At 58.7% G+C, this 112,501-nt stretch carries 103 protein-coding genes, 2 tRNA genes and 3 pseudogenes (1 of these 108 running past the window's edge); 65 read left to right on the forward strand and 43 right to left on the reverse strand.

Annotated features, from left to right (window positions below; all coding sequences use genetic code 11):
- Nucleotides 1-295: 295 nt before the first annotated feature.
- Nucleotides 296-719, reverse strand: a pseudogene (locus KW062_RS06490) (transposase); the annotation flags it as partial.
- Between the two features lie 57 nt (nt 720-776).
- On the opposite strand from KW062_RS06490, the gene KW062_RS06495 reads away from it, so the two are divergent.
- Nucleotides 777-2,153, forward strand: coding sequence for an IS30 family transposase (locus KW062_RS06495; protein WP_081786355.1), 1,377 nt, complete (start codon nt 777-779; stop codon nt 2,151-2,153).
- An 11-nt stretch (nt 2,154-2,164) separates the two neighbouring features.
- Here KW062_RS06495 and KW062_RS06500 read toward each other — a convergent pair.
- Nucleotides 2,165-2,788, reverse strand: a pseudogene (locus KW062_RS06500) (IS630 family transposase); the annotation flags it as partial.
- A gap of 58 nt (nt 2,789-2,846) precedes the next feature.
- On the opposite strand from KW062_RS06500, the gene KW062_RS06505 reads away from it, so the two are divergent.
- From KW062_RS06505 to KW062_RS06520, 4 genes are read left to right on the forward strand one after another with little or no spacing between them, the layout of a single operon-like run.
- Nucleotides 2,847-5,135 (forward strand): hypothetical protein, encoded by a 2,289-nt coding sequence (locus tag KW062_RS06505; RefSeq protein ID WP_105755404.1) that lies wholly within the window; start codon nt 2,847-2,849, stop codon nt 5,133-5,135.
- Nucleotides 5,128-7,242, forward strand: a complete 2,115-nt coding sequence (locus KW062_RS06510; RefSeq protein ID WP_105755405.1) for a tyrosine-type recombinase/integrase — start codon at nt 5,128-5,130, stop codon at nt 7,240-7,242. Before KW062_RS06505 ends, KW062_RS06510 begins: the two co-directional genes overlap by 8 nt.
- Nucleotides 7,235-8,248, forward strand: a complete 1,014-nt coding sequence (locus tag KW062_RS06515) for a hypothetical protein (RefSeq protein ID WP_146118239.1) — start codon at nt 7,235-7,237, stop codon at nt 8,246-8,248. Before KW062_RS06510 ends, KW062_RS06515 begins: the two co-directional genes overlap by 8 nt.
- Nucleotides 8,245-9,555, forward strand: a complete 1,311-nt coding sequence (locus tag KW062_RS06520; RefSeq protein ID WP_105755407.1) for a site-specific integrase — start codon at nt 8,245-8,247, stop codon at nt 9,553-9,555. Before KW062_RS06515 ends, KW062_RS06520 begins: the two co-directional genes overlap by 4 nt.
- Before the next feature lie 264 nt (nt 9,556-9,819).
- Here KW062_RS06520 and KW062_RS06525 read toward each other — a convergent pair whose 3' ends face one another.
- Nucleotides 9,820-10,065 carry an antitoxin Xre/MbcA/ParS toxin-binding domain-containing protein gene (locus tag KW062_RS06525; RefSeq protein ID WP_327192031.1) on the reverse strand — a complete coding sequence of 82 codons (246 nt, stop codon included), beginning with the start codon at nt 10,063-10,065 and terminating at the stop codon, nt 9,820-9,822.
- 154 nt (nt 10,066-10,219) lie between these two features.
- Between KW062_RS06525 and KW062_RS06530 the strand changes: the two are divergent.
- Nucleotides 10,220-11,017 (forward strand): annotated as a pseudogene (locus KW062_RS06530) (cation:proton antiporter domain-containing protein); the annotation flags it as partial.
- A 6-nt stretch (nt 11,018-11,023) separates the two neighbouring features.
- On the opposite strand, the gene dapC reads toward KW062_RS06530, so the two are convergent.
- Genes dapC through map form a run of 3 tightly spaced genes read right to left on the reverse strand, consistent with a single transcriptional unit; the run spans nt 11,024 to nt 15,787 of the window.
- Complete coding sequence (dapC, locus tag KW062_RS06535; protein ID WP_027619053.1) at nt 11,024-12,223, reverse strand: succinyldiaminopimelate transaminase; 1,200 nt, start codon at nt 12,221-12,223, stop codon at nt 11,024-11,026.
- Nucleotides 12,224-12,264: 41 nt separating this feature from the next.
- The gene (locus tag KW062_RS06540) at nt 12,265-14,967 is read right to left on the reverse strand and encodes a [protein-PII] uridylyltransferase (protein ID WP_027619052.1); all 2,703 of its coding nucleotides are present in this window, start codon (nt 14,965-14,967) and stop codon (nt 12,265-12,267) included.
- Nucleotides 14,968-15,004: 37 nt separating this feature from the next.
- Nucleotides 15,005-15,787, reverse strand: a complete 783-nt coding sequence (gene map, locus KW062_RS06545) for a type I methionyl aminopeptidase (RefSeq protein ID WP_027619051.1) — start codon at nt 15,785-15,787, stop codon at nt 15,005-15,007.
- A gap of 371 nt (nt 15,788-16,158) precedes the next feature.
- Between map and rpsB the strand changes: the two genes are divergently transcribed.
- From rpsB to ispD, 22 genes are all read left to right on the forward strand, one after another.
- Nucleotides 16,159-16,896 carry a 30S ribosomal protein S2 gene (gene rpsB / locus KW062_RS06550; protein ID WP_027619050.1) on the forward strand — a complete coding sequence of 246 codons (738 nt, stop codon included), beginning with the start codon at nt 16,159-16,161 and terminating at the stop codon, nt 16,894-16,896.
- A gap of 191 nt (nt 16,897-17,087) precedes the next feature.
- Complete coding sequence (tsf, locus tag KW062_RS06555; protein ID WP_027619049.1) at nt 17,088-17,951, forward strand: translation elongation factor Ts; 864 nt, start codon at nt 17,088-17,090, stop codon at nt 17,949-17,951.
- 210 nt (nt 17,952-18,161) lie between these two features.
- Nucleotides 18,162-18,905: a UMP kinase gene (gene pyrH / locus KW062_RS06560; RefSeq protein ID WP_011059526.1), complete on the forward strand. Its 744-nt coding sequence runs from the start codon at nt 18,162-18,164 to the stop codon at nt 18,903-18,905.
- The gene (gene frr / locus KW062_RS06565; RefSeq protein WP_027619048.1) at nt 18,902-19,459 is read left to right on the forward strand and encodes a ribosome recycling factor; all 558 of its coding nucleotides are present in this window, start codon (nt 18,902-18,904) and stop codon (nt 19,457-19,459) included. The genes pyrH and frr overlap by 4 nt, the downstream gene beginning before the upstream one ends.
- Before the next feature lie 13 nt (nt 19,460-19,472).
- Nucleotides 19,473-20,228, forward strand: a complete 756-nt coding sequence (gene uppS, locus KW062_RS06570; RefSeq protein WP_027619047.1) for a polyprenyl diphosphate synthase — start codon at nt 19,473-19,475, stop codon at nt 20,226-20,228.
- Complete coding sequence (locus KW062_RS06575) at nt 20,228-21,034, forward strand: phosphatidate cytidylyltransferase (protein ID WP_105755409.1); 807 nt, start codon at nt 20,228-20,230, stop codon at nt 21,032-21,034. The genes uppS and KW062_RS06575 overlap by 1 nt, the downstream gene beginning before the upstream one ends.
- Entirely contained in the window at nt 21,031-22,221 is a 1,191-nt protein-coding gene (ispC, locus tag KW062_RS06580; RefSeq protein ID WP_027619045.1) for a 1-deoxy-D-xylulose-5-phosphate reductoisomerase, read from the forward strand. Before KW062_RS06575 ends, ispC begins: the two co-directional genes overlap by 4 nt.
- Before the next feature lie 54 nt (nt 22,222-22,275).
- Nucleotides 22,276-23,628 carry a sigma E protease regulator RseP gene (gene rseP, locus KW062_RS06585; protein WP_027619044.1) on the forward strand — a complete coding sequence of 451 codons (1,353 nt, stop codon included), beginning with the start codon at nt 22,276-22,278 and terminating at the stop codon, nt 23,626-23,628.
- A 74-nt stretch (nt 23,629-23,702) separates the two neighbouring features.
- On the forward strand, nt 23,703-26,093 hold the full coding sequence (gene bamA / locus KW062_RS06590) for an outer membrane protein assembly factor BamA (RefSeq protein WP_027619043.1): 2,391 nt from the start codon (nt 23,703-23,705) through the stop codon (nt 26,091-26,093).
- Nucleotides 26,094-26,138: 45 nt separating this feature from the next.
- Nucleotides 26,139-26,642 carry an OmpH family outer membrane protein gene (locus KW062_RS06595; protein WP_027619042.1) on the forward strand — a complete coding sequence of 168 codons (504 nt, stop codon included), beginning with the start codon at nt 26,139-26,141 and terminating at the stop codon, nt 26,640-26,642.
- 3 nt (nt 26,643-26,645) lie between these two features.
- Nucleotides 26,646-27,701, forward strand: coding sequence for a UDP-3-O-(3-hydroxymyristoyl)glucosamine N-acyltransferase (lpxD, locus tag KW062_RS06600; protein ID WP_027619041.1), 1,056 nt, complete (start codon nt 26,646-26,648; stop codon nt 27,699-27,701).
- Between the two features lie 108 nt (nt 27,702-27,809).
- Nucleotides 27,810-28,250: a 3-hydroxyacyl-ACP dehydratase FabZ gene (gene fabZ / locus KW062_RS06605; protein WP_027619040.1), complete on the forward strand. Its 441-nt coding sequence runs from the start codon at nt 27,810-27,812 to the stop codon at nt 28,248-28,250.
- Nucleotides 28,247-29,023 (forward strand): acyl-ACP--UDP-N-acetylglucosamine O-acyltransferase, encoded by a 777-nt coding sequence (lpxA, locus tag KW062_RS06610; RefSeq protein WP_027619039.1) that lies wholly within the window; start codon nt 28,247-28,249, stop codon nt 29,021-29,023. The genes fabZ and lpxA overlap by 4 nt, the downstream gene beginning before the upstream one ends.
- Before the next feature lie 2 nt (nt 29,024-29,025).
- On the forward strand, nt 29,026-30,156 hold the full coding sequence (gene lpxB / locus KW062_RS06615) for a lipid-A-disaccharide synthase (RefSeq protein WP_105755410.1): 1,131 nt from the start codon (nt 29,026-29,028) through the stop codon (nt 30,154-30,156).
- An 11-nt stretch (nt 30,157-30,167) separates the two neighbouring features.
- Complete coding sequence (rnhB, locus tag KW062_RS06620) at nt 30,168-30,794, forward strand: ribonuclease HII (RefSeq protein WP_027619037.1); 627 nt, start codon at nt 30,168-30,170, stop codon at nt 30,792-30,794.
- A 75-nt stretch (nt 30,795-30,869) separates the two neighbouring features.
- Nucleotides 30,870-34,391 (forward strand): DNA polymerase III subunit alpha, encoded by a 3,522-nt coding sequence (dnaE, locus tag KW062_RS06625; RefSeq protein ID WP_105755411.1) that lies wholly within the window; start codon nt 30,870-30,872, stop codon nt 34,389-34,391.
- A 139-nt stretch (nt 34,392-34,530) separates the two neighbouring features.
- Nucleotides 34,531-35,478 carry an acetyl-CoA carboxylase carboxyltransferase subunit alpha gene (locus tag KW062_RS06630; protein ID WP_105755412.1) on the forward strand — a complete coding sequence of 316 codons (948 nt, stop codon included), beginning with the start codon at nt 34,531-34,533 and terminating at the stop codon, nt 35,476-35,478.
- Nucleotides 35,479-35,609: 131 nt separating this feature from the next.
- Entirely contained in the window at nt 35,610-36,938 is a 1,329-nt protein-coding gene (gene tilS / locus KW062_RS06635; protein ID WP_105755413.1) for a tRNA lysidine(34) synthetase TilS, read from the forward strand.
- Between the two features lie 274 nt (nt 36,939-37,212).
- Nucleotides 37,213-38,844 carry a CTP synthase gene (locus KW062_RS06640; RefSeq protein WP_027619033.1) on the forward strand — a complete coding sequence of 544 codons (1,632 nt, stop codon included), beginning with the start codon at nt 37,213-37,215 and terminating at the stop codon, nt 38,842-38,844.
- 181 nt (nt 38,845-39,025) lie between these two features.
- Nucleotides 39,026-40,315: a phosphopyruvate hydratase gene (eno, locus tag KW062_RS06645; RefSeq protein ID WP_027619032.1), complete on the forward strand. Its 1,290-nt coding sequence runs from the start codon at nt 39,026-39,028 to the stop codon at nt 40,313-40,315.
- Nucleotides 40,316-40,483: 168 nt separating this feature from the next.
- The gene (gene ftsB, locus KW062_RS06650) at nt 40,484-40,762 is read left to right on the forward strand and encodes a cell division protein FtsB (protein WP_027619031.1); all 279 of its coding nucleotides are present in this window, start codon (nt 40,484-40,486) and stop codon (nt 40,760-40,762) included.
- On the forward strand, nt 40,759-41,472 hold the full coding sequence (ispD, locus tag KW062_RS06655; protein WP_105755414.1) for a 2-C-methyl-D-erythritol 4-phosphate cytidylyltransferase: 714 nt from the start codon (nt 40,759-40,761) through the stop codon (nt 41,470-41,472). Before ftsB ends, ispD begins: the two co-directional genes overlap by 4 nt.
- A gap of 8 nt (nt 41,473-41,480) precedes the next feature.
- Here the strand turns inward: ispD and KW062_RS06660 are convergent, their stop codons facing one another.
- Entirely contained in the window at nt 41,481-42,377 is an 897-nt protein-coding gene (locus KW062_RS06660) for a LysR family transcriptional regulator (RefSeq protein WP_027619029.1), read from the reverse strand.
- 108 nt (nt 42,378-42,485) lie between these two features.
- Here KW062_RS06660 and KW062_RS06665 point away from each other — a divergent pair, with 108 nt between their 5' ends.
- From KW062_RS06665 to rpoS, 8 genes are all read left to right on the forward strand, one after another.
- Nucleotides 42,486-43,598, forward strand: a complete 1,113-nt coding sequence (locus KW062_RS06665) for an S-(hydroxymethyl)glutathione dehydrogenase/class III alcohol dehydrogenase (RefSeq protein WP_027619028.1) — start codon at nt 42,486-42,488, stop codon at nt 43,596-43,598.
- An 89-nt stretch (nt 43,599-43,687) separates the two neighbouring features.
- Nucleotides 43,688-44,533: an S-formylglutathione hydrolase gene (fghA, locus tag KW062_RS06670; protein WP_027619027.1), complete on the forward strand. Its 846-nt coding sequence runs from the start codon at nt 43,688-43,690 to the stop codon at nt 44,531-44,533.
- Nucleotides 44,534-44,575: 42 nt separating this feature from the next.
- Entirely contained in the window at nt 44,576-45,049 is a 474-nt protein-coding gene (ispF, locus tag KW062_RS06675; RefSeq protein WP_027619026.1) for a 2-C-methyl-D-erythritol 2,4-cyclodiphosphate synthase, read from the forward strand.
- Complete coding sequence (truD, locus tag KW062_RS06680; protein WP_105755415.1) at nt 45,046-46,104, forward strand: tRNA pseudouridine(13) synthase TruD; 1,059 nt, start codon at nt 45,046-45,048, stop codon at nt 46,102-46,104. Before ispF ends, truD begins: the two co-directional genes overlap by 4 nt.
- Nucleotides 46,092-46,841, forward strand: a complete 750-nt coding sequence (surE, locus tag KW062_RS06685; protein ID WP_027619024.1) for a 5'/3'-nucleotidase SurE — start codon at nt 46,092-46,094, stop codon at nt 46,839-46,841. Before truD ends, surE begins: the two co-directional genes overlap by 13 nt.
- A 41-nt stretch (nt 46,842-46,882) precedes the next feature.
- Nucleotides 46,883-47,518: a protein-L-isoaspartate(D-aspartate) O-methyltransferase gene (locus KW062_RS06690; RefSeq protein ID WP_177327252.1), complete on the forward strand. Its 636-nt coding sequence runs from the start codon at nt 46,883-46,885 to the stop codon at nt 47,516-47,518.
- 211 nt (nt 47,519-47,729) lie between these two features.
- The gene (locus tag KW062_RS06695) at nt 47,730-48,587 is read left to right on the forward strand and encodes a peptidoglycan DD-metalloendopeptidase family protein (protein ID WP_027619022.1); all 858 of its coding nucleotides are present in this window, start codon (nt 47,730-47,732) and stop codon (nt 48,585-48,587) included.
- 105 nt (nt 48,588-48,692) lie between these two features.
- Nucleotides 48,693-49,697: an RNA polymerase sigma factor RpoS gene (gene rpoS, locus KW062_RS06700; RefSeq protein WP_027619021.1), complete on the forward strand. Its 1,005-nt coding sequence runs from the start codon at nt 48,693-48,695 to the stop codon at nt 49,695-49,697.
- Between the two features lie 484 nt (nt 49,698-50,181).
- On the opposite strand, the gene fdxA is transcribed toward rpoS, so the two are convergent.
- Together fdxA and mutS are read right to left on the reverse strand one after the other, a co-directional pair.
- Complete coding sequence (gene fdxA, locus KW062_RS06705) at nt 50,182-50,505, reverse strand: ferredoxin FdxA (RefSeq protein ID WP_007908827.1); 324 nt, start codon at nt 50,503-50,505, stop codon at nt 50,182-50,184.
- 139 nt (nt 50,506-50,644) lie between these two features.
- Entirely contained in the window at nt 50,645-53,224 is a 2,580-nt protein-coding gene (mutS, locus tag KW062_RS06710) for a DNA mismatch repair protein MutS (protein WP_027619020.1), read from the reverse strand.
- A gap of 178 nt (nt 53,225-53,402) precedes the next feature.
- Between mutS and KW062_RS06715 the strand changes: the two genes are divergently transcribed.
- From KW062_RS06715 to recX, 5 genes are all read left to right on the forward strand, one after another.
- On the forward strand, nt 53,403-54,146 hold the full coding sequence (locus tag KW062_RS06715) for a LexA family transcriptional regulator (RefSeq protein ID WP_027619019.1): 744 nt from the start codon (nt 53,403-53,405) through the stop codon (nt 54,144-54,146).
- Nucleotides 54,147-54,306: 160 nt separating this feature from the next.
- A complete protein-coding gene (locus KW062_RS06720) occupies nt 54,307-54,657 on the forward strand; it encodes a phage holin family protein (protein ID WP_027619018.1) in 351 nt (116 codons plus the stop codon).
- A 93-nt stretch (nt 54,658-54,750) separates the two neighbouring features.
- Nucleotides 54,751-55,251 carry a CinA family protein gene (locus KW062_RS06725; protein WP_027619017.1) on the forward strand — a complete coding sequence of 167 codons (501 nt, stop codon included), beginning with the start codon at nt 54,751-54,753 and terminating at the stop codon, nt 55,249-55,251.
- Nucleotides 55,252-55,334: 83 nt separating this feature from the next.
- On the forward strand, nt 55,335-56,393 hold the full coding sequence (gene recA / locus KW062_RS06730; protein WP_105755416.1) for a recombinase RecA: 1,059 nt from the start codon (nt 55,335-55,337) through the stop codon (nt 56,391-56,393).
- Between the two features lie 8 nt (nt 56,394-56,401).
- Nucleotides 56,402-56,869: a recombination regulator RecX gene (recX, locus tag KW062_RS06735; protein ID WP_027619015.1), complete on the forward strand. Its 468-nt coding sequence runs from the start codon at nt 56,402-56,404 to the stop codon at nt 56,867-56,869.
- A gap of 37 nt (nt 56,870-56,906) precedes the next feature.
- Here recX and KW062_RS06740 read toward each other — a convergent pair whose 3' ends face one another.
- Complete coding sequence (locus KW062_RS06740; RefSeq protein ID WP_105755417.1) at nt 56,907-58,025, reverse strand: LOG family protein; 1,119 nt, start codon at nt 58,023-58,025, stop codon at nt 56,907-56,909.
- A 335-nt stretch (nt 58,026-58,360) separates the two neighbouring features.
- Between KW062_RS06740 and KW062_RS06745 the strand changes: the two genes are divergently transcribed.
- Entirely contained in the window at nt 58,361-58,552 is a 192-nt protein-coding gene (locus KW062_RS06745) for a hypothetical protein (protein ID WP_027619013.1), read from the forward strand.
- A 3-nt stretch (nt 58,553-58,555) separates the two neighbouring features.
- Here KW062_RS06745 and KW062_RS06750 read toward each other — a convergent pair whose 3' ends face one another.
- Nucleotides 58,556-58,981, reverse strand: a complete 426-nt coding sequence (locus tag KW062_RS06750) for a PA3611 family quorum-sensing-regulated virulence factor (protein ID WP_027619012.1) — start codon at nt 58,979-58,981, stop codon at nt 58,556-58,558.
- 190 nt (nt 58,982-59,171) lie between these two features.
- Between KW062_RS06750 and KW062_RS06755 the strand changes: the two genes are divergently transcribed.
- Nucleotides 59,172-59,882, forward strand: coding sequence for a tRNA-uridine aminocarboxypropyltransferase (locus KW062_RS06755; protein ID WP_027619011.1), 711 nt, complete (start codon nt 59,172-59,174; stop codon nt 59,880-59,882).
- Nucleotides 59,883-59,885: 3 nt separating this feature from the next.
- Here KW062_RS06755 and KW062_RS06760 read toward each other — a convergent pair whose 3' ends face one another.
- Entirely contained in the window at nt 59,886-60,782 is an 897-nt protein-coding gene (locus tag KW062_RS06760; RefSeq protein WP_027619010.1) for a DMT family transporter, read from the reverse strand.
- Nucleotides 60,783-61,017: 235 nt separating this feature from the next.
- Between KW062_RS06760 and erdR the strand changes: the two genes are divergently transcribed.
- Nucleotides 61,018-61,668, forward strand: coding sequence for a response regulator transcription factor ErdR (gene erdR / locus KW062_RS06765; protein WP_027619009.1), 651 nt, complete (start codon nt 61,018-61,020; stop codon nt 61,666-61,668).
- A gap of 75 nt (nt 61,669-61,743) precedes the next feature.
- On the forward strand, nt 61,744-62,106 hold the full coding sequence (locus tag KW062_RS06770) for a diacylglycerol kinase (RefSeq protein WP_027619008.1): 363 nt from the start codon (nt 61,744-61,746) through the stop codon (nt 62,104-62,106).
- Between the two features lie 4 nt (nt 62,107-62,110).
- Here KW062_RS06770 and KW062_RS06775 read toward each other — a convergent pair whose 3' ends face one another.
- Nucleotides 62,111-63,037: a LysR family transcriptional regulator gene (locus tag KW062_RS06775; protein WP_027619007.1), complete on the reverse strand. Its 927-nt coding sequence runs from the start codon at nt 63,035-63,037 to the stop codon at nt 62,111-62,113.
- A gap of 138 nt (nt 63,038-63,175) precedes the next feature.
- Between KW062_RS06775 and fpr the strand changes: the two genes are divergently transcribed.
- Complete coding sequence (fpr, locus tag KW062_RS06780) at nt 63,176-63,955, forward strand: ferredoxin-NADP reductase (protein ID WP_003443014.1); 780 nt, start codon at nt 63,176-63,178, stop codon at nt 63,953-63,955.
- A 58-nt stretch (nt 63,956-64,013) separates the two neighbouring features.
- Here fpr and tsaA read toward each other — a convergent pair whose 3' ends face one another.
- The 6 genes from tsaA to rimO form a co-directional block, all read right to left on the reverse strand.
- Nucleotides 64,014-64,712, reverse strand: a complete 699-nt coding sequence (tsaA, locus tag KW062_RS06785; RefSeq protein WP_027619006.1) for a tRNA (N6-threonylcarbamoyladenosine(37)-N6)-methyltransferase TrmO — start codon at nt 64,710-64,712, stop codon at nt 64,014-64,016.
- A gap of 150 nt (nt 64,713-64,862) precedes the next feature.
- A complete protein-coding gene (locus tag KW062_RS06790) occupies nt 64,863-65,633 on the reverse strand; it encodes an SDR family oxidoreductase (RefSeq protein ID WP_027619005.1) in 771 nt (256 codons plus the stop codon).
- A 135-nt stretch (nt 65,634-65,768) separates the two neighbouring features.
- Nucleotides 65,769-66,233, reverse strand: a complete 465-nt coding sequence (locus KW062_RS06795; protein WP_027619004.1) for a DUF1456 family protein — start codon at nt 66,231-66,233, stop codon at nt 65,769-65,771.
- Between the two features lie 67 nt (nt 66,234-66,300).
- Complete coding sequence (locus KW062_RS06800; RefSeq protein WP_105755418.1) at nt 66,301-67,011, reverse strand: rRNA pseudouridine synthase; 711 nt, start codon at nt 67,009-67,011, stop codon at nt 66,301-66,303.
- An 82-nt stretch (nt 67,012-67,093) separates the two neighbouring features.
- A complete protein-coding gene (locus KW062_RS06805) occupies nt 67,094-67,567 on the reverse strand; it encodes a GNAT family N-acetyltransferase (protein WP_027619002.1) in 474 nt (157 codons plus the stop codon).
- A gap of 168 nt (nt 67,568-67,735) precedes the next feature.
- Nucleotides 67,736-69,073 (reverse strand): 30S ribosomal protein S12 methylthiotransferase RimO, encoded by a 1,338-nt coding sequence (rimO, locus tag KW062_RS06810; protein WP_105755419.1) that lies wholly within the window; start codon nt 69,071-69,073, stop codon nt 67,736-67,738.
- 290 nt (nt 69,074-69,363) lie between these two features.
- On the opposite strand from rimO, the gene KW062_RS06815 reads away from it, so the two are divergent.
- Entirely contained in the window at nt 69,364-71,265 is a 1,902-nt protein-coding gene (locus KW062_RS06815; RefSeq protein ID WP_027619000.1) for a potassium transporter Kup, read from the forward strand.
- A 267-nt stretch (nt 71,266-71,532) separates the two neighbouring features.
- Here KW062_RS06815 and KW062_RS06820 read toward each other — a convergent pair whose 3' ends face one another.
- From KW062_RS06820 to KW062_RS06835, 4 genes are all read right to left on the reverse strand, one after another.
- Nucleotides 71,533-72,828 carry a virulence factor family protein gene (locus KW062_RS06820; protein ID WP_027618999.1) on the reverse strand — a complete coding sequence of 432 codons (1,296 nt, stop codon included), beginning with the start codon at nt 72,826-72,828 and terminating at the stop codon, nt 71,533-71,535.
- Entirely contained in the window at nt 72,828-75,470 is a 2,643-nt protein-coding gene (mprF, locus tag KW062_RS06825; RefSeq protein ID WP_105755420.1) for a bifunctional lysylphosphatidylglycerol flippase/synthetase MprF, read from the reverse strand. Before mprF ends, KW062_RS06820 begins: the two co-directional genes overlap by 1 nt.
- Before the next feature lie 264 nt (nt 75,471-75,734).
- Nucleotides 75,735-75,811, reverse strand: a tRNA-Met gene (locus KW062_RS06830).
- A 195-nt stretch (nt 75,812-76,006) separates the two neighbouring features.
- Nucleotides 76,007-76,083 (reverse strand) — tRNA-Met (locus KW062_RS06835).
- Between the two features lie 299 nt (nt 76,084-76,382).
- Between KW062_RS06835 and dinB the strand changes: the two genes are divergently transcribed.
- On the forward strand, nt 76,383-77,444 hold the full coding sequence (gene dinB / locus KW062_RS06840; protein WP_027618997.1) for a DNA polymerase IV: 1,062 nt from the start codon (nt 76,383-76,385) through the stop codon (nt 77,442-77,444).
- Nucleotides 77,445-77,489: 45 nt separating this feature from the next.
- Here the strand turns inward: dinB and KW062_RS06845 are convergent, their stop codons facing one another.
- The 4 genes from KW062_RS06845 to KW062_RS06860 form a co-directional block, all read right to left on the reverse strand.
- Nucleotides 77,490-78,443 (reverse strand): hypothetical protein, encoded by a 954-nt coding sequence (locus KW062_RS06845; RefSeq protein ID WP_027618996.1) that lies wholly within the window; start codon nt 78,441-78,443, stop codon nt 77,490-77,492.
- A 17-nt stretch (nt 78,444-78,460) separates the two neighbouring features.
- Nucleotides 78,461-80,176 carry a proline--tRNA ligase gene (locus KW062_RS06850; RefSeq protein ID WP_027618995.1) on the reverse strand — a complete coding sequence of 572 codons (1,716 nt, stop codon included), beginning with the start codon at nt 80,174-80,176 and terminating at the stop codon, nt 78,461-78,463.
- Between the two features lie 126 nt (nt 80,177-80,302).
- Nucleotides 80,303-81,865: an AmpG family muropeptide MFS transporter gene (locus KW062_RS06855; protein ID WP_105755421.1), complete on the reverse strand. Its 1,563-nt coding sequence runs from the start codon at nt 81,863-81,865 to the stop codon at nt 80,303-80,305.
- A 43-nt stretch (nt 81,866-81,908) separates the two neighbouring features.
- On the reverse strand, nt 81,909-82,262 hold the full coding sequence (locus KW062_RS06860) for an MGMT family protein (RefSeq protein ID WP_027618993.1): 354 nt from the start codon (nt 82,260-82,262) through the stop codon (nt 81,909-81,911).
- A 165-nt stretch (nt 82,263-82,427) separates the two neighbouring features.
- Here KW062_RS06860 and KW062_RS06865 point away from each other — a divergent pair, with 165 nt between their 5' ends.
- Nucleotides 82,428-83,435 (forward strand): DUF481 domain-containing protein, encoded by a 1,008-nt coding sequence (locus tag KW062_RS06865; protein ID WP_105755422.1) that lies wholly within the window; start codon nt 82,428-82,430, stop codon nt 83,433-83,435.
- Between the two features lie 97 nt (nt 83,436-83,532).
- On the opposite strand, the gene KW062_RS06870 is transcribed toward KW062_RS06865, so the two are convergent.
- Nucleotides 83,533-83,742: a cold-shock protein gene (locus KW062_RS06870; RefSeq protein WP_002554837.1), complete on the reverse strand. Its 210-nt coding sequence runs from the start codon at nt 83,740-83,742 to the stop codon at nt 83,533-83,535.
- A gap of 353 nt (nt 83,743-84,095) precedes the next feature.
- Here KW062_RS06870 and dcd point away from each other — a divergent pair, with 353 nt between their 5' ends.
- From dcd to KW062_RS06885, 3 genes are all read left to right on the forward strand, one after another.
- Nucleotides 84,096-84,662 (forward strand): dCTP deaminase, encoded by a 567-nt coding sequence (gene dcd, locus KW062_RS06875; RefSeq protein WP_027618991.1) that lies wholly within the window; start codon nt 84,096-84,098, stop codon nt 84,660-84,662.
- A gap of 107 nt (nt 84,663-84,769) precedes the next feature.
- Nucleotides 84,770-84,979, forward strand: coding sequence for a hypothetical protein (locus tag KW062_RS06880; RefSeq protein ID WP_027618990.1), 210 nt, complete (start codon nt 84,770-84,772; stop codon nt 84,977-84,979).
- 150 nt (nt 84,980-85,129) lie between these two features.
- On the forward strand, nt 85,130-85,507 hold the full coding sequence (locus tag KW062_RS06885) for a hypothetical protein (RefSeq protein WP_105755423.1): 378 nt from the start codon (nt 85,130-85,132) through the stop codon (nt 85,505-85,507).
- 54 nt (nt 85,508-85,561) lie between these two features.
- Here the strand turns inward: KW062_RS06885 and KW062_RS06890 are convergent, their stop codons facing one another.
- The 6 genes from KW062_RS06890 to KW062_RS06915 form a co-directional block, all read right to left on the reverse strand.
- On the reverse strand, nt 85,562-86,326 hold the full coding sequence (locus KW062_RS06890) for an ABC transporter ATP-binding protein (RefSeq protein ID WP_105755424.1): 765 nt from the start codon (nt 86,324-86,326) through the stop codon (nt 85,562-85,564).
- A gap of 13 nt (nt 86,327-86,339) precedes the next feature.
- Nucleotides 86,340-87,458 (reverse strand): succinylglutamate desuccinylase/aspartoacylase family protein, encoded by a 1,119-nt coding sequence (locus KW062_RS06895; protein WP_027618988.1) that lies wholly within the window; start codon nt 87,456-87,458, stop codon nt 86,340-86,342.
- Nucleotides 87,459-87,484: 26 nt separating this feature from the next.
- Complete coding sequence (locus KW062_RS06900) at nt 87,485-88,195, reverse strand: ABC transporter permease (protein WP_218424826.1); 711 nt, start codon at nt 88,193-88,195, stop codon at nt 87,485-87,487.
- Nucleotides 88,192-88,920, reverse strand: a complete 729-nt coding sequence (locus tag KW062_RS06905) for an ABC transporter permease (protein WP_027621121.1) — start codon at nt 88,918-88,920, stop codon at nt 88,192-88,194. The genes KW062_RS06900 and KW062_RS06905 overlap by 4 nt, the downstream gene beginning before the upstream one ends.
- A gap of 58 nt (nt 88,921-88,978) precedes the next feature.
- Nucleotides 88,979-89,761, reverse strand: coding sequence for a transporter substrate-binding domain-containing protein (locus tag KW062_RS06910; protein ID WP_027621122.1), 783 nt, complete (start codon nt 89,759-89,761; stop codon nt 88,979-88,981).
- Nucleotides 89,762-89,988: 227 nt separating this feature from the next.
- On the reverse strand, nt 89,989-92,439 hold the full coding sequence (locus tag KW062_RS06915) for a penicillin acylase family protein (protein ID WP_105756109.1): 2,451 nt from the start codon (nt 92,437-92,439) through the stop codon (nt 89,989-89,991).
- Nucleotides 92,440-92,632: 193 nt separating this feature from the next.
- Between KW062_RS06915 and KW062_RS06920 the strand changes: the two genes are divergently transcribed.
- Complete coding sequence (locus tag KW062_RS06920; RefSeq protein ID WP_105756108.1) at nt 92,633-93,208, forward strand: cysteine hydrolase family protein; 576 nt, start codon at nt 92,633-92,635, stop codon at nt 93,206-93,208.
- 12 nt (nt 93,209-93,220) lie between these two features.
- Here the strand turns inward: KW062_RS06920 and KW062_RS06925 are convergent, their stop codons facing one another.
- The 4 genes from KW062_RS06925 to KW062_RS06940 are packed head-to-tail and all read right to left on the reverse strand — an operon-like array spanning nt 93,221 to nt 94,936.
- Nucleotides 93,221-93,430 (reverse strand): SEC-C metal-binding domain-containing protein, encoded by a 210-nt coding sequence (locus KW062_RS06925; protein ID WP_007906737.1) that lies wholly within the window; start codon nt 93,428-93,430, stop codon nt 93,221-93,223.
- 5 nt (nt 93,431-93,435) lie between these two features.
- A complete protein-coding gene (locus KW062_RS06930; RefSeq protein ID WP_027621126.1) occupies nt 93,436-93,921 on the reverse strand; it encodes an LEA type 2 family protein in 486 nt (161 codons plus the stop codon).
- Between the two features lie 30 nt (nt 93,922-93,951).
- A complete protein-coding gene (locus KW062_RS06935; RefSeq protein ID WP_027621127.1) occupies nt 93,952-94,434 on the reverse strand; it encodes a YchJ family protein in 483 nt (160 codons plus the stop codon).
- Between the two features lie 4 nt (nt 94,435-94,438).
- The gene (locus tag KW062_RS06940; RefSeq protein WP_027621128.1) at nt 94,439-94,936 is read right to left on the reverse strand and encodes a DUF6231 family protein; all 498 of its coding nucleotides are present in this window, start codon (nt 94,934-94,936) and stop codon (nt 94,439-94,441) included.
- 190 nt (nt 94,937-95,126) lie between these two features.
- Here KW062_RS06940 and KW062_RS06945 point away from each other — a divergent pair, with 190 nt between their 5' ends.
- The 4 genes from KW062_RS06945 to KW062_RS06960 all read left to right on the forward strand — a co-directional run bounded on the left by KW062_RS06945 (nt 95,127) and on the right by KW062_RS06960 (nt 97,795).
- Nucleotides 95,127-95,819: an OmpA family protein gene (locus KW062_RS06945; RefSeq protein WP_027621129.1), complete on the forward strand. Its 693-nt coding sequence runs from the start codon at nt 95,127-95,129 to the stop codon at nt 95,817-95,819.
- 88 nt (nt 95,820-95,907) lie between these two features.
- Nucleotides 95,908-96,624 (forward strand): OmpA family protein, encoded by a 717-nt coding sequence (locus tag KW062_RS06950; protein ID WP_105756107.1) that lies wholly within the window; start codon nt 95,908-95,910, stop codon nt 96,622-96,624.
- Between the two features lie 141 nt (nt 96,625-96,765).
- Nucleotides 96,766-97,044, forward strand: coding sequence for a DUF1145 domain-containing protein (locus KW062_RS06955; RefSeq protein ID WP_218424827.1), 279 nt, complete (start codon nt 96,766-96,768; stop codon nt 97,042-97,044).
- On the forward strand, nt 97,037-97,795 hold the full coding sequence (locus KW062_RS06960) for a hypothetical protein (protein WP_027621132.1): 759 nt from the start codon (nt 97,037-97,039) through the stop codon (nt 97,793-97,795). Before KW062_RS06955 ends, KW062_RS06960 begins: the two co-directional genes overlap by 8 nt.
- A 46-nt stretch (nt 97,796-97,841) precedes the next feature.
- Here the strand turns inward: KW062_RS06960 and KW062_RS06965 are convergent, their stop codons facing one another.
- A complete protein-coding gene (locus KW062_RS06965; protein ID WP_027621133.1) occupies nt 97,842-98,306 on the reverse strand; it encodes a CopD family protein in 465 nt (154 codons plus the stop codon).
- 98 nt (nt 98,307-98,404) lie between these two features.
- Between KW062_RS06965 and dinG the strand changes: the two genes are divergently transcribed.
- From dinG to pdxH, 5 genes are all read left to right on the forward strand, one after another.
- A complete protein-coding gene (dinG, locus tag KW062_RS06970) occupies nt 98,405-100,549 on the forward strand; it encodes an ATP-dependent DNA helicase DinG (RefSeq protein ID WP_105755670.1) in 2,145 nt (714 codons plus the stop codon).
- An 82-nt stretch (nt 100,550-100,631) separates the two neighbouring features.
- Nucleotides 100,632-103,007, forward strand: coding sequence for a beta-galactosidase (locus tag KW062_RS06975; RefSeq protein WP_105755669.1), 2,376 nt, complete (start codon nt 100,632-100,634; stop codon nt 103,005-103,007).
- Between the two features lie 116 nt (nt 103,008-103,123).
- A complete protein-coding gene (locus KW062_RS06980) occupies nt 103,124-104,269 on the forward strand; it encodes a serine hydrolase domain-containing protein (RefSeq protein ID WP_105755672.1) in 1,146 nt (381 codons plus the stop codon).
- A 141-nt stretch (nt 104,270-104,410) separates the two neighbouring features.
- Nucleotides 104,411-105,550: an OmpA family protein gene (locus KW062_RS06985; protein WP_105755668.1), complete on the forward strand. Its 1,140-nt coding sequence runs from the start codon at nt 104,411-104,413 to the stop codon at nt 105,548-105,550.
- Nucleotides 105,551-105,574: 24 nt separating this feature from the next.
- Nucleotides 105,575-106,222 carry a pyridoxamine 5'-phosphate oxidase gene (gene pdxH / locus KW062_RS06990; protein WP_105755667.1) on the forward strand — a complete coding sequence of 216 codons (648 nt, stop codon included), beginning with the start codon at nt 105,575-105,577 and terminating at the stop codon, nt 106,220-106,222.
- Between the two features lie 5 nt (nt 106,223-106,227).
- Here the strand turns inward: pdxH and KW062_RS06995 are convergent, their stop codons facing one another.
- Complete coding sequence (locus KW062_RS06995) at nt 106,228-106,464, reverse strand: hypothetical protein (protein ID WP_027621139.1); 237 nt, start codon at nt 106,462-106,464, stop codon at nt 106,228-106,230.
- Between the two features lie 168 nt (nt 106,465-106,632).
- Between KW062_RS06995 and KW062_RS07000 the strand changes: the two genes are divergently transcribed.
- On the forward strand, nt 106,633-107,097 hold the full coding sequence (locus KW062_RS07000; RefSeq protein ID WP_027621140.1) for a glycine zipper 2TM domain-containing protein: 465 nt from the start codon (nt 106,633-106,635) through the stop codon (nt 107,095-107,097).
- Nucleotides 107,098-107,175: 78 nt separating this feature from the next.
- On the opposite strand, the gene nhaA is transcribed toward KW062_RS07000, so the two are convergent.
- Entirely contained in the window at nt 107,176-108,357 is a 1,182-nt protein-coding gene (nhaA, locus tag KW062_RS07005; RefSeq protein ID WP_105755666.1) for a Na+/H+ antiporter NhaA, read from the reverse strand.
- 227 nt (nt 108,358-108,584) lie between these two features.
- Here nhaA and KW062_RS07010 point away from each other — a divergent pair, with 227 nt between their 5' ends.
- Entirely contained in the window at nt 108,585-109,679 is a 1,095-nt protein-coding gene (locus KW062_RS07010; protein WP_105755665.1) for a PLP-dependent cysteine synthase family protein, read from the forward strand.
- A 51-nt stretch (nt 109,680-109,730) separates the two neighbouring features.
- On the opposite strand, the gene KW062_RS07015 is transcribed toward KW062_RS07010, so the two are convergent.
- Both KW062_RS07015 and KW062_RS07020 read right to left on the reverse strand, forming a co-directional pair.
- Nucleotides 109,731-111,347 carry an NAD(P)/FAD-dependent oxidoreductase gene (locus KW062_RS07015; RefSeq protein ID WP_027621143.1) on the reverse strand — a complete coding sequence of 539 codons (1,617 nt, stop codon included), beginning with the start codon at nt 111,345-111,347 and terminating at the stop codon, nt 109,731-109,733.
- A 107-nt stretch (nt 111,348-111,454) separates the two neighbouring features.
- Nucleotides 111,455-112,129 carry a hypothetical protein gene (locus tag KW062_RS07020; protein WP_105755664.1) on the reverse strand — a complete coding sequence of 225 codons (675 nt, stop codon included), beginning with the start codon at nt 112,127-112,129 and terminating at the stop codon, nt 111,455-111,457.
- A gap of 182 nt (nt 112,130-112,311) precedes the next feature.
- Here KW062_RS07020 and KW062_RS07025 point away from each other — a divergent pair, with 182 nt between their 5' ends.
- Nucleotides 112,312-112,501: the 5' portion of a SecDF P1 head subdomain-containing protein gene (locus tag KW062_RS07025; RefSeq protein WP_105755663.1), read on the forward strand. The gene runs 158 nt beyond the window's last position; only the first 190 of its 348 coding nucleotides appear in the window; its start codon is at nt 112,312-112,314; its stop codon lies off the right edge, out of view.

Raw genomic sequence — 112,501 nt, forward strand, 5'->3', positions numbered from 1 at the left:
AGCGCTAGCTGTCGGAAGTACATAAGCTAACTTTTCAAAAATGTCGTGATAAATTAACCTCTAGAATTTAACAAGTGTCGGGCGCAAGTCAGTAAACATTGATGGCGTCTCGTTCGGTAGATGAAAATTGACTTTGAGATTTTAAAAAAGTTGCTTGCAAATCTATTTTCAGCGGGATAGTGTTTTCCTGACTTCTGGTGGAGGTGAAGCGCAGTGATTGAGTGAATTTCTAGAGTTTATAAGCGTTCAGTTTGGATTGCTTCTATAAGCGCTTGTCCCTCTAACGGTTCATTTTCTAGTGTCCTGTCTCAGAGGAAACGCTCTCTTGAGCTATGACCTCCATAGCCTCTCGCGCACGCTGGATTTTTCGCAGATGTCTTCACTCTTTGCGCTCCAGATGTAGCGGCAGGGCTGAGCGTTGTGCAGCACTAAAAACGTGGTAATGGAGCTGACCAATTCGCGTGTTGAGCTGAAACTATCATCCCGTAAGTAAACGGTGATATCTCGGAAAAAGCATTCAACTATGTTCATCTAGGAACTCGATGTCGGTGTGAAATGCAAGTGGAATCGCGGATGTCGCTTGAGCCATTCCTTGACGACTGGATGCTTGTGAGTAGCGTAGTTATCCACGATCAAATGCAATTGCAGGGTCTTGGGTGTTTCCCGGTTGATCTTTTTCAGGAAGGCCAACCACTCTGATGCCGGTGTTGTGGGCGGATTCAACCGGTCGTCGCAACACCTTGATCGAGGTGTTTATGGGACGACCCGCAGGATGGATGCAAAAATTGACGGGCCGGGGAGCGATGCGTTCTCCAGGTGCACCCTCACTTCGTAATGAGATCGAGCGGCTATTTTGGGTGCAGATTGCAACAGGTATCACAAGCGAAAAGGCAGCACATGCCGTTGGCGTATCAACAGCGGTAGGTACACGCTGGTTCCGTCATCGAGGCGGGATGCCATTATTCATGTCGAATCACATATCAGGACGTTACTTATCGTTTGCAGAGCGAGAAGAGATTGGGCTGCTTCGAGCGCAAAGTGTTGGCGTTCGTGAGATCGCCCGTCGCCTTGGACGAAGCCCATCGACAATTTCACGGGAGCTGACACGAAATGCTGCTACCCGTTGCGGTCGGCTTGAATATCGAGCGTCAGTAGCGCAATGGAAGGCAGAACTGGTGGCCAAGAGGCCGAAACCAGCAAAGCTGGTCACTAACCCGCGACTGCACCAGTACGTACGCGACCGCCTTGAGGGCAAGGTTCAAGACGCCGATGGTCGTGACATCTCTGGGCCTCGGCAAGCGCCCTTCAAAGGTCGAAATAAACCGCATCGCAGTGACCGTAAATGGGTCAATGGCTGGTCGCCTGAACAGATTGCCAACCGGCTCCAGATCGATTTTCCGGATGATGAATCCATGCGCATCTCTCATGAAGCCATATATCAGGCGCTCTACATTCAGGGTCGAGGAGCTCTCAAGCGCGAACTGGTGAGCTGCCTGCGCTCAGGACGAGCATTGCGCGTGCCGAGAGCCAGAGCGCAGGCCAAAGTGTGGGCACACGTCAGCGAGGACGTCATGATCTCCAGTCGCCCTGCTGAGGTAGAAGATCGGGCTGTACCCGGGCATTGGGAGGGCGACCTGATCATCGGTCTGAACCGTTCTGCGATTGGAACTCTGGTCGAGCGCTCAACTCGATTTACCATGCTCGTCCATCTGCCCCGCGAGAAAGGTTATGGGCTAATTCCCCGCACGAAGAACGGCCCGGCGCTGGCTGGCTATGGGGCTGTTAGTATGGCCAATGCATTGAAGAAGACGGTGACTGATCTTCCCATCGAGCTGTGGCGATCTTTGACCTGGGATCGTGGAAAGGAGCTGTCGGATCACGCTCGATTTACCATCGAGTCCGGAGTAAAGGTTTTCTTTGCTGATCCACATAGTCCATGGCAGCGCGGCACAAACGAAAATACGAACGGCCTTCTACGGCAATACTTCCCGAAAGGCACTGACCTCTCTCGTTGGAGTGCTCAAGAAATACAGGCGGTAGCTCACGTACTTAACACTAGACCTCGAAAAACACTCGGCTGGAAAACACCTGCCGAAGCACTGAATGAGTATCTAAAGTCTGTACAACAATCCAGTGTTGCGACGACCGGTTGAATCCGCCGTGTTTCGATGCTACTGATTAGCCGACCTTGTAGATAATCCATGGCGGCAAACAGCGTTAGCGTGCCGTGACGAACATAGTCGTGGGTTTGCGTGCGGATATGGCCGATACCCCGGCTGGGTGCGTTGCAAGGCTTGAACCTGGCTCTTTTCATCGTAGCAGAGCACCAGCGCCTTCTCGGGGGGGGGGGCAGATACAGCCCGATAACGTCCCAGAATTTCTCCTCGAAGTGCGGGTCACTGGACAATTTGAAGGTACGGGTCAGGTGCGGTTTGATTTCGTTGGCGGCTCAAATCCGTTGCACACTGGCCGGTTAAATGCCAGCGACACGCGCCATGCTGCGACAGCTCCAGCGCGGCTGACCGATACGCGGTTGGGTGACTTGTTCCAGAGTTCGCTTCAAGGCTTCGGCGGGCAGTGATGGCTTGCGACCTCGTCCAGGTAGATCCACCAAGCCTTGCAGGCGCAGCACTTGAAAGCGCTTGCACCAGCGCGTGACTGAAACAACAGAGAGTTCGGTCAACTGGGCAATTCGACGACTGTCGCGCTGGCTGATGGTGGCCGACCGTAGGCGCCGACTCAACTCGATCTGTTCGTCTTCACTGAGCACGATGTCTTGAGAATTCATAGCTCCACTCCAAGTCCGGATCGACTCTGAAAGCGTAACTCAGATGAGAAATTTATTTATGAGACAAGACACTAGGGAGGCCCTGGAGCAAGGCACTCCAGACGTTTCTTTGGATGAGAATTTGGAAATGAACGAAGGAGGCGCTGATGATCAGCAGGAGCCCGATGTTCCGGTCATATACGGAACGAACGGACAACCTGTCACCTGCACCTATTTCAACCATCCTGCATGGAATGCAAGCATAAACATTTGCATGACACTCCATTTCATCATGCTAACGCTAGGCCCGACGCGAACTTCGTCTTGGTGCTACAGGTTGCGCCTAACCATCAAATATTTTCTAGATTTCATCCTTGACTACAACCACAGACATCCAAGCCCACTGTATATTACGCACATTAGAGACATTACGCCCTCCATTTTCAGAAGCTTTTGCCTATATTTAGATGAGAACAAAAAAACGCGCTTACATGCTGGATCTCTAAAATCAGCAATTAATATCGCGGCAAAAGAAACCGAGGTTGTGCCCCAGCTGGAACTTCCTACCATTAAGAAAATACCAGGATCCGGCACAGAGCCTCTTAGCGAAGAGGGCGTGGCAAGTCTAACGCTTGCCACTCGGAAGAATATAGATGCCATACGCCAAACCATTGAGCGACGAAGAGAAATAGACGCTTCGGCGCCTTATACTTATGAAGAGCTTCAAGCGCTTTTTGACCGACGACTTACGAAGGAGGAGATCCTAATCTGGGTGAAGTATAAGGTCGAGAACGGAATAGACTTTAATGTATCCAAAGCATTGACGCGTTTGAATAAATGCGACGACCCAGAAATGGTTGAGCTCCGCAACGCGCCCGAAATTATCAAGTCACTTAAGAGAATGGCCGCAACGGATACAACAATTAAAATCCCACAAAATTATCAACCTAATATCAGGAAAAGGGAGAGCTGGCATAGCACAGTGCTTGACCCACACCGCGTCGTAAAAACGTTCAACGAGCATGGCTTCCCGTTTAAGTTCAGCATCGATGACCTTAGGCAAAAATACTCAGGGAGTAGGATCTCCATCATTGAAAAGTGTGACGACGCCATCAAACTTATTCTCAACAAACTATACTTTATCCGGGCAAAATTTAATAATTTTTATGGAAAACAGGGACAGTACATGATGTCCCTAGATGAGCATTTTGGCTTATACTACCCGACTGCAATTGACATGGCAGGCCTTGCTACACTGATGATGCTGCAAGCGGGGTGGAACAAAGAAACGATAATGGAGGTAGACAAAGACAACTTCGAGCACCCACTTACCTCTATTATCGAAGAATCCATTAAGATTATTCGCTCGGAAAAATTCCGTAGTCAGGGCTCAAACGTGCCGTACGCTGAACCCAAGCAGATCTTAGCCGCTTCTGATGCGGACAACCCTTACTCATTGTACAACCTAATTCTTTTGGCGAAGGAGTTCACCGCCCCTCTTGCTTCCTTCCTCAACGGAATAATTGATCCGTATAGGAACCGTCAAGTTAATACTCTCTTCGTCTACGTACGCCCCTGGACAGCCTGGACTAAATCAGAGGGTACAGCTGGGTTAGCCACTCTCGACTATGCTGCTCAATTTTCGTACGCGATGAGCGAGTTCCTTGAACATTATGAGGTAATCGATAACGGGAAGCGCCTTACTTCTTCATCAGAAATTACCCGGCGCCTGCGAGTTTCTTGGTTGTACTATAACGCAGAGGCGATGCCATTTGCTTTCCTGTCGCAACTGTTGGGGCATCAATCAAGGGACACTACTGATCAGTCCTATGACAATTCCAATGCAGCCCACGCCCGTCGCTTGAAGCGTCTGCGCTCCGCGCTGGAGCACATCGTGGAATTGTTACGGGCACGCAAGTTCAAAGGCCTCCTTGGAAAAAGGGCACGCGCACAAGCGACTACTAAGCTCAGTATTTTCTTTCTACCCGGTCTGGAACGACCTCTTTGGGCTTGCGGTAATCGCTATAAACCCGACTGGCCCGGAGCACCCAAGCTAACTAAAGGCTCCAAGTGCGTTGCCTTGGAGCAATGTTTTTTTTGTAGCCAGGTGTGGATTTTAGAAGACTCTCTTCCCTACTTGATTGAGCGGCTTGCCCATATCGATGAATTGCTGCGCGACGGCAGCGTGGCGGAGTTTGGCAGCCGGCTTGAGGCTGAGCAGGAGGAGATTAACGCGATTCTCGGGGCCTGGCCTGATGGGGATGCCATCGATGAGGCTCTGCAGTTCCGAACAATGAACTCTCCTCTACTGCCACGTAACCTGCGGGATCTCCGCCTAATCTTTAAAACTGGTGACCTCGATGAATAATAATCCCAAAAATAAAGCATCGCCAAGAAATAAAAAAGCAGACTCATCTAAGGATAAAAACAGCTACGCTCAGTCTCTCATTGATGAGTTTGAGCAAGATATTCAAGACTCCATCAATGCGGAACTCGAATCGCTGCTCAGAGACACTGTAGATAATCACACTCCGAAAGGAGGACATCTGACATTTATGCTTGAGCACAGCTCAGGTGAATTCCCTGTCTCGCGAAAATCCCTTTACCACGAGACAACGTGGCTATTTCCATCCTGCTCAATATCCTTCAACCATACTACTGAATGCGCCAACGACCTGAAGCGTGCTCTTACATTTTACCTGCTCCCTGAAAACAGCCATATATTTGACATCAAGAGCTATAAGTCCAGCCTACAATACTCCAAAGGCTTTTCACTTCTTGAAAAGTACGTCCTCGTTGAAAACCATATCACTGCAGACCAGCAGTCGCTGCAGATGATCAGCACGAAGATGATCAACGTGGCATTGGATAGCGCCAGAGACTATGACACTGCAACTAACTACATGTCTTTATTTTATATAATTAGGCTTTGGCTCAGCCTCTCTGCGCACGAACTCATTCCTGTAGATATGCGAATAGATGTTCCGCTCGAAAAGATCGTAGTTCCCGAAAGACGCGCTGATCTTTATAAGACATTGCGCGCCACCATCCAAGCATGGGTGCCCTTTTCTGAGGAAGATCTCCGCCACATGATGGAGTACGCCCTCTTCTGGATCGAAAAGGCCGCCCCAGAACTTGCCAAAGTTGAGCCAACTATCGAAGAGGTTAATCGAAAGAACAAAAATGGGGTAATCAGCCGCAGTAAACCCGACCCAGAGCTGGAATCGAATTTTGAAGTGAAGGTTGAAGGCAAAGTTGTAATGCAAACGACTCGCCATGTATTCTCCAGTCGCTCGCGCGACTACTGGCGATATACGTGGAAGGCGGATTGGGCTCGGGCTCTAGACCATGTCCGTAATGCCGTATTCATTCTGATAGCCTTGATTACCGGAGCCCGAATTTCGGAGCTAGGCCCGCTTAGCATCACGGACATCAGTAACGACAGACCGGACGGCTCAGGAGAGTACTGGATCCGCATTGTACGCTGGAAGACAGCTGATGATCCGAATTATAACGGTGAAGTGGAGTACTTACCGTTGCCTAGGTTTGTTGCAGAAAGTGCGATTGCGTACGATAAGTTGCGTAATATTGGACGCAAAACCCAACGCCACTGGCTGTTCCAAAGCAACAAGGCTGGATCGGGTAATAAATTGCAGGGGGTTACGCCTCAGCTCCTGGCGCGCGTGATCAGTCAGCTGAAGGAGGCCTTGCCCATCGAGCGCATTCATGTCCACCGTTTTCGGAAGACGATTGCCGAGATCCTCATTAACCAAGATGAACGTAACCTCGACCTTATTCGCGCGCTGTTCGGTCATAAGACCTTCAAAATGACCATGCAATACATCGCACGCAATCCAGCTATGGTACGCAGCGTCGCTTTGAGCTTGGAGCAATCCTACACCCACGAGCTCCAAGAGATCATTCAGGCCATCCGTATCGGCGCCTATTCTGGACAGGCTGCGATTCGTATCTCCGAGCAAATCACGGCCAAGCCAGATGACTTCCAGGGCAAGAAAATCCAGATTTCGCTTCTGGAGTACGTTACCAACCTATTAATGGGAGGTCACCCCCTGTTCATCAAGCGGACTGCCGTAGGCACCTATTGCGTGACTGCTGAGTACTTCAAGTTCGATAACCTTCCACCCTGTATCCAGGGGCGAGACTTCAGCGATGAGCTGCCACGTCCCGACCCCACTAATTGCCATTACGACTGCCGCAAGATTGTGGTGCTGGAAAAGGCAAAGACTGCGCTTGAGGAGAACGTAAAGTTCTTCCAGAAGATCCTGGACAACCCGAAAGCCACGCTTCCCGAGGCAACCCGCCATGAGATTCAGACGAAGATAGAGTCGTACCAATACCATCTGGCCAATCTGAGCCACAGCAATCTCCATCATCACAACCCCGATTTCGTAGACCACGCAGCAGTAAACGACGCGCAATCCAATCGCATCTCAGTAGTAGACCTCAATGACTAAGCCGGTGCAGTACGACAAAACCCTTAGCGCAAAAGCGCAGAGCAACCCGACACGCCAGAAGTTGATCGAAATCATCGTGGACATTTACTTCAGCCGTGGAGGTGCGTTGCAGGTTGGCAAGGTGGCGGAAGAGGCAGGGATCACCCGGCAGGCCTTTCACCGCTATTACGGGGATCTGCTCGGTTACATCAAGGGGGAAAAGGACGTCAACGCCCTTCTTCCGAAATCAGCCCCGGATTCGGTCAGCGGACTGCTGCAGGTTACGCAGCAGAGGGCGAGCGAGTTGGAGATGAGGCTTGCAGAGACAGAGAAGAAGCATAAAGCCGAGCTCTCTGCAGCGCTTGACCGGCACATCACCTCCCTCATGAACAATGACATCACCTTGTTCGAGACGGATAGCGTTCGTGTAACCTTGGACAAACAGACGACGTTTATCAGCCACCTGGTCGCTCAGTTGGATCAGGTCAAGGCTGAGCTCACCAAGGCGAAGCTCAATACCACCAATCAGAAGCTGGTCGGCACTCCAGGCTCGCGAATCGTTTATGGGCCGAACCTCAAGCCGGCGTTCACGGCCTATAAGAAAAACGGCGTATATAAGGCCTACCTAGGTGAAAAAAGCAAAGAGATCGCCAAAGTCATCGAGAAGGTCAACCAGCACGAGAACACGTCAACGCCGCTGATCATTTTCGTGGATCGGTTCATCTCCAACTTTGAAGATTTCCTTGGGCAGCTTCCGGCGCCGCGTACGACGGAGATCGTAATTCGCCTGCCAGTGTTCAGTTCAATGGAGATCAAGAACCTTATACGGAAAATCAAAAAAACCTCGATTTCCATACATGTTCCAGAATGCCCATCTGTGGCGGAAACGGTAGCTCAGCGGAAATTTCGGGCCAGCAGCGCACCGGCAGAGGAGCTGTTGGCTGCCGAAAAAGCCGACCACGTTCATCTGTTCAAAGGCGTCGATCAGGTTGTCCACTTCAGCGTTACCAGCCGGGTGGAAAAATGATTAGGATCACCAAGAAGTACATTGAATACGTGGCCTCGGAGGGCAATCGAAAAACTGCTCATTTCATTCTCATTTTTGAAGACAAGAAACACAGCATTCTTTTGAGCCACGTGAATCTTTTCCTCTACACGCAAACTCGCGCTTCCAAGAAAACTTCTTCGCGATACGCCAGCGTCATCTCGATGTTTTATCGGTACCTGTCGACGACGGATGACTTCAAGTGCATCCATCCTAGCCAATTCCATCTTTTCGCCCGCAACAAGCATGTGAAGCGATGGCAGAGCGCTCGCGAAATGCAACGTGTTGCAGAGAACTCGGCAAGCCCATCCACGGAGACCATTTTCGGAGACGCTAAGCTGCTTATGAATTACTTCAGGTGGTTGGGTGATAAAGGCTTCAACCCGGGGATTGAAGTGCAACTCAAGACCTGGATTCCTCCCTACAGGAGCTCTCGATACCAAGAATACATTGCTTTGAAAGCAAAGAAGGTCATCGATTCCACGAGCATTGAGGTGCTGGACAAGGAGAGCCGTCAGTCCGCGATTCGTTCGCTTATCACCCCTCAGGAGATCAGCCAGCTGACGACAAGTTATTCAGACCCGGTGTATGCCGCCATGCTCATCTTCGCCTTGGCCACGGCGATGCGGCCAATGGATCTGTGTAGATTCCCTTACTACGGCAACGGCGACAACGCGCACATCGCACCCTTCTCTTCCATGGAGTTCAGCGAACCAAATGTGAGATATACCATTCACAACAGCAAAGGGCAGAAAATGCGCACAATCCTCGTACACCGGGATGCGCTTCGGGACGTTGAAGAAATGTACATCAAGCCCCTATTCGCAGCCAGGGCCAAGAAATATAAGGAAAATTACGGTGAGGAACCGCCGTTGTCGTTGCTGTTTCTGACAAAGGACGGCCACCCTGTGATACCTGACAGTATTTCACAGCGTACTACCGCAGCAAAGAAGAAGGCACTCAAACTCAACCCTAAGCTTCGGGCGAATCTCAGATTCTACGATGCCAGGGACTGGTGGCCCACACAGTACCTCATTCGTAACTTCGGCGAAGATGTCCTCAATAATGATGGGGTGTACAACCTAGCAGTGGCTCAGGTGCTTCAGGATCAGATGGGGCATAAATTCCTCCGAACGACTTTCGATCACTATGTCGACCTGGCCCGCGTGATTTTGACGATGCACAAAAAAAGATCGACCGAGATTTTCAAAGCTGCAAATTTGTCTGCCAATGACTTTATCAGTGCAGTAGGAACAATTGATGATAGGGAAACGACACTGGTGGCTTAAGGTTTTGCAAAGGGGGAGAGTCATGATCGAAGAGTGGGATATAGGCTTTTCGCTTATACGTGCCGCCGACCACAACAAAAGCAAAGCCCCAGGCTCCAAGGCTTCTATTTTCGCCTCCATCCCTTAATGCGGAGAACATGACGTGCGCAATACCAGCGGCTTTCAGGTATTTCACCACGACCATAGCTAATGGATTCGATCAGCGAAAAGTCGGGGGAGAAGGCATGGATTTCACGCGAGGTGGCGACATTCAGCTTGTTGACCTCAAACCAGAACGCCTTCCTCCAGTTGCCCGGTAAAATCCAATACAGCTAGAGTTTCCAATCGCGTCCCCAGCATGTTGGTTGGACGCTTCGATCCGAGTCCTCGAACCGGTGAGGTCATCCATTCCGTTGCTCCGGCCTTCTCGTTTTCAAAGAGGAAAAGGGCGCCCTCAAATACAGCTACCAATGCAACCAAGCGGTCGCTTTCTATGGTGTTGAATCGCCCTGCTTTCGCCCTACGCACCACCTTCGGATTTCGGAAAGGACTGGAGGCCCAGGAGGCCAGAGAGTCTGGGCTTTGGGGAGAGCTGTCTCATCATCTGAACTTGCTGCATGGGTTTACCTTATCTGACGCTAAAAACTATCACCATAGGTTTACACAATCAAAAAAGAAAAACTAAGGCCTGATTTTCCTGCTGCTGGGCCTGCAACTGCCGGACATCATCAAGGCCGTGGTCAGTCACGAAAGCTCGCTGTGGCCGACGCTGTTCTATCGCGCATTGGCGGTGCTGGCGATCTTCGCCGTGTTGTTGGTGCTGCGCTATGTCTGGGTGCAGAGCATCTGGCGCCTGTACGGTTGGCTGCGGCGCTGGCGCGGCAAGGGCGAGTTGACATTGGTACCGACCGCGCGCTCATGCTGGCTGCTGACGCTGGGTGGGGTTCGCGGTGCGGTGACCCTGGCGGGTGTGATGTCGGTGCCGCTGCTGCTCAGTGGCGCCGACTTTCCGGAACGTGACTTGCTGATTTTCATCGCTGCCGGGGTGATTCTGCTGTCGCTGGTGACGGCCTGTATTGCCTTGCCGATCCTGCTGCGGGGGATTGAGCAAAGCCCTGACGAAAAACGCCTGCAAGAGGTGCGTGAAGCCTGGCGCAAGACGGCCGAGGCGGCGATTCATGCACTCGAAGCGCAGGAGGTTAACCCGCAGGACGCGGCGCAGGCTGCGTTGGCGGCGGAACTCAAGGCGCGGATCATGTCCGAATATCGGCATCAACTGGACGTGTTCAATGACTCGGCCGAAGCCCAGGCGCTGGCCTTTCAGATGGATTTGCTGGAGCGGCGCATGCGCCTGAACGCCTTGCGCGCCCAGCGTCTGGAACTGTACCGGCTCAGCCGTCAACACCAGATCGGTGATGACGTGCTGCGCGAGGTGTTGGCTGACCTGGACTTGAGTGAGGCCAACCTGGGGGTGGTGAAGTAGGGCGGATCAGCGGCGCCGCTGGATAAACGCGCGAATCCGCTCGGCGGCTTCGACGCACTCAGCCAGCGGCGCAACCAGGGCCATGCGCACGCGTCCGGCACCGGGGTTGAAACCGTCGACTTCGCGGGACAGGTAAGAGCCCGGGACCACGGTCACGTGTTCCTCGACAAACAGGTCGCGGCAGAACGCGGCATCGTCACCCTCGACGTTCGGCCACAGGTAGAAGCTGCCGTCCGGACGCTGGACGTCGAGCACCGGGGCGAGGATCTCCAGCACCGCGTCGAACTTCTCGCGGTACAGCGAGCGGTTGTCGCGCACGTGATCTTCGTCGTTCCAGGCAGCGACGCTGGCCAGTTGGGTTTGCACCGGCATGGCGCAGCCGTGGTAGGTGCGGTACAGCAGGAAGCCCTTGAGGATGTCGGCATCGCCTGCGACAAACCCTGAGCGCAGGCCTGGCAAGTTGGAGCGCTTGGACAGGCTGTGGAACACCACGCAGCGTTTGAAGTCTTGACGGCCCAGTTCCACGCAGGCGCTGAGCAGGCCTGGCGGTGGCGTCTGTTCGTCGAAGTAGAGTTCGCTGTAGCACTCGTCGGCGGCGATCACGAAGTCGTATTCGTCCGCCAGGGCGATCAGTTTTTTCAGGGTGTCGACCGGAATCAGCGCGCCGGTCGGGTTGCCTGGCGAGCACAGGAACAAAATCTGGCAGCGCTGCCAGATCTCGGGCGACACCGCATCGAAGTCCGGGTTGAAGCCGTTCTCATCGAGGCACGGCAAGTAGTGTGGCTTGGCGCCAGCCAGGAACGCCGCCCCTTCGTAGATTTGATAGAACGGATTGGGGCTGACCACCAGCGCGTCTTCGCCACGGTTGACCACGGTCTGGGTAAAGGCAAACAGCGCCTCACGGGTGCCGTTGACCGGCAGCACGTTACGCGCCGGATCGATCCAGCCAGCCGGAACATTGAAGCGACGCTCGCACCAGCCGCCGATCGCTTCACGCAGCGCAGGCAGGCCCAGGGTGGTCGGGTACACCGCCATCTGGTCGAGGCTGTTGGCCAGGGCCTGGGCGACGAACTCCGGCGAACGGTGCTTTGGCTCACCGATGGACAGGGCAATCGGACGTTTGTCCGGGTTGGGTGTGACCGCACCGAGCAGGGCGCGCAGTTTCTCGAACGGGTAAGGCTGGAGCTGGTTCAGAGCGTTGTTCATCGGTGCGGGGTCTCGATCAAAGCAGTTAAATCAGGCGTGTATCAGAAACTGATGCGCGACAGTTTGACATCGGATTCGGGGCTGACGCTCAGTTGCTCGACGATCGCATCCTGCAGGCGGCTGCACAGTTGCGGGTCGGACAACGGCTGGTTGTCGGCGTCGGTGATGAAGAATACGTCTTCGACCCGCTCGCCCAGGGTCGCAATCTTGGCGTTTTGCAGCGACAGGTCGAACTCGAGGAATATCCCGCCGATTCGCGCCAGCAATCCCGGGCGATCCGGCGCGCTGAGCTCGAGTACGGTCACCGGACGATGGGCGTCGTTGTGGATCGTCACCTGGGGCGCGAAGGCAAAGTGCTTGAGCTGGCGTGGGACGCGGCGCTGGATGATGGTTGGGTAGTCATCCGGGTTGCGCAGGGCTTCAGTCAGGCCGTCGCGAATCTGCTTGACCCGGGTCGGATTGTCGCCGATCGAGTCGCCGTCGGTGTCGAGCACAATGTAGGTGTCGAGGGTGAACTGGCTGGTGGAGGTAATGACCCGGGCGTCGTGGATGTTCAGGTTGAGCTGGTCCATCGCGGCCACGGTCACGGCGAAGAAATCGTGTTGGTCAGGGGCGTAGATGAAAATCTGCGTGCCACCCTCGAACTCGCGCTGGGTGGTTTCCTTGATCAGCACCAGGGGGCCGCCGTCGGACGGTTGCTGGAGGATCGCATCGCTGTGCCAGGCCACGTCGCCGGCGGTATGGCGCAGGAAATAGTCGTCGCCCAGTTGCGACCACAACTGCTCCACGTCATCCGGATCGGTACCGCCGCGCACCAGAATATCGAGGGCGGCGCTTTGGGTCTGGCGGATCTGCTCTTCACGGTCCACCGGGTTTTCCAGGCCGCGACGCAGGGCGCGCTTGGTTTCGGTATACAGCTGGCGCAGCAGGCTGGCACGCCAGGAGTTCCATAGCGTGGGGTTGGTGGCATTGATATCCGCAACCGTCAGCACGTAAAGGTAGTTGAGGCGGGTTTCGTCGCTGACTACTTGTGCAAAATCGTGGATGACCTGCGGGTCGGAGAGGTCCTTACGCTGGGCGGTGGTCGACATTACCAGGTGGTTTTGCACCAGCCAGACGATCAGCCGGCTGTCCCAGGCCGGCAGTTGATGGCGCTGGCAGAAGGCCTCGGCATCCACCGCGCCGATGTCCGAGTGATCGCCGTGCCGGCCTTTGCCAATGTCGTGGTACAGCCCGGCCAGATAGATCAGCTCGGGCTTGGGCAGGTTGGCCATGGTCTTGCTGGCCAGCGGGAATTTCTCCGACACCTGGGTGTACTGCAGCTTACGCAGGTGTTTGATCAGGTTCAGGGTGTGGGCGTCGACCGTGTAGATATGGAACAGGTCATGCTGCATTTGCCCGACAATCAAGCCGAATTCCGGCAAGTAGCGTCCGAGGATGCCGTAGCGATTCATGCGCCGCAGGTTGCGATGGATGCCGATCTTGCACTTGAACAGCTCGATGAACAGGCTGGTGTTGCGAATGTCGTTGCGGAAATCGTCATCGATCAGGTGCCGGTTTTCTCGCAGCAGGCGAACCGTATCGGCGCGCACCCCTTTGATTTCCGGCTGCTGGGCCATCAACACGAAGATCTCCAGCATGGCGAACGGCGTACGTTTGAATACGTTGTTGTTGATCGCTTCGATGTAGCCGTCATGCAATTGGAAACGTGAATTGATTGGTTGTGGCGGCGCTTCATCCTCCGGCGCGAGGATGATTTCCTCGAAGTGCTGGATGATCAGGTCGCTGAGCTGGGCGATGCTCATGACCACGCGGTAGTACTGCTGCATGAAGTTTTCGATGGCGTGTTTCGCGTCTTCGCCTTCAAAGCCAAGCAGGCCGGCAATTGAGCGCTGATGGTCAAACAGCAGGCGGTCTTCGGAGCGTCCGGCCAGCATGTGCAGGGCATACCGGACTTTCCAGAGGAACTCCTGGGAGGAGGCCAGCAGGGCATTTTCGCTTTCCACCAGGAAGCCTTCGCCGGCCAAGGCATGCAGATTCAAGGTGCCGTATTGGCGGCGGGCTACCCAGAGAATGGTCTGGATATCCCTCAGGCCACCGGGCGAGCCTTTGACGTTCGGTTCCAGGTTGTATTCGGTGTCGTTGTACTTGTGGTGACGGGCCTTTTGTTCGGCACGCTTGGCCAGGAAAAACTCCTTGGCCGGCCACATGTGCTGGGTGCTGGTGACGTCGAGCATGCGCTGGCGCAGACGCTCGGGGCCAGCAATGGTGCGGCTCTCCATCAGGTTGGTGACGACGGTGAGGTCGGCACGCGCTTCCTGAGCGCATTCCTCGACCGAGCGTACGCTCTGGCCGACTTCCAGGCCAATGTCCCATAGCAGTGTGAGAAAGCGCTCGATGGAATCCCGGAAAATTTCGTGATCGGCGCTGTCCAGCAGGATCAGCAAGTCGATATCGGAGTAAGGATGCAGCTCGCCCCGTCCATAACCGCCTACTGCAACCAGGGCGATGTCGGCGTCTTTGCTCCAGGTGAACTGTTCCCAGGCCTTCTGCAGGATGTTGTCGACGAACCAGGCACGATCCTCGATCAGTCGGCGGATGTCGCGGCCCGCCCGAAAGCGCGTGTCGAGCACTTCGCGGGCCTGGCGGATGGCCTTCTTGAAGGCCGCGATAGGGCTTGCCTTCAGGGCCAGTTCAGCCTGGAACTGGCCGCGGTCAAACAGTTCGGGATCCACCTGCGGCATCGATTGGCTTTCCTTCTATAAGGCTGGGAGCAGTGACTCAGGCTGAAACGCGTGGGATGGTGTCATCGCTGCGCAGAGTGAAGATCTCGTAGCCCGTTTCGGTGACCAGCAGGGTGTGCTCCCACTGGGCCGAAAGTTTGCGGTCCTTGGTGATGGCGGTCCAGCCGTCGCCAAGCACCTTGGTGTCGGCCTTGCCCTGGTTGATCATCGGCTCGATGGTGAAGGTCATGCCGGCTTGCAGTTCCATGCCGGTGCCCGCGCGGCCGTAGTGCAGGATCTGCGGCTCTTCGTGAAACACTTTGCCGATGCCGTGGCCGCAGAATTCGCGGACCACCGAGAAGCCGTTCTTTTCGGCGTGTTTCTGGATGACTTCACCAATATCACCCAGGCGGCAGCCAGGCTTGACCAGTTCGATGGCCTTGTACATGCATTCCTGGGTGACCTGCGACAGGCGCTCGGCCCAGACGGGTACTGTGCCGACATGGAACATGCGGCTGGTGTCGCCGTGGTAGCCGTCCTTGATCACCGTGACGTCGATGTTCAGGGTGTCGCCATCCTTCAGCGGTTTTTCGTTGGGGATACCGTGGCAGACCACGTGGTTGATCGAGGTGCAGATCGACTTCGGGAAGCCTTTATAGTTGAGGGGGGCAGGGATGGCCTTCTGCTCGTTGACGATGTAGTCGTGGCAGATGCGGTCAAGCTCTTCGGTGGTGATACCGGGCTTGACATGTTCGGCAATCATTTCCAAAACGTCGGCGGCGAGCTTGCCGGCGATGCGCATTTTGGCGATGTCCTCTGGGGTTTTGAGGGTGACGGTCATACAGGCTCTCTCTACGCTCAGTGGCGCTTTCTATACGGAATGGGTGCTGTGCGTAGCGGCTCGCAGCCCCGAAAAACGCGATTCTACCAGACGATCGGGGCAATACCGTGGCTGCCTGCAACGCTTCTCTGTATTGATAGGTGCATTATCGGGCGATTCCAAGGGCTGCCAAGGCGGCGTGCGCTTGCTTTTGAGAATCCGGGTTCCGTTTTACGCCTCGCTATGGTATAAAATGCGCCGCTTTCCGGGGATGCCCCGAAAAGCTTAAATCCACACACGTGTCGACACGATGACCTGGGTGCCTTCAGCTGAAGCTGCTGGTTGGTCATTGGGATACGTGGAGGCCAAACCCGACTTATTAAGGAACTATCATGTCCCAAGTCAACATGCGCGATATGCTGAAGGCCGGTGTGCACTTCGGTCACCAGACCCGTTACTGGAACCCGAAAATGGGCAAGTACATTTTCGGCGCGCGCAACAAGATTCACATCATCAACCTTGAAAAAACCCTGCCAATGTTCAACGAAGCTCTGACTTTCGTAGAGCGTCTGGCCCAGGGCAAAAACAAGATTCTGTTCGTCGGCACCAAGCGTTCCGCTGGCAAGATCGTTGCTGAAGAAGCAGCACGTTGCGGTTCGCCGTACGTCGATCACCGCTGGTTGGGCGGCATGCTGACCAACTTCAAAACCATCCGTGCTTCCATCAAGCGTCTGCGTGACCTTGAAGTCCAAGCCGAAGACGGTACTTTCGCCAAGCTGACCAAGAAAGAAGCGCTGATGCGCTCCCGTGACCTGGAAAAGCTCGATCGTTCCCTGGGTGGTATCAAGGACATGGGCGGTCTGCCTGACGCACTGTTCGTTATCGACGTTGATCACGAGCGCATCGCGATCACCGAAGCCAACAAACTGGGCATCCCGGTTATCGGCGTAGTCGATACCAACAGCAGCCCGGAAGGCGTTGACTACATCATCCCAGGCAACGATGACGCAATCCGCGCTATCCAGCTGTACATGGGTTCGATGGCTGACGCTGTAATCCGTGGTCGCAACAACGTTGCTGGCGCCACCGAAGTTTTCGTTGAAGAAGCTCCGGCAGCTGCCGCTGAGTAATTGACGCCTTGGCGTTGACTCAGTAAGCAAAAAGGGGGCTTGGCCCCCTTTTTGCCACCTCGAAAACCATTTGTCGGCGCCCACTGCCTTTTTTGTAACGTGCGGCAGCTAACAAGGGTGGTTCGGGGAAGAATTGAACGCCCGTTCGATCGGGTGGAATGGTTGATAACCTATCCAAGAGGAATTTTGAAATGGCAGAGATTACTGCAGCGTTGGTTAAAGAACTGCGCGAGCGTACTGGCGAAGGCATGATGGACTGCAAAAAAGCCTTGACCAAGGCTGGCGGCGACATCGAAAAAGCCATTGATGATATGCGCGCTTCGGGCGCCATCAAGGCTGCCAAAAAAGCCGGTAACGTTGCTGCTGAAGGCGCTATCGCACTGAAGGAAGACGGTAAATCCGCAGTCCTGCTGGAAGTGAACTCGCAGACCGACTTCCTGGCTCTGCAGGACGACTTCAAGGCATTCGTTGCTGCCAGCGTTGAAAAAGCGTTTGCTGACAAGCTGACTGACGTCGCTCCGCTGATCGAAGCTCAAGAAGCAGATCGTCTGGTCCTGGTCGGCAAGGTTGGCGAAAACGTCAACATCCGTCGCCTGGTTCGCGTTGAAGGTGATGTGGTTGGTGGTTACCTGCACGGCAACAAGATCGGTGTAGCTGTTGTCCTGAAAGGCGGCACTGTTGAGCTGGCTAAAGACATCGCCATGCACGTAGCGGCCAGCAACCCTGAGTTCCTGCTGCCATCGGAAGTGTCTGCCGAAGCCATCGAGCGCGAAAAAGCCGTGTTCCTGAGCCTGAACGCCGACAAGATCGCCGGCAAGCCAGAAAACATCGTTGAAAACATGATCAAGGGTCGTATCAGCAAGTTCCTGGCTGAAGCGAGCCTGGTTGAGCAAGCGTTCGTCAAGAACCCTGAAGTCAAGGTTGGCGAGCTGGCCAAGAAGGCCGGCGCTGAAATCGTTTCCTTCACTTACTTCAAAGTAGGCGAAGGCATCGAGAAGCCAGTGGACAACTTCGCTGAAGAAGTTGCTGCACAACTGGCTGCTGCCAAGCAGTAAGACAGTTTTTCAACTGTCGCCCTGAAGAGGCTGCCCGCTCACGCGCGCAGCCTCTTTTCAGATGGGGAGGCCAATTTATTTGGTTTCCTGGCGGAACTGGCTTACAAAGCCGTGTTCCGATGGCGCTGTGATAGCGTCAAGCTGGATTGAACGCCGGCTGTAAACCAGCCAGCAAAGAATTTTTAAAATACGCCGCAGGAGAGATTCGCAATGGCTCAGCAGGGCAGTGGTTATCAGGCTCGCTATAAACGCATTCTACTCAAGCTTAGCGGCGAGGCCCTCATGGGGTCCGAAGAGTTCGGGATCGACCCCAAGGTCCTCGATCGCATGGCGCTGGAAGTCGGTCAACTCGTTGGTATCGGCGTCCAGGTGGGCCTGGTGATCGGTGGCGGCAACCTGTTCCGCGGTGCGGCACTGAGTGCAGCCGGCATGGATCGGGTAACAGGCGACCACATGGGCATGCTGGCCACTGTGATGAACGCCCTGGCCATGCGCGATGCGCTGGAGCGCGCCAATATCTCGGCCATCGTGATGTCGGCTATTTCCATGGTGGGCGTGACCGATCACTATGATCGCCGCAAAGCCATGCGTCACCTGAACTCCAAGGAAGTGGTGATCTTCGCTGCCGGTACCGGGAACCCGTTCTTCACCACCGATTCGGCCGCCTGCTTGCGCGCGATCGAGATCGACGCTGATGTTGTGTTGAAGGCAACCAAGGTCGACGGTGTGTACACTGCAGATCCATTCAAAGACCCGCATGCCGAGAAGTTCGATCATCTGACCTACGATGAAGTACTGGATCGCAAGCTGGGCGTCATGGACCTGACCGCAATCTGCCTGTGCCGCGACCACAAGATGCCGCTGCGCGTATTTAACATGAACAAGCCCGGCGCCCTGCTGAATATCGTACACGGCGGCGCTGAAGGGACTCTGATCGAGGAAGGCGAACAATGATCAATGAAATCAAGAAAGACGCTCAAGAGCGCATGCAGAAATCCCTGGACTCTCTGAACCACGCATTTGGTCAGATTCGTACCGGTAAGGCTCACCCAAGCATTCTGGGTAGCGTGATGGTGCCGTACTACGGTGCGGACACTTCGATCACTCAAGTCGCCAACATTACTGTAAAAGACTCCCGGACCCTGCAAGTCGTGGCCTTCGAGCGCAACATGCTCGCTGCCGTCGACAAAGCGATCCAAAGTGCTGGCCTGAACCTCAATCCGACCAACTTGGGCGAGTTGCTGTTGATTTCCATGCCTGCCCTGACCGAAGAGACCCGTAAGGGCTTCACCAAGCAGGCGCGCAGCGCAGCCGAAGATGCTCGTGTCGCCGTGCGCAACATTCGTCGTGATGCATTGGGTGACTTGAAGAAACTGGTCAAGGACAAGGAAATCAGCGAAGACGAAGAGCGCCGTGCCGTCGCTGATATCGACAAGCTGACCAAAGACGCCGAGGCTCAGATCACCAAGGCCACGGAAGAGAAAGAAAAAGACCTGATGGCCGTATAAGGGTCACCTTTTCATGGAAAAGACCAAGCAGCCTGCGCTGTCCTCGGTGCCGCGACATGTCGCGATCATCATGGACGGCAATAATCGCTGGGCAAAAAAACGTTTCCTGCCCGGCGTTGCCGGGCACAAGGCAGGTGTCGATGCGGTGCGTGCCGTCATCGAGGTCTGTGCCGAGTCAGGGGTCGAAGTACTGACTCTGTTCGCCTTTTCCAGTGAGAACTGGCAGCGTCCGGCCGATGAGGTCAGCGCCTTGATGGAGCTGTTCTTCAAGGCGTTGCGTCGCGAGGCCAAGCGCCTCAATGAAAACAACATCACCCTGCGCATCATCGGTGATCGTTCGCGTTTTCATCCCGAACTTCAGGCGGCCATGCGTGAAGCTGAGGCGATGACTGCGGGCACCAATCGTTTTGTCCTGCAAATTGCCGCCAATTACGGTGGTCAGTGGGATATTGCCCAGGCTGCACAACGCCTGGCGCGTGAGGTTCAGGCTGGCCATTTGAGGCCGGACGACATCACTCCCGGGCTGTTGCAAACCTGTCTGTCCACCGGTGATCTGCCGTTGCCGGACCTGTGTATCCGCACCGGTGGTGAGCACCGCATCAGCAACTTCCTGTTGTGGCAGTTGGCGTACTCCGAGTTGTATTTCTCCGACCTGTTCTGGCCGGACTTCAAACACGAAGCCATGCGCACCGCGCTGGCCGATTTCGCTTCTCGCCAGCGTCGCTTTGGTAAAACGAGCGAACAGGTTGAAGCTGGAGCCCGGGTTTAATGCTTAAACAACGAATCATCACAGCACTCATCCTGTTGCCTATCGCCCTGTGCGGTTTCTTCCTGCTGGAAGGTTCCGGTTTTGCCCTGTTCATAGGGTTGGTCGTAACCCTTGGTGCCTGGGAATGGGCGCGCCTGGCGGGTTTCGAAGCCCAGTCCATGCGTGTTGGCTATGCAGTGGTGGTGGCAGCCATGCTGTTTGTCATGCATTTGGAGCAGGGCCTGGCACCGTGGGTGTTGGGGGCAGCCGTACTGTGGTGGGGTGTCGCTACCTTCCTGGTGCTGACCTATCCCCGTACCAGTGAGCATTGGTCCAGCGCGGCCTGCAAGCTGGTCATTGGCTTGTTGATCCTGCTGCCGGCCTGGCAGGGGCTGGTGATGATCAAGCAGTACCCGCTGGGTAATTGGTTGATCATGGCGGTCATGGTACTGGTATGGGGTGCCGATATTGGCGCCTACTTCTCCGGTCGAGCCTTCGGCAAGCGCAAGCTGGCGCCAATGGTCAGTCCTGGCAAGAGCTGGGAGGGGGTGTACGGTGGTCTGGCGTTGAGTCTGGTCATCACCCTCATTGTTGGTCTGGTGCGGGACTGGTCCCTGGCTGATGCGCTCAAGGGTTTGATCGGCGCGGCCATCATTGTGTTTATCTCGGTGGTGGGTGATTTGACCGAAAGCATGTTCAAGCGTCAGGCGGGCATCAAAGACAGTAGTAATCTGCTGCCCGGTCACGGTGGCGTTCTCGATCGCATCGACAGCCTGACTGCCGCGATTCCGGTGTTTGCCGTATTGCTGTGGATGGCGGCGCCGTGAGCCGTCCTCAACAGATCACCGTATTGGGTGCTACCGGTTCCATCGGTCTGAGCACCCTGGACGTCATCGCTCGACATCCCGAACGCTATCAAGTCTTTGCCCTGAGCGGCTATTCGCGCCTGAGCGAGTTGCTGGCCCTGTGTATTCGCCATGTGCCGCGTTTCGCGGTGGTGCCCGAGGCGGTGGCCGGTCGTCGCCTGCAGGATGATTTGCGTGCGGCGGGTTTGCCTACGCGTGTGCTGATAGGTGAGGAGGGGCTGTGCCAGGTTGCCTCCGACGCTGAAGTCGACGCGGTGATGGCGGCGATTGTCGGGGCGGCGGGTTTGCGTCCGACCCTGGCCGCGGTCGAGGCTGGCAAGAAGATTCTGCTGGCCAATAAAGAGGCGCTGGTGATGTCCGGCGCCCTGTTCATGCAGGCAGTGCACAAAAGTGGCTCGGTGTTATTGCCGATCGACAGTGAGCACAATGCGATTTTTCAATGCATGCCGACGGATTTTTCTCGTGGGCTGAGTAGTGTGGGGGTGCGGCGGATTCTGCTGACGGCCTCTGGCGGTCCCTTCCGACAAACTCCCCTGGTTGAGCTCGAGCATGTCACTCCGGACCAGGCGTGCGCCCATCCCAACTGGTCGATGGGGCGCAAGATTTCGGTCGACTCCGCGAGCATGATGAACAAGGGGCTTGAACTGATTGAAGCCTGCTGGCTGTTCGATGCCAAGCCGTCTCAGGTCGAAGTGGTGATCCATCCACAGAGCGTGATTCACTCGCTGGTCGATTACGTCGATGGCTCGGTGTTGGCCCAGTTGGGTAATCCTGACATGCGCACACCGATTGCCAATGCCCTGGCGTGGCCGCAGCGGATTGATTCCGGGGTGCCGCCACTGGATCTGTTTGCCGTGGCCCGCCTGGATTTCCAGGCGCCTGATGAGGAGCGCTTCCCTTGTTTGCGCCTGGCACGTCAGGCGGCGGAGGCTGGCAACAGCGCGCCGGCAATGTTGAATGCGGCAAATGAAGTCGCGGTTGCGGCGTTTCTCGATGGGCGTGTCCGTTACCTGGAGATCGCGAGTATCATCGAGGAGGTGTTGAATCTTGAGCCAGTGGTAGCGGTCGACGATCTGGATGCCGTTTTCACGGCGGACGGCAAGGCGCGTGAGCTGGCCGAGCATTGGTTGCGTCGTCACGGGCGATAAGTGCTGCGGCAGAGTGCACGCGGCAGCGCTGTTTAGGAATGCGGAGAAAAGTAGATGAGCGCGCTCTATATGATTGTCGGCACCCTGGTGGCTCTGGGCGTGCTGGTCACATTCCATGAATTCGGCCATTTTTGGGTTGCGCGTCGCTGTGGCGTCAAGGTTCTGCGTTTTTCCGTCGGCTTCGGTATGCCCCTGCTGCGCTGGCATGACCGTCGGGGCACGGAATTCGTGATCGCGGCCATCCCGTTGGGTGGCTACGTGAAAATGCTCGATGAGCGTGAAGGCGAAGTTCCCGCAGATCAGCTCGATCAATCGTTCAATCGCAAGACCGTTCGTCAGCGCATTGCCATTGTTGCTGCTGGCCCGATCGCCAACTTCATGCTCGCGCTGGTGTTTTTCTGGGTCTTGGCAATGCTCGGTAGCGAGCAGGTGCGTCCGGTGATCGGTGCGGTCGAGGTCGGCAGTATCGCCGCCAAGGCGGGCTTGAATCCGGGGCAGGAAATCGTCGCCGTCGATGGCGAGCGCACGTCCGGCTGGGCGGCGGTCAATCTGCAACTGGTGCGCCGCCTCGGTGAAAGCGGATCGGTGCAGGTGCTGGTCCGCGACGAGGGCTCGAGTGCCGACTCGCCCAAGGAACTGATTCTGGATAATTGGCTCAAAGGTGCCGATGAACCCGATCCGATTCGCTCGCTGGGGATTCGTCCATGGCGCCCGGCCCTGCCGCCAGTATTGGCCGAGCTTGATCCAAAAGGCCCGGCGCAGGCGGCTGGTCTGCAAACAGGCGATCGTCTGCTGGCGCTGGATGGCCAGGCGCTGACCGATTGGCAGCAGGTGGTGGATTGGGTTCGGGTGCGTCCTGAAACCAAGGTTCTGCTGCACGTCGAACGTGATGGTGCACAAATTGATGTGCCGGTTACCCTGGCGGCGCGCGGCGACGGCAAGGCAGCCACCGGATACCTGGGTGCAGGGGTCAAGGCTGTCGATTGGCCACCAACGATGATTCGTGAGGTCAGTTATGGCCCGCTGGCAGCCATTGGTGAAGGTGCTCGCCGCACCTGGACCATGAGCGTGCTGACCCTCGACTCGCTGAAGAAAATGTTGTTCGGCGAGCTCTCGGTAAAAAACTTGAGCGGACCGATAACCATTGCTAAAGTGGCGGGCGCTTCTGCCCAGTCGGGCGTCGCTGATTTCCTGAATTTCCTTGCTTATCTGAGTATTAGCCTGGGGGTTCTGAATTTGTTGCCCATTCCTGTACTGGATGGGGGGCATCTGTTGTTTTATCTGATCGAGTGGGCGCGTGGTCGTCCCTTGTCGGATCGGGTGCAAGGTTGGGGGATACAGATCGGTATCAGTTTGGTGGTCGGAGTGATGCTTCTTGCTCTGGTCAATGATCTGGGTCGACTGTAACGCTTCGCTGAATTGCGAATCTGCCGCATTTTGCGGCAGTTTGTTTATTGCCAGTTGGAATAAGAAAGGACTTCATGAAACGTCTGCTGCTAACTGCGGTTCTCTCCGTATTGATGATCGCCGAAGTTCACGCCGAGTCCTTCACTATCTCCGATATTCGTGTCAACGGCCTCCAGCGGGTATCCGCAGGTAGCGTCTTTGGTGCCTTGCCGTTGAACGTTGGTGAACAGGCTGATGACCGTCGTCTGGTCGAGTCCACTCGTGCGCTGTTCAAAACCGGGTTCTTCCAGGATATCCAGCTGGGTCGTGATGGCAACGTCCTTGTCATCACGGTAGTCGAGCGTCCGTCGGTAGCCAGTATCGAGATCGAAGGCAACAAGGCGATCTCCACCGAAGACCTGATGAAAGGCCTGAAACAGTCTGGTCTGGCCGAAGGCGAGATCTTCCAGCGTGCGACCCTTGAAGGTGTGCGTAACGAGTTGCAACGTCAGTACGTGGCTCAAGGCCGCTACTCGGCAACCGTTGATACCGAAGTCGTCCCTCAGCCACGCAACCGCGTGGGCCTGAAGGTCAACATCAACGAAGGCACCGTTGCCGCGATCCAGCACATCAACGTGGTGGGTAACACGGTTTTCCCCGAGGATGACCTGACCGACCTGTTCGAACTGAAGACCACCAACTGGTTGTCGTTCTTCAAGAACGACGACAAGTATGCCCGTGAAAAACTCTCCGGTGACCTGGAGCGCCTGCGTTCCTACTACCTGGACCGTGGCTATATCAACATGGATATCGCTTCGACCCAGGTATCCATCACCCCGGACAAGAAACACGTCTACATCACCGTCAACGTCACCGAAGGCCAGAAGTACAACGTGCGTGACGTGAAGCTCAGCGGCGACCTGAAAGTGCCTGAAGACCAGGTCAAGGCGCTGTTGCTGGTGCAGAAAGGCCAGGTGTTCTCGCGCAAGCTGATGACCACCACTTCCGAATTGATCACCCGTCGCCTGGGTAACGAGGGTTATACCTTCGCTAACGTCAACGGCGTGCCTCAGCCACACGATGACGACCACACTGTGGACATCACCTTTGTGGTGGATCCAGGCAAGCGCGCCTATGTGAACCGTATCAACTTCCGTGGCAATACCAAGTCCGAAGACGAAGTACTGCGTCGTGAAATGCGCCAGATGGAAGGCGGCTGGGCTTCGACCTACCTGATCGACCAGTCCAAGACCCGCCTGGAGCGTCTGGGCTTCTTCAAGGAAGTTAACGTCGAGACACCGGCCGTGCCAGGTGTCGATGACCAGGTTGACGTGAACTACAGCGTGGAAGAGCAGGCTTCCGGTTCGATCACCGCCAGCGTCGGTTTTGCCCAGAGCGCCGGTTTGATCCTCGGTGGTTCGATTACCCAGAACAACTTCCTGGGTACCGGTAACAAGGTCAGCATCGGCCTGACCCGCAGCGAGTACCAGAGCCGCTATAACTTCGGTTATGTCGACCCCTACTGGACTGCTGACGGTGTGAGCCTGGGTTACAACGCGTTCTACCGCACCACTGACTACGATGAGCTCGATACCGACGTATCCAGCTACTCCGTTGACAGCCTGGGTGCCGGTGTCAGCGTGGGCTACCCGATCAGCGAGACTTCGCGTCTGACTTTCGGCTTGAACGCGCAACAGGACAAGATCAAGACCGGTAACTACACCGTCGACGAAATCTTCGACTTCGTTAACCGTGAAGGCGATCAATACCTGAACTTCAAGGCGTCTGCCGGCTGGTCCGAATCGACCCTGAACAAAGGCGTGCTGGCGACCCGTGGTCATGCGCAGAGCATCACCCTGGAAACCACCGTGCCGGGCAGCGACCTGTCGTTCTTCAAGCTCGACTACCGTGGCCAGTTGTTCACCCCATTGAGCGACAACTACACCATGCGCTTCCACACCGAGCTGGGCTACGGTGATGGTTATGGTTCGACGGATGGCTTGCCATTCTATGAAAACTACTATGCTGGTGGTTTCAACTCGGTTCGTGGCTTCAAGGACAGCACCCTCGGTCCACGCAGTACCCCGAGCCGTGGTGTTGGCCAAACCGGTAACCAGGGCACGTTGGCCGACCCGGACCAGGATCCATTGCCGTTTGGTGGTAACGTCCTGATCCAGGGTGGTGCGGAACTGCTGTTCCCGTTGCCATTCGTCAAGGATCAGCGTTCGCTGCGTACTTCGCTGTTCTGGGATGTGGGTAATGTGTTTGATTCCAAGTGTGACCAGAGCACCAACGGCAACGGCGTCTCCAAGTCGAATACGCAGTGCAACGATGTCAGCCTGAGCAACATGGCAAGCTCCGTCGGTGTTGGCGTGACCTGGGTGACCGCATTGGGTCCGTTGAGTTTTGCCCTGGCGATGCCGGTGAAGAAGCCTGATAACGCTGAAACCCAAGTGTTCCAATTTTCCCTCGGCCAGACGTTCTAAGCGTCTGACCCAAGATAACGACAATGGATTTTGTAGGAGTGCATCGTGCGTAAGTTGACTCAATTGGTTCTCCTGGCAACCGTCCTGGTAGCGGGCCCGGCATTTGCCGACATGAAAATCGCGGTCCTGAACTATCAGATGGCGCTGCTGGAATCTGACGCGGCCAAGAAATATGCCGTGGATGCCGAGAAGAAATTCGGCCCGCAACTGACCAAGCTGAAAACCCTGGAAAGCAGTGCCAAGGGCATCCAGGATCGTCTGGTGAGCGGTGGTGACAAAATGGCTCAGGGTGAGCGCGAGCGTCTGGAGCTTGAGTTCAAGCAAAAGGCCCGTGACTTCCAGTTCCAGTCCAAAGAGCTGAACGAAGCCAAAGCCGTCGCCGACCGTGAAATGCTGAAGCAGCTCAAGCCGAAACTGGATAGCGCTGTGGAAGAAGTGATCAAGAAAGGTGCATTTGACCTGGTCTTCGAGCGTGGCGCAGTGATTGATGTCAAGCCTCAATACGACATCACCCGCCAGGTTATCGAGCGCATGAATCAGCTGAAGTAATCCATGACAGCGACTAAAAAGCTCGGCCAATTGGCCGAGTTCCTCGGCGCCACCCTGCGTGGCGACCCGGAAAAGACAATTACTGGGCTAGCCACTTTGCAAGAGGCTGGCCCAGCTCAGTTGAGCTTTCTGGCAAACCCCCAGTACCGCAAGTACCTGGCCGACAGCCAAGCCGCAGCCGTGCTGCTCAAGGCCGCTGACGCAGAGGGTTTTGTCGGTGATGCGTTGGTGGTACCGGATCCTTATGCGGCGTACGCGCGGGTGTCTCATCTGTTCGACCCCAAGCCCAAGGCGGCGGCCGGTATTCATCCGACAGCCGTCATTGCGGCTGACGCGGTGGTCGATCCCGCGGCTAGTATCGGTCCCTTCGCGGTGATCGAGAGCGCTGCGCGAATCGCTGCCGGTGTCACGGTCGGGGCGCACTGCTTCATCGGTGCGCGCAGCGAGATCGGCGAGGGCGGTTGGCTGGCCCCGCGCGTCACGCTGTATCACGATGTACGCATCGGCAAGCGCGTGGTGATTCAGTCCGGTGCGGTGCTCGGCGGTGAAGGCTTCGGTTTTGCCAACGTGAAGGGCATCTGGGAGAAAATTGCCCAGGTCGGTGGTGTGCTGGTCGGCGATGACGTGGAGATTGGCGTGAATACCGCTATCGACCGCGGGGCTCTGGCTGACACCATCATCGGCAACGGTGTGAAGCTCGACAACCAGATCCAGATCGCCCACAACGTGCAGGTCGGTGACCACACCGCCATGGCGGCGTGCGTAGGCATTTCGGGCAGCACCAAAATCGGCAAGCATTGCATGCTCGCGGGTGGTGTCGGGCTGGTTGGGCACATTGATATCTGCGACAACGTATTCCTCACCGGAATGACCATGGTCACTCACTCGATTACCGAGCCGGGCGCCTATTCTTCCGGTACGGCCATGCAGCCAGCCGCCGAGTGGCGCAAAAGCGCGGCGCGCATCCGTCAGCTCGATGACATTGCGCGGCGCCTGCGACAGTTGGAAAAGCAGGTCGGTGACGTGACCCCTGGCGGTAATGCTTCATCAGATGGCTGATACCATTTCCATATCAAGTGTGCACAGCCGCTAGACTGCCTCCTTGATTTGCTAGAGGAGTGTGCGTTAGTCGCGCGCTCCCAATCTTTACATAGGCTTCCCCCCGAAATGATGGACATCAACGAGATTCGCGAATACCTGCCTCACCGTTACCCGTTCCTGCTGGTGGACCGGGTAGTGGACCTCAATGTTGAGGAAAAGCGCATTCGTGCCTACAAGAATGTCAGCATCAACGAGCCGTTCTTCAACGGTCACTTCCCTGCGCATCCAATCATGCCGGGCGTATTGATCATTGAAGCGATGGCCCAGGCTGCCGGAATCCTTGGTTTCAAAATGCTCGACGTCAAGCCTGCCGATGGCACGCTTTACTACTTTGTCGGCTCCGACAAGCTACGCTTCCGTCAGCCGGTCAAGCCAGGCGACCAGTTGATCCTCGAAGCCACCTTCATCAGCTGCAAGCGCAAGATCTGGAAGTTTGAGTGCCAGGCTTCGGTGGATGGCAAGCCCGTGTGCTCGGCCGAGATCATCTGTGCGGAACAAAAAGTATGAGTTTGATTGACCCTCGCGCAATCATCGATCCGACGGCCGTGCTGGCCGACGGCGTCGAGGTCGGCCCGTGGTCGATCGTCGGCGCAGGTGTGGAAATCGGCGAGGGAACAGTGATTGGCCCGCACGTGGTGCTCAAGGGCCCGACGCGCATTGGCAAGCACAACCGCATCTATCAGTTTTCCTCGATAGGTGAGGACACGCCCGACCTGAAGTACAAGGGGGAGGAAACTCGCCTGGTGATCGGTGACCATAACGTCATTCGCGAAGGCGTGACGATTCACCGCGGCACCGTGCAGGATCGCTCGGAAACCACCCTGGGCGACCACAACCTGATCATGGCCTATGCCCATATCGGCCACGACAGCGTTATTGGCAATCACTGCATTCTGGTCAACAACACCGCGCTGGCCGGCCACGTACACGTTGACGACTGGGCGATTCTTTCCGGATTCACCCTGGTCCATCAGTACTGCCATATCGGTGCCCACAGCTTCTCAGGTATGGGTACGGCGATCGGCAAGGATGTTCCTGCCTACGTCACGGTATTCGGCAATCCGGCCGAAGCACGCAGTATGAACTTCGAGGGCATGCGCCGTCGTGGCTTCAGCGACGACGCCATCCATGCCTTGCGTCGTGCCTACAAGACTGTTTATCGCCAAGGGCTGACAGTCGAGCAGGCCCTGACCGAGCTGGCCGAGCCGGCGGCGCAGTTCCCCGAAGTTGCGGTATTCCGTGACTCGATCCAGTCTTCGACTCGCGGCATCACCCGCTAACCATGGCTAATTTGCGTGTTGCGCTGGTGGCCGGCGAAGCCTCCGGCGATATTCTTGGCGCGGGTCTGATGCGTGCTCTCAAGGAGCAGCATCCGGCCGTGGAGTTTGTCGGCGTCGGCGGGCCGTTGATGGAAGCTGAGGGACTCACCTCCTACTTCCCCATGGAGCGCCTGTCGGTCATGGGTCTGGTGGAGGTGCTGGGTCGGCTGCGTGAGCTGCTGGCGCGTCGCAAGAAGTTGATCAAGACCCTGATCGCGGAAAAGCCTGACGTCTTCATTGGCATCGACGCACCGGACTTCACCCTCAATATCGAACTGAAACTGCGTCAGGCCGGGATCAAGACTGTGCACTACGTCAGTCCGTCGGTCTGGGCCTGGCGGCAGAAGCGCGTGCTGAAGATTCGCGAAGGCTGCGACCTGATGCTGACCCTGCTGCCATTTGAAGCCCGTTTCTACGAAGAGAAGGGCGTACCGGTGCGGTTTGTCGGGCATACCCTGGCCGATGCGATTCCCCTTGAGGCGGACCGCACAGCTGCGCGTGCCGAACTGGGTTTGCCGGATGGGCCGTTGGTGGCCTTGATGCCCGGTAGTCGTGGCGGTGAGGTCGGGCGCCTGGGTGGCTTGTTCCTCGATGCTGCCGAGCGTTTGCGCGCGATGCGCCCGGGTGTGCGCTTCGTCATTCCCTGTGCGAGTCCGCAGCGTCGGGCTCAGCTCGAAGAGCTGCTGACCGGTCGCGACTTGCCAGTGACCTTGCTCGACGGTCGCTCCCATCAAGCGCTGGCAGCCTGTAACGCGGTATTGATCGCCTCCGGTACGGCGACTCTGGAAGCCTTGCTCTACAAGCGGCCGATGGTGGTGGCCTACCGTTTGGCGCCGCTGACCTACTGGATTCTCAAGCGCATGGTCAAAAGCCCTTACATCTCCTTGCCGAACTTGCTCGCCCAGCGTCTGTTGGTGCCCGAGTTGTTGCAGGACGATGCAACGCCGGAAGCGTTGGCGCTGACCTTGTCGCCGCTAATTGATGGCGGCGAGGAGCAGACCACAGGCTTTGACGAGATTCACCGCACCCTGCGCCGCGACGCCTCGAATCAGGCCGCCAAAGCGGTCCTCAATCTGATCGGCACAGCACAATGAGTAACGCAAAGATGCAAATGGGCCTGGATTTTACCCTCGTGGCCGATGCCGAGGATCTGGTGGCGGGCGTTGACGAAGTCGGTCGCGGCCCGCTGTGCGGCGCCGTGGTTACGGCTGCGGTGATCCTTGATCCGCTGCGGCCGATCCTTGGTCTGAATGACTCCAAGAAGCTGACCGAGGCCCGTCGCGAGAAGCTCTACGACGAAATCTGTGAAAAAGCCCTGAGCTGGTGCATTGCTCGAGCCGAAGTCGAGGAAATCGACGAGTTGAACATCCTGCATGCCACGATGCTGGCAATGCAGCGTGCGGTCGAGGGGCTGCATGTCCAGCCAAAACTGGCGATGATCGATGGCAATCGTTGCCCGAAGTTGGCGATGCCGGCCGAAGCGGTGGTGAAGGGCGATAGCAAGGTGCCGGCAATTGCCGCCGCGTCGATCCTGGCCAAAGTCAGCCGTGATCGTGAAATGGCTGCGTTCGAATTGATTTACCCCGGGTACGGCATGGGTGGCCATAAAGGCTACCCGACGCCCGTTCATCTGGAAGCGTTGGCCCGTCTCGGCCCGACCCCGATCCACCGGCGCTCGTTCGCCCCGGTGCGCCAGGCGTATGAAGCTCGCGAGGAGTTGCTCGGGAGCTAGGCGCAAGGCTGATGTTTTTGCCAAGGCCCGGTACAATCCGGGCCTTGTTGTCTCCACGTTCTGGACAGGATCACCATGCCGGCTTCATTCGTTCACCTGCGCCTGCACACTGAATACTCCCTGGTCGACGGGCTGGTGCGGATCAAGCCGCTGGTCAAGACCCTGGTCGGCATGAACATGCCCGCCGTGGCGGTCACCGACCAGAACAACATGTGTTCCCTGGTCAAGTTCTACAAAAACAGCATGGGTGCGGGGATCAAGCCGATCTGCGGCGCCGACCTTTGGCTGTCGAACAAAGACCCGGAGAACCCGGTCAGCCGCATCAGTCTGTTGGCGATGAATGCCGTCGGCTATCGCAATCTGACTGAACTGATCTCCCGTGGCTTCATCGAGGGCCAGCGCAACGGCCAGGTGATCATCGAGCGTGAGTGGGTGGCCGAGGCCGCTGAAGGCCTGATCATGCTGTCGGCGGCGAAGGAGGGCGAGATCGGTATGGCCCTGCTGAGCGGTAATCCGCAGGAAGGCGAAGCCCTGGCGCGTGAGTGGATGGCGGTGTTTCCCGAGCGTTTCTACCTGGAGATCCAGCGCACCAACCGCCCCAACGACGAAGAGCAACTGCACGCCGCCGTGGCCCTGGCCGACAAGCTGGGCGCGCCACTGGTGGCCACCAACGATGTGCGTTTCCTCAAGCAGGAAGACTTCGCCGCCCACGAAACCCGTGTGTGCATCGGTGAGGGGCGAGCGCTCGACGATCCGCGACGCTCGAAGAACTACAGCGACCAGCAGTACCTCAAAAGTGCCGAGGAGATGGCCGAACTGTTCAGTGACCTGCCCGAGGCGCTGGAGAACACGGTCGAGATTGCCAAGCGCTGCAATATCGATGTGAAGCTGGGCAAACACTTCCTGCCCAACTTCCCGATCCCCGATGGTATGACCATCGACGAGTATTTCCGCAAAGTGTCCTTCGAGGGCCTCGAGGAGCGTTTGGCGGTTCTGCTGCCCCGTGACACCACTGAAGACTACGAATCCAAGCGTCAGGTCTACGTTGATCGGCTGAATTTCGAGCTGGATATCATCATCCAGATGGGGTTCCCCGGGTACTTCCTGATCGTGATGGACTTTATCCAGTGGGGTAAGGCCAATGGCGTGCCGGTGGGGCCGGGACGGGGGTCGGGTGCCGGATCGCTGGTGGCCTATGTGCAGAAGATTACCGACCTCGATCCGCTGGAATATGACCTGCTGTTCGAACGTTTCCTTAACCCGGAACGGGTTTCCATGCCCGACTTCGACGTCGACTTTTGCATGGACGGTCGTGACCGGGTTATCGAGTACGTGGCCGAGAAGTACGGCCGCAACGCGGTGAGCCAGATCATCACCTTCGGTTCCATGGCCGCCAAGGCGGTGGTGCGTGACGTGGCGCGGGTGCAGGGCAAGTCTTACGGGCTGGCGGATCGTCTGTCGAAAATGATCCCCTTCGAAGTCGGCATGACCCTGGAAAAGGCCTACGAGCAGGAAGAAATCCTCCGTGACTTCATCAAGGTCGATGAAGAGGCGGCGGAAATCTGGGAGATGGCGCGCAAGCTTGAAGGCGTTGTACGTAACGTCGGCAAGCACGCCGGCGGCGTGGTAATCGCGCCGACCAAGCTGACTGACTTCTCGCCGATCTACTGCGATGAAGAGGGCGGCGGCCTGGTGACCCAGTTCGACAAGGATGACGTCGAGGCGGCGGGCCTGGTGAAGTTCGACTTCCTCGGTCTGCGGACCCTGACCATCATCGACTGGGCGCTGAAAACCATCAACCGCGACCGCGCCAAGGTCAACGAAGCGCCGCTGGATATCGCCTTCATCCCGCTGGATGACAAACCGACCTATCAGTTGCTGCAAAAAGCCGAAACCACGGCGGTGTTCCAGCTCGAGTCGCGGGGCATGAAAGAGCTGATCAAAAAGCTCAAGCCCGACTGCCTGGAAGACTTGATCGCACTGGTGGCACTGTTCCGTCCAGGCCCGCTGCAATCGGGTATGGTGGACGACTTCATCAACCGCAAGCACGGTCGCGCCGAACTGGCCTATCCGCACTCCGACTACCAGTACGAAGGCCTCAAGCCCGTATTGGCGCCGACTTACGGCATCATCCTCTATCAAGAGCAAGTGATGCAGATTGCCCAGGTCATGGCGGGTTACACCCTCGGTGGCGCGGACATGCTGCGCCGGGCCATGGGTAAGAAAAAGCCCGAAGAAATGGCCAAGCAGCGTGGCGGTTTCATCGAAGGTTGCGCCAAGAACAATATTGACGCTGACCTCGCGGGCAACATCTTCGATCTGGTAGAGAAGTTCGCCGGTTACGGCTTCAACAAGTCTCACTCCGCTGCCTATGGCCTGGTTTCCTACCAGACCGCCTGGTTGAAGGCCCATTACCCGGCGCCGTTCATGGCGGCGGTACTCTCGGCGGACATGCACAACACCGACAAGGTCGTGACCTTGATCGAGGAAGTGCGCACCATGAAACTGCGCCTTGACGCGCCGGACGTGAACGCTTCGGAGTTCAAGTTCACGGTGAACGACGAGGGCCGCATCATCTACGGCCTGGGTGCGATCAAAGGGGTGGGTGAGGGGCCGGTGGAGGCGATTACCGAGGCGCGTCTGGCAGGGCCATTCAAGGACCTGTTTGATTTCTGTGCGCGGGTCGACCTGAAGCGTATCAACAAGCGTACCCTCGACGGCTTGATCCGCAGTGGTGCGCTGGACCGTCTCGGGCCGTTCTTCCATGACGAGCCCAAGGCTTATCAAGCCAACATCGATCGCAATCGCGCGGTGTTGCTGACAGCCATGGAAGAAGCGATCAAGTCCGCCGAACAGACTGCCCGCACCCACGACAGCGGCCACGCCGACTTGTTTGGCGGACTGTTCGTTGAAGAAGACGCCGATGTCTACGCCAATCACCGCAAGGCCAAGGAGCTCACGCTCAAAGAGCGCCTCAAGGGTGAGAAAGACACCTTGGGCCTGTACCTGACCGGCCACCCGATTGATGAGTACGAAGGGGAAATTCGCCGCTTCGCCCGTCAGCGCATCATCGACCTGAAGCCGGCCCGCGATACCCAGACGGTTGCCGGCATGATCATTGCCTTGCGGGTGATGAAGAACAAAAAGGGCGACAAGATGGGCTTCATCACCCTCGACGACCGCTCCGGGCGGATCGAAGCCTCGCTGTTTGCCGAAGCCTTTCACTCGGCGCAGTCGTTGCTGCAGACCGACGCGATGGTGGTGGTCGAAGGCGAAGTCAGCAATGACGACTTCTCCGGTGGCCTGCGGCTGCGAGTCAAGCGGGTGATGAGTATGGAAGATGCCCGCACCAACCTGGCCGAAAGCTTGCGCCTGAAGGTCCAGACCCAGGACCTGAAGGGCGATCAGTTGCGCTGGTTGGGCGAGTTGTTCAAGCGGCACCGGGGCGCCTGCCCGATTACCATGGAATACACCAGCCCCGACGCCAAGGCCCTGCTGCAATTCGGCGAGACCTGGCGAATTGATCCGGCAGACAGCTTGATTCAAGCCCTGCGTGACCAGTTCGGGCGAGACAACGTCTTCCTCCAATACCGTTGACGGCCAGGGGCCATTGCCGCGCCCTGACCCTGACCCGAATTTTTAATCTCGACCTGAACGCGCCTGTCCCTTAAGGTAGGGCGCGAATAGACAACCGGCCGACCCAAGCTCACTTGGCCTCGACCCAAGACGGACGCCTATGAACCCGAATTTTCTAGATTTCGAACAGCCGATCGCCGACCTGCAAGCCAAGATCGAAGAGTTGCGCTTGGTCGGTAATGACAATTCGCTGAATATCGGCGATGAGATCTCCCGCCTGCAGGAAAAAAGCAGCACCCTGACCGAGGACATCTTCGGCAAGCTGACCAGCTGGCAGATCGCACGTCTGGCGCGCCACCCGCGTCGTCCTTACACCCTGGACTACATCGACCACATCTTCACCGAGTTCGACGAACTGCACGGTGATCGTCACTTCTCCGACGACGCCGCGATTGTTGGCGGTATTGCCCGTCTGGACGATCAGCCAGTGATGGTGATCGGTCACCAGAAAGGCCGTGAAGTACGTGAGAAGGTTCGCCGCAACTTCGGCATGCCGCGCCCGGAAGGCTACCGCAAGGCCTGCCGCCTGATGGAAATGGCCGAACGTTTCAAAATGCCGATCCTGACCTTCATCGACACACCGGGCGCCTACCCGGGTATCGACGCCGAAGAACGCAACCAGAGTGAAGCGATTGCCTGGAACCTGCGAGTGATGGCGCGCCTGAAAACCCCGATCATCGCCACCGTAATCGGTGAGGGTGGTTCCGGCGGTGCACTGGCGATCGGTGTCTGCGATCAGTTGAACATGCTGCAGTATTCGACCTACGCGGTGATTTCGCCGGAAGGTTGCGCCTCGATCCTGTGGAAAACCGCAGAAAAGGCCCCGGATGCTGCCGAAGCCATGGGCATCACGGCCGAGCGCCTGAAGGGCCTCGGTATTGTGGATAAGGTGATCAGCGAGCCGTTGGGCGGCGCGCACCGTGATCCGGCGACGGCAGCGGCTTCGATCCGCGCCGAGCTGAGCTCGCAACTGGCGATGCTGAAGAAGTTCGACAACGATGCGCTGCTGGCTCGTCGTTATGAGCGCCTGATGAGCTACGGCCTCTAAGTCGACCGCAATACCCTGTAGGAGCGAGCTTGCTCGCGAAGGCGGCGTAGCATTCAACCCATGTGTTGGCTGTCGGACCGCAATCGCGAGCAAGTTTGCTCCTACATTTGTTTTTGGACGAAGAGAAAGATATGGCTCGGTCCACGGTTGATCTGCCTACCCGGCTTCTGCGCAGTCTTGAGCCTTGGTGCCAAGTCAAAAGTTGGCGTGTCGCGTTCTCCGGCGGCCTCGACTCCACAGTGCTCCTGCACCTGCTCGCGCACCTCTCCCAGCGCCACACCCTGCCCGAACTCAAAGCCATCCATATTCACCACGGCCTTCAGGCTGCAGCCGATGCGTGGCCGGCTCATTGTCAGGCAGTATGCGATGCGCTGGCTGTGCCCCTGGCGATCGTGCATGTGCAGGTCGAGGTCGGCGCAAGCCTTGAGCAGGCGGCGCGAGCAGCTCGCTATGGTGCATTCATCGAGGCAACCCAGCCCGGCGATCTGCTGCTGACGGCCCAACACCGCGACGACCAGGCCGAAACCCTGTTGTTTCGCTTGTTGCGCGGCGCAGGGGGCAGGGGGCTGGCGGCCATGCCGATGCAACGTCCTCTGGGGCGCGGGCACCTGCTGCGCCCGCTGCTGGACGTTTCCAGGACCGACCTTGAGGCGTACGCCCGGGAGCATCGTCTGCAGTGGATCGAAGACCCTTCGAACGCCGATCCGCAGTTCTCTCGCAACTACCTGCGCCAGTTGGTTTTCCCTGTGCTGACCCGGCGCTGGCCGCAAGCGGCCACCACCATCGCCCGCAGTGCCGCGCATTTGCGTGAGGCCCAGAGCCTGCTCGACGAATTGGCCGAATTAGACTTGGCCCGCGCGCAAACGTCGGGCGAATTCGATTGGTTGAAGGTGCCCTCGCTGGACCTGACCGCGATCCAGTCGCTTTCCCCGGCCCGTCAGCGCAACGCCCTCAGCCATTGGTTGGCGACTAAGACACGCCTGCCTGATAGCGACCATTGGTCGGGTTGGGTCAGCCTGCGCGATGCGGCATCGGACGCCCAGCCGATCTGGCGGCTGGCCGATGGCGAGTTGCACCGGGCCAATGGACGGATCTGGTGGTTGGCCGGATATTGGTTGCGAGCGGTCGTGCCAGCGGGCGCCTGGGCTGATCCGTCGCAGCCGCTCCTGTTGCCCGATAACGGTACGCTCTACTTCGTCGGGGCGGCCCCGACAGGCAGTCTCGAGGTGTGTTACCGCGAAGGGGGAGAGGTGATGGCGTTGGCTGGCCGTGGGCATCGCGACCTCAAGCGTCTGTTCAATGAGCGACAGGTGCCATCGTTCGCCCGTGGCAGATTGCCGCTGCTGTACCGCAATGAGCAGTTGATCGCTGTGGCCAACCTGCCCGGGCTGGACGGCAGCGCGGGGGCAAACTACGTTTTGCACTGGCAGCCGGTAATCCAAGATCAAGGTTTGAGCTGAAAGGGGCTTTCCGGTAGACTACGCTCCCTTCTTGATACAACTTCTGTGGATTCGCCTGAATTGCAGGAGTTGCCGATTACCAAGCAGTCTTTGCTGGGCGATTCCAAAAAATGTGTAGCGAGCAACGTACCGGTGATTCACCTATCGGTCTGTCCCAACGCGGCGGTTTTTTTGAAAGATGCACTGTAATTAATGCAGGTGATCGGGGGCTTCGGCCTTCCTTCGCTTTCCCCGGCGGCTCGGACCGCTTTAACGCAGACTTCTAGGGTTTTTCATGACGCGCTACATATTCGTCACGGGCGGTGTTGTTTCTTCATTGGGGAAAGGCATTGCATCGGCTTCATTGGCGGCCATCCTGGAGGCGCGGGGACTTAAGGTCACCATGCTCAAGCTGGATCCGTACATCAACGTCGACCCGGGTACCATGAGCCCGTTCCAGCACGGTGAAGTGTTCGTCACCCATGACGGCGCCGAGACCGACCTGGACCTGGGGCACTACGAGCGGTTCATCCGCACGACCATGACCCAGAACAACAACTTCACCACTGGCCGTGTCTACGAGCACGTTCTGCGCAAAGAGCGCCGTGGTGACTACCTGGGTGCAACCATCCAGGTGATCCCGCACATCACCGACGAAATCAAGCGCCGTATCATCAAGGGTGCCGGCGATGCCGACGTGGCGATGGTCGAAATCGGTGGCACCGTGGGTGACATCGAGTCGCAACCGTTCCTCGAAGCCATCCGTCAATTGCGTTTCGAAGTCGGCGCCAAGCGCGCGATGCTGATGCACCTGACACTGGTTCCGTACATCGCCACTGCCGGCGAAACCAAAACCAAGCCAACCCAGCACTCGGTCAAGGAACTGCGTTCCATTGGCCTGCAGCCAGACGTGCTGGTGTGCCGTTCCGATCACCCGATCGACGTTTCGTCGCGTCGCAAGATCGCTCAGTTCACCAACGTTGAAGAGCGTGCAGTAATCGCCCTCGAAGACGCCGACACCATCTACAAGATCCCAGGCATCCTGCACTCACAAGGCCTGGACGATTTTGTCGTCGAGCGTTTCGGCCTGCAATGCGACAGCGCTGATCTGTCCGAGTGGGAAGCAGTGGTCGATGCCAAGCTCAATCCTGAGCATGAAGTCACCATCGCCATGGTCGGCAAGTACATGGAGCTGCTGGATGCCTACAAGTCGCTGATCGAAGCGATGAGCCATGCCGGCATCAGCAACCGTACCAAGGTCAACCTGCGCTACATCGATTCCGAAGACATCGAGAACCAGGGCACCGCGCTGCTCGAAGGTGTCGATGCGATCCTGGTTCCGGGCGGCTTCGGTCTGCGGGGCGTGGAAGGCAAGATCACCGCGGTTCAGTACGCTCGCGAAAACAAAGTGCCTTACCTGGGTATCTGCCTGGGCATGCAAGTCGCGGTCATCGAATTCGCCCGTAACGTGATGGGCTGGAAAGATGCCAACTCCACCGAGTTCGATCGTGCCAGCGGTCACCCGGTCGTGGGCCTGATCACTGAGTGGGAAGACGCCACCGGTGCCGTCGAAACCCGTACCGAGACTTCCGACCTGGGCGGCACCATGCGCCTGGGTGCTCAGGACTGCCTGCTGGAAGCTGGCTCTAAGGTCCACGATTGCTACGCCAAGGACGTGATCGTCGAGCGTCACCGTCACCGTTACGAAGTGAACAACAAGCTGCTGCCACAACTGATCGAAGCCGGCCTGAAAATTTCCGGTCGCTCCGGTGATGGCGCGCTGGTTGAAGTGGTTGAAGCAGCGGATCATCCATGGTTCGTCGCTTGCCAGTTCCACCCGGAGTTCACCTCGACACCGCGTGATGGTCACCCGCTGTTCAGTGGCTTCGTCAAGGCAGCCCTGGCGCAACACCAGAAGAAGGCGTAACTCGCCTGACGACGTGACCCACGGCCCGCCAAGGTCCGTGGGTCACTTTGATTTCAACGGCGGAAACTGAGTTTCTCCGTGTGGAAGCTACTATTGGCGCTCCCACAAAAAGCAATGTGACCCACAAGTTATAAATCGATCGGTATACAGCGTTTTCGTCAACTTTGGAGTGTTTACAACAATGGCAAAGATCGTCGACATCAAAGGTCGTGAAGTTCTCGACTCCCGTGGCAATCCCACCGTGGAAGCGGACGTGCTTCTCGATAACGGCATCATCGGCAGCGCCTGCGCGCCGTCCGGTGCTTCCACTGGCTCGCGTGAAGCGCTCGAGCTGCGTGATGGCGACAAGAGCCGTTACCTGGGCAAAGGTGTGCTCAAGGCCGTTGCCAACATCAATGGCCCTATCCGCACCGCGCTGCTGGGTAAAGACCCGGTTGATCAGAAAGCCCTCGACCGCATCATGATCGAACTCGACGGTACCGAGAACAAAGGCAACCTGGGCGCCAACGCGATCCTCGCCGTCTCCCTGGCTGCTGCCAAGGCTGCTGCACACGACCAGGACCTGCCGCTGTACGCGCACATTGCCAACCTGAACGGCACCCCGGGTGTGTACTCGATGCCGGTACCGATGATGAACATCATCAACGGTGGCGAGCACGCCGATAACAACGTCGACATCCAGGAATTCATGGTGCAGCCGGTTGGCGCCAAGTCGTTCTCGGACGGTCTGCGCATGGGTACCGAGATTTTCCATCACCTCAAAGCCGTGCTGAAGGCCCGTGGCCTGAACACTGCCGTAGGTGACGAAGGTGGTTTCGCCCCTAACCTGGCGTCCAACGAAGATGCACTGAAAGTGATCTCCGAAGCCGTCGCCAACGCTGGTTACAAGCTGGGCACCGACGTGACCCTGGCGCTGGACTGCGCGGCGAGCGAGTTCTTCGAAGACGGCAAGTACAACCTGTCCGGCGAAGGCCAGGTGTTCACCGCTGAAGGTTTCGCCGACTACCTGAAAGGCCTGACCGAGCGTTACCCGATCATCTCCATCGAAGACGGTCTGGACGAGTCCGACTGGGCTGGCTGGAAAATCCTCACCGACAAGATCGGCGAGAAAACCCAACTGGTCGGTGACGACCTGTTCGTGACCAACACCAAGATCCTGAAAGAAGGCATCGATAAAAAGATCGCCAACTCGATCCTGATCAAGTTCAACCAGATCGGCACCCTGACCGAGACCCTGGAAGCGATCCAGATGGCCAAGGCCGCTGGTTACACCGCCGTAATCTCGCACCGCTCCGGCGAAACCGAAGATTCGACCATTGCCGACCTGGCCGTGGGCACCTCGGCTGGCCAGATCAAGACCGGTTCGCTGTGCCGTTCCGATCGCGTTTCCAAGTACAACCAACTGCTGCGTATCGAAGAGCAATTGGGCGCGAAAGCCAAGTACAACGGCCGCAGCGAATTCCGCGGCTAAGCTTGGTGGAGTGAAAAGACAGCGGATTGTGGCGAAAAAAACGTAAAAGCGGGTTTTTTGCCACTAGTCTGATGCCTTAGAGTACGAGCCTGGGTCTTCCAGGCTTCGTGCTATCTGACGTTGCAAAGTGTGGCATGGCTGTTTTTTTCAGTGGATACCTGATATTCGATGCGCAGTCCCTATTGGTTGTTTCTCGTCTTGCTCTTGCTCCTGGGGGGGTTGCAGTACCGCCTGTGGGTGGGAAATGGCAGCCTGGCACAGGTGGCTGACCTGACTCAGCAAATTGCTGATCAGCAAGCTGAAAACCAGACGTTGCTGGAGCGCAACCGGGTGATGGACGCTGAAGTGATGGAGCTGAAAAAAGGTATGGAGACCGTTGAAGAGCGGGCTCGCCATGAGTTGGGCATGGTCAAGGATGGTGAAACCCTTTACCAGTTGGCCCAATGATGCACGCCTTGCCGGCCTTCTGGGCCGTGATCCCTGCCGCGGGTGTGGGTGCCCGTATGGCCGCCGACCGTCCCAAGCAATATTTACCGTTGGGCGGACGCACTATTCTCGAACACAGCCTCGGCTGTTTCCTCGATCATCCAGCCTTGAAAGGTCTGGTGGTCAGTCTTGCAAATGATGACCCTTATTGGCCGAGCCTGGCCTGCGCTCACGATCCGAGAGTCCAGCGTGTGGACGGTGGCGCCGAGCGTTCGGATTCGGTACTCAATGCCTTGTTGCACCTGCACGCGCAGGGCGCTGCCGATGAGGACTGGGTACTTGTCCATGACGCAGCACGGCCGAACCTGAGTCGCGATGATCTCGACAAATTGCTTTCGGAGCTGGCTGATGATCCGGTCGGTGGCTTGCTTGCAGTGCCGGCTCGCGACACCTTGAAGCGCATGGACAAGCATGGTCGGGTCCTGGAAACCGTCGATCGCAGCTTGATCTGGCAGGCCTACACGCCGCAGATGTTTCGTCTGGGCGCCCTGCACAGGGCGCTGGCCGACAGCCTGGTGGCCGATGTCAGCATTACCGACGAGGCCTCGGCGATGGAGTGGTCGGGGCAGGCACCGCGCCTGATCGAAGGTCGGGCGGATAACCTCAAGGTGACGCGCCCCGAAGATCTCGAGTGGTTGCGCCTGCGTTGGGCTAATCGCGGTTCGTTGTAGGCCTTGCCTCAGCCTTGGTACTCCGGCCGCTCGGCCAAACCTTCCTTCAAGTAATCCACCAGCTTACGCACCTTGGGCGATAGATGCCGTTGTTGCGGATACAGCGCCCAAACAGCGGTATTGGGGGGCTGGTGAGCGTCGAGCAGTGATATCAGTGCGCCGCTGTTCAGATGTTCCAGTACGTAATAATCCGGCAACTGACACAAGCCCACACCCTGAAGCGCGGCATCGAGCACTGCCTGGCCACTGTTGCAGCGCCAGTTGCCCTGGATACGTTGGGAAAACTCTCGCCCGTCCTGGGCCAGTTGCCACAGATCCGAACTCCCCACCAGGCAGTTATGGCGGCTGAGCTCCGAGAGGCTGTGGGGGCGGCCGTAATGCTCAAGGTAGGAGGGCGATGCGCACAGGTACATGCGCCGTGGCGCCAGGCGAGTCGCCACCAGTCGCGAGTCTTGCAGGCGCCCGAGGCGGATCGCTAGGTCCAAGCCTTCATGTACCAGGTCCAATGGACGATTGCTCAATTCGATATCGACCCGCAGTTGCGGATAAAGCCCCATGAAGCGGGTGACCAGTGGCACGATGAAGCGTTCGCCATAGGCCACGGCACAGGTCATGCGCAACATGCCCTTGGGCTCGCTGGTAAGGTCGCCTACCGCACGTAATGCCTCTTCGCGGCCATCCTGCAGGCGCTGGCAATGTTGAAGGAAGGTCTGTCCGGCTTCGGTCAGGGTGACGCGTCGGGTGCTGCGATAGAGCAGACGGGTTTGCAGGCGCTCTTCCAGTCGTACGACTTGTCGACTGATATGCGAGGAAGAAACCCCCAAGCGTTCAGCTGCGGCGGTGAACTGGCTGCATTCGGCAACGGCGACGAATTCGTCAATGCCCTCCCAGCGATTTTCGGACATCATGATTATCCCTGTGCAGCAATAATGTTTTGCTTTTGGTTGGATTATTCATCGTTCGACAGTGTTTTACACTCGATGCTTCGTTTTTATTCACACTGGAGAGTCAGGATGATCAAGTCGCGCGCCGCCGTTGCCTTCGAGGCCAAGAAACCCCTTGAGATCGTTGAAGTCGACGTCGCGATGCCGAAGGCTGGGGAAGTGCTCCTGCGGGTCGTTGCCTCCGGTGTGTGTCATACCGATGCCTACACATTGTCGGGCGCCGATCCGGAAGGCATTTTTCCGTCGATCCTTGGTCATGAAGGCGGTGCCGTGGTCGAAGCCATTGGTGAAGGCGTGACCTCGGTAGCCGTGGGCGACCACGTGATCCCGCTGTACACCCCGGAATGCGGCCAGTGCAAATTCTGCAAGTCGGGCAAGACCAACCTGTGCCAGGCCATCCGCGCCACCCAAGGCAAAGGCCTGATGCCGGACGGCACCACGCGCTTCTCCTACAAGGGGCAGCCGATTTTCCACTACATGGGCACATCGACCTTTTCCGAGTACACCGTGCTACCGGAAATCTCCGTGGCGAAAATTGCCAAGGATGCACCGCTGGAAAAAGTCTGCCTGCTGGGTTGCGGCGTCACCACCGGCATCGGTGCAGTGATCAATACCGCCAAGGTCAAGCCGGGCGACACCGTGGCCATTTTCGGTCTGGGCGGTATCGGCCTGTCGGCAGTGATCGGCGCAGTCAAGGCCAAGGCAGCCCGGATCATCGCCATCGACATCAACCCGGCGAAGTTTGAAATTGCCAAGCAATTGGGTGCCACCGACTGCGTGAATCCGAAAGATTTCGACCGTCCGATCCAGGAAGTGATCGTCGACATGACCGATGGCGGTGTCGATTTTTCCTTCGAGTGCATCGGCAATGTGCAACTGATGCGTGCAGCCCTGGAGTGCTGCCACAAAGGTTGGGGTGAATCGGTGATCATCGGTGTAGCCGGTGCTGGCCAGGAAATCGCCACCCGTCCTTTCCAACTGGTGACCGGTCGCGTCTGGCGTGGTTCGGCGTTCGGTGGCGTGCGCGGCCGCAGTGAACTGCCTAGCTACGTGGAAATGGCCCAGACCGGCGAAATCCCGCTGGATACCTTCATCACTCACACCATGGGCCTGGAAGACATCAACAAGGCTTTTGACCTGATGCATGAAGGCAAAAGCATTCGTACTGTCATCCATTTCTAAAGCAGCAGCGACAAGTTGTAAGTTTCAAGCGGCAAGAGGCTGTGCCTCTTTGCCGCAGGAGCTTGCAGCTTGAAGCCTGAGGTGCGTCCATGAGTCTGGAAAATATTTCGTGTCAGAAGAGCTTCGGTGGCTGGCATAAGCGCTATCGGCATCATTCCGAAGTGCTGGGTTGCGACATGGTATTTGCCGTGTACCTGCCGCCTCAGGCCGAGCAGGGTGGCAAGTTGCCGGTGCTGTATTGGTTGTCGGGCTTGACCTGTACCGATGAGAATTTCATGCAAAAAGCGGGTGCCATGCGCCTGGCCGCCGAGTTGGGGCTGATCATCGTCGCTCCCGATACCAGCCCGCGTGGTGCCGGTGTGCCGGGTGATCCGGATGGTGCTTGGGATTTCGGTCTGGGTGCGGGGTTTTATCTCAACGCTACCCAGGAACCATGGGCCAAACACTATCGGATGCATGACTACGTGGTGCAAGAGTTGCCGGCGTTGGTTGAGGCGCATTTTCCGGCCTCGGACAAACGTGGTGTCAGCGGTCACTCCATGGGCGGCCACGGTGCCCTGGTCTGCGCGCTGCGCAATCCCGGACGCTATCAATCGGTATCGGCGTTCTCGCCGATCAACAATCCGATGGATTGCCCCTGGGGCCAGAAAGCCTTCTCGCGATACTTGGGCGAAGAACGCTCGAAATGGCGTGAGTGGGATGCCTCAGTGCTAATCAGCGAAGGCTCGGAAAAACTGCCATTGCTGGTCGACCAGGGCGATCGGGATGACTTCCTGGTCACGCAACTCAAGCCCGAAGCTTTGCAGCAGGCGGCCAGGCAGGCAGGTCATCCGCTGACCCTGCGCCTGCAACCCGGCTACGACCACAGCTATTTTTTCATCGCGAGCTTCATTGACGATCACTTGCGGCATCACGCGCACGCCCTGAACGCCTAAAGCAGGTAGAATCACGCCCTGACTCAATCAGGGCGTTTTTTTATGCGTATTGGCCACGGCTACGATGTGCACCGTTTCGCGCAAGGCGACTTCATTACTCTGGGCGGTGTGCGAATTGCCCACAGCTTCGGGCTGCTCGCCCACTCCGACGGCGACGTGTTGTTGCATGCATTGAGCGATGCCTTGCTGGGTGCCGCTGCGCTGGGCGATATCGGCAAGCACTTCCCGGATACCGATCCGCAATTCAAGGGCGCGGACAGCCGCGTGCTGTTGCGTCATGTGGTCGCGCTGATTCACGCCAAGGGCTGGAAGGTCGGCAATGTCGATAACACCATCGTTGCCCAGGCGCCGAAAATGGCACCGCATATCGAAGCGATGCGCGCGCTGATTGCCGCGGATCTGCAAGTTGAACTGGACCAGGTAAACGTGAAAGCCACAACCACCGAAAAACTTGGTTTCGTTGGCCGTGAGGAAGGCATCGCGGTGCATTCCGTTGCCTTGTTGCTACGCTCATGAATGAACTGCAATTGCTTGGCCCGCGTGCCTACGGCGAACCCTTGGGAACCGCCGCTCTAAAAGCCATCGCCGAAGATTTCCAGGTTGATGAGGTGCTCGACATCCCGTTGACCGGCGACGGCGAACACCTGTGGATCTGGGTCGAGAAGCGTGGCCTGAATACTGAAGAGGCCGCCCGCCGCATCGCCAAGGCGGCAGGCGTGCCATTGCGCACCGTCAGCTATGCCGGGTTGAAAGATCGCCAGGCCCTGACTCGCCAATGGTTCAGCGTGCAATTGCCGGGCAAGGCCGACCCTGATCTGTCAGGCGCAGAAAACGCCACCCTGAAAATCCTCAAGACCGCCCGGCACAGGCGCAAGCTGCAGCGCGGCGCCCATTCGGCCAATGGCTTTACCCTGCGCCTGACTCAGTTTGCGGGCGACCGCGAGGCAATCGAGGCGCGTCTGCAGTTGATCGCCAAACAGGGCATCCCCAATTATTTTGGCGCCCAGCGATTCGGGCATAACGGTGGCAACGTCGTTGATGCTCGCGACTGGGCGGCCCGCAAGGCATTGCCGGAGCAGCGCAACGTGCGCTCCCGGTTGCTCTCGACCGCCCGCAGCTTCCTGTTCAACCAGGTGTTGGCGGCCCGTGTCGCCGATGGCAGTTGGCAGCGTGCACAGGTCGGCGATCTGCTGGCCTTTACTGACAGCCGCAGTTTCTTCCCCGCAGGCGTTGCTGAATGCAACGACCCGCGCCTGGCCATCCTCGACTTGCACCCCACCGGGCCGCAGTGGGGGGAGGGTGATTCACCAGCCACCGGTTCGACCCATGAACTGGAGCAACGGATCGCTAATGACGAAGCCGATTTGCGCGACTGGTTGGCAAACGCTGGAATGAGCCAGGAGCGGCGTATCTTGCGGCTGCCCATTGGCGGGTTGACGTGGCATTATCCTTCGCCTGACATTCTGCAATTGGAATTCGTCCTGCCGGCCGGATGCTTCGCCACTGTATTGGTGCGTGAACTCGTCGATCTGGTGCCGGTGGGGCAGACGGACAGCCCATGCGTATTCTGATTTCTAACGACGACGGGGTCATGGCACCCGGTCTCGCCGCGCTGCATGCTGCGCTGGCGGATTATGCCGAGTGCGTGGTGGTTGCCCCGGACCAGGACAAAAGTGGCGCCAGCAGCTCGCTGACCCTCGACCGTCCGTTGCATCCGCACACCCTGCCCAATGGCTTCATCAGCCTCAACGGCACCCCGACCGACTGTGTGCACCTGGGCCTCAATGGGCTGCTGGCGCACGAGCCGGATATGGTGGTGTCTGGGATCAACCTGGGGGCCAACCTGGGGGATGACGTGCTGTATTCCGGTACGGTCGCCGCCGCGCTTGAAGGACGGTTCCTTGCGGCGCCGTCTTTTGCCTTTTCCCTGGTGTCGCGCCAGGTCGAAAATCTGCCGACGGCGGCTTACTTTGCGCGCAAGCTGGTTGCCGCGCATGCCGAGCTGGATCTGCCGCCGCGTACGGTGTTGAACGTGAACATTCCCAACTTGCCGCTGGATCACATCCGTGGGATCCAGCTGACCCGCCTGGGGCACCGGGCTCGTGCTGCGGCACCGATCAAAGTGGTCGATCCGCGTGGCAAGGCCGGTTACTGGATTGCCGCGGCCGGCGATGCTGAAGACGGGGGGCCGGGCACGGACTTTCACGCTGTCATGCAGGGCTACGTATCGATCACGCCGCTGCAACTCGATCGCACCTTCAATGATGCCTTTGCTCGTCTCGATGGCTGGCTGGAGGGTTTGCGCTGATGGGGCGTGAGCAGGACGACATGCTGCGCCGGGGGATCGGCATGACCTCCCAGCGCACCCGTGAACGATTGATCCAGCGTCTTTACGAAGAGGGGGTGAGTAACCCTCAGGTCCTGGAGGTCATCCGCCGTACGCCACGTCATTTGTTCGTCGATGAGGCCTTGGCCCATCGTGCTTATGAAGACACGGCATTGCCGATAGGCCACAACCAGACCATTTCCCAGCCTTACATGGTGGCGCGCATGAGCGAGCTGTTATTGGAGGCGGGCCCTTTGGACAAGGTGATGGAAATCGGTACCGGATCCGGCTATCAGACGGCGGTGTTGTCGCAACTGGTCGAACGGGTTTTTTCGGTCGAGCGCATCAAGGTGCTGCAGGATCGGGCCAAGGAGCGCCTGGTCGAGTTGAACTTGCGCAATGTGGTATTTCGCTGGGGAGATGGCTGGGAAGGCTGGCCGGCGCTGGCACCGTACAACGGCATTATCGTCACAGCGGTGGCGACCGATGTGCCTCAGGCGTTGCTTGATCAATTGGCGCCTGGTGGTCGCCTGGTGATTCCGGTTGGCTCGGGTGAGGTCCAGCAATTGATGTTGATCATTCGCGAGGAGCAAGGTTTTTCCAGACGTGTTCTGGGGGCGGTTCGCTTCGTCCCATTGCTCAATGGGCCACTGGCCTGAGCATTTGTTAAACACCGCTGAATTCTCGTCAATTGCCTTGGTCTTACTGCGGCAAGGATTGGTTAAACGCGATCTTGGAGCAACAGGCAAACGTGTGCGTGCGCCGATTTTGCTTCAGCGCCGGTAAAGCACGAACGGCCAGTTATACTTGCGACACTTCATGCCTGAACCAGGCAAATTTCTATTTCAGCCACCAGAAAGGGAGCGGCGGGTGAGTCTCAAAGTCATTGCGCAGTGTATTGGTACAAAAAGCTTTCAGTGCCTGGTGACTGGCCTTGTCTTGAGCTCATTGCTGGTCGGTTGTTCAAGCACGAAGTCGAGTGACGTGCGGGTCGTCGATCGTAATAACACTGCCGCCCAGCGTCCTGCTGTCACCACCGGCCAGTATGTAGTCCGTCGCGGCGATACGCTGTTTTCGATCGCTTTTCGCTACGGTTGGGACTACAAGGCCCTCGCGGCCCGCAACAACATTCCTGCGCCCTATACGATACATCCGGGTCAGACGATTCGCTTTGATGGCCGTACCGGTTCAACGCCGACGCCGGTGGTAGCGTCGTCCACTACCACCAGTTCTCCGTCGGGCAAATTCACCGTCACTCGACGTCCGGCTTCGGCGACTGGCACCACTACGACCGCTGTTGCTCCGAGCGTTGCCAGCAAGCCGACGCCTGCGCCTTTGCCACCAGCGGGACCGGCGCCGACGGGCTGGGGATGGCCATCTAATGGCATTTTGATTGGAAAATTCTCTTCAAACGGTAGTTTGAATAAAGGAATTGATATCGCCGGAGATTTGGGACAGCCTGTTTTAGCTGCGTCTGATGGGACAGTGGTTTACGCCGGGAGTGGCTTGCGGGGCTACGGCGAGTTGGTCATCATCAAACACAGCGATACCTACGTCAGTGCCTACGGTCACAACCGCAGGCTGTTGGTTCGGGAGGGGCAGCAGGTCAAGGTCGGGCAGACAATTGCCGAAATGGGGTCAACGGGTACAGACCGGGTGAAACTGCATTTTGAGATTCGCCGCCAAGGTAAACCAGTCGATCCGCTGCAATTCCTGCCACGTCGTTGATGTGCTTCCAGCCTGTTCCGTCACGTAGAGGGAACAGGCTCCAGCGTTGCCAAGGATAAGGGCGCCGCTAGAGCTTGAGGTCGAACTCACCAAAGGACTATAACAATGGCTCTCAGTAAAGAAGTGCCGGAGTTTGACATCGACGATGAGGTTCTCCTGATGGAGACCGACGTCGCATCGGATCAGACGTCGAATGATGGGGCTGCTACGCCCTCAGCTCGCGTAAAATCCAAACACTCCGCCTCACTCAAGCAACACAAGTACATTGATTACACCCGGGCGCTAGACGCCACCCAGCTGTATCTCAATGAAATCGGCTTTTCCCCCTTGCTCTCACCGGAAGAAGAAGTACATTTTGCGCGGCTGTCGCAAAGTGGTGATCCGGCTGGGCGCAAACGCATGATTGAAAGCAACTTGCGACTGGTGGTGAAAATCGCCCGGCGCTATGTCAATCGGGGATTGTCATTGCTTGACCTGATCGAAGAGGGCAACCTCGGATTGATCCGGGCGGTAGAAAAATTTGATCCGGAACGCGGCTTCCGTTTCTCGACCTATGCAACCTGGTGGATTCGTCAGACCATCGAGCGCGCAATCATGAATCAGACCCGGACCATCCGGCTGCCGATTCATGTGGTCAAGGAGCTCAACGTCTACCTCCGTGCGGCACGTGAGCTGACCCAAAAACTCGATCACGAACCTTCCCCTGAAGAAATCGCCAACCTGCTGGAGAAACCGGTAGGAGAGGTCAAGCGCATGCTGGGCCTGAATGAGCGGGTTTCTTCGGTCGACGTCTCGCTGGGTCCGGACTCGGATAAAACCCTGCTGGACACCCTCACCGACGACCGTCCCACCGATCCCTGCGAACTGCTCCAGGACGATGATCTGTCGCAAAGCATCGATCAGTGGCTCTCTGAACTTACGGACAAGCAGCGTGAAGTGGTAATACGTCGCTTTGGTCTGCGTGGTCATGAGAGCAGCACGCTGGAGGATGTTGGTCTGGAAATCGGTCTGACGCGTGAGCGGGTAAGACAGATCCAGGTCGAAGGACTGAAGCGCCTGCGTGAAATTCTCGAGAAAAATGGATTATCAAGTGAGTCACTGTTCCAGTAACAGCCTCTCTCGATAACAAAAGCCCCGCCTGTTTCGGGGCTTTTTGTTGGGCGTTAATCCAGTGTCGTATAACGTCGCTGGCCAACCGTTTTCTTTCTCAGGTTTACGTAAGCCTTCGCTTAGTCTTTCGTAAGTGTTCAGTTTTAAAACATAGAAGCAGTCCTCTGCTTCTATGTAGTACATTCTTTAACGCTCTGTTTTTTAAGGATTAATTTATCTATTGGAACGCTTCTACACGGAATGTTTAACTCCCAAGGGTGATTGTCTTTACCGGGGAACTCTCTAATATCAGCCCTGTGTCGACGGACAGACACAGCCATCAAGGATGATGGTCAAGGAACATCGCAAGGACGTGATTCATCAGGACGATGAAAGGGAATACAGGGAATAGGGAAAAAATGTGGGCGGGTCAAACCGCCCCTTTTTTTGTCTGCAGAAAAGCAAAAAGGCCCGCGAGGGGCCTTTTGAGAGCGCGAAGCCAGGATCAGCGTTCGAGGTCTTTGATCTTGCCTTTGACCCCATCCCACTCTTCGGCGTCTGGCAACGACTCTTTCTTCTCGGTGATGTTGGGCCAGATTTCTGCCAACTCAACGTTCAATTGAATAAATTCCTGCATCTCTTCCGGGACTTCGTCCTCGGAGAAAATGGCCACGGCAGGGCATTCCGGCTCGCACAGGGCGCAGTCGATGCACTCATCCGGGTGAATCACCAGGAAGTTCGGGCCTTCGTAAAAGCAGTCCACCGGACAGACTTCTACGCAGTCGGTGTACTTGCACTTGATGCAGTTGTCGGTGACGACGAAGGTCATTTCTAATTCTCTCCTCAGGCGGCATGCTGCGCCCCTTCACGGTGGGGTCGCTGGGTTTGGAAGTGTCATCTGCAGACCAGGCTAATTGCCTGCAGCACCCCAAACCGCGCGAGATTCTAACAGCTTGCAGGCGACAGCGTTAGATCCGTGTCTTCAGTGTATAGAGCATTTCGAGTGCACGACGGGGTGTCAGGTCATCCAGATCGAGTTTTGCCAGTTCGTCGAGTACCGGGTGAGGCAGGCTGGCGAACATGTCGCTTTGCTGTGGTACCGCTGGTTTGCCTTTTGCCGGGACCGGGGCTTCATGGGGCAGGCTGGTGGTTTCCAGGCGACTCAAATGCTCGCGAGCCCGCAATATGACTTCGTTCGGTACACCGGCCAGTTGTGCGACCGCCAAGCCGTAGCTTTGGCTCGCCGGACCAGGTAGTACGTGGTGCAAGAACACAATGCGTTCGTTGTGCTCGGTAGCATTGAGATGCACGTTTGCCACTAATGGCTGGTTTTCCGGCAATACCGTCAGTTCGAAGTAATGGGTGGCGAACAGGGTGTAGGCGCGCAATTGAGCCAGGCGCTCGGCGGCGGCCCAAGCCAGGGACAGACCGTCGAACGTGCTGGTTCCGCGACCGACTTCGTCCATCAGCACCAGGCTGCGCTCAGTGGCGTTGTGCAGAATGTTCGCGGTTTCGCTCATTTCCACCATGAAGGTCGAGCGTCCGCCTGCCAGATCGTCGCTGGAGCCAATACGGGTAAAGATGCGGTCCACCAGTGACAGCTCGCAACTGGCGGCGGGCACGAAACTGCCGATATGTGCCAGCAGCACAATCAATGCGGTCTGGCGCATGTAGGTGGATTTACCGCCCATATTCGGACCGGTGATCACCAGCATTCGTGTGTTGTCATCAAGGCTCAGGTCGTTGGCCACGAACGGTGTGGTCAGGACTTGCTCGACAACCGGGTGACGACCCTGACTGATGCGCATGCACGGTTCGCTGACGAAACGAGGGCAGTTCAGGTCCAGAATGAGTGCGCGCTCTGCAAGGTTACTCAGGACATCCAGTTCGGCCAGTGCCGCTGCGGTATCTTGCAGGGGGGGTAACTGACTGATCAGGTCTTCGAGCAACGCCTCGTAGAGCATTTTTTCGCGCGCCAGTGCGCGGCTCTTGGCGGACAATGCCTTGTCTTCAAAAGCCTTGAGCTCCGGCGTGATAAAGCGCTCGGCGCCCTTGAGTGTCTGGCGTCGGATGTAATCGGCTGGCGCTTGCTCCGCCTGCTTGCTTGGCAACTCGATAAAGTAGCCGTGGATTCGGTTGTAGCCGACTTTCAAGTGGGACAGGCCGGTCCGGGCTTTTTCCCTGGCCTCGAGGTCGATCAGGAACTGGCCAGCGTTTTCGCTCAAGGCTTGCAGCTCATCCAGTTCGGCGTCGTAACCGGTTTTCAACACGCCGCCATCACGGATTACCGCGGGCGGGTTGTCGATAATGGCGGTTTCCAGCAGTGCCGCCAGTTCCGGATAGGTACTGGTAATCACTGCCAACTGAATGAGGTGCGGCGCCTCCAGTTCGCTCATCGCCAGTTGCAACTGGGGCAGGGCGCCGAGGGCATCACGCAGTCGAGCCAAGTCGCGAGGGCGAGCGTTACGCAAGCCGATCCGCGCCAGAATGCGCTCGATGTCGCCGATTTCCTTGAGTTGCGGCTGCAGTTTCTCGAATCGATAGCCGTCGAGCAGGCACGTGATCGAACCCTGCCGAGCTTGCAGCACTGTCAGGTCGCGCAGCGGGCGGTTCAGCCAGCGGGTCAGCAAGCGGCTGCCCATGGCGGTTTGGCAACGATCGACCACCGATTGCAGAGTGTTGTCGCGACCGCCGGCCAAATTGACATCGAGTTCCAGGTTACGACGGCTGGCACCGTCCAACACCACGGTGTCGTCCAGGCGCTCATGGCGCAGGCTGCGCAGGTGCGGCAGGGCTGTACGCTGGGTCTCCTTGGCGTAGCTCAGCAGGCAGCCGGCGGCGCCGATGGCCAGGGTCAGGTTTTCGCAACCAAAGCCTTTGAGGTCTTGAGTGGAAAATTGCTGGCACAGGCTCTTCAGCGCCGAGTCCCGCTCAAAATCCCAAGGCGCACGGCGGCGAACACCGCGACGCTTTTCGGCAGGCAGGTCTTTAGGCCAGTCGTCCGGAATCATCAATTCGACCGGATTGACCCGTTCCAACTCCGCCAGCAGATTTTCCCAACCCTTGATTTCCAGCACGGTGAAGTTGCCACTGGTGATGTCCAGCACGGCCAGGCCAAACAGGCGCTCGTCACCCAGCACGGCCGCGATCAGGTTGTCGCGACGTTCATCGAGCAGCGCTTCGTCGCTGACGGTGCCAGGGGTGATGATGCGAACCACCTGACGCTCCACCGGCCCTTTGCTGGTTGCAGGGTCGCCAACCTGTTCACAGATCACCACCGATTCGCCGAGTTTGACCAGTTTCGCGAGGTAGCCTTCGGCGGAGTGGTACGGAATGCCGCACATTGGAATCGCCTGGCCCGCCGATTGCCCGCGAGCCGTCAGCGTGATGTCCAGCAGCTTGGCCGCTTTCTTCGCATCTTCATAGAAGATCTCGTAGAAATCGCCCATGCGATAGAACATCAACTGGTCCGGATGCTGGTTCTTAAGGCGCCAGTACTGCTGCATCATCGGGGTGTGGGAGGACAGGTCGGAGAGTGCTTTATTCATCGGCTAATCAGGTGAATTCATTCAAGAGGATGGGCAAAGGAGGGTGCTGCAGAGGCCTTCGCGCGATGGACGCAAGGTTAACACGGGCGGGTCCGCGCGACCCAGGATCAACGTCATGCAGGAGCTTGGTTGTGCTTATGCAAATGTGCATTTGTCATTGCACAAAAGAACATGCATTATGCAATTTATGCAAAAACGCAACGTTTCCATCGTCCTCAGAGCGCTGCTCGATCAGCACGGCATCTCCCCCACGGAGTTGCACCGGCGTACTGGCGTGCCGCAATCGACCCTGTCACGGATTCTCGGCGGCAAGATCGCCGATCCCTCGGACAGGCATATCTCGAAAATCGCCGACTATTTCCAGGTAAGTACCGACCAACTGCGCGGTCGTGTGGAGATCGTTTCCGGTTATTCATCGACTCGTGAGCCCTCACACTCGGAGCTCAAGGACATAAGCTTGTGGGATGACGATACCCCCATTGATGACGATGAGGTGTCCGTGCCTTTTTTGCGTGAGGTCGAATTGGCCGCTGGATCGGGAAGGTTTGCCATCGAGGAAAGTGAACGCGCCAGCTTGCGATTCGGCAAGCGCAGCCTGCGGCATAACGGAGTTCAGTTCGATCAGGCCAAATGCGTGACCGTGCGTGGCAACAGCATGTTGCCGGTGTTGCGCGATGGCGCCACGGTGGGCGTCAACGCTGGTAAGTGCGGGATCGGCGACATCGTCGATGGCGACCTGTATGCCATCAATCACAATGGGCAACTGCGGGTTAAGCAGCTGTATCGCCTGCCGAGCGGGATTCGCCTGCGTAGCTTCAATCGGGAAGAGCACCCCGACGAAGACTACAGCTTTCAGGACGTTCAGACTGGGCAGATCGTTATTCTGGGGCACGTATTCTGGTGGGGTATGTACGCCCGTTGAGGTTTTTCACATACGGGATTGGGCCGCCGCAGGGCGGTTTTTTCTTGTCTGGGTTAATGCGTTTGTGCATTGTTTTGTCAGTGATCGCGTCATTCTGATTGACCTTATATGCATTGATGCATAGTCTGGGTGTCGGCATTGTCCAGCCCGGAGGTATTAAATGACAATCGAACAGCAAGGGCTGCTGGAGATCCCTGTATGGCTGGTCATGGCGCTCGCAGTGCTGGGCGGAGTGATGGGGGAGATGTGGCGCGCCGACAAGGAAGGTGCGCAGGGTTGGTCGTTGGTGCGGCGCCTGATCTTGCGCTCCGGGTCCAGCATGATGTGCGGTGTATCGGTGGTGATGCTGCTGTATGCCGCCAATGTGTCGGCCTGGACTGCGGGAGCGCTAGGCGGTTTGACGGCGGTGGCCGGTGCGGACTTTGCCATCGGCGTGTATCGACGCTGGGTTGCCCGGCGTATCAATGTCGTTGAATCCATTGCCCATGATCGCGGTCGGGATCGGTCCTAGTCAGCGTCTCACATTTTGTCCCAGCCAGAGCCTTGCAAGCGCTATCTGGTCCTGTAGGGTAGAGCGCACGCCCGTCTGACCAAGGAGATAACCGTGAATGAAATCACTCAACTGGCTGCGGAACTTGGCCGGCGTCTGCAGGTTCTCAACGCCCATGTCAGCACTGCCGAGTCCTGTACCGGAGGCGGTATCGCCGAGGCGATCACCCGGATCGCCGGCAGCTCGGCATGGTTCGAGGCGGGTTATGTCACCTATTCCAATCGGCAGAAAACTCGACAATTGAAGGTGCCAGCCGAATTGTTCGAGCAGGTTGGCGCGGTGAGTCGTGAAGTGGTCGAAGCCATGGTCCGCGGAGCCCAGCATGCCAGTCATGCGCGTTTCGCCGTGGCCGTCAGCGGGATTGCCGGGCCGGATGGCGGCTCGCCGAACAAGCCAGTCGGTACCGTCTGGCTGGCCTGGGGCGTGGGCGAGGCGGTATTTGCCGAGTGCCGGCATTTCCCCGGTAACCGCGATGAGGTCCGCCGACAAACGGTGAAGGCCGCGCTAGAGGGGCTGCTGCAGCATGCCGCCGGAGAAATCTCAAATCAGGGGTAGGCGATCCACAATCGCTGTGGAATAATACTGTCTACTTATACAGGTGTTGGCCGTCAGGCCTTATTGATTACGTGAGGACTTTAATGGACGACAACAAGAAGAAAGCCTTGGCTGCGGCCCTGGGTCAGATCGAACGTCAATTCGGCAAGGGTGCCGTAATGCGTATGGGCGATCAGGACCGTCAGGCGATCCCGGCTATTTCCACGGGCTCTCTGGGTCTGGACATCGCACTCGGCATTGGCGGTCTGCCAAAAGGCCGTATCGTTGAAATCTACGGTCCTGAATCCTCCGGTAAAACCACGCTGACCCTGTCGGTGATTGCCCAGGCCCAAAAAGCCGGTGCGACCTGCGCATTCGTCGATGCCGAGCACGCACTGGACCCGGAGTACGCCGGCAAGCTGGGCGTGAACGTTGATGACCTGCTGGTATCCCAGCCAGATACCGGTGAACAAGCGCTGGAAATCACCGACATGTTGGTGCGCTCGAACGCGGTTGACGTGATCATCGTCGACTCCGTGGCGGCACTGGTACCGAAGGCTGAAATCGAAGGCGAGATGGGTGACATGCACGTGGGCCTCCAAGCCCGTCTGATGTCCCAGGCGCTGCGTAAAATCACCGGTAACATCAAGAACGCCAACTGCCTGGTGATCTTCATCAACCAGATCCGGATGAAGATTGGTGTAATGTTCGGCAGCCCGGAAACCACCACCGGTGGTAACGCGTTGAAGTTCTATGCTTCGGTTCGTTTGGACATCCGTCGTATTGGCGCGGTCAAGGAAGGCGACGAAGTGGTCGGCAGCGAGACCCGCGTCAAGGTCGTCAAAAACAAGGTTGCAGCGCCATTCCGCCAGACAGAGTTCCAGATTCTTTACGGCAAGGGCATCTACCTTAACGGTGAGATGATCGACTTGGGCGTACTGCATGGTTTTGTCGAGAAGTCCGGTGCCTGGTATGCCTACAACGGCACTAAGATCGGTCAGGGTAAGGCCAACTCGGCCAAGTTCCTCGCGGACAATCCGGACGTTGCTGCGAATCTCGAGAAGCAGATTCGCGACAAGCTGCTGTCTCCAGCCGGGAACCACGAGGCCGCCAAGGTCAACCAGACTGAAGATGATCTGGCCGAAGCCGACGCTGATATCTGATTGACCCCATGATCGCCGTACTCGATACCCTCGTCGCAGTGCGGCGAACTGCAATGGACCTGCTCGCGCGACGCGAGCATGGTCGAGTCGAGCTGACGCGCAAATTGCGTCAGCGCGGCGCTCCCGAAGAATTGATCGACACTGCACTCGACCGCTTGACGGAAGAAGGGCTGCTGTCCGAATCGCGTTACCTCGAAAGTTTTGTTTCCTACCGCGCCCGCTCGGGTTACGGCCCTCTGCGTATCCGCGAAGAGCTGGGGCAGCGTGGTTTGCAACGCGCAGACATCGAGTTGGCCCTGCGTGAGAGCGGCATCAACTGGCAGGCACAGTTGGAGGACGTCTGGCGACGCAAGTTTTCCGGGCAGTTGCCGGTGGACGCCCGTGAACGTGCCAAGCAGGGGCGATTTCTCGCTTATCGAGGTTATTCCATGGAGATGATCGGCCGCTTGTTCAGCGGCCGAGGAATGGAAGACTGATCGGGCCCGACTATGAAAGTAGTCGGGCCTTTTGCATTCAGGTGACTTTGCCAGGCTCCCGTTTGTGATTCGGGATTGCAGGTTTGGTTTTCGCCCAGTTGTCGCTCAGGTTGATGTAGTCCACCAGTTCGCGCAGACGCCCGTGATCGCGGGCTTTGAAGCTGAATACCAGTCGCGTCAGGTGGCTGAATTGAGCTTCATCTTGCTCCTCGCCACGGTATTCATGCTGGTGGAATTGATCACTCAGGCACAGATCGGCGAAGGCGGTTTGCATGTGCTCCAGCGCCTGTTCGTTGAGCGGGTGGTTCATGCGGATCACGAACTGGTTTTTCAGCCAGCGGCTTGAGTGAAAGTTGCTGTAGAACTGATTGATCTGCACCACCGCCTCTTCAGCGCTGTATACCAGGCGCACCAGCTTCAGGTCGTTGGGCAGGATGTAGTGGTTGGCCTCCAGTTGATTGCGAATGAAGTCCAGTGCCCCTTCCCAGAACGTGCCCCCGGGAGTATCCAGCAGTACTACCGGAACCAGGGGGCTTTTGCCGGTCTGAATCAGTGTCAGGACTTCCAGGGCTTCATCCAGTGTGCCGAAACCGCCGGGGCACAGCACCAGGGCGTCGGCCTCCTTGACGAAAAACAGTTTGCGGGTAAAGAAAAAGTGGAAGGGCAGCAAGTTACCGGTGCCGCCCACTGTCGGATTGGCGTGCTGTTCGAAAGGCAGGGTGATGTTGAACCCCAGGCTATGCTCACGGCCAGCGCCTTCATGGGCGGCGGCCATGATCCCGCCCCCTGCGCCGGTGATCACCATTAGCCCCGATTGCGCGAGTTTTTCCCCCAGGTCTCGGGCCTGAGCGTACAGCGGGTGTTCGACTGGTGTACGTGCCGAGCCGAATACCGTGACTTTACGGCGTCCCTTGAACTGTTCGAGGACGCGGAACGCGTGCTCCAATTCGCGTAGGGCTTGCAGGGTAATTTTGGCGTTCCAGCGATTATGGTCGTCCTGGGCCATACGCAGGACCGTCAGCATCATGTCGCGGTAAATTGGGATGTTCGGGCTGTTTGGGGAAACCAGGTTGAGTTGCTCTTCGATCTTGCTGCCGAGATCGACGCCGTTGCTTTGAAAATGACGTATCAGCGAGTCATTCGGTTGGTAGGGCATTCAACTTCTCCTTCTACACAGAACCCTCGGTTCGTGAGCCAGACGCTGGATGGCAGTTCCTTTTCTGCCGCGGACGTTGAACATCAATACATTGAATCTAGACGTTCGCCGGCCGTTGCGCTGGCTTGATCATGGCCCTCCCGTGATTGTGCTGGCAAGCGCTGATCAATGACTTTCCACCGCCCGTCTGAAGGCACGCTGCCCCCTGTAGTCTCTGATTAACTGAAGGACAGACACAACACATCAGTCATGCGTCCAGGGCAGGCGCATGGCACCAGGAGCGGTAGGGAGTCATCGGCAGCTACGGGTGATTCACGGGCACGGAGGCGGGATCAATGACTCTGGTGATTCTGGAGATCGATGCGCAGTTGTACCAAACGCTGAAAGCGGCAGCCGAGGATCATCAAGTGAGCCTCGAAGAGGAATGTCGGCGGCGGCTGGAGGGTAAAGAGCAGCGCTCGCCCTATTTGCAGGCGCTGGTCGCTGAGCTGCGCGCGGCTGAAGAGCAGCGACGCGCGGGCTCGTAGTGGTTACTTCTTCTTTTGCGCAGGTGTCGCCGGGCAATCCGATTCCTGGAATTTGGCCGAAGCGACCGGGCGATTGGTTTTGTTCTCGGTGAACTCGTAGCGCATGATCGCGCCCTTGGCCATCAGCTTCCGGTAGTTCGGGTTGCGGCAGACGCTGGCGCCCAATTGCAGGTATACCGCCTTGGGGTTGGTGCGCATCTGATCGGCATAGTCTTTCTGCACGCTCAAATGGTCGATCAATTCCTTGCCTTCGACGGTATAGCCCATGTCGAGAATATCGTTGCTGACTTCGCGAGGCAGGCCGACGTTACTTTCCTGGGCAACCTTCTGCAGCATCTTGTTCAGGTCGTAGTCTTGCTTGGACGCGGCCTGGGCACTGAAGGGTAGCGCCAGTAGCAGGGCGGCGGTGGGAACGATAAGGCGCAGCATGGAACTCTCCTGATTCAGTGACTGGTGCTTCGACCCGTCACAGGGCTGAGCGTTCAGTGGCGGGAAATTATAGGGGGCAGGGCGCGGGCGGTACAGGCTTGTGCAGAGTGCTCTGGTAAACTGGCGCGACTTTATTGCCCAGCCGAGCGCCTTTCGTGTCGATTCAATTCATCTGCCGTCGAAACTTGTCATGAGCCACGCCGTTTCCCGATTGCGCGCCCTGCGTCTGGCGCGGGCCGTCAGACCTTTTGTGGCGCGGGGCTCGCGGGCCGAACGTTGCGCCCGTTGCCGTGTGATTCCAAGCCATTGCATGTGTGCCTGGCGGCCGACAGTCGCTGCCAAGTCAGCCATGTGCCTGGTGATGCACGACGTCGAGCCGATGAAGCCGAGCAACACCGGCTGGCTGATTGCCGATGTGATCGACCAGACCAGTGCATTTGCCTGGTCGCGTACTGAAGTCGAGCCGGAGCTGCTTGCACTGATCGCCGATCCGCAATGGCAGCCCTACATCGTGTTTCCCGGCGAATTTGTCGCTCCCGAGCGGGTGGTTTCGCAGGTCACGCTGGAAGAGGGAAAGCGTCCTTTGTTCATTCTGCTGGATGCCACCTGGAGTGAAGCGCGCAAAATGTTTCGCAAGAGTCCTTATCTCGAGCACTTACCGGTGCTGAGCCTGGCGCCTGAGCAACTGTCGCGATACAAACTGCGTCGCTCCAAGCGCGATGATCACTTCTGTACTGCCGAGGTCGCGGCGCTATGCCTTGAGTTGGCTGACGATCAAGTGGCCAGTGAAGTGCTGGACGCCTACCTTGACGTCTTCAGCACCCATTACCTGTCGGCCAAGTTCCAGCAGCCAATCGACCCGGACGACGCCCCCCACAGCCGGTTGAAGCCTTACCTTTAAACTTCAAGCCGTGACCAGCTGCGGTTTTTTCGGCCAGAGCTGCGCCGCCAGCATGCCGGCGAGCATCAGCGCACAGCCGATGTAGCCCCGCGTGCTCAGTTGCTCACCCAGCAACCAGGCGCCGGCGATGGCGGCAAATACCGCCTCCATCGAAAAAATGATGGCCGCGTGAGAGGCAATCGCGTCCTTTTGGGCGATGACTTGCAGCGTGTAGCCGATACCGACGGCAATCAGCCCGCCGTACAGAATGGCCGGGCCGGCGGCGATAATTGCGCTGATATCGAAAGGCTCCAGCCACAGGGCCAGGATCAGGCTGACTAACGAGCAGGTGGCGAACTGCAGGAATGCCAGGCGGATCGGATCGTGCCGGCTGGCGAATACGCCCACCAGTACCACATGTCCCCCCCAGACAAACGCGCCAATCAGTTGCAACCAGTCGCCGGAGGCGACCTGAAATTGATCCCCGACGCTGAGGAGAAACATACCGATGACCGCCAGGATTGCTCCGAGCCAAGTGCCGAGTCCGGTCTTGTGGCCGATCAGCAGTCCCAGTAGCGGCACTACAATGACGTAGAGTCCGGTAATGAACCCGGCATTGGTGACGGTGGTGAAGAGCAGGCCAACCTGTTGCAGGTTGATCCCAAGGGCGAGGGCCAGTCCCATCAGACTGCCACCGAGCAGCAGGCCGCGAGTCAGGAAGGCCTCAGGGCGCGCGGCGTCACCGCGGCCACGCCACAGCACCAGCGGCAGCAGGCACAATGAGCCGATCGCGAAACGCAGGCCGGAATAAAGGAAGGGACCGATATGGTCCATGCCGGAAGTTTGAGCGACGAATCCTGATCCCCAAATCATGGCGGTGATCAACATCAGGACATCGGCGCGCAGGGCTTTGCTCTGCATGATGGCACTCTCAATAGTTAGCCAGCTAAGATGCCGTAAAGGATGCGGCTTGACCACCCCGGATTCGCTGGGCATTCTTGGCGCCGATTAGGGTGCGGCCGAAGATTGAAACGCCGGTTTTCTGGGCTCTTGGCGTTGAACGTACCCTGTTGGTAGTGCTTGCTGGTGCTACCTTGAGTGTTTTGGTGAGGCCTGAATGCATTAGGTCTGCCATAAAAACAGGATCATTTGAAAAATGGCCACATACGACATCCTGATTGCCGATGACCATCCCCTTTTCCGCAGTGCGCTGCGTCAGGCCGTGACCCTGGGGCTGGGCCCCGACGTGCGCCTGGTGGAAGTGGCAAGCATTGCGGAACTGGAAACCCGATTGACGGAAAAAGCCGATTGGGATCTGGTCCTGCTGGATCTGAATATGCCCGGCGCATACGGGTTTTCCGGGCTGGTCCTGCTGCGCGGTCAGTATCCGCAGATTCCGGTGGTGATGGTCTCGGCGCAGGAGGAAGCCTCGATCATGGTCAAATCCCGCGAGTTCGGGGCCAGTGGTTTCATTCCCAAATCCAGTTCTCTGGAAGTCATTCAGCAGGCAGTGCGTACCGTGCTTGACGGTGAAGTGTTCTGGCCGCCGCAGGCGTTCGAAGCGGTCTCGGTCTCACCAGAGGCCAAGGCTGCCAGTGAAGGGTTGGCGAGTCTGACACCTCAGCAATTCCGTGTGCTGACCATGGTCTGTGAAGGGTTGCTGAATAAGCAGATCGCCTACGAGCTGAGTGTTTCCGAGGCCACCATCAAAGCTCATGTGACGGCAATCTTTCGCAAGTTGGGGGTTCGCACTCGAACCCAGGCCGCATTGCTCCTGCAACAACTTGAGTCAATTTCACCGCAGTAACGGGTATTGCATTCACGCTTTTTTGACTCTTGTTGATCTAGCTTTCCTACTCCTTTTTGTTCAGTTGCTTACTCTATGTCACCTTTCAAAGGTCAAACCGGTTTCAAACGCATCCTCAACGCTTCCGGCTATTCCTTGGACGGCCTGCGTGCTGCCTTCACCGGCGAGGCGGCTTTTCGTCAATTGGTCTTGCTCAACGTCATCCTGATTCCGCTGACGTTCATCCTCAATGTCAGTCGGGTCGAGCAGGCGGTGTTGATTGCCGTCTGCCTGCTGGCGTTGATTGTGGAGTTGCTCAACTCTGCGGTGGAGGCGGCCATTGACCGAATTTCCCTGGACCTGCATCCCTTGTCGAAAAACGCCAAGGACATGGGCAGCGCCGCTCAGTTCGTGGCATTGAGCATGATTGCGCTGGTGTGGGCGGTCATTCTGATCTGATCGTTCAGGCAATGGTCGGCAGGACGATCTCGTCGCTGCGCTGCACCCCGGCGGTGAAAGCGCGGCACAGTTCGAGGAACTCGCGCATGGCCGAAGTCTGGTACTTCTGTTTGTGCCAAATGAAGTAGAACTGTCGCGCCAGGTCCAGATCTGGCGTTTCGACAGCTACCAGGCTGCCTCTGCGGAATGCATCGCGCAGGGCCAGTCGGGAAATGCAGCCAATCCCCAAGCCTGACTCCACGGCACGCTTGATGGCTTCGGTATGTTCGAGCTCCAGTCGGATATTCAGGGCGCTACGGTGATGGCGCATGGCCTGATCAAAGGTCAGGCGCGTACCCGAGCCCTGTTCGCGAAGAATCCAGGCTTCGTGAGCCAGTTCCTCCATGCTCGCATGGCCGCGTGCCGCCAGCGGATGCTGGGGGGCGCAGAACACCACCAGTTCATCCTCGACCCAACTCTGCACTTCGATATCCGGGTGGTTACAATCGCCCTCAATTAGACCCAGATCAATTTCATAGTGCGCGACCTGATGCACAATATTGGCTGTGTTCTGTACGTGCAGCTTCACCTGACTCTCTGGATGGCGCTGCATGAAGCTGCCGATCAACAGGGTCGCCAGGTAATTACCAATGGTCAGCGTCGCACCGACCGCCAGTGAGCCAAATCCGGACTTGCCGTTGAGCAGGTCTTCGATTTCCTTGGCCTGGTCCAGCAGGGCTACAGCTTGAGGCAGCAGTTGTTTACCCAGGGCATTGAGGCTCAGACGCTTGCCCGCCCGATCGAACAATTGGCAGCTCGATTGGCGCTCGAGTTCGGTGATGGAGGTGCTGGCGGCCGACTGCGAGAGATTGAGCAGGCCGGCAGCCCGCGACACGCTCTCTTGTTGGGCGACGGCGACGAAGACTTGCAGTTGACGTAAAGTAAATCGCATATCGATATAACCGATAACCCTTATCTTAATAATTCAGTTAACAGATATTGTGGCTGCCATTAGAATGCGATGCAATTGCGCACGGCCGCTCATTTTTCGCAGAGCATGTGCAGATAAATCTCCAGGAGTTCCCCGTACATGAGCAACATGAACCACGAGCGTGTCCTCAGTGTCCATCACTGGAATGACACTCTGTTCAGCTTCAAGTGCACCCGTGACCCGGGCCTGCGCTTCGAGAACGGCCAGTTCGTGATGATCGGCCTGCAACAGCCCAACGGCCGCCCGCTTATGCGCGCTTACTCGATTGCCAGCCCGAACTGGGAAGAGCATCTGGAGTTCTTCAGCATCAAGGTGCCCGACGGTCCGCTGACTTCCCAGTTGCAGCACCTGAAGGAAGGTGACGAGATCATCATCAGCAAGAAGCCTACGGGCACGCTGGTGCTGGACGACCTCAAGCCCGGCAAACATCTGTACCTGCTCAGCACCGGTACTGGCCTGGCGCCATTTATGAGCGTGATCCAGGATCCGGAAACCTACGAGCGTTTCGAAAAAGTGATCCTGTGCCACGGTGTACGCTACGTCAACGAAGTCGCCTACCGCGAATTCATCACCGAGCACCTGCCGCAGAACGAGTTCTTCGGCGAGGCCCTGCGTGACAAGCTGATCTACTACCCAACCGTTACCCGCGAGCCGTTCGAGAACGAAGGCCGCCTGACCGACCTGATGCGCAGCGGCAAACTGTTCAGCGACATCGGCCTACCGCCGATCAACCCGCAGGACGACCGCGCCATGCTGTGCGGCAGCCCGAGCATGCTCGATGAGACCAGCGAAGTGCTGAATAGCTTCGGTCTGAAGGTTTCGCCGCGTATGCGTGAGCCAGGCGATTACCTGATCGAGCGGGCATTCGTCGAGAAGTAATCGACTGATGATGGTAGGACCTGTGGGAGCCAATTGGCTCCCACAGTCGTTTCAGGGGTCAGGCTTTTGCCGGAATGACTTCCAGCACCCGGATCAGTTCTGGCGAGGGATAGTGCCAGCGTACGTCCAGATCCCAGAATTGCGCACCATATTCCCTTTCCGCTGTAGGCGTCTGGTACGCCGGACGTGGGTCTTGTGCCAAGCATTGCTCGATCAGGGCCGCCAGAGGCTCGTCGAGGCGCTGTGCGTGACTATGAGCCTGCTCCAGCGCGCTGTCCGTCCACTGCACAGCGATCAACTGCGGCGCGGCGCTGGCGATGTGGTTGGCGGCCTCGGGGATTACGTCGGCATAGGGCACATAGGGCTTGATGTCGATGACCGGGGTGCCGTCCAGCAGATCGATGCCGGAAATCCACAGGCGATTGGCTTCGACTTTGTCCAGCTTGACCACTGACTGGCCGATGCCATTCGGGCGGTGGGTGGCGCGGGTAGCAAACACGCCCATGGACTTGTTGCCCCCTAGGCGCGGCGGGCGGACCTTGAGCCGTGGTTTGTCTTCCAGCGCCTGGTGAAACAGGAACAGCAGCCAGACATGACTGACCTGTTCCAGGCCCTGCACCGCGTCACCCTGGTCAAAGGGGGCGACCAACTCCAGAATGCCCCGCGCGGCCGGGGCCAGTTGGGGCTGGCGTGGGATGGCGAACTTCTCCTTGAAGCAGGAGCGCACGAAGCCGATGGGGGAAACGCTGTAGGTCATGATGGGGTCGAAAGGCCAGATTGGGTGGGCATGATAACCCGTGTGAGTCAGTCAAGCCGCCATCGCGAGCAGGCTCGCTCCCACATTGGCTCTCCTGCGCAGCGCAGGCCCCTTTGGGAGCCAGCCTGCTCGCGATGAGCGCGTCCCGATCTAGAGACTGAACCCACCATCCAGCGGGATGATGTTCCCGGTCATGTAGGCCCCGGCGGTGCTCGCCAGGCTGATCGCCAGGGCGGCCATTTCTTCTTCGCGGCCCCAGCGTTTCATCGGGATCAGCGCCGTGTCCTCGGCCAGGGCATGCTCGTCGTTGCCGATATGCTGGGTCATTTTGCTCGGAAAACGCCCCGGAGCAATCACATTGACGTTGATGTGCTGGCTGACCAGTTCGCGGGCGAGGATCCGCGACAGTTGGTGCAGGGCCGCCTTGCTCGGACCGTAGGCGTAGGCCTGTTCGCCGAACGATGAAATCCCGGCGACTGAACCGATGTTGATAATGCGCGCCGGGTTGGCAGCCGAGCCGGCTTTGCGCAGCAGCGGCAGGAATTGCTGGATACAGGTAAAGACCGCCGTCACATTCAACTGCATGACCTTTTCCCATCCCTTGACTGGATAGCTCTCCAGCGGCGCCCCCCAGGTGGTGCCCGCGTTGTTGACCAGAATGTCCAGGTGGCTCAGTTGTTTGTCCAGGCGCTCGACCAGTTGGGCCACGCCTTCTTCGCTGGCGAGGTTGGCGGCCACGGCATGGCAGCGGCCCAGGGTGCTCAACTCGTCGGCGGTCTGTTGGCAGGCCTCGGCATCGCGAGCGCAGACGTATACGGTCGCGCCGGCTTCGACGAAGGCTTTGGCGATCATTTTGCCTATACCGCGGGTGCCGCCGGTGATCAGGGCGGTGCGGCCTTGCAGTGAGAAATAGGGATGCATGGCGAATCCTGGGGGCTGAGGGTCATTACACCCTAGCCGTCAGTCGCCCGATGCGGAGCCACTATTTTTTTGCGTAATGGCTGGCCATAAGGCCAGGCCCCAAGCGGCATGTGCAGCCCGGGGACGGCGAGGGGCTTACTGTGGGCGGACGCGCAGGGTCAAGCCTTTAAGGAAGTTACGCAGCAACTGGTCGCCGCACGGGCGGTAGTTGGTGTGGCCGAACTTGCGGAACAGCGCGCTCAGTTCTGGCTTGGAGACTGGGAAGTCGGCCGCCTTGAGGATCGCGTGCATGTCGTCTTCCTTCAGTTCGAAAGCAACCCGCAGCTTCTTCAGAATGATGTTGTTGGTCACCGGCGTTTCGATTGGCTGCGGCGGACGGCTTTCGTCCTTGCCGCGCTTGAAGATCACCAGACCGTCGAGAAAGTGCGCCATGACCTCGTCGGGGCAGAACACAAAGCCTTCTTCCTCGTCCTTCTTGAGGTAGGTCACGAGGTCGTCTTTAGTGACATCCATGCCGCCGAGCTTGATGATCTCGACGACCTTGTTGTCGCTGATATCGAGCATGTAGCGCACGCTGCGCAGTACGTCGTTGTGAATCATGTGTGCAGTCCTGATCATTCAGCGGTGGGCGTTGCCGGTGCCGGCTACGCCGAAATGGGTGGCGGCCTCAGAATTTCTCTTTGGCGGACAGGTAACGCCATTGTCCTGCCGGAACCTTGCCAATGGAAACTCCGCCGATACGGATGCGGCGGATGGCAACGACCTTGAGGCCGACTGCCTGGCAGAGCAGGGCGATGATCCCGGGTTGCGGGTTCTTCATCGCGAAGCGCAGGCGGTTTTCGTTCTGCCAGCTGGCCTTGACCGCCGGCAGTTCCTTGCCTTTGTAGCTCAGGCCGTGGTTCAGGCGGTTGAGGCCGTGGGCGACCATTTCGCCTTCGACTTCGACCACGTACTCCTGTTCGATCTTGCTGGCGTCAGCCGTCAGTTTGCGCAGGACTTTCCAGTCCTGAGTGAACACCAGCAGACCGCTGGCGTTGGCCTGCAGGTCGGCACTGGCGCTCAGGCGCAGGAAGTGACCCTTGAGCGGGCGTTTGCTGAAGCGGTGTTCTTCGCTCAGGGTGTCGGGGCTCAGCAATTGCTGGGCATTCTCGACATCGATGCCGGCTGGCGCGTGCAGCAGCAGGGTCACGGGCTCCGGCACCGTGGCCTTGGCCTCGGGGTCGAGCGCGACTTTCTGCTCGCCGACCTTGAACTGCGGCTCATCAATCACTTCACCGTCGACGGTCACCCAGCCGCCTTCAATGAACAGCTCAGCCTCCCGACGGGAGCAGCCGACAAGCTCGATGAGGCGTTTGGAAAGACGAATCGGGTCAGTCATGACAGGGCCGTAACAAAAAGGGGGGAGACATTGTACCTGCCCCGCGCCGGTTAATCGCGGGGCGATTTGTCTTGTGTGGCTTTTAGCCGCGCCCGACCTGTTGGTGGGGCTGTTTCAAACGCATGTGCAGCAAAGGATAAGGCTGGCCCATACCGTCGACTTCCGAGCGTCCGATGACTTCGAAGCCCTGCTTGAAATAGAAGCCCAGGGCCTGAGGATTTTGCTCATTGACGTCCAGCTCATCGGCATTCAAATGTTGCATGGCGTAGTGCAGCAACTGTTTACCCAAGCCCTCGCCGCGATGCTGCGGGGCGATGAACAGCATCTCGATCTTGCCCGCCGCCACGCCAGCGAACCCGGTGATGCGATGTTGCCGGTCGCGAGTGCAGATCAGCATCACGGCGTCCAGGTAGCGCGTCAGCACCAGGTTTTTCAGCAGTTCGATGTAGCTGTCTGGCAAAAAGTTGTGAGTAGCGCGCACCGACGCTTCCCAGACCTGGGTCAGTTCTTCGTAGTCACTGTGTTTCGGTGTATGGATGACCGAATGATGGCGCATGCCCACCTGTTCCTTTTGCTGTCCGTGAGATCAAATCCATTGGCTGTAGAAAACGATAGCTGTAAAAAAGCCCCGCATCATTTTGAAATGAGCGAGGCTTTTCGGCTTCAGCGCAATTCGCGAGCAGCGGAGCGCCGCCCGGCCTGCTCCCGCAGGGGCTTGTGCTGGTTAGATCTGTTCGGCCCAGAGGTCGTACTCATCGGCGTCGGTGACCTTGCACCAGACTTTGTCGCCTGGCTTGAGGTTGCTGCCGTTATCGATGAACACGTTGCCGTCGATTTCCGGGGCATCGAAGAAGCAGCGGCCTACAGCGCCTTGCTCGTCGACTTCGTCCACCAGTACTTCGATTTCACGGCCGATGCGCATTTGCAGGCGCGCCGAGCTGATTGCCTGCTGGTGAGCCATGAAGCGCTCCCAACGATCCTGCTTGACGTCGTCCGGGACGATGTCCAGGTTCAGATCATTGGCCGGTGCGCCTTCGACGGGCGAGTACTGGAAGCAGCCGACGCGGTCGAGCTGGGCTTCGGTCAGCCAGTCCAGCAGGTACTGGAAGTCTTCTTCGGTTTCGCCGGGGAAGCCGACGATGAACGTCGAGCGAATGATCAGGTCCGGGCAGATTTCGCGCCAGTTCTTGATCCGCGCCAGGGTCTTGTCTTCGAACGCGGGGCGTTTCATCGACTTCAGCACTTTCGGGCTGGCGTGCTGGAACGGGATGTCCAGGTACGGCAGGATCTTGCCGGCGGCCATCAGCGGGATCAGTTCGTCAACGTGCGGGTACGGGTAGACGTAGTGCAGACGGACCCAGACGCCGAGGGTGCTCAGCGCTTCACAGAGTTCGGTCATGCGGGTTTTCACCGGCGCGCCGTTCCAGAAGCCGGTGCGGTATTTCACGTCGACGCCGTAGGCGCTGGTGTCCTGGGAGATCACCAGCAGCTCTTTGACGCCGGATTTGACCAGGCGCTGGGCTTCATCGAGCACGTCACCGACCGGACGGCTCACCAGCTTGCCGCGCATCGATGGGATGATGCAGAAGCTGCAGCTGTGGTTGCAGCCTTCGGAAATCTTCAGGTAGGCGTAGTGGCGCGGGGTCAGCTTGATGCCTTGCGGCGGCACCAGGTCGATCAGCGGATTGTGGTCCTGGCGTGGCGGCACGACTTCGTGCACGGCGTTGACCACTTGCTCGTACTGCTGCGGACCGGTGACGGCCAGCACGCTTGGGTGCACGTCACGGATGTTGCCTTCCTCGACGCCCATGCAGCCGGTCACGATGACCTTGCCGTTTTCCTTGATCGCTTCACCGATCACTTCCAGCGATTCGGCCTTGGCCGAGTCGATGAAGCCGCAGGTGTTGACCACCACGACATCCGCGTCCTGATAGGTGGACACGACGTCATAGCCTTCCATACGCAGTTGGGTGAGGATGCGCTCGGAGTCGACCAAGGCTTTTGGGCAACCCAGAGAGACGAAGCCAACCTTGGGGTTGGCCGACGCAGGAGTGGTGGACATGTCTAACCTCGGTGTTTGGTGACGCCTCCAGCCGCAGGTGGGCAAGGCGACAGACGGACGCTTGGCGCGCCTCTGATCAAAAAGTGCGCAATTCTAGCGATGGTCGACGCACTTGACCAGCTTTATGCAGGGAAATACGACGAGTGCTGCGCTATGCTTCGCGCCGTTAGGCCTCAGTGATTTTTTTGAGTCAATGAAACGTCTGTAACAACAAGTAAAACAGCGCATGCTGCACGTCAAAGTATAGGGCTTCTCGCGAAGCGGTCCGGTCTGGGTAGTAGGGGTGGTGGATGGGTCAGGCAAGTAGTCAGGCAACGGGCGCCGAGCATTCGGCCGCCAAGCCGATCGGCATGCTGGTGGCGGCGGTGGGTGTGGTCTATGGCGATATCGGCACGAGCCCGCTGTACACCCTCAAGGAAGTGTTTTCCGGCGGTTATGGCGTACCGGTCACCCACGACGGTGTGCTGGGGATTCTGGCGCTGATCTTCTGGTCACTGATCTGGGTGGTGTCGATCAAGTACATGATGTTTGTCCTGCGCGCCGATAACCAGGGCGAAGGCGGAATCATGGCCCTGACTGCGCTGGCTCGCAGTGCGGCGGCCGGGCATGCGCGGCTGCGTACGCTGCTGGTGGTTTGTGGCTTGATCGGTGCCGCGCTGTTTTATGGCGACAGCATGATCACCCCGGCGATTTCCGTACTTTCGGCGATCGAGGGGCTGGGCCTGGCCTTTGATGGCATCGACCATTGGGTGGTGCCGCTGTCGCTGGTGGTGCTGGTGGCGCTGTTTCTGATTCAGAGCCATGGCACCGCGCGAATCGGCATCCTGTTCGGTCCGATCATGGTGACCTGGTTTGTTGTCCTGGGTGCGCTGGGGGTCTACGGCATCCTTCAGTACCCTGAAGTGTTACATGCGATAAACCCGATGTGGGCCGTGCGCTTTTTCATCGTGCACCCGGGCATGGGGGTAGCGATTCTCGGCGCGGTGGTGCTGGCGTTGACCGGAGCCGAAGCGCTGTACGCCGACATGGGCCACTTCGGCCGCAAACCAATCGCTCGCGCCTGGTTCATCCTGGTGCTGCCGGCGCTGGTGCTGAATTATTTTGGCCAGGGCGCATTGCTATTGGGCGACCCGCAGGCGGCGCGCAACCCGTTCTACCTGTTGGCGCCGGAATGGGCCTTGCTGCCGCTGGTCGGCCTGTCGACCCTGGCAACAGTGATTGCCTCCCAGGCGGTCATCTCCGGAGCATTCTCCCTGACCCGCCAGGCGATCCAGTTGGGCTACATCCCGCGCATGCACATTCAGCACACCTCCAGCGCTGAACAGGGACAGATCTACATCGGCGCGGTGAACTGGTCGCTGATGGTCGGCGTGATCCTGCTGGTGCTCGGTTTCGAGTCGTCCGGTGCCTTGGCTTCGGCCTATGGCGTGGCGGTGACCGGCACCATGCTGATGACCACCATCCTGGTGTCGGCGGTGATGCTGCTGCTGTGGAAGTGGCCACCGATTCTTGCGGTCCCGGTACTGGTCGGCTTCCTGTTGGTGGATGGTCTGTACTTCGCTGCTAACGTGCCGAAAATCTTCCAGGGCGGGGCCTTCCCGGTGATCGCTGGCCTGGCCCTGTTTGTGCTGATGACCACCTGGAAGCGTGGCAAGCAGTTGCTGATCGAGCGTATCGACGAGGGGGGGCTGCCGCTGCCGATTTTCATCAGCAGTATCGCCGTCCAGCCTCCTCACCGGGTGCAAGGCACCGCGGTGTTTCTCAGCGCGCGCCCGGACGCAGTGCCCCATGCGCTGTTGCACAACCTGCTGCATAACCAGGTGTTGCACGAGCAGGTGGTGCTGTTAACTGTGGTGTATGAAGACATCCCGCGAGTACCGCCAAGCCGACGTTTCGAGGTTGATTCCTACGGCGAAGGGTTCTTCCGGGTGATCCTGCATTTCGGCTTCACCGATGAGCCTGACGTGCCGCAAGCCTTGAAACTGTGCCACCTCGCCGAACTGGACTTCAGTCCGATGCGCACCACTTACTTCCTGAGTCGCGAGACAGTGATCGCTTCGAAGCTCGAAGGTATGGCGCGTTGGCGTGAGGCGCTGTTCGCGTTCATGTTGAAGAATGCCAATGGCAATTTGCGCTTTTTCAATCTGCCGCTGAATCGGGTGATTGAGTTGGGGACGCAGGTGGAGATGTAGGGCAGGTTTCCTATGGGAGCGGTCGGGCTTCCACTCCCATAGGGCACGCCAAGGTCACGCCTCGATCATTCAGACGGTGTGCTCGGTTCCCAGGCGGCAAAGTGCCCACGAACGAGAATCGGAGTGTGCCTACAAGGTCGTAGGGCGTCATCCGATATTGCATTGCAACGCTGGCTAAATTGAATCTTGATATGCCCAGGCGCTTAACCATAAAAAAGCCCCCGTTACTCACCGGTAACGAGGGCTTTTCCGTACAGGCAATTCAACTCACTCTTCAGCCACCTTCGCCGCAGCCTGGCGCTTGACGATGATGTCCACCAGGCGCTGGGCCAGGGCCGGATAGTTTTCGTCGAAGTGGTGGCCGCCTGGCAGCTTCATGGCTTCGCCGACGGCTGTCTTGTCGGTGCAGCCGCTTTCATCGGCCTCTTCTTCGCCGTAGATGCACACCACTTTGGCGGCAGGCAGCTTGGCCATTTCCGGGCCGGTGGCGGCTTCCTTGCCGGCGTTGCCGAGCCAGCCTTCGACTTCGATCTCAAAACTGCCGGTGCGGGCGAAGGCCAGCAGGATAATTGCGTCGACGCGTTGCTGCTCCGACTCCGCCAGGCGGTTGTAGATGGCTGGCAGGACATCGGCACCGAACGAGTAGCCGGTCAGGATGAAGCGCTTGGTGCCCCATTTCTGCCGGTAGTGCTGCATCAATTCAGCCAGATCGATGGCGCTCTGCTCGGGGCTTTTGTGTTGCCAGTAGTAGCGCAGGGTGTCGATGCCCACCACAGGGTAGCCAATCTTGGCCATCTCGCCGGCGACGTCGCGGTCCAGGTCGCGCCAGCCGCCGTCACCGGAGAGGAACAGGGTGACAGTATCCTTGGCTTGGCCGGCGGGCACTTCGACCACTGGAATGTTCAGCCCGCCATTGCCCTTGTCGGCTCCGACAAGGATCTTGCGCAGTTCGTTATTCAAGACCTGCGGCAGGTTGATGTCATAGTCGCTGATGCTGGTTTCGGCATTGGTCTGGTCGCGTACGAAGCCAGCGCTGGTGTCGTCCGGATTGTCGTTCCAGGCCACCAGCCAGTGGCCGTGGGCGGCGCTTTTGGGCAGCAGGTGGGTACAGCCGGGTTTTTCCAGGGCGAGGTCGACCGAGACTGCCTGGGATTTGTCGTCTTTCTGTTCGGCCAGCCAGCGCCAGGCCAGTACCGCGCCCGGACCAATGCCGCTGACCAGGGTCGCCGGGCCTTGCAACTGCCGGAGTGCTGATTGCAGGGCACGGCCTTGCAGCATGCAGTCCTTGGGCAGAATCACCTGGACTATCTGCGCCGAGCCGGCACGGCTGAGGGTCAGCAGTTGGGTGTCGCTGAGTTTCTGTTCTTCGTTGACCGCCACCACCACTTGGGCGCGTGCCTTGGTGCCCGGAACGACGCGGGTCATGGGCGCGCCGTCGGTGGGGGTCAGCAGTTCCAGGGTGGGCTGCGGCGCCGGACGGTTCCAGTACCAATAGCCACCACCGAGGATCACAGCCAGTGCCACCAGAGTGGCCAATACATACCGCCAGGTGCGTTGAATCATCAGCGTTTCACCAATCCAGTCAAGCCGCCTGCGATCAAGGCGGCGGTGTCGGCCAGTGCCACCAGCGGATCCAGTCCGGCGGGCACGGCCATATAACGGGGTTCCCAGTCAGGCTGGAATTTATCCTTGAAGCGACGCAGCCCCTGGAAGTTGTAGAGCTGCTCACCCCGGCGAAACACCATCGAGCCGAGGCGCTGGGTCAACGGGGCGCCGCGACGGGGTTGCAAGCCCGACAGTGGCACCATGCCCAGACTGAAACGTGCGTAACCATGGTTCTTATAATGCTGAATCAGGCCGACCATCATGAATTCCATGGTCAACTTGGGGGCGTCCGGGTGCGCGCGCATCAGGTCGAGGCTGGCCAGGTCATGGCTGTAGGTCTCGAGCAGGTTGGCGAAGGCCACTGGGCGTCCTTCGAAACGAATGATCGCGATGCGGAAATGCTTCAGGTAGTCATCGCTGAAGCGACCGAGGGAGAAGCCTTTCTCGCGAACGTTCTTCCCTGTGAGCCAGGCATCGGAAATGACTTTCAGCTCATCCATCGGCGCCTGGCCGGGCTCATGGATCTCCAGCGACAGGCCATCGCGGGTGCCACGGTTCCAGGTGTAGCGCAGGTCTTTCATCTCCTTGCCCTTGGCTTCGAGGTCGAAGCGCACCAGGTCGACCCGGGCTTCTTCGCCGAGCTTGATGGCGGTCAGGCCGATGTCCATGTAGTAGGGCAGGTTCTCGGCACGCACCTGATAAAACACCGGTCGTGCATGGTGCAGATCGCAGAGGTCGCGGAACTGCCAGATCATTTCCGCGCGATGCTGCGGCTGGCCGATCGGGTCGTACAGGGCGACGAGGCTGCGTCCACGACGCGCATACATCAGAAAGGCGTCATCGTTGGGATGAAACAACAGCGCCTTGTCACCGGTCAGGGCCAGGCCGCCGTCGGGTTGCGCCGAAGCCATGAGAATCTTTCGGGCTTTTTCCAGGTCGGTCGCATCCGGCAGATCAATGGCGGGACGTGCCGTGCGCAGCAGCCAGGTCAGTGACACCACCACCAGCAGTACCGCGGCCCCGAGCAGCGAGCGCAAGCCGCGTGGTGCGTCGGAATCCAGGGTGAACTGCCACCACAGTTGATGGCTGTAGGGCACATCCTGATAGGCGAACAGCAGCAGCCAAATCGAGGCGGCGAGGACGCAGACACTGGCGACCAGGTACAGCGGCGAAAACGGCAGCTCGGTCAAACGGCTAGGGCGGTAGAACGAGCTGCGGAAGATTGCCAACAGGCTGGCGGTGAGGATCAGCAGGCTGGCTTCTTCCCAATCGAAACCCTTGAGCAGTGAAAGTAGGGCGCCGGTCAGTAGCAGTACAGTCGTCAGGATCCAGGCCGCCGACAGGCGTCGCCGCAGACCCTGGGCCAGCAATAGGCACAGCACCCCAATCAAGCTGGCGCCGAAGTGCGAGGCGTCGATCAGTCGATGTGGGATCAGAAAGCCGATGTGCTCCAGGCGAGTGTCGATCTCCGGTGTCGCGCCAGAGAACAGCAATACCACGCCAGACAGAAACACCAGCACGGCCAATACCGGAGCCGCGAGGCCGGAAGCGGTCCGCAGCGATTCCCGAGTGTTGAACAGACGCTGGGCTTCATTGATCAGCAGCAGTACGCAGGCCACCAGCATCGGCAGGATCACATAGATCAGGCGATACAGCAGCAGCGCAGCGGCCAGCGGCGCTGCGCCGAGTTTGTCAGCGAAGGCTGCGAGCAAAATCGCTTCGAAGACCCCGACACCGCCTGGCACATGACTGAGCACACCCGCCGCCAGGGCCAACAGATAGACCAGCAGGAACGCACCGAACGGCGGCGCCTCGGGCAGCAGTAGATAGAGCACGGTGGCCGCGGCCGCGACATCCAGAGCGGTGATGATCAGTTGCAGGAATGTCAGCCGACGTCCTGGCAGGCGCAGGGTGCGGCGACCGACACGCACCAGCAGGTTGTCCGCATACGGTTGCTCGGGCAGGCGCCGACGATAGATGCCGATAGCCAGTGCCGCGCAGAGCAGGAGCACGGCAATTGCAATGCCTCCCAGTAGCGCTTCAGATAAATGCAGGGCGGCTGATGCTGCGGGCAGGTTGCTCAAAGTTGCCAGTGCTGCCAGCGGGGGCAGGGCGCACCCCAGCGAAAGGCTGGCAAACAGGGTCATGTGGGCAACTTCCGAAGCCCCCAGTCCGTGTCGTGCATATAGGCGGTAGCGTACCGATCCACCGGATAGAAGGGACAGGCCTATGGCATTGCCGATGGCAAAGGCGGTGAACCCGCCGAGCATCAGGCTGCGCGGTGGCAGGTTGGCGTTGGCATAGCGCGAGGCCGACCACTCATAGCCGAGCAGGATGATGAAGCCGACGATGGTCGCAACCAACGCTCCCAGCAATGCCGGTTGCGGCACTTCGAGGATCGAGTCGTGGAGGGCGTACAGGTCCAGCTCGCTCAAGAGATGGCGACAAGCGATCAGAGCGATGGCGAACAGCAGCAGGGTGACGGCCAGGCCAATGGGCTGGCGGTATTTGCTGAGCAGATCCAGCCAGTGCAGGCGAGTGGCTGTGATCGGTTGGTTCGCTGTAGCGGTGTCTTGTGAATCAGACGAGTTGGCGCGCATCAATCACCTCTTGGATTGTGCGCGACAGGATGGGGGTATCCAGCCAAGTTACCAATCCCTGTAGAAAAAAATAGTTACAAGTACGGACGCTTATCATTGAGCGTTGTGCGTCATGGCGCAATCAAGTCTTGAGGGAGCATAGCCTGATCTGAAGAATCGGGGAGGGTGGCGAAGCTACGCAGCACCATGCCAGGCCTTTGTTACGAAAGGATTTTTCTACGGATACAAAAAAGGCCACTCTTTCGAGTAGCCTTTTTTGATGTTTGGTTGCGGGAGCCGGATTTGAACCGACGACCTTCGGGTTATGAGCCCGACGAGCTACCAGACTGCTCCATCCCGCGTCTGTGAGGCGGCATTCTACAGAGGATCGCGAGGGTGTCAACCGTTAATCGAACATTAGTTCAAATTAACCTACATTCCTCATCGCGACCCTCACCGTTGAGCTAAGTCGCGGATGTTCAACGAGATTTCATCTGGTTGTAAAAAATACGCGCGCACAAAAAAGGCCACTCTTTCGAGTAGCCTTTTTTGATGTTTGGTTGCGGGAGCCGGATTTGAACCGACGACCTTCGGGTTATGAGCCCGACGAGCTACCAGACTGCTCCATCCCGCGTCTGTGTGTCGGCATTCTACAGAGGAAAGCGTGAGTGTCAACTGCTTATTGCGAAAAATCTGTTCCTGTTCAATCAGTTAGCACTCTATCGTGGATCACCATCAGGGCTGCAGGGCTTGCCACGTAAGGCTTTCAGCTCTATCGAAGGTGAAATCCCGATTAATAAAATAAATTTCAAGACAGGTCATTCAGGCGCTTTGTAGAAACCTGAAAAGCACTGGTGCTATATACAGGTGTGAGTGAGATACTGACAGTCCGACGGTTGAAAGTCCTTTTTCCTTCATCGAACACCGCCTTATATGACGCAACGCAAAATCATCCACGTCGACTGCGACTGTTTTTATGCCGCCATCGAGATGCGTGACGATCCGACGCTCGCCAGCAAACCACTGGCGGTGGGCGGGTCGGCGGACCGGCGTGGGGTGATTGCAACCTGCAACTATGAGGCGAGAGCTTATGGCGTGCGGTCGGCTATGTCATCGCGTCACGCGCTTAAGCTGTGCCCGGACCTGGTAATCGTCAAGCCGCGGATGGACGCTTATCGTGAAGCGTCAAAGGAAATCCAGGGGATCTTTCGCGACTACACCGATCTCATCGAGCCGTTGTCGCTGGATGAGGCTTACCTTGATGTGTCAGAAAGCAGTCATTTCAACGGCAGCGCCACGCGTATTGCCCAGGATATCCGACGCCGGGTTTCCAATCAGTTGCACATCACCGTCTCGGCGGGCGTGGCGCCTAACAAATTCCTGGCGAAGATCGCCAGTGACTGGAAGAAACCCAATGGTTTGTACGTGATCACGCCGGATCAGGTCGAAGATTTCGTCTCGCATTTGCCCGTCAGCAAGCTGCACGGTGTGGGCAAGGTCACGGCGGACAAACTGTCACGGCTGGGAATTGCCGATTGTTTGCAACTGCGCGACTGGAGCAAGTTGGCGTTGGTGCGCGAATTCGGCAGCTTCGGCGAGCGTTTATGGGGCCTGGCCCGTGGGATAGATGAGCGGCAGGTACAAAACGACAGCCGACGTCAATCAATCAGTGTGGAGAATACCTACGATGTCGATCTGCCCGATTTGGTCAGTTGCCTCGATAAGCTGCCCGAGCTACTGGAGACTCTGAACGGTCGCATGGCGCGTATCGACAGCAGTTATCGTCCGGGGAAACCCTTCGTCAAAGTGAAATTCCATGACTTTACCCAGACCACACTTGAGCAGGCCGGGGCGGGTCGGGATCTGGGCAGCTATCAACTGTTGCTGACGCAGGCGTTCAATCGGGGCGGCAAGCCAGTGCGATTGCTGGGGATTGGGGTGCGCTTGCAGGATTTGCGCGGCGGGTTTGAACAGTTGGATCTGTTCAGCCGTTAGTCGGGCGGCAAGGCCTCGCGCCCGCAGGCACGAGGTTTCAGAGACTCAATTGACGCCAGGGTCCGCCACCAGGCGTCCGGCATCCCTGGTCAGCGACTTGAGGAATTCACTCTGCAACTCGGGATCGTTGCGGGTCAATTCGATCAGGCTCTGTTCCAGTTCGCTGGCTTCTTCCTCCAGGCCCAGCTCCGACAGGCGCTTGACCCGATGCACCCATTGGCTCACTTCGTCATCTTCGAGGTCGTCGTAGATCAGTTCGTGGGCTTCCAGCAACTTGCCGCGCAGGCCGCTGCTGATGGCCAGGGACGAGTCAACGTGAACGTCGTCCTGGGCGTCGGCAACGCTGATCTGCAATTTGCTGAGGCGGCTCAGGTCATGCTCGGAAAACGGGCTGTCGAGCAGGTTCAGGCGTAACACACCATTACGATCTGTGGTCAGCTCGAAGGTCTGCTTACCGGTCTTGACTTCGACCGGACGCTCGCTCCAGGGCAGGCTCGAGTATTCCGTGCGCTTGTCACGCTCGACTTCATCGATGCCCGCCAGGTTCTGTTGCGCGCGACCATGGGACTGCACGTTCATGAACGGGTTGAGCCCGGCAAAGCCGTAGCTGATCCAGTCCTTGGTGACGCTGTCCGGCAGGTTGCCGAGGGCAAATACGTTGACCACATTGGCACCGACCCCGGCCACGACGGCAACCGCGCCCAGCGGGATCTCGTAGACCTCCCGCCAGGGTTGGTACGGCGTGTAGCGATCGTAGCGGCGGGTGACTTCGAACTCGGTGACCTCAAAGGTCTTCTGTTCGTGAATCCGTACCCGGCGTTGCGGCAGCTCAAGCACCTTAGGCTCACCGACATCGATCTGCAGGCTGTGATCGAGCAGTTTGCGCTCGATGCGCTCCTCGTGTTCGCTGCGTTGTGACATGTGGTTGGCACAGCCGCTGAGCAACAGGGTGCCGCACAGGGCGGCACCACCGAGGTTTAAGGTGTTTCGCTTGAACATGACGTCTCTATCTGGTTTCAGCGGCGGATACGAGCCTGCAGGAACGACAGTACCTCAGCGACCGGCAGCGCTTGCGGCTCGGCCTCGGTACGGCTCTTGTACTCCAGGTTGCCATCGGCAAGGCCGCGGTCGCTGACCACGATCCGGTGCGGAATGCCAATCAGCTCCATGTCCGCGAACTTGATGCCCGGGCTGGTTTTCTTGTCGCGGTCATCCAGCAACACTTCGAAGCCGGCGGCAGTCAGTTCTGCGTACAGCTTGTCGGTGGCTTCGCGTACCAGTTCGGTTTCGTAGCGCAATGGCACCAGGGCAATCTGGAAAGGTGCGAGGGTGTCGCTCCAGATGATCCCTTTCTCGTCGTTGTTCTGCTCGATGGCAGCAGCCACTACGCGGGACACGCCGATGCCGTAGCAACCCATTTCCAGGGTCACTGGCTTGCCGTTCTCGCCCAGTACTTCGCACTTCATCGCCTTGCTGTACTTGTTGCCCAGCTGGAAGATGTGCCCGACTTCGATGCCGCGCTTGATTTCCAGGGTGCCCTTGCCGTCCGGGCTTGGATCGCCGGCGACGACATTTCGCAGGTCGGCCACGGTTGGAACCGGCAGGTCGCGTTCCCAGTTGACGCCAAAGTAGTGCTTGTCGTCGATGTTGGCGCCGATACCGAAGTCGCTCATCAGCTCGACCGAGCGGTCGATGATGATCGGCAGTGGCAGGTTCAGCGGGCCGAGGGAGCCGGCGCCGGCACCGATGGCGTCACGCAGTTCGGCATCCGAGGCCATGACCAGCGGGCTGGCAACGCCAGGCTGCTGGGCGGCCTTGATTTCGTTGAGTTCGTGGTCGCCACGAATGATCAGGGCAATCAACTTGCCTGGCTCTTCGGCGTGGACGATCAGGGTCTTGATGGTCTTTTCAATCGGCAGATTGAATTTTTCCACCAGCGCGGCAATGGTCTTGGTGTCTGGGGTATCGACCAGGCGCAGCTCTTCGGCCGGCGCAGGGCGCGACGTTTCCCGTGGTACGGCTTCGGCTTTCTCGATGTTCGCTGCGTAGTCGGAGCCGTTGCTGAAGACGATGTCGTCTTCACCAGACTCGGCCAGGACGTGGAACTCGTGGGAGCCAGCGCCGCCAATGGAGCCGTTGTCCGCTTCCACTGGGCGGTATTTCAGGCCCAGGCGCGAGAACACGTTGCAATAGGCTTCATGCATGCGGTCGTAAGTGACCTGAAGCGATGCCTGATCGGCGTGGAAGGAGTAGGCGTCCTTCATGATGAATTCGCGGCCACGCATCAAGCCGAAACGTGGGCGGATTTCGTCACGGAATTTGGTCTGGATCTGGTACAGGTTGATCGGCAGCTGTTTGTAGCTGCTCAACTCGTTGCGCATCAGGTCGGTGATCACTTCTTCGTGGGTCGGGCCCGCGCAGAAGTCGCGACCATGGCGGTCTTTGAAACGCAGCAGTTCAGGGCCGTATTCTTCCCAGCGTCCGGATTCCTGCCACAGCTCAGCCGGTTGAGTGCTCGGCATCAACACTTCAAGCGAGCCGGCGGCGTTCATTTCTTCGCGAACGACGGCTTCCACCTTGCGCATCACTCGCAAGCCCATGGGCAGCCAGGTGTACAGGCCCGAGGCGAGTTTGCGGATCATGCCGGCACGCAGCATCAGCTGATGGCTGACGACAACCGCGTCGGAAGGCGTTTCTTTCTGTGTGGCGAGCAAAAATTGACTGGTGCGCATGGTAGGCCGTTGTCGGTTGCTGATGACTAGAAATGACGGAGCAGTGTACCGGCGAGAGCCGCTGACGTACAGGCGTGTGGCTGGCGCAGTGGTCCGGGGCGGGCAATGCCCTGCGCCCGGGGTGCTTCAGGATTCTTCGATGGCCTTGCCGCTCGCCACGGGTTCAGGCGTGGGCGTCGGGCCTTCGCGACGGCTTTCCTGGTACCAGTGAATGGCGATCAGGATCAGCGTCGGTACGCCGAGGAAGGCGGTGATGATGAAGAAATTGTGGTAGCCGAATTTTTCCACCATGACCCCGGTGTAACCGCCGATAAGGCGCGGCAGCAGGAGCATGATCGAGCTGAGCAGGGCGTATTGAGTAGCGGAAAACTTCAGGTTGGTCAGGCTCGACAGGTAGGCCACGAACGCTGAAGTCGCCAGGCCGGAACTGAAGTTGTCCAGGGAAATGGTGACGATCAGCATCTGCAGGTTGGCGCCCATGTCGGCGAGCATCACGAACAGGATATTGGTCGCGGCGGAGGCGGCGCCACCGATAAACAGAATCGGCAGGATGCCAAAGCGCACGATCAGCAGGCCGCCCATGCCAGCGCCAACCAGAGTCATGATCAGGCCGAAGATCTTGCTGACCCCGGCAATCTGGTCCTTGGTAAAGCCCAGGTCGATGTAGAACACGTTGGCCATGACGCCCATGACCGTGTCGGACATGCGGTAGGTGGCGATCAGGCCGAGCAGCAGCAGCGCCTGCCAGCGGTAACGCATGACAAAGTCGTTGACCGGCGTCAGGACCGGTGCCAGGCCGCGACGGCCCATGGCGGACAGGCACATGGCAGTCAAGGTTACATAGAGAATTGCGCGCAGGAAGGCGCGGTCTTCCAGCAGCAGGTCGAGGGGGCTGGCATCGCCGAACAGGACGCTGGCGAAGTCGGTGTTATAGAGCTGGGTGAACATCGCCGGCAGTGACACCAGCAGCACGATCAGCACGAACACCGACGCCAGTTGATGCACAAAGCTGTAGCGTCCGGCAGACAGTTGAGTGCGCAGGGGTACTGGCGGCTCGCGCATGAAAAAACTGGTCAGCAGCGCCGGAACCATCAACAGGCCGAACAGCGCGTAGGTGCCGGTCCATGCCGAGTGCTGGTAGTTGAAACCGGTGGAACCGAAGCCCTCGGCGAAGAACAGCGCTCCTGCAGTTGCCAGCAGAGCCGCGACCCGGTAGCCGGACATGTAGCTGGCGGCCAGCGCCGCCTGGCGGGTGTCGTCGGCGATTTCCAGGCGGTAGGCGTCGACGGCGATATCCTGGGTGGCCGAGGCAAAGGCCACCACGACGGCAATCGCAATCAGCCACGACAGATGTTTTTGCGGATCGCAGAATCCCATGCCGACCAGACCGAGAATCACCAGGCCCTGGGAGAGTACCAGCCATGAGCGTCGTCGACCGAGTTTGCCAAGTAACGGCAGGCGCCATTGGTCGAGCAGGGGTGACCATACCCATTTGAATGCATAGGCCAGGCCGATCAGGCTGGCATAACCAATGGTTTCGCGGGCCACACCGGCCTCACGTAACCAGACGGAAAGCGTTGAAAACACCAGCATGTACGGCAGGCCGGCGGCGAAACCCAGCAACAACAGCACAAGCGTCGAGGGGCTGGCATATGCGGCGAGCGCGGCGCGCCAGGTTTTACGGGGCATGGGCTGGAGTCTGCCTCAAAATTACGGAAACAAAGCGCGCACTCTAACCGCTGTGCTCTACCGGACGCCAGCCATGACGCTGAATATCAACACGATTGTTCAGGATACTGATGCCTTCCAGGCGCAAGCGTGCCCGTTGTTCGTCGCCTGAAGGAGTGCCCACGGGCAGGCTGATGCGCCCACCGGCACCGAGCACGCGGTGCCAGGGTAAGGTGCTGTCGCCGGGCAGTTGGCTCAGCGTGCGCCCGACCCAGCGCGCTGCGCGGCCCAGGCCGGCCATTTCGGCCAGTTGGCCATAACTCACCACCTTGCCCTCCGGCACTTGGGCCAGGGTCAGGTAGAGTGCCGTTCGGCGGATTTGTGCCGGGTCCTGGGGTTCGGGCTCGTTCTCGCTCACGTCCGGGTTTCCTTGCTTAAGGGCGCAGTACCGTTAATAAGGTGGTGCGCCGTCGAGTCAATGATAAATGAACTCATTACGAATACCTCGGTCAGTGCTTGCTCAGGCGTTCTCCATGGGGATAATGCCGCCTTTTTTTCGCAAACTTGAGTCCCTTCTTTGCTTATGTTGTCTAGAACCTTGCTCTGCCTTGCCGTCATAAGTGCCTGCACTCCCGCATTCGGGGATACCGTCTGGTTGAAGAATGGCGATCGCCTGAGCGGCAAGATCAAGCTGTTTGACGGCGGCAAATTGCTGATCCAGACCGAGTACGCCGGTGCGATTCCCATCGACTGGAAGCAGGTCAAGACACTGGAGAGTGATCAGGAGTTGCTGGTCAAGCAGGATGCTTACACCGGTGAAAAAGCCAAGGCCCTGCAGCCTGCCGATGAAGGCAAGGTCACGCTGGCCAATGGAGAGGCGCCGAAGACCGTGGAATTGGCGAGCATCCAGCAGATCCTCAAGCCCAAGCCAGTGGTCGAAGACCTCGTGTGGAAAGGCAATGTTGATATCGCCCTGGATTACCAGCGGGCGGAAAAAGACACCGATGACTACGACATCGACTTCAAAACCTCTGCCCGCCATGGCAAATGGCGTCATACCGCGGAAGGGGAATACAACCGTGAGTTCCAGGACGAAGAAGTCACCACCGATAACTGGCGCGCTGAGTATGCCCTGGACCGGTTTATCACTGATCAGTGGTTCTGGCAGGGGCGTTTGACCTACAAGCGTGACAAGGTCGAGGACCTGGCTCGCCAGCGTACCGTCGGTACCGGTCCGGGGTATCAGTTCTGGGATGACGAGTTGGGAGCGTTCTCGCTGGGTTCGCTGCTCAATCGCACTGACTATGAATACGCGGATGGCGGCAAGGACAACTTCTATTCGTTGGCGATGAAGTGGGACTACAACCGTTACCTGATGGGTAAGTCAGTGGAGTTCTTCACCAATGGCGAGGTGGGTAAGCCGCTCTCGGGTGTGGCGGATTTCGCCCTCGATGCGGAAATGGGCTTGCGCTACAAGGTCACGGACTGGGCATCGCTCAATCTCAAGGCTGAACGCGATATTGTCAGCGGTTCCGAGGACGCAGACTTCAGCAAGACTCGCTATACCGCAGGATTCGGCGTTACCTGGTAAGGGGCAGGGGGGGGCGAAAGCCTCCCGCCGGACAAAACACACAGGCACAAAAAAGCCCCACGTTTGACGGTGGGGCTTTTTACTAAATCAGGACAAGTTAGATAACTTGAACTTCTTCAGCTTGCATGCCTTTCTGACCGCGGGTAGCGATGAAAGAAACCTGTTGGCCTTCTTTCAGGCTTTTGAAGCCGTCGGATTGGATAGCTTTGAAGTGAACGAACAGGTCGTCACCGGATTGTGGAGTGATGAAGCCGAAGCCTTTTTCATCGTTGAACCACTTAACGGTACCGGTTTGGCGATTAGACATGGTGTAACTCCTTGAACAAAGATAACTGCGACTCAGGAAGAACCCTGGCCGAGACTGAGTGCAAAGAGCAGGAAAAATTCTTGTAGATGGTTGGATCGAAATTCAACATATCGTGTAGAGATTCTCAGTGACACAAGCAGCACAGTGGCGCCACCTTAACCCTTTTTCCGTAACGTGCCAATGGTCTTTGCTAAGGTTTCTCGGTTTTCGTGACTGACGGTGAGCTGGATGACGCACGGTAGTGGATATCGCCAGGATCAGTGATTTATCCGCCCCCGGTCTTTGAACCCGACGGCGCGCCCCGGTAAGATGCCGGACAGAATTTTTCCACCTCGCTATTCAGGACACCCGCCATGAGCATCAAATCGGACAAGTGGATTCGCCGCATGGCGCAAGAGCACGGCATGATCGAGCCCTTCGTGGAGCGTCAGATGCGTGGCGAAGGCGCTGATCGATTGATCTCTTTCGGTGTATCGAGCTACGGCTACGACGTGCGCTGCGCCGATGAATTCAAGGTGTTCACCAACATCAATTCGGCCACAGTCGATCCGAAGAATTTCGACGAGAAGAGCTTTGTCGACGTCAAGAGCGATGTCTGCATCATTCCGCCGAACTCTTTCGCCCTGGCCCGAACCGTCGAATTCTTCCGTATTCCGCGCAATGTACTGACGATTTGCCTGGGCAAGAGCACCTATGCCCGCTGTGGCATTATCGTCAACGTCACGCCGTTGGAACCTGAGTGGGAAGGTCACGTGACCCTGGAGTTTTCCAACACTACCACCCTCCCGGCGAAGATCTATGCGAACGAAGGCGTGGCGCAGATGCTGTTCTTCGAATCCGACGAGCAGTGTGAAGTGTCCTACAAGGACCGCGGTGGCAAGTACCAGGGCCAGCGTGGCGTGACCCTGCCGCGCACCTGAGTCAGTCGTCTGACCGAATGAGGGAATTCCTGGGCGGGCGTAGACTCTATTGAGTGCACTGCTGTGATTCGCGCAAGGCGGATCCAGCCCATGTCCAGGAGTACCCAATGAAAATTGATTCGAAAATCAGCGCCGAACTCGCGAGGCTCGAGCCCAACCAAGTGGGCATCATGGCCTGGTCGTTGCTGGCTCATCCGTCCATGTTTCAGGCTGGCGGAATCCCCGGTCAACCTGACCCCGACACCCCCAACGAACAACCCACCGAGCCAGGCGAGCCGACTCTGCCGGACGAACCGCCTCCTGCGCCTGTCGCCTAATATTTAACAGTCATTATTGGAAATACCTGTGTCTGCCGTTGAAACCTTTGCCTGACCGGTCCGTGATTTGATCGCGCGGTTGCTCGCCCAGCGTTCCGCTGTGACGGGGGCGAACGGTTATCCAGCCAGTCAATGAAAAAGGAATTTCCAATGGGTGCAAATCGACCGGGTTTTTTTCATGCGGATATCGGCAGCGCCGAAAACCGCCTGGAGTTTCGGCTGAAAGAAGGTCTCAATTACTTCAGTCGGGGCGGTGTCCACTGCATTGAAGCGGTGAACGATCAGCGCGAAGGGTTCTATGTCTACCTCCCGGCAGACATCGTGACGGGTGAATACCAACTTCAAATCGGATTACCCTCGATTGTCCATGTAACGGACAACTCCGAGGCGGAACTGTATCCGCAGGGTGCATTGAAGCTGACGATCGACGCTGAAGGGCAATTCACGGGCGAGTTCAGCGGCATCGATGCAGATGGTGTTGCAGTGGAAAACGGGGCCTTTCAACTGACGCTTAGCGTTCCAGGCTAACCACGGGCGATGCGCGGGAACAGCCGGACTGTTCCCGCGGATTCGAGACCTCAGCTACTTCAGGTTGCCGCTGAGAAACTGTTTCAAGCGCTCACTTTTCGGATTACCCAACACCTCTTCAGGCGTTCCTTCTTCCTCTACCAGTCCGTGGTGCAGAAACAGCACCTGATTCGATACCTTGCGAGCGAAACTCATTTCATGGGTCACCATGATCATCGTCCGGCCTTCCTCCGCCAGCCCCTGAATCACCTTGAGCACTTCCCCCACCAGTTCCGGGTCGAGGGCCGAAGTCGGTTCGTCGAACAGCATGACTTCCGGCTCCATGGCCAGCGCGCGGGCGATTGCCACACGCTGCTGTTGGCCGCCAGAAAGAAATGCGGGGTATTGGTCAGCCACGCGCGCCGCGAGGCCGACTTTGTCCAGATAGCGGCGAGCGCGATCTTCGGCGTCCTTTTTGCTCACCCCCAGCACTCGACGTGGAGCCATGCTGATATTTTCCAGCACGGTCATGTGGCTCCACAGGTTGAAGTGCTGGAAGACCATGGCCAGGCGGGTGCGAATTCGTTGCAGTTCGGCTTCGTCGGCCACGCGCAGGCCCGAGTGGTCCTTGATCATGCGGATGGCCTGGCCATCCAGGCTCATGGCGCCGTCATTGGGCTGCTCGAGAAAGTTGATGCAGCGCAAAAAAGTACTTTTGCCCGAACCACTGGCGCCGATCAGGCTGATCACGTCACCGGTTTTCGCCTTGAGCGAAACACCCTTCAGCACTTCATGGCTGCCGTAGTACTTGTGCAGGCCTTCAATGGTCAGTTTGTACATGGAGCGAGCATCCTCAAGGCGAAAGTAGGTAGCCGGTGCGGTAAGCCTCAAGGCCGGCGACATGGGCGATCACCATGCCGGCAGTGGCCATGCGTCGGATCGAGCGGGCGTACAGCAGGCCGGCGTTGGCGCAGTGCACCGGGGTGACCTGGTCGCTGATCGGGTCGATGATTTCGGCGATCAGTTGTCCGGCCTGCAGGTAGTCGCCCGGCCGCGCGTGGTACACCAGCAAGCCGCCAATCGGTGTGGCGACCGGTTCTACCGCAGCCAGTGGCGTGGCTGGGTAAGGCAGTTCAGGCGGGGGCGTGGGCTGTCCTTCGATTGCGCCGAAGCCAATCAGGTAATTGATCAGCGCCTGGCAGTCGTGGCTGGCCAATGCGTGGTTTACGTCCCCCTGGCCACGCAACTCGACAGTCACCGAGAAACTGCCCAGCGGAATACTGAAATGCTCGCCGAAGCGCTCCTGCAATTGCCACCAGACCAGGGTGAAACATTCGTCGAACGACTGACCGCCGGAGTCGGTGGCAAGCAGGCTGGCTTTGGAACCGATGTAGCGCGCCAGAGGTTCGACCTGCGGCCACGCCTCGGGGGTGGTGTACAGGTGGGTCACGGCTTCGAAGTCGCAATGCAGGTCGAGCACCATATCGGCGTCGCAGGCCAGGCGTTGCAAGGTCAGGCGCTGTGATTGCAACTGCGTACTGGCCGTATGCCGTGCCAGTGCCTGGCGCAGGCTGCGACGAATCAGGACCAGGTTGTGCTGCGGGTCGTCGCTGAGTTGCCCCTCGATTTCGTTAGCGACTTCTTCGCTCAAGTCGACGAACCAGCGATTGAAATTCTGTCCGCTTTCCAGCTCGTAGCGACCCAGAGGCACGTCCATCAGCACCTGTTCCAGGCCGATCGGATTGGCCACCGGCACCAGCACGATTTCACTGCGCAAGCGGCCAGCGGCCTCAAGCTCGGCCAAGCGCTGCTTGAGATGCCAGGCCACCAGCATGCCGGGCAGTTCGTCGGCATGCAGGGAGGACTGGATGTAGATCTTGCCGTTGGCCTGGGCCGGAGCGAAGTGAAAGCTGTGGATCTGCCGGGCGGTGCCTGGCAGCGGGGCAAGCAGGTCATGAATCTGGTGGCGCATGTGCGTGGGTGTCCTGAAACCGGTAGTTAGTGAGTCGGACCGAGGAACGCCAGCCAGCGGCGTTCGGCCAGTCGGAACAGGCCGACCAGGGCAAAGGTGACGGTCAGGTAAATCAATGCGGCAATGCCGAACGACTGGAAAGTCAGGAAGGTCGCCGAGTTGGCATCACGCGCCACTTTGAGAATGTCCGGGATGGTCGCGGTGAACGCCACGGTGGTCGAGTGCAGCATCAGGATCACTTCGTTGCTGTAGTACGGCAACGAGCGGCGCAGGGCCGAAGGCATGATCACGTAGGCATACAGCTTCCAGCCGGTCAGACCATAGGCCTTGGCCGCCTCGACTTCGCCGTGATTCATGCTGCGAATCGCCCCGGCAAAGATCTCCGTGGTGTAGGCGCAGGTGTTCAGGGCAAAAGCGAGGATGGTGCAGTTCATGGCGTCACGGAAGAACGCATCGAGCACTGGCTGCGCGCGAATGGCGGCCAGGCTGTAGATCCCGGTGTAGCAAATCAGCAGCTGGATATACAGCGGCGTGCCGCGGAACAGGTAGGTGTAGAACTGCACCGGCAGACGCACGTAGAACTTCGATGAGACCCGGGCGATCGACAGCGGAATCGACACCAGGAAGCCAATGAAGATCGAAGCGCTGAGCAACCACATGGTCATGGCCAGACCGGTCATGTGGTAACCGTCGCTGTACAGGAACGGTCGCCAATACTCCTGCAGAAGTTCAATCATCGTACGGCCTCCCGGGCGCCTGCGGCATAGCGGCGTTCAAGCCGGCGCAGGACAAAGTTCGAAGCGCTGGTGATGAGCAGGTAGATCAAGGCCGCGAGCACCAGGAAATAGAACAGTTGGTAAGTGCTCTTTCCGGCATCCTGGGCCGCCTTGACCAGGTCGGCCAGGCCGATGATCGACACCAGCGCGGTGGCCTTGAGCATCACCATCCAGTTGTTGCCGATACCGGGCAGGGCGAAACGCATCATCTGCGGAAAGACCACGAAGCGAAAGCGCTGCCCGCGCTTTAGGCCATAGGCGGTAGCGGCTTCGACTTGCCCGCGAGGAACGGCAAGGATCGCGCCGCGAAAGGTTTCGGTGAAATAGGCGCCGTAGATAAAGCCCAGGGTGATGACCCCGGCGCTGAACGGGTTGATCTCGATGTATTCCCATTCCATGAAATCGGTAAAGGACGTCAGCCAGGTTTGCAGGCTGTAGAAAATCAGCAGCATCAGCACCAGGTCGGGGACGCCGCGTATCAGCGTGGTGTAGCACTGGGCAGGAACGCGCAGCAGTCGTGAGGCCGAGAGCTTGGCGCTGGCGCCCAGCAGGCCGAGTAGCACCGCCACCAGCAACGACAGCACCGATAACTTAATGGTCATCCAGGTGCCTTGCAGCAACAGCGGACCAAAGCCCTTCAGGCTGAACGCCGAGAGCCCCAGGGTTTGTAAAAGTTGTTCGAACATAAGATCGACGACCTGATAACGGAAAAAAAGCGCCCATCACAGGGATGGGCGCCGGGTGTTATTTACCGCTGTACAGATTCAAATCACCGAAGTGTTTCTTTTGAATGGTGGCGTAGGTGCCATCATCGTGTAACGCTTTGATACCTTTATCCAGGAGGGCCTTCAGCTCTTTGTTACCTTTCGAGATACCGACAGCCGTTTTCGCTGGCAGCATCGGGCTATCGACTGGCTTACTGACTTCGTAGTCACCGCCTTGTGGCGACTTCAGGAAACCCAGTTCGGCTTGCAGCATGTCCTGGATCGACGCGTCGAGGCGTCCGGAAATCAGGTCGGCGTAGACCTGGTCCTGGTTGGCGTAAGCCTGGGTTTTCACCCCGGCCTTGTCGAGTACGGCCTTGGCGTAGGCTTCCTGGATGGTGCCCTGCTCGTAGCCGACGGTCTTGCCTTTGAGCGACGCAGTATCTTCAGTCAGGCCCGAGCCTTTCTTGAAGACGAAGGACGTAGGACCGGAGAACAGTTCGTTGGAGAAGTCGATGACCTTCTCGCGAGCCGGGGTCACCGTCATGGAGGAGATCACGCCGTCGAATTTATTGGCCTTGAGGCCCGGGATCATGCCGTCGAAATCGCTTTCGACCCATTTGCACTTGACCTTCAACTCGGCACAGATCGCATTGCCCAGATCGATGTCGAAACCCACCAGGCTGCCATCGGCGGCCTTGGACTCAAAGGGTGCATAGGAAGGATCAACGCCAAAACGCAGTTCTTTGTACTCTTTGGCCAGCGCGGAACCCGCAGCCATGCACAATGCCAGTGCGGAAAGGGTCAGCAATGCTTTTTTCATTATTCAATCCCTAAGAACCAATATGAGCGCTTGTGGCGCAGAATTATTGTTACTGGAAAGCGTAAGACCTTATGAAAGTAGCAATTTCCGAACCAGAGTCCCGAACAAGCGTTTTAAAAGTTGATTCCTTGTGTGTACTCATCCCATTCGTGCCCTGAATCGGGCACGAATTTTTTCTTGCACCATGCGGGTGCTAATCTGCTCTCAGGTGACCTTGCATAGGGCCATTACTTGCCCGGTATCAGGGTCAGGCGGGTCTTGCCGTACACCTTGTCGAAGTTCTGCGGTTGCATGGGCAGACTCTGGTACTGAGCTTTCAGCCATGGATCGATGTTATTCAGGTAGTTCTGGCTCGCCGGATTGCCGGACTGGCCGATGCCGTTCTGAGCCAGCAGCGGTTCAGCCTGGGCGAAATCGACAATCAGACGCATGCCCGGCACTCGAGTGACGTTGAAGTCCTGACCCCAAGCGTAAGCCGCGGCATTCAACGTGCTCTGGTCGCCGCCGGCGGCTGTGGCAGTGCGTACCGTGTTTGCGCGCGCATCTTTCCACTCATACCGGTGCAGTTTCCCCCATTGCCAGGCTCGGCGATCGCTGCCCATCTGGCTTTCACCGACGGAAATGGCGGCGGCCAGGCTGCGGGCGAGAATGGCCGGTTTGTCCTCTTTGGCCGGTGTGCGCACGTCATCCCAGAACGGGCTGTCTTCCCGACCGAGCAGGTGGTCGGCCTGGGCCGAATAGGAACGCGTGCCGTTGGCGACAAAAGCCTTCCAGCCCGGGCTGGATTGCGGTCCGAGTTCGTCGAGGAAAATCTGTTTCATGCTTTCTTGCAGGAACAGTTGGTAGATCGCAGCGTCCGTTGAGGTCGGGCTGAGTTTGCCGTCAAACGCCATCAGCCGGCTAAAGGCTTCACGCGCTTTGGCGGCATCGGCAGCGGGCAGGGCATTGATGGCCTGTTTCAGCGGCTGGGACATACCCGGCGCCTCGAACATTTTCTTCAGCTTGGCGGCAAACACGGTGGTCTGGTCGTATTGCATGGCAATCATGCTGCGGCTGTCCTGCTTGCCAGCGCCAGCCAGTTCGGCGATGCGCTCGCCGCGTTCCGGTGCGGCCCAGGAATTGGACAACTGCATGCCGTAGCCGTGGGGGATGATTCGCTGGTTGGCAGTGCCGAGCCAACCCTGGGCCGGATCCTGGTCGTAGGGGTGGAGCATCGGGTCGGCGTAGCCATCCCAGTCATAGCGACCTTCCCAGCCGGGCGAGGGCAGCAGACCTTCGCCTTCACGGCGGTTGGGGAAGCGTCCGGTGACTTGCCAGCCAATATTGCTGGCATCGGCAAACAGCATGTTCAGCGAGATGGCGCGGATTTCACGGCTGGCGTCCGAGGCTTTTTCGACGCTCTGCGCACGGGACAGATCGAAGAACGCGTCCAGGCTCTTGTCGTCCTTGAAGTCCGGCAGTTGCAGGGCCAGGCCGAAACCGTTGCCGGGCGTTGCCACTTGGGCACTGTTGAGCAGCGCGCCATGGCGGGTTTCGTAGATGACTTCGCGAATCGGCCGCTGGCCTTTGACGAAGTAGGTTTCGTTGCGCACCATCGCTGGTTGCCATTTACCGGCGGCTTCATAGCTCAGGCTGTTGCCCTGGCGTTTGAGTTTCTCCAGGAACAGGTCCTGGTTGTCGCCCATGACCGCCGCCATGCTCCAGGCCACCTTGCCATTGAAGCCGGACATCACCATCGGCAAGCCGGCAATCGTGGCCCCGGCAACCTGGTACTTCGGCGCGCGGATCTGCACGAAACTCCACAGCGACGGCACGCCAATCGGCAACTGGCTATCGCCGGCCAGCAGACTCTTGCCGCTGCGGCTGCGTTGCGGGGCAATGGCCCAGTTGTTCGAGGCAGTGCCACCGAGGATATTCAAGCCGGCCAGTTGTTCATTGGCGCTGGCCAGTTCAGCCAGACCAGGAATGCTGCCGTTGAGTTTGACCCCTTGCAGTTTATCCGCTTCCGCCACCGGCAGTTTTTCGTCCGGATAGGAGGGCGACAGCCAGGCCAACTTGTCGTTGGTCACGCTCTGCGCCATCATCAGCGCAGAGATTTCCTGAGGCAGGTTGGCCGACTGACTGAAGTTCAACAGGCAGAAAATCAGTGCCGAGTCTTCGGGCTTCCAGTACTCCGGCTTGTAGCCGGTGGCGGCCAGATCGGCGGGCAGCTTGTCGCGATAACGGAACAGGTAGGCATTGATCCCGCGTGCATAAACCTCGAAGAAGCGCTTGAGACGCGGCGACGAGGCCTTGTACAGCTCATCGGCACTTTTCTTCAGATTGACCGCACGCATGTAACGGTCGGCATCGAGCATTTGCGCCCCGGACATTTCCGCCAGGCGCCCCTGAGCCAGCAGGCGCAGGGTGACCATCTGGTTGATACGGTCGCTGGCGTGCACATAGCCTAGGGTGAACAGCGCGTCGTGGAAGGTGCTGCTTTCAATCAACGGCATGCCCATGGCATTGCGGCGTACCGACACGTTCTGCGCCAGGCCTTTGAGTGGCTGCACGCCGGAAGCCGGAGGCAGTGTGTCTTGTGCATTCCAGCTCTGGCAGCCGCTGAGGCTGAGCACACTGGCCACTGCTGCGGCAACGCCGAACCGGGGAAGAAAAGGTGTAAGGGCTGGCGAGGCCATGGCAAAGCTCCGAGGCGGGGTACTGAATAAAGGCGCTACGTTAGTCAGCGGCCGAGGGGCGTGCAAGCGGCGGGCTGGGTTATTTAGAGGTTTGTCCGATAAATCGCGGAATTTGAGACCACTGGCGAGCTTGCTTCGGACTAATGAAGGTGCTCAAGTAGGTAATTCCCTGCCTTTTGGAGAAAACCCAGCCATGGATCCTCAGGCAAACAGCGCCTTGATCTTGATCGACCAGCAACAGGGCATCCATCACCCCAAACTCGGTCCGCGCAATAATCCGCAAGCTGAGGAGCGCATCGCCGAACTGCTCGAGCATTGGCGTGCCATGGGGCGACCGGTCATCCATGTGCAGCACCTGTCGCGCTCACCGGACTCGGTGTTCTGGCCGCAGCAATCGGGGGTGGAGTTCCAGCAGCGCTTCAGGCCGCAGGTCGGGGAGTGGGTGGTGCAAAAGCAGGTGCCGGACGCGTTCTGCGGGACCGCACTCGAAGAGGGATTACGCGAGAGCGAAATTACCCAGTTGGTCGTGGTCGGCGTGGCGACGAATAATTCGGTGGAGTCCACCGCACGCACGGCGGGCAATCTGGGGTTTGCCACCTGGGTGGTCGAGGACGCCTGCTACACCTTCGACAAGGCAGATTTTTTTGGCAATCCACGTTCAGCCGAGGAGGTCCACGCCATGTCGCTGGCCAACTTGCATGGCGAATACGCGACGGTCGTGGCGGCTGCTGAGTTGTTGCAGGAACGTCGTCTGAGGTTCCTGCAATAAAGTGTCAGCGCATCAGGCGCCGTGGCACTTCTTGAACTTCTTGCCGTTGCCGCATGGGCACGGGTCGTTGCGGCCCACGTCTTTCAGCGCGTTACGTACCGGCTCCTGATGGGCGTGGCCACAGTTCGGGCCATGTACATGGCCGTGGTCGTGATCATGGTGGTCGTGATGGTCATGGTCGTGGTTGCAGTCGGGGCCATGAACGTGGGGTTGCTGGGTCATCGAGGTTACTCCGGAATAAAATCGCCGGGAATTATCTCGCCATAATGGGACAGGTGCACGTCTTTGCCGAAGAATAATCCGGTTTCCAAGGTGCCTTCCAGACGATAGGGGATGGGCTGGTCGGGTTTTTTCAGCAGCTTGACCATCTCGCGCAGGTGTTGCCAGAGGTTGGTGCGGATCGGCACCTGGAAATAACTGCTGCTTTTGGGGTCGACACTGAACCATTGTTCGGTCTCGCCTTCAGCCAACAGGAATTGGCTCAAGTGAATGCGGTACTCCATGCCGCGGATGGTCAGGCTGTCGTCGTTGGGGTTGTCGATGCGAAAGTACAGCATGAACTTCTGATCCAGCAGCTTGGCCCGCACCACTTCGACTTTGAGCAGATGGACCTGCGGATCGAGTTCGTCATCGCTGAACCAGGACGCGCAGCCACTGAGAGTCAGGGCCATGAGCAGGCTGATCGTGCGCAAGACGCGGCGCTGGCTGAACATGGTCCGACTCCTTTTGTCTGCTGCGGTGCTTCATGCGGTCAGGCGAAAATACCCCGCGCAGCACTTCTTGAATTTGTGTCCACTGTTGCAGGGGCAGGCGTCGTTGCGTCCGGTCTTGAGCGGTACGGTGGGGTCGATGAAGTACCAGTGACCAGCGTTCTGCACAAACGAGGAGCGCTCGCGATGGCTGTGCTCGCCGGTGCTGTCGTGCCAGCGTGCGGTGAACGTGACGAAGGCATGTTCAGGTTGACCGCCGAGCACTTCGGAGCTTTCCACGTCCAGGCCCAGCCAGGTGCTGCGCGCGCTCCAGTCGCTGATCGACTGACGATCCAGGCCGGATTGCTGGGCGGGCAGGGTGGTCGCCACCAAATAGTCGATCAGGCCCAGCACGTAGGCACTGTAGCGTGAGCGCATCAGTGCTTCGGCACAGGGTGCGGGATGCCCGGCGTGATAATGCCCGCAGCAGGCATCGAGTGGCGTGCCGCTGCCGCAAGGGCAGATGGATGTACTCATTGGGTTACCACCAGTATTTTCCAAAATTCTGCGGATTGGCCCAGAAACGAGAGTTGAGCCAGTCGGGGACTTGTTTGTATTCAAGCAGATCATAGGTGAACAGGGTCAATACCTGCTGATCGCGCTGGAAGCGTTCACTGGCCTGCAGGGCCAGGGAAAAGAAGTCGGTTTCCTGCCAGTGGCAGACATCCAGGTCGGCCAGTACCGCGATGCGGCTGGCATTGAGGTTACGGATGCCGCCCAGCAGGTTGAGGCCGTCGCGCTTGGGCAGATGCTCCAGGCAGTCGAGTGCCAGTGCCAGGTCGAAACGCTGCGCGGCGACCTCGGCTGTCAGCGGGCCAGGGGCTGCGCGGACGATCACGCTATCGGGATGGGCGGTTTGGAACGCCTGCAGCGCCGGGAAGTCGTCAGCGCCAATCAGCAGGAGCCGTTTGGGTGCATAACGATCGAGCAAGGCGGCCAGCGCCTGCTGGGGAGTACGCGAAGAAATTGCGGCGGTCATCAAGGATCCTCAATCAGAACTGCAGAGACTAGCCTGCCCGAACGCCTGGGCCTAGAGGCTCTTTGCACTGGATGTTGCGCAGGCGAGTGATTGGCTGATCCCGTGAGGATGGCCTATTGCTGGCGGATATTAAAACTGGGGTCTTTACTGCTTGAATCGGTCGTATGCCGATCCCTCAGGAGAAAACTCGATGAGCATAGTTCGGACAGCATTACCCTTGGTTCTGCTAACCAGTGTCTTGACTGGTTGCGCAGGTTTGCAGAAAACCGACTGGCCGACCTGTGCGGCGGTGGGCGGCGTGGTCGGGGCCGGTCTCGGCGCGACGAAAAGTTCGGCGTGGGCCGGCGGTGGCGCGCTGTTCGTAGGCGGTTTGGCTGCCGCCTATTGCTGGGTGCATGGCGATGGTGACGAAGACGGTGATGGCGTTCCGGACAGCCGCGACAAGTGCCCGGGCACACCGAAAGGCGTACAGGTGGATGCCAACGGTTGCCCTCCGGCCCCCGAACCGGTAGTTGAAGAGGTCGTCGTAGTTAAGGAAGAAACCATTGTCATCCGCGATGTGCACTTCCAGTTCGACTCGGCCAAGCTGACCGCTGCCGACAAAACCAAACTGGAGACCATTGCGACCCGTCTGAAACAGGAAGCACCTTCGGCGCGACTGAGCGTGACCGGGCATACCGACAGCGTCGGCAGCGATGCCTACAACCAGAAACTCTCGGACAAACGCGCGCACTCGGTGGTCGAGTACCTGATCGAAGAAGGCGTACCACGTGCCAGCTTCGTTTCGGTGCAGGGCGCCGGTGAAAGCCAGCCAGTGGCGGACAACAAAACCGCTGACGGCCGTGCGATGAATCGTCGTACTGAAATCAAAATCAACCGCTAGCTCCTTGCGTCCGTGGCTTGAACAGTCACGGATGCGGGTCTTTACTCCTGTGTGACCGGTGTCGGCCGGTGACACAGGAGCAATCATCATGAGCGTTCGTGCACGGACCGTAATACCGGTACTTCTGTTAGCCAGCCTGGTCTCGGGTTGCGCCACCCACAGCGACGGCACTGCCCCCCTCAATCAACGTACCTGGCCGATCTGCAGCGTCATTGGCGGACTCGTGGGCGGAGGCTTGGGCGCCATCGAAAGCGGTGGTTGGGCAGCAGGTGGCGCGGCGCTCGGTCTGTTGAGCGGCGGCTTGATCTGCTACGCACAGGATGGCGACGAAGATGGCGATGGCGTCTTCGACCGTCGCGATCACTGCCCCGATACTCCGGCCAATACACCGGTGGACAACCGCGGGTGCCCGATCCCCCAGTACCCGCCCAGCGTCAAACCGGTCGAACCCAGCAGTGAAGTGATTACCCTCAGTGACCAGGGCGATGTGTTGTTCGCCTTCGATTCGGCGGAGTTGACGCCGGCCGCTCATGAACAACTGATGGCGTTGATGGACAAGTTGAAAAGCGCCGACGTCCTGAGCATCAAGGTAGTGGGTCACACCGATAGCCAAGGGAGCGATGCCTATAACCAGGGGCTGTCCGAGCGACGCGCCAGCAGTGTCGCCGCCTTTCTGCTGAATCAGGGACTGGCCCCTGACAAACTCACCAGCCAGGGCATGGGTGAAAGCCAGCCGGTGGCGGATAACGCGAGTGAAGAAGGTCGAGCGAAAAACCGTCGGGTCGAGTTGGTGATCGGTCGCTGATCGGCGCTGCCGGATTGGCGATCTGCGTCGATCCGGTGGCGAAATCGAGCGCTGCAGAAGAATTTTCGTTGCCCTCTGGCGTACCCCGCGTGGAAGTCGTTACTGTTCGCGCAAAGAAAAATGATCCTCGGGGGGGCGGGTATGAAAGTGTTATGGGGGCTGGGCAAATGTGCGGGGCTGGTGTTCTGGTTGGTGGCAGTGGTCAATCTGTTGCAGCCATTCACTGATCCGATCCATCTGGCGGTCAATCTGGTTTCCAGCGTGTTATTGCTGGTCCACCTGTTGGAAGTGCTGGTGTTCAATCGCACCTTGAAAACGCGCGCTCATCCCTGGCTCGATCGCCTGCAAGTTCTGCTATTCGGCATCTTTCATATAAAGAGCATGGCCAGTGCTGACACGTCGGAGGCCCGCCATGCGTAAACTTTGTCTGCTTGCTGCGCTGATCAGCCCAATGGCCATGGCGCAGGTTCTGACAGTCGAAAGTCATTCCCTGATGCGCCTGCCCAATACCGCCAGCACCTTGCAACTGGAGCGTCTGGACGTGGCGGACAATGGCACCTTGCTGATTCCCTCCAATGTCACCCAATTGAATGTGACGGAGTTGCACCTCGGGCGCGACGCCCGAATCGCTATTGTTCCAGGCGAGCAGAGTCTGCAAATCAGCGTCGGCCATGCGTTGCTGGCGAGCGGCAGCCAGATCACTTCCCGAGGGGCGCCGGGTACCTACCTCAAGGCGGCACGTCCGGGGCGTAACCTGAACCTGCGAATTGTCTCGTTGAACGCGCCTGAGCTGTCGGTGGATGCGCGCGGCGGTGATGGCGCTCCGGGTTTTGTCGGGCTCGACGGCGGTAATGGCCAGGAGCCGGGCTGCACCTGGGGCTCGGCGGGCCGGGGTGCCGATGGTGATAATGGCGGCGATGGTCGTGCCGGGGCGCCGGGAGCGCTGGTGCGCCTGGAGCTGCCGCGTGACTTTGCCGAGCAGAGCATCAAGGTGCAGGTGCAGGGCGGTGCCGGCGGCCTGCCCGGTGTTGGGGGCAAAGCCGGGGCGGGCGGTAAGTCCAAAGGCTGCCTGGTGTATCGCGCCGATGGCGGCAAGAGCGGTCGCCCGGGTGATGCGGGTCAGCCTGGGCCGGTTGGCGCTCCAGGTTCGGTGACCGTGCAGCGCCTGTAGCCATTACTCACCCGTCTCGCTCACAGGGCGCGAGGCGGGTGAATGCTTAAAACATCGGCCGTGCGGAGGCGATCGCCACCAGCAGCAAGCCGATCAGCAAATTGATCCCCACCAGACGGCGAATCCCACCCAGGGTCGCGGCCCCCGTTGCCCAGTCTTCGGCCAGCACCGCCTTGCGCAATTCCGGCACCTGCAGCGCCTGGATCCGGATAAACAGCGCGGTCATCACCAGATACAAACCCATCATGATCTGCACGTAGCGGGGGGCCGTTTCAAAACCATTGAAGCGCATGTGGATCATGCCGACGCCGCCGATCGGCAGAATGATGACTGCGACCCAGACCCAGGCAAAAAAACGCGGGAACACTTCGACCCACAACTTCAGCCGTGCCGGGCCTTCCAGCGCTTTGACCGCGGCGGGGCGCAGGACCATCCAGGCGAAGAACATGCCGCCGACCCAGACCAGGGCCGCCAGCACGTGGATGCTATAAATGAAGGCGAAAAGTGTCATTGGGGTACTCCGTCCTGCGCAGGATTGATTAGCGGGGTATGATAGCGGCCGATTCAAACTACTGAAAATTTATCCAGCGTTTTTGCGCCCGACAATTCATGATCAGCACTGAACTCAAAACCACGATCCAGGGCGCCTACTCGCGTTTTCTCGAAGCCAAGAGCCTCAAGCCGCGCTACGGCCAACGCCTGATGATCGCCGAAATTGCCAAAGTACTCGGTGACATCGACACCGATGACGAAGGTCGGCGCAGTGGCGACCCGGCGATTGTCGCCGTGGAAGCCGGCACGGGTACCGGCAAGACCGTGGCCTACAGCCTAGCGGCGATTCCGACCGCCAAGGCCGCCGGCAAACGCCTGGTGATTGCCACCGCCACCGTCGCCTTGCAGGAGCAGATCGTCTACAAGGATCTGCCGGACCTGATGCGCAACAGCGGGCTTAACTTCAGCTTCGCCCTGGCCAAGGGCCGTGGTCGTTACATGTGCCTGTCCAAGCTCGATATGTTGTTGCAGGAAGGCCACGCGCAAACCGCCACCGCACAGCTGTTCGAAGAAGAAGGTTTCCGGATCGAGGTCGACGAGGCCAGTCAGAAGCTGTTTACCAGCATGATCGAGAAGCTTGCCGGCAATAAGTGGGATGGCGACCGTGACAGTTGGTCTACAGCCCTGGAAGATGCCGACTGGGCACGCCTGACCACCGACCACAGCCAGTGTACCAATCGCCATTGCCCGAACTTCGGCCAGTGCGCTTTTTATAAGGCACGCGAAGGCATGGGCAAGGTCGACGTGATCGTCACCAACCATGACATGGTCCTCGCCGACCTGGCGCTGGGCGGCGGCGCCGTCCTGCCTGACCCGCGTGACACCATTTATGTGTTCGACGAAGGTCACCACCTGCCCGACAAAGCCATCGGCCACTTCGCCCACTACACGCGCCTGCGCTCGACCGCCGACTGGCTGGAATCCACCGCGAAGAATCTCACCAAGTTGCTCGCGCAACATCCGTTGCCGGGTGATCTGGGTAAGCTCATCGAGCAAGTGCCGGAGTTGGCGCGCGAGATCAAGACCCAGCAACAGTTCATGTTCAGTGCCTGCGAGCAGGTCGCCGACTTCAAGCCCGGGGAAGACGTCGAGGGCCGTGAGCGGCCACGCCATCGCTTCGTCGGCGGGGTTGTTCCCGAGCACATGCGGGAAATGGGCATCGAGCTGAAGAAAGGCTTCGCCCGCCTGACCGACCTGTTCACCCGCCTGACCGAATTGCTCAAGGAGGGCATGGACGGCGAGGTCAACATCGGCATCGCCAGCAATCAGGCAGAAGAGTGGTATCCGCTGTTCGGCAGCCTGTTGTCACGCTCCCAGGGCAATTGGGAGCTATGGACCGCCTTCACGGTTGAGGACCCGGAAGACAATCCGCCCATGGCACGCTGGTTGACCCTGGCCGAAAGCGGTTCGCTGTTTGACATCGAGGTCAACGCCAGCCCGATCCTTGCCGCAGAGATGCTGCGCCGCAGCCTGTGGAACGTGGCACATGGCTGCCTGGTGACGTCGGCGACCCTGACCGCGCTGGGCACCTTCGAGCGTTTCCGCATGCGCGCCGGCCTGCCGAAAAAAGCCGTGACGGCGGTGGTGCCAAGCCCGTTTCATCATGCCGACGCCGGTGTCTTGCGGGTGCCAAACCTGAACGCCGATCCCCGTGATGCAGCGGCCCATACCGCGGCGATCATTCGTGACTTGCCGGAACTGGTCGAAGGCTCGCGCGGCACCCTGGTGCTGTTCTCCTCGCGTAAACAGATGCAGGACGTGTTCGACGGCCTGGACCGCGACTGGCGCAAGCAAGTGTTCATCCAGGGCAACCTGTCGAAACAGGAAACCCTGAACAAGCACAAGGCGCGGGTCGACGGTGGCGATTCCAGCGTGCTGTTCGGCTTGGCCAGTTTCGCCGAGGGGGTCGACTTGCCAGGCGCCTACTGCGAACACGTGGTGATCGCCAAGATCCCGTTCTCGGTGCCGGACGATCCGGTCGAGGCGGCGTTGGCGGAATGGATCGAAGCCCGGGGTGGCAATCCGTTCATGGAAATCTCGGTGCCCGACGCCTCGCTCAAGCTGGTCCAGGCTTGCGGACGTCTGCTGCGTACTGAAGAGGACCGCGGCACCATCACTCTGCTGGACCGGCGCCTGGTCACTCAGCGCTATGGCAAAGCGATCCTCAATGCGCTGCCGCCGTTCCGCCGCGAAATTTCTTGAGACAAGGTGGGCGAAAACGCCCACTGCGTTGTCTATCCCCTATCTCCGATCTCACATTCGCCTTAGGGAGAACCTGGTTCTCATGATTCGCCGTACGTTACCCGCCGTATTTGCCCTGATGTTTGCCACGCCCTTGCTGGCAGCACCAACCGGGCAGCAGACGCTGTTCAACTTTGTCCGCCCGGCCGATGTGGTCCAGGTGGCGACACAGGATGCCAGCTTGCCGCAATCCAACGCGGAACAGACGGCCGAGGGTGAAGTGTTGCGGCGGGTGACCTTCAATCCAACAGCCCGGCCGACCTTGCGCCTGACGCCGCAGACCGGCGCCTGGGATTGGTCGCAGTCCGGAGTCATGACCCTGCGCCTGCAGAGCGCGATGAACTGGGCGTTGACCCTCTATGTGACGATCCAGAGTAATGACGGCAAGACCCTCGTCAGCCGTGTCGACCTGCCGGCGGGCCCTGCGCAAACCTTGATGGTGCCGTTGATCCCGAGTACGCCATTGAGCCAGGGCATGAAGGCCGGTCCGCCGATGCCGATGACCGTCGACGGGCAGCGCATTCTGCTCGCCAGCAGCGAGGGTGAACTGGATCGCAGTCAGGTGGTATCGGTGTCGCTGTCGATGGAGCAACCCAAGGTAGCCCAAAGCATCCTGATCGAGCGCTTTGGTGTGCAGGAGGGTGAATCGGTGGTCAAGGCCGTTTATGGCTCGTTGGTGGACGCCTATGGTCAGTCCACTCGGGCCAAATGGCCGGAAAAAATTGCCAGCGACGACCAGCTCAAGGCAGCCGCCGGCAAGGAACAACAGCAACTGAAAACCTGGCTTGCCGAGCGCCAGCGCAACGACCTCGACAAGTTCGGCGGCTGGAGCCAGGGCCCGACGTTCAAGGCCAGTGGTTTCTTTCGCACCGAGAAGCGTGATGGCCGCTGGTTCCTGGTGACGCCTGAGGGGCATCCGTTCTACTCGCTCGGGGTCAACGCGGTGACCGCCGATGCTAGCCAGACCTATGTTGCCGGTCGTGAGGGCATGTTCGAGGCATTGCCTGGCGACGGCGAGGTGCTGGCCAGTCACTACGGTGAAAGCGACAACCGTGGCGGTAACGGAGTCGATCGCGGACGCAGTTTCAATAGCGGCCGCTGGTATGACTTTTATGGTGCCAACCTTCAGCGCACCTACGCTCAGCCTTGCGTCGTGTCCACTGTGCCGCCGACCGAGCAGCCCGCCGCTGAGGCCAATAGCACTCCCTGCGCTCCAGCGGCTTTCGACGAAAAGCGCTGGACCGGACATACCCTCGATCGCCTGCAAGCCTGGGGCTTCAACACCCTCGGAAACTGGAGCGCTCCGGCGCTGGGACAGAGCGATCGCGTGGCCTACACCTTGCCGCTGTCGATTGTCGGTGACTACACCAGTATCAGCACCGGCAACGACTGGTGGGGCGGCATGCCCGATCCGTTCGATCCGCGCTTTGCCATGGCCACTGAACGTGCCGTGGCCATCGCTGCCCGCGATCACCGGGACGATCCCTGGTTGATTGGCTATTACGCCGACAATGAGTTGGCCTGGGCCGGTCCTGGCGACGATCCCAAGGCTCGCTACGCGCTGGCCTATGGCACCTTGAAAATGACCACCGACGTCCCGGCCAAGCGCGCCTTTCTCAAACAGTTGCGCGACAAGTACCGTAACCAGGCCGGTCTATCCAAGGCCTGGGGTATCGACCTGCCGGCCTGGGAATTGATGGAAGACCCGGGCTTCGTGCCGCCGCTGCCTGATCCGCAGCACCCGGAAATCGAGGCCGACTTCAAGTATTTCCAAAAGGTATTCGCCGATACCTACTTCAAGACCATTTCTGACTCGTTGAAATGGCACGCACCCAATCACTTGCTGCTCGGTGGCCGGTTTGCCGTCAGCACCCCGGAGGCGGTGGCATCCTGTGCCCAGTATTGCGACGTCCTGAGCTTCAACATGTACACGCTCAAGCCGCAGGACGGCTACGACTTCGCTCAACTCCAGGCGCTGGACAAGCCGGTGCTGATCAGCGAATTCAACTTCGGCTCCCGTGATCGCGGCCCGTTCTGGGGTGGCGTGACCGAGTTGGCCAGGGAAGAAGATCGCGCCCCGGCCTACGCCACTTTCCTCAGGCAAGCCATCAGCGAACCGTCGATTGTCGGCGTGCACTGGTTCCAGTACCTGGATCAGTCGGTCACCGGGCGTCTGCTGGACGGTGAGAATGGCCATTTCGGCCTGGTAGGTATCACCGACATCCCGTTCCAGGGCTTTGTCGACGGGGTACGCAAGGCTAACCTGCAAGCCCTTGATCAGCTTGGAAAGGCTGCCAGGGTCGAGGTCGAAAAAGCGGCAAATGCGGGAGCGGCCAACGAAGGCGAAAAAGGCCATCCAGACGGCCATGCCCCGGGGCAAAGCGGTCATCCGGGCGGGCATTCGGCAAACGGTCATTAATCAGCAAAATTCGCGGTTGTTCAGCACAACCGCCCAGCCTGTGCGGGTTCCCAAAAGCCTTGGAGGCTGGAACAATGCCGGCCATTGAAGCGAAACGTTTTTCCGGGGAGTGGCGGGTGCAGATTCAGGGTCATTACGAACTTAAATTCGAAGCGGTGCACGAGGCCTTTGCCGCGCTGTTCGACAACTCCCAGGAGCGTGGCGCGGCATTGTGCATCCAGGTGGGTGGCGAGACCGTCATCGACCTGTGGGCCGGTACGGCAGACAAGGACGGCCACCAGGCGTGGCACAGCGACACCATCGCCAATCTGTTTTCCTGCACCAAGACCTTTACGGCCGTGACAGCCTTGCAACTGGTCGCCGAAGGCAAGTTGCAACTCGATGCCCCGGTGGCCCGCTACTGGCCCGAATTCGCAGCAGCCGGCAAGGAGTCAGTGACTCTGCGCCAACTGCTTTGCCACCAGGCTGGCTTGCCGGCCCTGCGCGGGTTGTTGCCAGCTGAGGCGCTCTACGACTGGCAGACCATGGTCGACGCACTGGCCGCCGAAGCGCCTTGGTGGACGCCGGGCGAAGGCCACGGTTATGCGGCCATCACCTATGGTTGGCTGATTGGCGAACTGCTGCGTCGAGCTGATGGCCGAGGGCCGGGCGAATCGATCGTGGCCCGGGTGGCCCGGCCATTGGGTCTGGATTTCCATGTCGGCCTGGCGGATGAAGAATTCCACCGTGTCGCACATATCGCGCGCGGTAAAGGCAGCCTCGGCGATGCGGCGGCCCAGCGCTTGCTCCAGGTGACCATGCGCGAGCCGGAGGCCATGAGCACACGGGCCTTTACCAACCCGCCGTCGATCCTGACCAGCACCAACAAGCCGGAGTGGCGACGGATGCAGCAGCCAGCGGCCAATGGCCATGGCAATGCCCGCAGCTTGGCCGGTTTCTACAGCGGCCTGCTGGATGGCAGTCTGCTGGAAAGTGAAATGCTCGAGGAGCTCACCCGTGAGCACAGCCTGGGCGAAGACAAGACCTTGCTGACCCGGACCCGTTTTGGCCTGGGTTGCATGCTGGATCAACCGGACGTGGCAAATGCCACTTTCGGCCTCGGTGCTCGTGCCTTTGGTCACCCGGGCGCAGGAGGATCGGTCGGATTTGCCGATCCCGAGTACGATGTGGCCTTTGGTTTTGTCACCAATACCCTGGGGCCTTACGTATTGATGGACCCGCGTGCGCAGAAGCTGGTGCGAGTTCTCGCCGATTGCCTGTAAAAAGGTTGCTGTATCGCATTTTTTTGATAAAAGATGCCTGAAGGTCGTGGAACGGAACCCCACGACCTTTGATGTTTCAGAGCGTGTGTTCAGACGGGTCATCAAGACCCACAGCTTTTTATCTCATTTTGTGGATATCTCATGTCACCGAACAAATTTTTAACTCTGGCACTGTGCCTCACCATCACTGGTTGCGCACAAACTCCACAAAATGATGCCGACGGTGGCCATTGGTGGTCATTCGGTTCCGGTTCCGACAAGGTCGCGGACAAGGGCGCCAGCAAGCCTGACGTCAAAGCGGACGCCAAGGCTGCTCCTGCTCCTGCTCCTGCGGACAAGGCTGCCGGCACCCCGGCACCTGTTGCCAAGGCGAAGGAGGGCGGCAGCAGCTGGTGGCCGTTCTCGTCCGACGAGACCCCGGCCAAACCAGCAGTGGCCGACACCAAGGCCGTAGCGCCGACCGCACCCATCGCGGCAACCAGCGCTGCCGCCGCTGCCGCCAAGGCCGACTCCGAAAGCAAATGGTGGTGGCCGTTCAGCGACCAGCCAAAGGCTGTAACCAAGGCCGACATCAAGGATGTACCGATGCCGGATCCGAAAATCACCCAGGCGTGGCTCGACGACTACGAGCCACGCCTGCGCAGTGCCGTTCAGGACAAGCGCCTGGTCGTTGAGCGTCGCGAGAACGTACTGGTGGTCGTCGTGCCTGTCGATGAGTCCTTCAACCCGAAACGTCCAGCGATGCTGCTGCCTTCGACCCTGGGCCCATTCACCCGAATCGCCAAGCTGGTAGAGGGCGATACCAAGACCTCCGTACTGGTCCTCGGTCACGGTGACTCGACGGGCGCCGCCCCGGCAACTCAAGCGTTGAGCAAGGAACGTGCTACCTCCGTGGCCTCGATCTTCAGCCTCGGTGGCCTCAAGCGTGATCGCCTGATGCTGCGTGGTATGGGTGACCTGATGCCGCGCGCGGCCAACGACAGCGCCCAGGGCCGTGCCTTGAACCGTCGTGTTGAAATCATGCTGACCCAACGCACCACCATGCTGGCCCTGCTGAGCAAATACAGCTCGCCAACCCCGCCGGTCGCGGAAATGGTGGCGGTTCAGGACGTCAAGCCTGCCGCAGCAGACCTGGCTGATCAAAAAGCATCGTCGTCGAAAAAAGCTGCACCGGCGAAGAAGGCGCCTGCAAAGAAAGCCGCGTCAGCCAAAAAACAGCCTGCCAAGACCGCAACCCCGGCGAAAAAACCGGTGCCAGCCAAGGCTACAGCTGCTAACTGATTGCTCCAGCACAAGGAAAACGCCATGACCCAGGCTCTGGCTGATATGCGCCGCGACTACACCCGCGATGGCTTGACCGAAGCCCAGGCTCCGGATGAGCCGTTCGCGCTGTTCCACCAATGGTTCTCCGAGGCGGTGAAAACCGAGCAGCCTCCGGTTGAAGCCAACGCCATGACCGTGGCCACGGTGGATACAGACGGTCGCCCGCATTGCCGGATCCTGTTGCTAAAGGGGCTGGATGAGCAGGGTTTTACCTTCTTCAGCAACTATGAAAGCGCCAAAGGCCAGCAATTGGCCGTCAATCCCTTCGCCGCCATGACGTTCTTCTGGCCGACGCTGGAGCGTCAGGTGCGGATCGAGGGGCGGGTGGTCAAGGTCAGTGCGCAGGAGTCCGATGCCTATTACCAGGTGCGCCCGTTGGGCAGCCGCCTGGGGGCTTGGGCCTCGCCACAGAGCCGGGTGATTGCCGATCGTGCCGAGCTCGAGGGCCTGCTCAAGGCCACCGAGCAGCGCTTCAGCGAGAGCCAGCCGCATTGCCCGGAGCATTGGGGGGGCTATCGCCTTCTGCCCGAGCGCATCGAGTTCTGGCAGGGCCGCTCCAGTCGACTGCACGATCGCCTGAACTATCGCTTGCACGGCGATCGCTGGAGCCGTGAACGTCTGGCGCCCTGAGCAGTCTACCGGGCAGGGTAGGTGGCTGCGGCCGCCTCCAGCCACTGTTGCAGGTCACGACGCTTGATTTTCTGCTGCCTGGCGCGTTCCAGTTGTTGCAGCATGAAAGCTTTTTTCTGTTCGTCGTTACCAGCCATGGCCAGAGCCAGGTCGCGATCCATCCAGCGCTTGATGCGTACGTACAACCACCAGTGGAAGTACAGACCGGCAGCGGTGGTGACGACAATGATGAAGTAATCCATGGAAATCCTTGAGGCGGTGGCGCAGGTTCTGGAATTTGCCGCTACTGTGTGTTGAGTCCCTGGCAGGCGCTGTACTGCGCCTGAATGAAAGCACTTTTATCCCGGCGGCGCCGTGACAGGCGTCAAGCTGCGGAGTTTAATGAATACTTGTCCTTTGGAGTTGATGCTATGCGTAAGTCTGTTCTGCTGGTTGCTTCCTTTTCGACGATGGCGATGTTGCTCACGGGTTGCCAGTCCAGCCTGACCGGCGACTCCTACTCCCGTGATGAGGCGCGTCGCGTGCAGACCGTCCGCATGGGCACCATCGAATCCCTGCGTCCGGTGAAGATCGAAGGCACCAAGACCCCAATCGGCGGCCTGGCGGGTGCAGCGGTTGGCGGCGTTGGTGGCAGCGCCATCGGGGGCGGTAAAGGCAGCATCGTTGCCGCGGTCATCGGTGCGGTTGCTGGTGGTCTGATCGGCTCGGCCACTGAAGAAGGCCTGACCCGTACCCAGGGCGTAGAAATCACCGTGCGTGAAGACGACGGCAGCATGCGTGCTTACGTGCAGCAGGTTCAGGAGAACGAAGTGTTCCGCGTCGGCGAGCGCGTACGCATCTCCACCGTCGATGGCACCAGCCGCGTTTCCCACTAAGCGCAGACGGTTAAAACAAAACCCCGATCAGGTGACTGGTCGGGGTTTTGTGTTTTTGGGGGAGCGGTTCAGAGCGACTTATGCTGTCGTGGTCTTGCGACTCGCCATGACCATCACCGTATAACCAATCAACGCAGCAAACAGCGAACCGGTCAGGATGCCCATGCGGTCCATGCCCGCGTATTCGCTGCTGCCGGCTTCAAAGGCCAGGGAGCCGACGAACAGGCTCATGGTGAAGCCGATCCCGCAGAGAATCGCCACGCCCAGCACCTGGCCCCAGTTGGCACCTTGAGGCAGGGCGGCTATGCCGATTTTCACCGCTAGCCAGGTCAGGCCGAAGACACCGATGGTTTTCCCCAGAAGCAGGCCGACGGCGATGCCCATGGGCACATCGTGGGTGAAGCTTTCGAGGGTTACGCCGCTAAGAGAAAGGCCGGCGTTGGCGAAGGCGAACAACGGCAGGATGCCGTAGGCCACCCAGGGGTGCAGCGCATGCTCCAGGGTCTGGAGTGGCGAAGGCTCGGCGTTTTTCGTGCGCAGCGGGATGCAGAAGGCCAGGGTTACACCGGCCAGTGTGGCGTGGACACCGCTCTTGAGCACGCAGACCCAGAGAATCAGGCCGATGATCATGTACGGCCCCAACTTGACCACGCCCGCGCGGTTCATCCCGATCAGGGCGGCGATACAGGCAGCGGCCAATGCCAGGGACAGGGTTGACAGGGCGCCGGAGTAAAAAATCGCGATGATGATGATCGCACCGAGGTCATCGATGATGGCCAGGGTCATCAGGAACAGTTTCAACGACACCGGTACTCGCTTGCCCAGCAGGGCCAGTACGCCGAGGGCGAATGCAATGTCTGTGGCGGTAGGAATGGCCCAGCCATTGAGCGCCGGCGGGTTGTCCTTGTTGAGAAGCCAGTAGATCAGCGCCGGCACCACCATACCGCCAATAGCCGCAGCGCCGGGCAGGACGATCTGCGAGGGCTTGGACAGTTGCCCGTCGAGTACTTCGCGCTTCACTTCCAGGCCAATCAGCAGGAAAAACAGCGCCATCAGGCCATCGTTGATCCACAGCAACAGCGGCTTGGCGATTTTCAGGGCGCCAATCTGGGCGACCACGGGGGTGTCCAGCAGGCCAGTGTAGAGCCAGGACAACGGCGAGTTATTGATGACCAGGGCAAGGACGGCGGCAGCGATCAATAACAGACCGCTGGCAGCTTCCATCTGAAAGAAACGCGTGAAAGTGCTACGCAGAGGCAAAGTCGCTCTCCATCTGTGGATTCAAAAGGTGGGACACCCTAACCTGTACCGTTAGACGATAAAACAAAAGTTATATTCTTTTTTGTTATATGTCGTTACAACCGGCGGTGCAGAGAGCCTAGCAGTTGCTTGGCGTATTGAATCGCAGCTGTACCTGTGAGTTATGTAGGTTTTTTCCTAAGCTTGGGCATTAAGCCAGCCCCATTCGAGTCAACGAGAACCCAGCCATGAGCGACAGCCGACAGTGGGCCCGCGAAGCCATCCGTATCATCGAAGCCGATTTCCAACGCAGCGCCGACACGCACCTGATTCCACTGCCATTACCGGGTCTGCCGGGGATCGAGTTGTATTTCAAGGATGAGTCCAGTCACCCTACCGGCAGCCTCAAGCACCGCCTGGCCCGGTCGCTGTTTTTGTACGCGCTGTGCAATGGCTGGCTCAAGCCAGGAGCACCGGTGATCGAGGCGTCCAGCGGTTCGACGGCGATTTCCGAGGCCTATTTCGCACGTTTGCTCGGCCTGCCGTTTATTGCGGTGATGCCGGCGACCACCTCCCGGGAAAAAATCGCACAAATCGAGTTCTACGGAGGCAAGCCCCACCTAGTGGAGGATCCCACACAGATTTACGCCGAGTCCGAGCGCCTGGCCCGTGAGCACGGCGGGCACTTCATCGACCAGTTCACCTATGCCGAGCGCGCCACCGACTGGCGTGCCAACAACAATATCGCCGAATCGATCTTCCAGCAGATGCGCTTTGAGCGTCATCCTCAGCCGAGCTGGCTGATCTCAAGCCCAGGTACCGGCGGGACCACGGCAACATTGGGGCGTTACGTGCGCTATCGCCAGCATTGCACCCGAGTCCTGTGCGCCGATGCCGAGCGTTCGGTGTTCTTCGACTATTACCAGAGCGGCGATGCGAGTCTGCGCCTGGATTGCGGTTCGCGGATCGAGGGCATCGGCCGTCCGAGGGTCGAGGCGTCGTTCCTGCCGAAAGTTATCGATGCCATGATCAAGGTCCCTGACGCTCTGTCGCTGGCCGCCATGCATTATCTGGCGCAACGTCTGGGACGGCACGTGGGAGGGTCCAGCGGAACCAATCTGATCGGTGCCCTGGTGGCAGCGCAGCAGATGATCGCGGATGGGGAAACGGGTTCGATCGTGGCGATTCTGTGCGACAGCGGCGAACGCTATGGGACCACCTATTACGATCAGGAGTGGTTGAAGGCGCAGGGATACGAGTTGGATGGGTTGATCGCGACGGTCGCCGCCAGCGTCGAACGCGGTGAACCGTTGCCGGACAATGTGTTGCGCGCAGGGATTTGAAGCGTTGGCACTGGCGTGATGGGCGGGCACCCGTCACGCCAGTGCCAGGTTTCAGGCCGGTAGACCGAGGATGTCGCGGGCCACGGCTTCAGCGATGCGGATCCCGTCGACACCCGCCGAGAGAATCCCGCCGGCATAACCAGCGCCTTCACCGGCCGGGAACAGGCCCTTGACGTTGAGGCTCTGCATCGACTCGTTGTTGCGGGTAATGCGCAGCGGCGACGAGGTGCGGGTCTCGATCCCGGTCAGCACGGCATCGTGCAGGGAGTAGCCACGAATCTGCTTCTCGAAGGCCGGCAGGGCTTCGCGGATGGCCTCGATAGCAAATGCCGGCAGCGCCAGCGCCAGGTCGCCCAGGGCAACACCTGGCTTGTAGGACGGCTCGACGCTGCCCAGGGCTGTCGACGGTTTACCGGCAATGAAATCACCCACCAACTGTGCCGGGGCTTCGTAGTTGCCACCGCCGAGGACAAAGGCGTGGGATTCCAGCTGCTCCTGCAACTCGATACCGGCCAGCGGGCCGCCCGGATAATCGACTTCCGGGGTAATGCCCACGACAATCCCGGAGTTCGCGTTACGTTCGTTACGCGAGTACTGGCTCATGCCGTTGGTGACGACGCGGTTCGGCTCGGACGTCGCGGCCACTACCGTACCGCCCGGGCACATGCAGAAGCTGTAGACCGAACGACCGTTTTTTGCGTGGTGCACCAGTTTGTAGTCGGCGGCACCGAGTTTCGGGTGACCGGCGTACTTACCCAGGCGAGCGCTGTCGATCAGTGACTGCGGGTGCTCGATGCGGAAGCCCACCGAGAACGGCTTGGCTTCCATGTACACACCGCGACCGTGCAGCATGCGGAAGGTATCGCGGGCGCTGTGACCCAGCGCGAGGATCACGTGGCGGGAGTGAATCTGCTCGCCGCTGGCCAGCTCGACGCCGGTCAGTTGGCCGTCTTCGATCAATACATCGGTGACTCGTTGCTGGAAGCGCACTTCGCCGCCGAGGGCGCGAATCTGCTCGCGCATGTTTTCGACCACGCCCGTCAGACGGAACGTACCGATGTGTGGCTTGCTGACGTAGAGAATCTCTTCCGGCGCACCGGCCTTGACGAACTCGTGCAGGACCTTGCGACCGTGGTGCTTGGGGTCCTTGATCTGGCTGTAGAGCTTGCCGTCGGAGAAGGTCCCCGCGCCGCCTTCGCCGAATTGCACGTTGGACTCAGGGTTGAGCACATTTTTACGCCACAGGCCCCAGGTGTCCTTGGTGCGTTGGCGTACTTCAGTGCCGCGTTCGAGGATGATCGGCTTGAAGCCCATTTGCGCCAGCAGCAGCCCGGCGAAGATCCCGCAGGGGCCGAAACCGACGACTACCGGACGTTCGCTCAGGTCTTGTGGCGCATGGCCTACAACCTTGTAGCTGACGTCCGGTGCGGCGTTGACGTTACGGTCATTGGCAAACGCCTGCAGCACCTTCGCCTCGTCGCGCAGGTTGAGGTCGATGGTGTAGATGAAGCACAGTTCGGTGGACTTTTTCCGCGCATCGTAGCTGCGCTTGAACAAGGTGAAATCGAGCAGTTCATCACTGGCGATGCCCAGGCGTTGCACGATGGCAGGGCGCAGGTCTTCTTCGGGGTGGTCGATTGGCAGCTTGAGTTCGGTGATTCGTAACATGACAGGATCCGGTTCGCGGGCGCACCAATGCGCCAAGGCGTTTGCAAGCGGGCAATTATAAGCCGCAAAGGCACTGTCCAGTGAGGCTAAAACAGCAGCTCGTCGAATCAGTCGCTGCGTGCGCCGCCAAAATAGGCACAACCACGTTGTACCTGATCGTTGACCCGCAACTCGGCGCTCATGAGCTGGACGCTGGGGCGACTTGGGTCGACGCAGCGCTGGGGGGCGATCCACAGTTCGACGCGCTGGTTGTTGGCTTCGCTGCTGAGATGAAAGCGCCCGTCACCCAGCTGTTCTTCCAGGTAGGGCAGGGCCAGGGCCGGCCGCCCGGCGCGCTCGACCACCATGCCGTTGCCACTGACCTTGACGCTCCAGTTGGGCGTATTACCGCCGGCCTGCAGGATCAGTTTCTGGAAGTCCGGGCTATTGCAGGCGCCGGTTGAGCGTTCCAGGCGATACAGCTGCTGGACATCGAGTTGTGCTTGGCCGTCCGCGACTTTTGCCGAGGGCACCCGGCCACGCAGATCGGCGAAGACCTGGTGCTGGGTGCCGGCCAGCGTGGCGGCCTCTTGCATGACGCTGGTGGAGCCGCTGTCATGCACGGCATACAGGTTGTTGCCCTGGCAGGGCTTGAACACCAGCTTGCCGTTGGCCATGCCGAGCTCACCTTGCATGCGGGTCAGGCCGGCCGTGGAGGGCGCCTGGGGCGAACTCTCGAGCAACTGACAACCGGCAAACAACGGCAGCAGGGCGACAAACATCAGGGAACGGGCAGCACGCATCGTTGGGTCTCCAGACAGGTGCCGCCACGTTACGCAGGCAGGCCGTCGATCACAAGGCCGGTGTTGCCCGAGCGCGCTCAAACGCGCCCCTGCAACATTGTGTACGGGGTTCTTGCGGGTGGACGCCGATCGGGATCGGCTACTCTAGGAGCCGTTTTTTCCACTGGATCAGGAGGATGCTCATGCGTTGCAAGGTTTGGATGGTGTTTTTGGCAATGGTGGTCGGCACATCCACTCAGGCTGTCGAGATCGACTTCTCATCGGCCCTGGACTTCACCAAAACGGAGCTGGTGTTGAAGGACATCGACTCCCCCAACCCCGAGACTGTAGCCTTGAATGTCACACTTTCCCCCGAGGCCACGGAACGCATGC

It is taken from the genome of Pseudomonas fluorescens (assembly GCF_019212185.1).
In the GTDB taxonomy this organism is placed as follows: Bacteria; Pseudomonadota; Gammaproteobacteria; order Pseudomonadales; family Pseudomonadaceae; genus Aquipseudomonas.

What these genes read in the sequence shown, in the direction of transcription:
- KW062_RS06495 (WP_081786355.1), top strand. Translation starts at nt 777, where the DNA reads ATGCAAAAATTGACGGGCCGGGGAGCGATGCGTTCTCCAGGTGCACCC.
- KW062_RS06505 (WP_105755404.1), top strand. Translation starts at nt 2,847, where the DNA reads ATGAGACAAGACACTAGGGAGGCCCTGGAGCAAGGCACTCCAGACGTT.
- KW062_RS06510 (WP_105755405.1), top strand. Translation starts at nt 5,128, where the DNA reads ATGAATAATAATCCCAAAAATAAAGCATCGCCAAGAAATAAAAAAGCA.
- KW062_RS06515 (WP_146118239.1), top strand. Translation starts at nt 7,235, where the DNA reads ATGACTAAGCCGGTGCAGTACGACAAAACCCTTAGCGCAAAAGCGCAG.
- KW062_RS06520 (WP_105755407.1), top strand. Translation starts at nt 8,245, where the DNA reads ATGATTAGGATCACCAAGAAGTACATTGAATACGTGGCCTCGGAGGGC.
- dapC (WP_027619053.1), bottom strand. Translation starts at nt 12,223, where the DNA reads ATGAACAACGCTCTGAACCAGCTCCAGCCTTACCCGTTCGAGAAACTG.
- KW062_RS06540 (WP_027619052.1), bottom strand. Translation starts at nt 14,967, where the DNA reads ATGCCGCAGGTGGATCCCGAACTGTTTGACCGCGGCCAGTTCCAGGCT.
- map (WP_027619051.1), bottom strand. Translation starts at nt 15,787, where the DNA reads ATGACCGTCACCCTCAAAACCCCAGAGGACATCGCCAAAATGCGCATC.
- rpsB (WP_027619050.1), top strand. Translation starts at nt 16,159, where the DNA reads ATGTCCCAAGTCAACATGCGCGATATGCTGAAGGCCGGTGTGCACTTC.
- tsf (WP_027619049.1), top strand. Translation starts at nt 17,088, where the DNA reads ATGGCAGAGATTACTGCAGCGTTGGTTAAAGAACTGCGCGAGCGTACT.
- pyrH (WP_011059526.1), top strand. Translation starts at nt 18,162, where the DNA reads ATGGCTCAGCAGGGCAGTGGTTATCAGGCTCGCTATAAACGCATTCTA.
- frr (WP_027619048.1), top strand. Translation starts at nt 18,902, where the DNA reads ATGATCAATGAAATCAAGAAAGACGCTCAAGAGCGCATGCAGAAATCC.
- uppS (WP_027619047.1), top strand. Translation starts at nt 19,473, where the DNA reads ATGGAAAAGACCAAGCAGCCTGCGCTGTCCTCGGTGCCGCGACATGTC.
- KW062_RS06575 (WP_105755409.1), top strand. Translation starts at nt 20,228, where the DNA reads ATGCTTAAACAACGAATCATCACAGCACTCATCCTGTTGCCTATCGCC.
- rseP (WP_027619044.1), top strand. Translation starts at nt 22,276, where the DNA reads ATGAGCGCGCTCTATATGATTGTCGGCACCCTGGTGGCTCTGGGCGTG.
- bamA (WP_027619043.1), top strand. Translation starts at nt 23,703, where the DNA reads ATGAAACGTCTGCTGCTAACTGCGGTTCTCTCCGTATTGATGATCGCC.
- lpxD (WP_027619041.1), top strand. Translation starts at nt 26,646, where the DNA reads ATGACAGCGACTAAAAAGCTCGGCCAATTGGCCGAGTTCCTCGGCGCC.
- fabZ (WP_027619040.1), top strand. Translation starts at nt 27,810, where the DNA reads ATGATGGACATCAACGAGATTCGCGAATACCTGCCTCACCGTTACCCG.
- lpxA (WP_027619039.1), top strand. Translation starts at nt 28,247, where the DNA reads ATGAGTTTGATTGACCCTCGCGCAATCATCGATCCGACGGCCGTGCTG.
- lpxB (WP_105755410.1), top strand. Translation starts at nt 29,026, where the DNA reads ATGGCTAATTTGCGTGTTGCGCTGGTGGCCGGCGAAGCCTCCGGCGAT.
- rnhB (WP_027619037.1), top strand. Translation starts at nt 30,168, where the DNA reads ATGCAAATGGGCCTGGATTTTACCCTCGTGGCCGATGCCGAGGATCTG.
- dnaE (WP_105755411.1), top strand. Translation starts at nt 30,870, where the DNA reads ATGCCGGCTTCATTCGTTCACCTGCGCCTGCACACTGAATACTCCCTG.
- KW062_RS06630 (WP_105755412.1), top strand. Translation starts at nt 34,531, where the DNA reads ATGAACCCGAATTTTCTAGATTTCGAACAGCCGATCGCCGACCTGCAA.
- tilS (WP_105755413.1), top strand. Translation starts at nt 35,610, where the DNA reads ATGGCTCGGTCCACGGTTGATCTGCCTACCCGGCTTCTGCGCAGTCTT.
- KW062_RS06640 (WP_027619033.1), top strand. Translation starts at nt 37,213, where the DNA reads ATGACGCGCTACATATTCGTCACGGGCGGTGTTGTTTCTTCATTGGGG.
- eno (WP_027619032.1), top strand. Translation starts at nt 39,026, where the DNA reads ATGGCAAAGATCGTCGACATCAAAGGTCGTGAAGTTCTCGACTCCCGT.
- ftsB (WP_027619031.1), top strand. Translation starts at nt 40,484, where the DNA reads ATGCGCAGTCCCTATTGGTTGTTTCTCGTCTTGCTCTTGCTCCTGGGG.
- ispD (WP_105755414.1), top strand. Translation starts at nt 40,759, where the DNA reads ATGATGCACGCCTTGCCGGCCTTCTGGGCCGTGATCCCTGCCGCGGGT.
- KW062_RS06660 (WP_027619029.1), bottom strand. Translation starts at nt 42,377, where the DNA reads ATGTCCGAAAATCGCTGGGAGGGCATTGACGAATTCGTCGCCGTTGCC.
- KW062_RS06665 (WP_027619028.1), top strand. Translation starts at nt 42,486, where the DNA reads ATGATCAAGTCGCGCGCCGCCGTTGCCTTCGAGGCCAAGAAACCCCTT.
- fghA (WP_027619027.1), top strand. Translation starts at nt 43,688, where the DNA reads ATGAGTCTGGAAAATATTTCGTGTCAGAAGAGCTTCGGTGGCTGGCAT.
- ispF (WP_027619026.1), top strand. Translation starts at nt 44,576, where the DNA reads ATGCGTATTGGCCACGGCTACGATGTGCACCGTTTCGCGCAAGGCGAC.
- truD (WP_105755415.1), top strand. Translation starts at nt 45,046, where the DNA reads ATGAATGAACTGCAATTGCTTGGCCCGCGTGCCTACGGCGAACCCTTG.
- surE (WP_027619024.1), top strand. Translation starts at nt 46,092, where the DNA reads ATGCGTATTCTGATTTCTAACGACGACGGGGTCATGGCACCCGGTCTC.
- KW062_RS06690 (WP_177327252.1), top strand. Translation starts at nt 46,883, where the DNA reads ATGACCTCCCAGCGCACCCGTGAACGATTGATCCAGCGTCTTTACGAA.
- rpoS (WP_027619021.1), top strand. Translation starts at nt 48,693, where the DNA reads ATGGCTCTCAGTAAAGAAGTGCCGGAGTTTGACATCGACGATGAGGTT.
- fdxA (WP_007908827.1), bottom strand. Translation starts at nt 50,505, where the DNA reads ATGACCTTCGTCGTCACCGACAACTGCATCAAGTGCAAGTACACCGAC.
- mutS (WP_027619020.1), bottom strand. Translation starts at nt 53,224, where the DNA reads ATGAATAAAGCACTCTCCGACCTGTCCTCCCACACCCCGATGATGCAG.
- KW062_RS06715 (WP_027619019.1), top strand. Translation starts at nt 53,403, where the DNA reads ATGCAATTTATGCAAAAACGCAACGTTTCCATCGTCCTCAGAGCGCTG.
- KW062_RS06720 (WP_027619018.1), top strand. Translation starts at nt 54,307, where the DNA reads ATGACAATCGAACAGCAAGGGCTGCTGGAGATCCCTGTATGGCTGGTC.
- recA (WP_105755416.1), top strand. Translation starts at nt 55,335, where the DNA reads ATGGACGACAACAAGAAGAAAGCCTTGGCTGCGGCCCTGGGTCAGATC.
- recX (WP_027619015.1), top strand. Translation starts at nt 56,402, where the DNA reads ATGATCGCCGTACTCGATACCCTCGTCGCAGTGCGGCGAACTGCAATG.
- KW062_RS06740 (WP_105755417.1), bottom strand. Translation starts at nt 58,025, where the DNA reads ATGCCCTACCAACCGAATGACTCGCTGATACGTCATTTTCAAAGCAAC.
- KW062_RS06745 (WP_027619013.1), top strand. Translation starts at nt 58,361, where the DNA reads ATGACTCTGGTGATTCTGGAGATCGATGCGCAGTTGTACCAAACGCTG.
- KW062_RS06750 (WP_027619012.1), bottom strand. Translation starts at nt 58,981, where the DNA reads ATGCTGCGCCTTATCGTTCCCACCGCCGCCCTGCTACTGGCGCTACCC.
- KW062_RS06755 (WP_027619011.1), top strand. Translation starts at nt 59,172, where the DNA reads ATGAGCCACGCCGTTTCCCGATTGCGCGCCCTGCGTCTGGCGCGGGCC.
- KW062_RS06760 (WP_027619010.1), bottom strand. Translation starts at nt 60,782, where the DNA reads ATGCAGAGCAAAGCCCTGCGCGCCGATGTCCTGATGTTGATCACCGCC.
- erdR (WP_027619009.1), top strand. Translation starts at nt 61,018, where the DNA reads ATGGCCACATACGACATCCTGATTGCCGATGACCATCCCCTTTTCCGC.
- KW062_RS06770 (WP_027619008.1), top strand. Translation starts at nt 61,744, where the DNA reads ATGTCACCTTTCAAAGGTCAAACCGGTTTCAAACGCATCCTCAACGCT.
- KW062_RS06775 (WP_027619007.1), bottom strand. Translation starts at nt 63,037, where the DNA reads ATGCGATTTACTTTACGTCAACTGCAAGTCTTCGTCGCCGTCGCCCAA.
- fpr (WP_003443014.1), top strand. Translation starts at nt 63,176, where the DNA reads ATGAGCAACATGAACCACGAGCGTGTCCTCAGTGTCCATCACTGGAAT.
- tsaA (WP_027619006.1), bottom strand. Translation starts at nt 64,712, where the DNA reads ATGACCTACAGCGTTTCCCCCATCGGCTTCGTGCGCTCCTGCTTCAAG.
- KW062_RS06790 (WP_027619005.1), bottom strand. Translation starts at nt 65,633, where the DNA reads ATGCATCCCTATTTCTCACTGCAAGGCCGCACCGCCCTGATCACCGGC.
- KW062_RS06795 (WP_027619004.1), bottom strand. Translation starts at nt 66,233, where the DNA reads ATGATTCACAACGACGTACTGCGCAGCGTGCGCTACATGCTCGATATC.
- KW062_RS06800 (WP_105755418.1), bottom strand. Translation starts at nt 67,011, where the DNA reads ATGACTGACCCGATTCGTCTTTCCAAACGCCTCATCGAGCTTGTCGGC.
- KW062_RS06805 (WP_027619002.1), bottom strand. Translation starts at nt 67,567, where the DNA reads ATGCGCCATCATTCGGTCATCCATACACCGAAACACAGTGACTACGAA.
- rimO (WP_105755419.1), bottom strand. Translation starts at nt 69,073, where the DNA reads ATGTCCACCACTCCTGCGTCGGCCAACCCCAAGGTTGGCTTCGTCTCT.
- KW062_RS06815 (WP_027619000.1), top strand. Translation starts at nt 69,364, where the DNA reads ATGGGTCAGGCAAGTAGTCAGGCAACGGGCGCCGAGCATTCGGCCGCC.
- KW062_RS06820 (WP_027618999.1), bottom strand. Translation starts at nt 72,828, where the DNA reads ATGATTCAACGCACCTGGCGGTATGTATTGGCCACTCTGGTGGCACTG.
- mprF (WP_105755420.1), bottom strand. Translation starts at nt 75,470, where the DNA reads ATGCGCGCCAACTCGTCTGATTCACAAGACACCGCTACAGCGAACCAA.
- dinB (WP_027618997.1), top strand. Translation starts at nt 76,383, where the DNA reads ATGACGCAACGCAAAATCATCCACGTCGACTGCGACTGTTTTTATGCC.
- KW062_RS06845 (WP_027618996.1), bottom strand. Translation starts at nt 78,443, where the DNA reads ATGTTCAAGCGAAACACCTTAAACCTCGGTGGTGCCGCCCTGTGCGGC.
- KW062_RS06850 (WP_027618995.1), bottom strand. Translation starts at nt 80,176, where the DNA reads ATGCGCACCAGTCAATTTTTGCTCGCCACACAGAAAGAAACGCCTTCC.
- KW062_RS06855 (WP_105755421.1), bottom strand. Translation starts at nt 81,865, where the DNA reads ATGCCCCGTAAAACCTGGCGCGCCGCGCTCGCCGCATATGCCAGCCCC.
- KW062_RS06865 (WP_105755422.1), top strand. Translation starts at nt 82,428, where the DNA reads ATGTTGTCTAGAACCTTGCTCTGCCTTGCCGTCATAAGTGCCTGCACT.
- KW062_RS06870 (WP_002554837.1), bottom strand. Translation starts at nt 83,742, where the DNA reads ATGTCTAATCGCCAAACCGGTACCGTTAAGTGGTTCAACGATGAAAAA.
- dcd (WP_027618991.1), top strand. Translation starts at nt 84,096, where the DNA reads ATGAGCATCAAATCGGACAAGTGGATTCGCCGCATGGCGCAAGAGCAC.
- KW062_RS06880 (WP_027618990.1), top strand. Translation starts at nt 84,770, where the DNA reads ATGAAAATTGATTCGAAAATCAGCGCCGAACTCGCGAGGCTCGAGCCC.
- KW062_RS06885 (WP_105755423.1), top strand. Translation starts at nt 85,130, where the DNA reads ATGGGTGCAAATCGACCGGGTTTTTTTCATGCGGATATCGGCAGCGCC.
- KW062_RS06890 (WP_105755424.1), bottom strand. Translation starts at nt 86,326, where the DNA reads ATGTACAAACTGACCATTGAAGGCCTGCACAAGTACTACGGCAGCCAT.
- KW062_RS06895 (WP_027618988.1), bottom strand. Translation starts at nt 87,458, where the DNA reads ATGCGCCACCAGATTCATGACCTGCTTGCCCCGCTGCCAGGCACCGCC.
- KW062_RS06900 (WP_218424826.1), bottom strand. Translation starts at nt 88,195, where the DNA reads ATGATTGAACTTCTGCAGGAGTATTGGCGACCGTTCCTGTACAGCGAC.
- KW062_RS06905 (WP_027621121.1), bottom strand. Translation starts at nt 88,920, where the DNA reads ATGTTCGAACAACTTTTACAAACCCTGGGGCTCTCGGCGTTCAGCCTG.
- KW062_RS06910 (WP_027621122.1), bottom strand. Translation starts at nt 89,761, where the DNA reads ATGAAAAAAGCATTGCTGACCCTTTCCGCACTGGCATTGTGCATGGCT.
- KW062_RS06915 (WP_105756109.1), bottom strand. Translation starts at nt 92,439, where the DNA reads ATGGCCTCGCCAGCCCTTACACCTTTTCTTCCCCGGTTCGGCGTTGCC.
- KW062_RS06920 (WP_105756108.1), top strand. Translation starts at nt 92,633, where the DNA reads ATGGATCCTCAGGCAAACAGCGCCTTGATCTTGATCGACCAGCAACAG.
- KW062_RS06925 (WP_007906737.1), bottom strand. Translation starts at nt 93,430, where the DNA reads ATGACCCAGCAACCCCACGTTCATGGCCCCGACTGCAACCACGACCAT.
- KW062_RS06930 (WP_027621126.1), bottom strand. Translation starts at nt 93,921, where the DNA reads ATGTTCAGCCAGCGCCGCGTCTTGCGCACGATCAGCCTGCTCATGGCC.
- KW062_RS06935 (WP_027621127.1), bottom strand. Translation starts at nt 94,434, where the DNA reads ATGAGTACATCCATCTGCCCTTGCGGCAGCGGCACGCCACTCGATGCC.
- KW062_RS06940 (WP_027621128.1), bottom strand. Translation starts at nt 94,936, where the DNA reads ATGACCGCCGCAATTTCTTCGCGTACTCCCCAGCAGGCGCTGGCCGCC.
- KW062_RS06945 (WP_027621129.1), top strand. Translation starts at nt 95,127, where the DNA reads ATGAGCATAGTTCGGACAGCATTACCCTTGGTTCTGCTAACCAGTGTC.
- KW062_RS06950 (WP_105756107.1), top strand. Translation starts at nt 95,908, where the DNA reads ATGAGCGTTCGTGCACGGACCGTAATACCGGTACTTCTGTTAGCCAGC.
- KW062_RS06955 (WP_218424827.1), top strand. Translation starts at nt 96,766, where the DNA reads ATGAAAGTGTTATGGGGGCTGGGCAAATGTGCGGGGCTGGTGTTCTGG.
- KW062_RS06960 (WP_027621132.1), top strand. Translation starts at nt 97,037, where the DNA reads ATGCGTAAACTTTGTCTGCTTGCTGCGCTGATCAGCCCAATGGCCATG.
- KW062_RS06965 (WP_027621133.1), bottom strand. Translation starts at nt 98,306, where the DNA reads ATGACACTTTTCGCCTTCATTTATAGCATCCACGTGCTGGCGGCCCTG.
- dinG (WP_105755670.1), top strand. Translation starts at nt 98,405, where the DNA reads ATGATCAGCACTGAACTCAAAACCACGATCCAGGGCGCCTACTCGCGT.
- KW062_RS06975 (WP_105755669.1), top strand. Translation starts at nt 100,632, where the DNA reads ATGATTCGCCGTACGTTACCCGCCGTATTTGCCCTGATGTTTGCCACG.
- KW062_RS06985 (WP_105755668.1), top strand. Translation starts at nt 104,411, where the DNA reads ATGTCACCGAACAAATTTTTAACTCTGGCACTGTGCCTCACCATCACT.
- pdxH (WP_105755667.1), top strand. Translation starts at nt 105,575, where the DNA reads ATGACCCAGGCTCTGGCTGATATGCGCCGCGACTACACCCGCGATGGC.
- KW062_RS06995 (WP_027621139.1), bottom strand. Translation starts at nt 106,464, where the DNA reads ATGGATTACTTCATCATTGTCGTCACCACCGCTGCCGGTCTGTACTTC.
- KW062_RS07000 (WP_027621140.1), top strand. Translation starts at nt 106,633, where the DNA reads ATGCGTAAGTCTGTTCTGCTGGTTGCTTCCTTTTCGACGATGGCGATG.
- KW062_RS07010 (WP_105755665.1), top strand. Translation starts at nt 108,585, where the DNA reads ATGAGCGACAGCCGACAGTGGGCCCGCGAAGCCATCCGTATCATCGAA.
- KW062_RS07015 (WP_027621143.1), bottom strand. Translation starts at nt 111,347, where the DNA reads ATGTTACGAATCACCGAACTCAAGCTGCCAATCGACCACCCCGAAGAA.
- KW062_RS07020 (WP_105755664.1), bottom strand. Translation starts at nt 112,129, where the DNA reads ATGCGTGCTGCCCGTTCCCTGATGTTTGTCGCCCTGCTGCCGTTGTTT.